This window comes from Fictibacillus sp. Mic-4, assembly GCF_049843615.1.
Classification (GTDB): Bacteria; Bacillota; Bacilli; order Bacillales; family Fictibacillaceae; genus Fictibacillus_A; species Fictibacillus_A gelatini.
Genome location: NZ_JBBHZM010000013.1, coordinates 1 through 97,896 on the forward strand (window position 1 = coordinate 1; position 97,896 = coordinate 97,896).

100 protein-coding genes are annotated in these 97,896 nt (G+C 43.2%); 80 read left to right on the top strand and 20 right to left on the bottom strand.

The window, feature by feature from the left end:
• The 6 genes from WD019_RS10240 to WD019_RS10265 all read left to right on the top strand — a co-directional run.
• The coding region (locus WD019_RS10240) for a hypothetical protein (protein ID WP_425711422.1) at window positions 1-317 on the top strand (317 nt) is incomplete at its 5' end.
• 5 nt (window positions 318-322) lie between these two features.
• A complete protein-coding gene (locus WD019_RS10245) occupies window positions 323-2,137 on the top strand; it encodes an ABC transporter ATP-binding protein (protein WP_425711423.1) in 1,815 nt (604 codons plus the stop codon).
• A complete protein-coding gene (locus tag WD019_RS10250) occupies window positions 2,125-2,694 on the top strand; it encodes a MauE/DoxX family redox-associated membrane protein (protein ID WP_425711424.1) in 570 nt (189 codons plus the stop codon). The genes WD019_RS10245 and WD019_RS10250 overlap by 13 nt, the downstream gene beginning before the upstream one ends.
• Window positions 2,695-2,708: 14 nt before the next feature.
• The gene (locus tag WD019_RS10255) at window positions 2,709-2,882 is read left to right on the top strand and encodes a hypothetical protein (protein ID WP_425711425.1); all 174 of its coding nucleotides are present in this window, start codon (window positions 2,709-2,711) and stop codon (window positions 2,880-2,882) included.
• A 230-nt stretch (window positions 2,883-3,112) separates the two neighbouring features.
• Window positions 3,113-3,895: an alpha/beta fold hydrolase gene (locus WD019_RS10260; RefSeq protein ID WP_425711426.1), complete on the top strand. Its 783-nt coding sequence runs from the start codon at window positions 3,113-3,115 to the stop codon at window positions 3,893-3,895.
• A 173-nt stretch (window positions 3,896-4,068) separates the two neighbouring features.
• Window positions 4,069-4,239 carry an SPW repeat protein gene (locus tag WD019_RS10265; RefSeq protein ID WP_035350444.1) on the top strand — a complete coding sequence of 57 codons (171 nt, stop codon included), beginning with the start codon at window positions 4,069-4,071 and terminating at the stop codon, window positions 4,237-4,239.
• Window positions 4,240-4,295: 56 nt separating this feature from the next.
• Here the strand turns inward: WD019_RS10265 and cls are convergent, their stop codons facing one another.
• The gene (gene cls / locus WD019_RS10270) at window positions 4,296-5,477 is read right to left on the bottom strand and encodes a cardiolipin synthase (protein ID WP_425711474.1); all 1,182 of its coding nucleotides are present in this window, start codon (window positions 5,475-5,477) and stop codon (window positions 4,296-4,298) included.
• Window positions 5,478-5,685: 208 nt separating this feature from the next.
• Here cls and WD019_RS10275 point away from each other — a divergent pair, with 208 nt between their 5' ends.
• The 10 genes from WD019_RS10275 (at window position 5,686) to WD019_RS10320 (ending at window position 20,264) form a co-directional block, all read left to right on the top strand.
• Window positions 5,686-7,821, top strand: coding sequence for a 4Fe-4S dicluster domain-containing protein (locus WD019_RS10275; protein ID WP_026677238.1), 2,136 nt, complete (start codon window positions 5,686-5,688; stop codon window positions 7,819-7,821).
• A gap of 196 nt (window positions 7,822-8,017) precedes the next feature.
• Window positions 8,018-9,199, top strand: a complete 1,182-nt coding sequence (locus tag WD019_RS10280) for an acetyl-CoA C-acetyltransferase (RefSeq protein WP_425711427.1) — start codon at window positions 8,018-8,020, stop codon at window positions 9,197-9,199.
• 26 nt (window positions 9,200-9,225) lie between these two features.
• The gene (locus WD019_RS10285) at window positions 9,226-10,077 is read left to right on the top strand and encodes a 3-hydroxybutyryl-CoA dehydrogenase (RefSeq protein WP_026677240.1); all 852 of its coding nucleotides are present in this window, start codon (window positions 9,226-9,228) and stop codon (window positions 10,075-10,077) included.
• A 359-nt stretch (window positions 10,078-10,436) separates the two neighbouring features.
• A complete protein-coding gene (locus tag WD019_RS10290) occupies window positions 10,437-11,579 on the top strand; it encodes an acyl-CoA dehydrogenase (protein WP_425711428.1) in 1,143 nt (380 codons plus the stop codon).
• A gap of 13 nt (window positions 11,580-11,592) precedes the next feature.
• A complete protein-coding gene (locus WD019_RS10295; protein WP_425711429.1) occupies window positions 11,593-12,735 on the top strand; it encodes an acyl-CoA dehydrogenase in 1,143 nt (380 codons plus the stop codon).
• 34 nt (window positions 12,736-12,769) lie between these two features.
• A complete protein-coding gene (gene meaB, locus WD019_RS10300; protein ID WP_026677243.1) occupies window positions 12,770-13,726 on the top strand; it encodes a methylmalonyl Co-A mutase-associated GTPase MeaB in 957 nt (318 codons plus the stop codon).
• A 2-nt stretch (window positions 13,727-13,728) separates the two neighbouring features.
• Complete coding sequence (locus WD019_RS10305; protein WP_026677244.1) at window positions 13,729-14,346, top strand: TetR/AcrR family transcriptional regulator; 618 nt, start codon at window positions 13,729-13,731, stop codon at window positions 14,344-14,346.
• Between the two features lie 38 nt (window positions 14,347-14,384).
• The gene (gene icmF, locus WD019_RS10310; RefSeq protein WP_425711430.1) at window positions 14,385-17,648 is read left to right on the top strand and encodes a fused isobutyryl-CoA mutase/GTPase IcmF; all 3,264 of its coding nucleotides are present in this window, start codon (window positions 14,385-14,387) and stop codon (window positions 17,646-17,648) included.
• A 200-nt stretch (window positions 17,649-17,848) separates the two neighbouring features.
• Window positions 17,849-18,361 carry a DNA-directed RNA polymerase subunit delta gene (rpoE, locus tag WD019_RS10315; protein ID WP_425711475.1) on the top strand — a complete coding sequence of 171 codons (513 nt, stop codon included), beginning with the start codon at window positions 17,849-17,851 and terminating at the stop codon, window positions 18,359-18,361.
• 301 nt (window positions 18,362-18,662) lie between these two features.
• Entirely contained in the window at window positions 18,663-20,264 is a 1,602-nt protein-coding gene (locus tag WD019_RS10320; RefSeq protein ID WP_026677247.1) for a CTP synthase, read from the top strand.
• 30 nt (window positions 20,265-20,294) lie between these two features.
• Here WD019_RS10320 and WD019_RS10325 read toward each other — a convergent pair whose 3' ends face one another.
• Window positions 20,295-20,831 carry a DUF2529 family protein gene (locus tag WD019_RS10325; RefSeq protein WP_425711431.1) on the bottom strand — a complete coding sequence of 179 codons (537 nt, stop codon included), beginning with the start codon at window positions 20,829-20,831 and terminating at the stop codon, window positions 20,295-20,297.
• 166 nt (window positions 20,832-20,997) lie between these two features.
• Between WD019_RS10325 and WD019_RS10330 the strand changes: the two genes are divergently transcribed.
• The 9 genes from WD019_RS10330 to WD019_RS10370 all read left to right on the top strand — a co-directional run bounded on the left by WD019_RS10330 (window position 20,998) and on the right by WD019_RS10370 (window position 28,949).
• The gene (locus WD019_RS10330; RefSeq protein WP_425711432.1) at window positions 20,998-21,372 is read left to right on the top strand and encodes a response regulator; all 375 of its coding nucleotides are present in this window, start codon (window positions 20,998-21,000) and stop codon (window positions 21,370-21,372) included.
• 228 nt (window positions 21,373-21,600) lie between these two features.
• Window positions 21,601-22,464, top strand: a complete 864-nt coding sequence (fba, locus tag WD019_RS10335; RefSeq protein WP_026677250.1) for a class II fructose-1,6-bisphosphate aldolase — start codon at window positions 21,601-21,603, stop codon at window positions 22,462-22,464.
• Between the two features lie 44 nt (window positions 22,465-22,508).
• Complete coding sequence (fsa, locus tag WD019_RS10340) at window positions 22,509-23,156, top strand: fructose-6-phosphate aldolase (RefSeq protein WP_026677251.1); 648 nt, start codon at window positions 22,509-22,511, stop codon at window positions 23,154-23,156.
• A gap of 252 nt (window positions 23,157-23,408) precedes the next feature.
• A complete protein-coding gene (locus tag WD019_RS10345; protein WP_425711433.1) occupies window positions 23,409-24,701 on the top strand; it encodes a UDP-N-acetylglucosamine 1-carboxyvinyltransferase in 1,293 nt (430 codons plus the stop codon).
• 84 nt (window positions 24,702-24,785) lie between these two features.
• Window positions 24,786-25,757, top strand: coding sequence for a class II fructose-bisphosphatase (glpX, locus tag WD019_RS10350; RefSeq protein ID WP_026677253.1), 972 nt, complete (start codon window positions 24,786-24,788; stop codon window positions 25,755-25,757).
• A 226-nt stretch (window positions 25,758-25,983) separates the two neighbouring features.
• Window positions 25,984-27,270 carry a transcription termination factor Rho gene (gene rho, locus WD019_RS10355; protein WP_026677254.1) on the top strand — a complete coding sequence of 429 codons (1,287 nt, stop codon included), beginning with the start codon at window positions 25,984-25,986 and terminating at the stop codon, window positions 27,268-27,270.
• 108 nt (window positions 27,271-27,378) lie between these two features.
• A complete protein-coding gene (rpmE, locus tag WD019_RS10360) occupies window positions 27,379-27,579 on the top strand; it encodes a 50S ribosomal protein L31 (RefSeq protein WP_026677255.1) in 201 nt (66 codons plus the stop codon).
• A 197-nt stretch (window positions 27,580-27,776) separates the two neighbouring features.
• Window positions 27,777-28,406 (top strand): thymidine kinase, encoded by a 630-nt coding sequence (locus WD019_RS10365; protein ID WP_026677256.1) that lies wholly within the window; start codon window positions 27,777-27,779, stop codon window positions 28,404-28,406.
• Window positions 28,407-28,484: 78 nt separating this feature from the next.
• The gene (locus tag WD019_RS10370; protein ID WP_425711434.1) at window positions 28,485-28,949 is read left to right on the top strand and encodes a hypothetical protein; all 465 of its coding nucleotides are present in this window, start codon (window positions 28,485-28,487) and stop codon (window positions 28,947-28,949) included.
• Between the two features lie 216 nt (window positions 28,950-29,165).
• Here the strand turns inward: WD019_RS10370 and WD019_RS10375 are convergent, their stop codons facing one another.
• On the bottom strand, window positions 29,166-30,494 hold the full coding sequence (locus WD019_RS10375; protein ID WP_425711435.1) for an FAD-dependent oxidoreductase: 1,329 nt from the start codon (window positions 30,492-30,494) through the stop codon (window positions 29,166-29,168).
• A gap of 170 nt (window positions 30,495-30,664) precedes the next feature.
• Here WD019_RS10375 and WD019_RS10380 point away from each other — a divergent pair, with 170 nt between their 5' ends.
• From WD019_RS10380 to prmC, 3 genes are all read left to right on the top strand, one after another.
• Window positions 30,665-30,997 (top strand): hypothetical protein, encoded by a 333-nt coding sequence (locus WD019_RS10380; protein ID WP_026677259.1) that lies wholly within the window; start codon window positions 30,665-30,667, stop codon window positions 30,995-30,997.
• Between the two features lie 71 nt (window positions 30,998-31,068).
• Window positions 31,069-32,142: a peptide chain release factor 1 gene (prfA, locus tag WD019_RS10385; RefSeq protein ID WP_026677260.1), complete on the top strand. Its 1,074-nt coding sequence runs from the start codon at window positions 31,069-31,071 to the stop codon at window positions 32,140-32,142.
• Window positions 32,142-33,008, top strand: a complete 867-nt coding sequence (gene prmC / locus WD019_RS10390; RefSeq protein ID WP_425711436.1) for a peptide chain release factor N(5)-glutamine methyltransferase — start codon at window positions 32,142-32,144, stop codon at window positions 33,006-33,008. Before prfA ends, prmC begins: the two co-directional genes overlap by 1 nt.
• A gap of 99 nt (window positions 33,009-33,107) precedes the next feature.
• Here prmC and splB read toward each other — a convergent pair whose 3' ends face one another.
• Entirely contained in the window at window positions 33,108-34,136 is a 1,029-nt protein-coding gene (gene splB, locus WD019_RS10395; RefSeq protein WP_026677262.1) for a spore photoproduct lyase, read from the bottom strand.
• The gene (locus WD019_RS10400; protein WP_425711437.1) at window positions 34,129-34,395 is read right to left on the bottom strand and encodes a transcriptional regulator SplA domain-containing protein; all 267 of its coding nucleotides are present in this window, start codon (window positions 34,393-34,395) and stop codon (window positions 34,129-34,131) included. Before WD019_RS10400 ends, splB begins: the two co-directional genes overlap by 8 nt.
• Before the next feature lie 289 nt (window positions 34,396-34,684).
• Between WD019_RS10400 and WD019_RS10405 the strand changes: the two genes are divergently transcribed.
• A complete protein-coding gene (locus WD019_RS10405; RefSeq protein WP_026677264.1) occupies window positions 34,685-35,113 on the top strand; it encodes a YugN family protein in 429 nt (142 codons plus the stop codon).
• Between the two features lie 48 nt (window positions 35,114-35,161).
• Here WD019_RS10405 and WD019_RS10410 read toward each other — a convergent pair whose 3' ends face one another.
• The 3 genes from WD019_RS10410 to WD019_RS10420 are packed head-to-tail and all read right to left on the bottom strand — an operon-like array spanning window position 35,162 to window position 38,719.
• Window positions 35,162-37,033 carry a PTS fructose transporter subunit IIABC gene (locus WD019_RS10410; protein WP_425711438.1) on the bottom strand — a complete coding sequence of 624 codons (1,872 nt, stop codon included), beginning with the start codon at window positions 37,031-37,033 and terminating at the stop codon, window positions 35,162-35,164.
• 16 nt (window positions 37,034-37,049) lie between these two features.
• Window positions 37,050-37,967 carry a 1-phosphofructokinase gene (pfkB, locus tag WD019_RS10415; RefSeq protein WP_425711439.1) on the bottom strand — a complete coding sequence of 306 codons (918 nt, stop codon included), beginning with the start codon at window positions 37,965-37,967 and terminating at the stop codon, window positions 37,050-37,052.
• Window positions 37,964-38,719, bottom strand: coding sequence for a DeoR/GlpR family DNA-binding transcription regulator (locus WD019_RS10420; protein ID WP_425711440.1), 756 nt, complete (start codon window positions 38,717-38,719; stop codon window positions 37,964-37,966). Before WD019_RS10420 ends, pfkB begins: the two co-directional genes overlap by 4 nt.
• 245 nt (window positions 38,720-38,964) lie before the next feature.
• On the opposite strand from WD019_RS10420, the gene spoIIR reads away from it, so the two are divergent.
• From spoIIR to WD019_RS10440, 4 genes are all read left to right on the top strand, one after another.
• Window positions 38,965-39,612, top strand: coding sequence for a stage II sporulation protein R (gene spoIIR / locus WD019_RS10425; protein WP_425711441.1), 648 nt, complete (start codon window positions 38,965-38,967; stop codon window positions 39,610-39,612).
• Between the two features lie 67 nt (window positions 39,613-39,679).
• The gene (locus WD019_RS10430; protein WP_425711442.1) at window positions 39,680-40,114 is read left to right on the top strand and encodes a GNAT family N-acetyltransferase; all 435 of its coding nucleotides are present in this window, start codon (window positions 39,680-39,682) and stop codon (window positions 40,112-40,114) included.
• Window positions 40,115-40,241: 127 nt separating this feature from the next.
• Complete coding sequence (locus tag WD019_RS10435; RefSeq protein ID WP_425711443.1) at window positions 40,242-41,294, top strand: L-threonylcarbamoyladenylate synthase; 1,053 nt, start codon at window positions 40,242-40,244, stop codon at window positions 41,292-41,294.
• Between the two features lie 738 nt (window positions 41,295-42,032).
• The gene (locus WD019_RS10440) at window positions 42,033-43,754 is read left to right on the top strand and encodes a pyruvate oxidase (RefSeq protein ID WP_425711444.1); all 1,722 of its coding nucleotides are present in this window, start codon (window positions 42,033-42,035) and stop codon (window positions 43,752-43,754) included.
• 49 nt (window positions 43,755-43,803) lie between these two features.
• Here the strand turns inward: WD019_RS10440 and WD019_RS10445 are convergent, their stop codons facing one another.
• Window positions 43,804-43,977, bottom strand: coding sequence for a hypothetical protein (locus WD019_RS10445; RefSeq protein WP_425711445.1), 174 nt, complete (start codon window positions 43,975-43,977; stop codon window positions 43,804-43,806).
• Between the two features lie 250 nt (window positions 43,978-44,227).
• Between WD019_RS10445 and WD019_RS10450 the strand changes: the two genes are divergently transcribed.
• The 4 genes from WD019_RS10450 to WD019_RS10465 all read left to right on the top strand — a co-directional run bounded on the left by WD019_RS10450 (window position 44,228) and on the right by WD019_RS10465 (window position 48,720).
• On the top strand, window positions 44,228-45,394 hold the full coding sequence (locus tag WD019_RS10450; RefSeq protein ID WP_425711446.1) for a glycosyl hydrolase family 18 protein: 1,167 nt from the start codon (window positions 44,228-44,230) through the stop codon (window positions 45,392-45,394).
• Window positions 45,395-45,647: 253 nt separating this feature from the next.
• Window positions 45,648-46,835, top strand: a complete 1,188-nt coding sequence (locus WD019_RS10455) for an AI-2E family transporter (RefSeq protein WP_425711447.1) — start codon at window positions 45,648-45,650, stop codon at window positions 46,833-46,835.
• A 28-nt stretch (window positions 46,836-46,863) separates the two neighbouring features.
• Window positions 46,864-47,769, top strand: a complete 906-nt coding sequence (locus WD019_RS10460) for a diacylglycerol/lipid kinase family protein (RefSeq protein ID WP_425711448.1) — start codon at window positions 46,864-46,866, stop codon at window positions 47,767-47,769.
• 108 nt (window positions 47,770-47,877) lie between these two features.
• Window positions 47,878-48,720 carry an STAS domain-containing protein gene (locus tag WD019_RS10465; protein ID WP_425711449.1) on the top strand — a complete coding sequence of 281 codons (843 nt, stop codon included), beginning with the start codon at window positions 47,878-47,880 and terminating at the stop codon, window positions 48,718-48,720.
• A 28-nt stretch (window positions 48,721-48,748) separates the two neighbouring features.
• On the opposite strand, the gene WD019_RS10470 is transcribed toward WD019_RS10465, so the two are convergent.
• A complete protein-coding gene (locus WD019_RS10470; RefSeq protein ID WP_026677275.1) occupies window positions 48,749-49,345 on the bottom strand; it encodes a hypothetical protein in 597 nt (198 codons plus the stop codon).
• A gap of 396 nt (window positions 49,346-49,741) precedes the next feature.
• Here WD019_RS10470 and mtnK point away from each other — a divergent pair, with 396 nt between their 5' ends.
• The 3 genes from mtnK to WD019_RS10485 are packed head-to-tail and all read left to right on the top strand — an operon-like array spanning window position 49,742 to window position 52,768.
• Entirely contained in the window at window positions 49,742-50,992 is a 1,251-nt protein-coding gene (mtnK, locus tag WD019_RS10475; RefSeq protein WP_425711450.1) for an S-methyl-5-thioribose kinase, read from the top strand.
• Window positions 50,989-52,044 carry an S-methyl-5-thioribose-1-phosphate isomerase gene (gene mtnA / locus WD019_RS10480; RefSeq protein WP_425711451.1) on the top strand — a complete coding sequence of 352 codons (1,056 nt, stop codon included), beginning with the start codon at window positions 50,989-50,991 and terminating at the stop codon, window positions 52,042-52,044. The genes mtnK and mtnA overlap by 4 nt, the downstream gene beginning before the upstream one ends.
• Window positions 52,045-52,060: 16 nt before the next feature.
• Entirely contained in the window at window positions 52,061-52,768 is a 708-nt protein-coding gene (locus WD019_RS10485) for a class II aldolase/adducin family protein (protein WP_425711452.1), read from the top strand.
• An 89-nt stretch (window positions 52,769-52,857) separates the two neighbouring features.
• Here WD019_RS10485 and WD019_RS10490 read toward each other — a convergent pair whose 3' ends face one another.
• On the bottom strand, window positions 52,858-54,888 hold the full coding sequence (locus WD019_RS10490; RefSeq protein WP_425711453.1) for a PAS domain S-box protein: 2,031 nt from the start codon (window positions 54,886-54,888) through the stop codon (window positions 52,858-52,860).
• A 183-nt stretch (window positions 54,889-55,071) separates the two neighbouring features.
• Here WD019_RS10490 and WD019_RS10495 point away from each other — a divergent pair, with 183 nt between their 5' ends.
• From WD019_RS10495 to WD019_RS10510, 4 genes are all read left to right on the top strand, one after another.
• Window positions 55,072-55,629 carry a manganese efflux pump MntP family protein gene (locus tag WD019_RS10495; RefSeq protein WP_026677277.1) on the top strand — a complete coding sequence of 186 codons (558 nt, stop codon included), beginning with the start codon at window positions 55,072-55,074 and terminating at the stop codon, window positions 55,627-55,629.
• Window positions 55,630-56,123: 494 nt separating this feature from the next.
• Window positions 56,124-56,594, top strand: coding sequence for a low molecular weight protein arginine phosphatase (locus tag WD019_RS10500; RefSeq protein ID WP_425711454.1), 471 nt, complete (start codon window positions 56,124-56,126; stop codon window positions 56,592-56,594).
• 90 nt (window positions 56,595-56,684) lie between these two features.
• Window positions 56,685-57,131 (top strand): ribose 5-phosphate isomerase B, encoded by a 447-nt coding sequence (gene rpiB / locus WD019_RS10505; protein WP_425711455.1) that lies wholly within the window; start codon window positions 56,685-56,687, stop codon window positions 57,129-57,131.
• A 30-nt stretch (window positions 57,132-57,161) separates the two neighbouring features.
• Window positions 57,162-57,734 carry a TIGR01440 family protein gene (locus WD019_RS10510; RefSeq protein ID WP_026677280.1) on the top strand — a complete coding sequence of 191 codons (573 nt, stop codon included), beginning with the start codon at window positions 57,162-57,164 and terminating at the stop codon, window positions 57,732-57,734.
• 114 nt (window positions 57,735-57,848) lie between these two features.
• Here WD019_RS10510 and WD019_RS10515 read toward each other — a convergent pair whose 3' ends face one another.
• Window positions 57,849-58,310 (bottom strand): hypothetical protein, encoded by a 462-nt coding sequence (locus WD019_RS10515; RefSeq protein ID WP_425711456.1) that lies wholly within the window; start codon window positions 58,308-58,310, stop codon window positions 57,849-57,851.
• A 414-nt stretch (window positions 58,311-58,724) separates the two neighbouring features.
• Between WD019_RS10515 and glyA the strand changes: the two genes are divergently transcribed.
• The 9 genes from glyA (at window position 58,725) to WD019_RS10560 (ending at window position 65,425) form a co-directional block, all read left to right on the top strand.
• Window positions 58,725-59,960, top strand: coding sequence for a serine hydroxymethyltransferase (gene glyA, locus WD019_RS10520; RefSeq protein ID WP_026677282.1), 1,236 nt, complete (start codon window positions 58,725-58,727; stop codon window positions 59,958-59,960).
• A 47-nt stretch (window positions 59,961-60,007) separates the two neighbouring features.
• Entirely contained in the window at window positions 60,008-60,184 is a 177-nt protein-coding gene (locus WD019_RS10525) for a hypothetical protein (protein ID WP_425711457.1), read from the top strand.
• A 2-nt stretch (window positions 60,185-60,186) separates the two neighbouring features.
• Window positions 60,187-61,149, top strand: a complete 963-nt coding sequence (locus WD019_RS10530; protein ID WP_425711476.1) for a nuclease-related domain-containing protein — start codon at window positions 60,187-60,189, stop codon at window positions 61,147-61,149.
• A gap of 84 nt (window positions 61,150-61,233) precedes the next feature.
• Window positions 61,234-62,157, top strand: coding sequence for an ABC transporter ATP-binding protein (locus tag WD019_RS10535; protein WP_425711458.1), 924 nt, complete (start codon window positions 61,234-61,236; stop codon window positions 62,155-62,157).
• Window positions 62,141-62,884, top strand: a complete 744-nt coding sequence (locus WD019_RS10540) for an ABC transporter permease (protein WP_026677285.1) — start codon at window positions 62,141-62,143, stop codon at window positions 62,882-62,884. Before WD019_RS10535 ends, WD019_RS10540 begins: the two co-directional genes overlap by 17 nt.
• Window positions 62,885-62,982: 98 nt before the next feature.
• A complete protein-coding gene (gene upp / locus WD019_RS10545) occupies window positions 62,983-63,612 on the top strand; it encodes a uracil phosphoribosyltransferase (protein ID WP_026677286.1) in 630 nt (209 codons plus the stop codon).
• Window positions 63,613-63,672: 60 nt separating this feature from the next.
• A complete protein-coding gene (locus tag WD019_RS10550; protein WP_425711459.1) occupies window positions 63,673-64,587 on the top strand; it encodes a helix-turn-helix transcriptional regulator in 915 nt (304 codons plus the stop codon).
• A gap of 86 nt (window positions 64,588-64,673) precedes the next feature.
• Entirely contained in the window at window positions 64,674-64,946 is a 273-nt protein-coding gene (locus WD019_RS10555; RefSeq protein ID WP_425711460.1) for a zinc ribbon domain-containing protein, read from the top strand.
• Window positions 64,943-65,425, top strand: a complete 483-nt coding sequence (locus WD019_RS10560) for a GyrI-like domain-containing protein (protein ID WP_425711461.1) — start codon at window positions 64,943-64,945, stop codon at window positions 65,423-65,425. The genes WD019_RS10555 and WD019_RS10560 overlap by 4 nt, the downstream gene beginning before the upstream one ends.
• Window positions 65,426-65,710: 285 nt before the next feature.
• On the opposite strand, the gene WD019_RS10565 is transcribed toward WD019_RS10560, so the two are convergent.
• From WD019_RS10565 to WD019_RS10590, 6 genes are all read right to left on the bottom strand, one after another.
• On the bottom strand, window positions 65,711-66,052 hold the full coding sequence (locus tag WD019_RS10565) for a DUF952 domain-containing protein (protein ID WP_425711462.1): 342 nt from the start codon (window positions 66,050-66,052) through the stop codon (window positions 65,711-65,713).
• 247 nt (window positions 66,053-66,299) lie between these two features.
• Window positions 66,300-66,704 (bottom strand): DUF3889 domain-containing protein, encoded by a 405-nt coding sequence (locus tag WD019_RS10570; RefSeq protein ID WP_051291402.1) that lies wholly within the window; start codon window positions 66,702-66,704, stop codon window positions 66,300-66,302.
• Between the two features lie 97 nt (window positions 66,705-66,801).
• On the bottom strand, window positions 66,802-67,464 hold the full coding sequence (locus tag WD019_RS10575; RefSeq protein WP_425711463.1) for a response regulator: 663 nt from the start codon (window positions 67,462-67,464) through the stop codon (window positions 66,802-66,804).
• A complete protein-coding gene (locus WD019_RS10580; RefSeq protein WP_425711464.1) occupies window positions 67,461-68,288 on the bottom strand; it encodes a sensor histidine kinase in 828 nt (275 codons plus the stop codon). The genes WD019_RS10575 and WD019_RS10580 overlap by 4 nt, the downstream gene beginning before the upstream one ends.
• Before the next feature lie 46 nt (window positions 68,289-68,334).
• Window positions 68,335-68,742 carry a FixH family protein gene (locus WD019_RS10585; RefSeq protein WP_425711465.1) on the bottom strand — a complete coding sequence of 136 codons (408 nt, stop codon included), beginning with the start codon at window positions 68,740-68,742 and terminating at the stop codon, window positions 68,335-68,337.
• Complete coding sequence (locus tag WD019_RS10590; protein WP_425711466.1) at window positions 68,739-69,332, bottom strand: SCO family protein; 594 nt, start codon at window positions 69,330-69,332, stop codon at window positions 68,739-68,741. Before WD019_RS10590 ends, WD019_RS10585 begins: the two co-directional genes overlap by 4 nt.
• Before the next feature lie 170 nt (window positions 69,333-69,502).
• Here WD019_RS10590 and WD019_RS10595 point away from each other — a divergent pair, with 170 nt between their 5' ends.
• From WD019_RS10595 to WD019_RS10670, 16 genes are all read left to right on the top strand, one after another.
• Window positions 69,503-71,086, top strand: a complete 1,584-nt coding sequence (locus tag WD019_RS10595; protein WP_425711467.1) for a copper resistance CopC/CopD family protein — start codon at window positions 69,503-69,505, stop codon at window positions 71,084-71,086.
• Between the two features lie 15 nt (window positions 71,087-71,101).
• Window positions 71,102-71,737 carry a YcnI family protein gene (locus WD019_RS10600; protein WP_026677294.1) on the top strand — a complete coding sequence of 212 codons (636 nt, stop codon included), beginning with the start codon at window positions 71,102-71,104 and terminating at the stop codon, window positions 71,735-71,737.
• 229 nt (window positions 71,738-71,966) lie between these two features.
• On the top strand, window positions 71,967-72,191 hold the full coding sequence (locus WD019_RS10605; RefSeq protein ID WP_026677295.1) for an AtpZ/AtpI family protein: 225 nt from the start codon (window positions 71,967-71,969) through the stop codon (window positions 72,189-72,191).
• Window positions 72,188-72,556 carry an ATP synthase subunit I gene (locus WD019_RS10610; protein ID WP_026677296.1) on the top strand — a complete coding sequence of 123 codons (369 nt, stop codon included), beginning with the start codon at window positions 72,188-72,190 and terminating at the stop codon, window positions 72,554-72,556. The genes WD019_RS10605 and WD019_RS10610 overlap by 4 nt, the downstream gene beginning before the upstream one ends.
• Window positions 72,557-72,613: 57 nt before the next feature.
• Entirely contained in the window at window positions 72,614-73,324 is a 711-nt protein-coding gene (gene atpB / locus WD019_RS10615) for a F0F1 ATP synthase subunit A (RefSeq protein ID WP_026677297.1), read from the top strand.
• Window positions 73,325-73,394: 70 nt separating this feature from the next.
• The gene (atpE, locus tag WD019_RS10620; RefSeq protein ID WP_026677298.1) at window positions 73,395-73,619 is read left to right on the top strand and encodes a F0F1 ATP synthase subunit C; all 225 of its coding nucleotides are present in this window, start codon (window positions 73,395-73,397) and stop codon (window positions 73,617-73,619) included.
• 105 nt (window positions 73,620-73,724) lie between these two features.
• Window positions 73,725-74,231 (top strand): F0F1 ATP synthase subunit B, encoded by a 507-nt coding sequence (atpF, locus tag WD019_RS10625; RefSeq protein ID WP_026677299.1) that lies wholly within the window; start codon window positions 73,725-73,727, stop codon window positions 74,229-74,231.
• Window positions 74,228-74,767 (top strand): F0F1 ATP synthase subunit delta, encoded by a 540-nt coding sequence (locus tag WD019_RS10630; RefSeq protein ID WP_026677300.1) that lies wholly within the window; start codon window positions 74,228-74,230, stop codon window positions 74,765-74,767. The genes atpF and WD019_RS10630 overlap by 4 nt, the downstream gene beginning before the upstream one ends.
• A gap of 30 nt (window positions 74,768-74,797) precedes the next feature.
• The gene (atpA, locus tag WD019_RS10635; protein WP_026677301.1) at window positions 74,798-76,300 is read left to right on the top strand and encodes a F0F1 ATP synthase subunit alpha; all 1,503 of its coding nucleotides are present in this window, start codon (window positions 74,798-74,800) and stop codon (window positions 76,298-76,300) included.
• A 98-nt stretch (window positions 76,301-76,398) separates the two neighbouring features.
• The gene (gene atpG, locus WD019_RS10640) at window positions 76,399-77,259 is read left to right on the top strand and encodes an ATP synthase F1 subunit gamma (protein ID WP_425711477.1); all 861 of its coding nucleotides are present in this window, start codon (window positions 76,399-76,401) and stop codon (window positions 77,257-77,259) included.
• Between the two features lie 68 nt (window positions 77,260-77,327).
• Window positions 77,328-78,722 (top strand): F0F1 ATP synthase subunit beta, encoded by a 1,395-nt coding sequence (gene atpD / locus WD019_RS10645; RefSeq protein ID WP_026677303.1) that lies wholly within the window; start codon window positions 77,328-77,330, stop codon window positions 78,720-78,722.
• Between the two features lie 21 nt (window positions 78,723-78,743).
• A complete protein-coding gene (locus tag WD019_RS10650) occupies window positions 78,744-79,148 on the top strand; it encodes a F0F1 ATP synthase subunit epsilon (protein ID WP_026677304.1) in 405 nt (134 codons plus the stop codon).
• Window positions 79,149-79,513: 365 nt separating this feature from the next.
• Entirely contained in the window at window positions 79,514-80,059 is a 546-nt protein-coding gene (locus WD019_RS10655; protein WP_026677305.1) for a glycerol-3-phosphate responsive antiterminator, read from the top strand.
• Window positions 80,060-80,455: 396 nt separating this feature from the next.
• On the top strand, window positions 80,456-81,283 hold the full coding sequence (locus WD019_RS10660) for an MIP/aquaporin family protein (protein WP_026677306.1): 828 nt from the start codon (window positions 80,456-80,458) through the stop codon (window positions 81,281-81,283).
• A gap of 20 nt (window positions 81,284-81,303) precedes the next feature.
• The gene (glpK, locus tag WD019_RS10665) at window positions 81,304-82,797 is read left to right on the top strand and encodes a glycerol kinase GlpK (protein WP_425711468.1); all 1,494 of its coding nucleotides are present in this window, start codon (window positions 81,304-81,306) and stop codon (window positions 82,795-82,797) included.
• A gap of 254 nt (window positions 82,798-83,051) precedes the next feature.
• The gene (locus WD019_RS10670; protein WP_425711469.1) at window positions 83,052-84,722 is read left to right on the top strand and encodes a glycerol-3-phosphate dehydrogenase/oxidase; all 1,671 of its coding nucleotides are present in this window, start codon (window positions 83,052-83,054) and stop codon (window positions 84,720-84,722) included.
• Window positions 84,723-84,842: 120 nt separating this feature from the next.
• On the opposite strand, the gene WD019_RS10675 is transcribed toward WD019_RS10670, so the two are convergent.
• Window positions 84,843-85,859 carry a hypothetical protein gene (locus WD019_RS10675; protein WP_425711470.1) on the bottom strand — a complete coding sequence of 339 codons (1,017 nt, stop codon included), beginning with the start codon at window positions 85,857-85,859 and terminating at the stop codon, window positions 84,843-84,845.
• Between the two features lie 58 nt (window positions 85,860-85,917).
• Window positions 85,918-86,643, bottom strand: coding sequence for a YiiX/YebB-like N1pC/P60 family cysteine hydrolase (locus WD019_RS10680; RefSeq protein ID WP_425711471.1), 726 nt, complete (start codon window positions 86,641-86,643; stop codon window positions 85,918-85,920).
• A 403-nt stretch (window positions 86,644-87,046) separates the two neighbouring features.
• On the opposite strand from WD019_RS10680, the gene WD019_RS10685 reads away from it, so the two are divergent.
• The 11 genes from WD019_RS10685 to nuoN are packed head-to-tail and all read left to right on the top strand — an operon-like array spanning window position 87,047 to window position 97,852.
• The gene (locus tag WD019_RS10685; protein WP_026677309.1) at window positions 87,047-87,421 is read left to right on the top strand and encodes an NADH-quinone oxidoreductase subunit A; all 375 of its coding nucleotides are present in this window, start codon (window positions 87,047-87,049) and stop codon (window positions 87,419-87,421) included.
• Window positions 87,412-87,930 carry a NuoB/complex I 20 kDa subunit family protein gene (locus tag WD019_RS10690; RefSeq protein WP_026677310.1) on the top strand — a complete coding sequence of 173 codons (519 nt, stop codon included), beginning with the start codon at window positions 87,412-87,414 and terminating at the stop codon, window positions 87,928-87,930. Before WD019_RS10685 ends, WD019_RS10690 begins: the two co-directional genes overlap by 10 nt.
• Window positions 87,927-89,534 carry an NADH-quinone oxidoreductase subunit C gene (locus tag WD019_RS10695; RefSeq protein WP_425711472.1) on the top strand — a complete coding sequence of 536 codons (1,608 nt, stop codon included), beginning with the start codon at window positions 87,927-87,929 and terminating at the stop codon, window positions 89,532-89,534. The genes WD019_RS10690 and WD019_RS10695 overlap by 4 nt, the downstream gene beginning before the upstream one ends.
• 3 nt (window positions 89,535-89,537) lie before the next feature.
• On the top strand, window positions 89,538-90,638 hold the full coding sequence (locus WD019_RS10700) for an NADH-quinone oxidoreductase subunit D (RefSeq protein ID WP_026677312.1): 1,101 nt from the start codon (window positions 89,538-89,540) through the stop codon (window positions 90,636-90,638).
• A complete protein-coding gene (nuoH, locus tag WD019_RS10705) occupies window positions 90,638-91,642 on the top strand; it encodes an NADH-quinone oxidoreductase subunit NuoH (protein WP_026677313.1) in 1,005 nt (334 codons plus the stop codon). The genes WD019_RS10700 and nuoH overlap by 1 nt, the downstream gene beginning before the upstream one ends.
• Before the next feature lie 54 nt (window positions 91,643-91,696).
• Window positions 91,697-92,116, top strand: a complete 420-nt coding sequence (gene nuoI, locus WD019_RS10710; RefSeq protein ID WP_026677314.1) for an NADH-quinone oxidoreductase subunit NuoI — start codon at window positions 91,697-91,699, stop codon at window positions 92,114-92,116.
• Entirely contained in the window at window positions 92,113-92,631 is a 519-nt protein-coding gene (locus WD019_RS10715; protein ID WP_026677315.1) for an NADH-quinone oxidoreductase subunit J, read from the top strand. Before nuoI ends, WD019_RS10715 begins: the two co-directional genes overlap by 4 nt.
• Window positions 92,624-92,938, top strand: coding sequence for an NADH-quinone oxidoreductase subunit NuoK (nuoK, locus tag WD019_RS10720; RefSeq protein WP_026677316.1), 315 nt, complete (start codon window positions 92,624-92,626; stop codon window positions 92,936-92,938). The genes WD019_RS10715 and nuoK overlap by 8 nt, the downstream gene beginning before the upstream one ends.
• 15 nt (window positions 92,939-92,953) lie before the next feature.
• Window positions 92,954-94,819 carry an NADH-quinone oxidoreductase subunit L gene (gene nuoL, locus WD019_RS10725; protein ID WP_425711478.1) on the top strand — a complete coding sequence of 622 codons (1,866 nt, stop codon included), beginning with the start codon at window positions 92,954-92,956 and terminating at the stop codon, window positions 94,817-94,819.
• A complete protein-coding gene (locus WD019_RS10730) occupies window positions 94,816-96,336 on the top strand; it encodes a complex I subunit 4 family protein (protein WP_026677318.1) in 1,521 nt (506 codons plus the stop codon). Before nuoL ends, WD019_RS10730 begins: the two co-directional genes overlap by 4 nt.
• A gap of 7 nt (window positions 96,337-96,343) precedes the next feature.
• Window positions 96,344-97,852, top strand: a complete 1,509-nt coding sequence (gene nuoN / locus WD019_RS10735; RefSeq protein WP_425711473.1) for an NADH-quinone oxidoreductase subunit NuoN — start codon at window positions 96,344-96,346, stop codon at window positions 97,850-97,852.
• Window positions 97,853-97,896: the final 44 nt, after the last annotated feature.

Sequence of the window (97,896 nt, forward strand, 5' to 3'; positions counted from 1 at the left end):
TATTAGATATACTCCAAGACCCGCCAACTCTAAAAGATAATAATTCTATTATTATGATCATGTCCCCTTCATGTAGTATTTGTCATGAAGAATTGGAAGCCATTTTAAAGAAAGGCGTTTTTAAAAATAAAATGTCAATAAGTTTTTATGCGGAGGCTTTGGATAAAAAAGAATTTTTGGAGTTTAAAAATAAATACCGGAAGCAAATAGATATTAAGCCATTATATAAACAAGATGTTCAAGCTATGAGAGAAGTAATCTTTCCCTTATTTCTAAAACTTGACAGGGAAGGAAAAATAACAAAAGTTTACAGGTGATCACTGTGAATTTCAAAATTATTATTAAAGCATTAAATTACATTTGGAAATATTGTAGATATTGGATTTTTTTATCAGGTTTAAATAGTATTATTTTAGGTATTTTACCTATTGCATCGATTTACATCATGAGAAAACTAATTAATACAGTTTCCTTAATTATTAATAACACATCAAATGCTTATTTATTAGCGTTCTTTTTACTAACTTTACAATTTATTGTTTTGTTTTCAGATTCCATATTAAGAAACATTCAGGGCTATATGGATCAAAAGACAAGTGTTAATTTAGATTATATAATTCAAAAACAAATTTCGCAAAGAGTAAATGAGATGCCTTATATATTTATTGATAATCCCGAATATTATAATCATTTACAGCGGATAAAAGGGAGTTCAGGTAGTCGTTTGCTTTCTCCAATTCATAGTTTATTTTCTATAGTTGAAGCCATAACAAGTGTAACTACTTTACTAGCCTTTCTTTTTAGCATTCATTGGAGTTTGGTTTTAATAAGTATTGTTTCTGCAATTCCAATAGTTTTAGTTATGTCTTTTTTTGGAAACAAGAACTTTTTATTAAATTTATTTATAACTCCAAAAGCAAGAGAGGCTATGTATATTCAAGATCTAATAACTCTTAGGGATAATGCTAAGGAAATTAGGCTTTTCAATTTACATAACTATTTTACAGAAAGATGGTCAAATACTTTTTTAAGTAACGCAAAGGAAACTTTAAAATTATTAAAAACACGAAAAAAAGCTGAAGTAGGTTTAGATGGTTTAACTGCTTTATTTTACACATGTGCAGCTGGAGTAATAATATGGTTAACCAAAAAATCAGCAGTTCGTATAGGAGACTTTGTTGCAATTGGGCAAGCAGTACAAAATACACAAACTTCAGTTAATAAAATATCAACAAATTTAGCACAAATATTTGAAGACAGTTTATTTATTCAAGATTTTTTTATTTTTATGGAATCAAATAAAGGAGAAAGTAAAGCAGAAAAAAATAAATTACCCTTTCCTACAGAATTTAAAAAAGGAATTTCATTTGAAAATGTTTCATTTAATTATTTAAATAGTAAAAGCAAGGCTATTAAAAACATTACATTTAGAATAAATCCTGGAGAAAAAATCGCAATTGTTGGTCATAATGGTTCAGGAAAGACCACTTTAATAAAATGTTTACTAGGATTGTATGATATTTATGAAGGTAACATTTTTATTGATGATATCAATTTAAAAGATATTGATCAAGATTCATTACGCCGAAATGTAAGTGTTATTTTTCAAGATTTTATAAAATACTCTTTTACAGTTAAAGAGAACATAGGGTTTGGAAATATAAATAAAATTAACGAATTTAATCAAATTAAATCTACTGCAATAAAAGTAGGAATCAATAAAAAAATTGAAAGTTTTAATGATGGATATGATACATATATCGGAAAGTACATAGAAGATGGTGAGGACTTATCTGGGGGACAATGGCAAAAAATTGCTATTGCAAGGGCGCTATTTAGAAATGGGAAAATTGTTGTATTGGATGAACCAACATCAGCATTAGATCCTTTAGCGGAGGTAGAAATTTTAAACCAGTTTAAAAAACTAACTGAAAATAAAACAGCAATATTTATTTCGCATAGAATGTCTGCTGCAAAAGTTGCTGATAGAATATTAGTTATGAGTGATGGAGAAATAGTTGAAGAAGGATCTCATGAAGAATTGCTTTTACGTCAAGGCGAGTATTATAAATTGTTTAAAAGCCAAGCGAAATGGTATGGAGAAACGGAAGGCAGGAAGCTTGTATGGAAGAATTAACCTTATTTATTAGAATGGTAATTGGCATCATTTTTTTTAGTTCCTTTATTTCCAAAATTACTAATTTAACTGAACATTCCAATGTAATTAAATCTTATAAAATACTACCAAACAAATTCGTGATGTCCTTTGCCTTTGTGGAAATTTCGTTGGAGTTTTTTTCTTCGTTATTAGTATTATTGGGTTATTTACAAGAAATTGCGTCAAGTATACTTATTTTACTTCTTATTCTTTACTCACTAGCCATTTCTTTAAACTTGTTTAATGGAAGAACAAGAATATCATGTGGTTGTAAGGGTGTAATGGGAGATCACAAACTATCTTGGATATTAGTGCTTAGAAATTTACTTATAATTTGTTTGTGCTATTGGTTAACTCAATTAAAAACAAAATATTTAAGCTTAGAATTTTTCTTTAAACACGGTCATGTTATTTTTGATATGCATGTTTTTGTTATTTTTCTGGGATCATTATGTCTTTTAATTGGATATATTAACCTTAATCGTTTATCTAACATTGGGAAAGCACTAAATAATATAAATACTAGTTTAGAATAAATAGGAGTGGTGTTATGGACTGGTCTGAATTTTTGCTGTGGATGTTAATGCTTATTCAGATGTTAATTATGTTTATCTTTATAAAGCTTGTGGTGAACTTTTTGAATAGATTGCAAGATAAAATTTATCAAATGTCACTTAAAGAAACTCAAGCGCAGCAGCAAGACGACCAAAATGTGTTTAATTGACTTTCTACTAAAATCCTGATTGATTAAACTTTAAAAAAGTTGTAAAAAGGCATATGCTTCCTTATTTTGGGCAAAAATTACCGAAGAAGAACTTAATTTTGCTACCATAATAGCAATGGATTAACGTGAATGTTTTAGAGGAAGGGTTACTATTTTTTATTGAATTTCTTGTTGCAAAATTGGGCATGATGAAAGAGAACATTCACTCGTTGCATAAGGCGGTAACAGTTATGGCAATTGCAAAATTGGAAAATGGCTTGCATGTGTATTATGAAGAAATGGGTGCCGGGCTTCCGGTCGTATTCATTCATCCTCCCGGCATGAGCCATGTCGTGTTTAAATACCAGCGTTCGCTAGCGCAGGAGTTTCGGGTCATTACGTACGATATTAGAGGGCACGGCGGTTCGTCCTGGGAAGACAGCGCCTCATTATCCATCCCGATACTCGCTTCCGACTTGCTTGGGCTATTGGATCATTTAACGATCAACCGGGCCGTCATTTGCGGGTATTCCGCCGGAGGATCGATCGCCCAGGAGTTTGCCTTGCGTTACCCGGAACGAACGGAAGCGCTCGTCCTCTCCGGCGGGTTTCCTGAGGTGAACACCACCATTTTGTCAAAGCAATTTCAACTGGGGATGATCATGGCTGAAAAATGCCCGAACGTCCTCGGCAAGCTACTCAGCTGGACGCATAAAAACAATCAAAACGACCGGGAAGCGCTTTATGCCTATGACATGAAATGCAACAGAATTGCGTGGCGGATGTATTACCATGCCTCCTATCGCTATAACTGCACGGAACAATTAAAAACGATCCAGGTGCCGACATTGCTCTTTTATGGCGACCGTTCGTTTTACATGCATCCGTATTACCATGTCTACAAAAAGCACGTTCCGGCTCACCTTTTGCATGCCGTTATCGTCCCAAAATCCCTCCATCAAATCCCTATTCGAAAGTATGATTATTTTAATAAAAAGTTGGCGGAGTTTCTGAATGGGCTCCAAGCAATATAATGCAGCCGACATAGTTCGGCTTGCATAGTTTTTTATTTATCAGGAATAAAAAATCATCGTACCTCATATCCTTTACTATCATCCCAATAACGGATTTCGCTATGGTCGCTCGCCCAAATCCAACTACCATCCACCGCCGGAATGGAGAAATCACCTTAGAGGAGGATAGGATTATGTGGCAAACATGGCTGTCTGGACTTATTGGTATTTGGCTTATCATTTCACCATGGATTTACAAGTTTGATGGAAACAACGGGGCATTGTGGAATAATATTGTATTTGGTGCCATTATTCTTATTCTTGCGATTTGGTCAGGCACAACGACAAAAAACCAAAAACCTTAGCCGCTTTTTGGTCTAAATGTGTAACAGCCATCCCTCTTCGGATGGCTGTTTTCGTATTATAAAAATGGAGCAATGGCCGTTGCGATACATTCCTTGACTTTAAACCAGAACGTTCGCTCGTTGTAGTGTTCCAGCGTTAGCCTGTCAGAATGGCTGAAATCCGTCTCGAGCACTTGTTTGACCGTTTGAATCAACTCGTGATCTTTAAAAATGCAGTTGATTTCCCCGTTAGTAAAAAAACTTCGCAAATCGAAATTGGCTGTGCCGATATCGCATAATTCATCATCCACAAGAAAGGCTTTGGCATGGAAAAATCCTTGTTTGAACTGGTAAATGGAACAGCCTGCTTTTAACAAATCTTTAAAATAAGGATAAGAAGCTTCTTGAACGAGCGGATGATCAGGTTTTTTAGGAACTAAAATGGTAATTTGGACCCCGCGGGACGCCGCATCCAAAAGTGCCCGATGAATCTCTTTTCCCGGAATAAAATAAGGCGAACCGATCACGATCGACTTCTCGGCTTTTTGAATATGGCGGAGAAAAAAAGAATAAACCCCGTTCCCGTCAGACGGTTGGATCAAAAATTGCTTCTCTTTTTTTGCCGCCTTAGGATAGTAAGCCTCCATATGGAGCAATTCTTTCGTCGCTCTCCTCCAGTCGACGAGAAACTGTTTTTGCAGCGCATGCACGACTTCTCCTTCCAGCCGCATATGATAGTCGCGCCAGTCGCCAAGGTCAGGGTCTCGCCCTAAGTATTCATCCCCAACATTAAATCCGCCAAGGTAGCCGATCTTCCCGTCAATAATCGTTAACTTTCGATGGTTCCGCTGGTTGAGGCGATAAAGAAAGAAAGGGAACCCCGGTTTGTTGCTGAAGGCAAAATCAATCCTCGCCTTTTTAAAGCGTTGGATCGTTTTTTTATCGATCGAGAAGCTGCCGATATAATCGACCAATAGTTTGATGGATACACCTTCTGCCGCTTTTTGCATTAACAGGGAAGTCATTTTCTTGCCAATATGGTCTTCGCGAAAAATATAAAATTGAATGTGGATATGATGAACTGCTTTTTCGATATCTTGAAACAACGCGTCGAAAAATTGATGCCCGGTCGGCAAAAAGCGGCCATCACCATTATGTAAACGTGTAATCGGAGGGCTTATTCGATATTTCTTTTTCCCCAGGTGAAAATCAAGCCACACGAGAAATACAAAAATAAAAAGGACAATCAACAAAATCATCGCGGCCAAACCCCGTCGTCCTCCTTTCCACCAAATGATTAATTAGTATACCCTAAATGCACTGAAAAAATTTTTAAAATTTTTATGGCGACTGAATGCTCATTCATAATTATTTATGGTATAATGGTTTCAGAAAATTCGATTGCTTTAGAATTATTAGCCTACACGCTGTAAAGTGGCTGCATCTCATTTGAAAGGAGCATTACGGATGAATGGCTTGCAAATGTTGAATTGGATTTTGTTTCTTCTTGTAACCGTTTACGCCATTTATTTATTTGCTTATGTCGTAAAAACGCGTTACACCTTCATTAAAATGGGGAAAAAAGTGGAATTTGACCATACCGTAAAAGAACGAATAAAAGCAGTTCTTATTAATGTCTTTGGCCAAAAGAAACTGTTGAAAGATAAAAAAAGCGGCGCGATCCATGTCATGTTTTTCTACGGCTTCATCCTCGTGCAATTTGGCGCCATTGATTTTATTTGGAAAGGACTTGCACCGGGGTCGCATCTTCCGCTCGGGCCATTGTATCCAGGCTTTACATTTTTTCAAGAAATTGTGACATTCGTCATTTTAGTGGCCGTTGTCTGGGCGTTTTACCGCCGTTATATTGAAAAGCTTGTCCGCTTAAAGCGCGGGTTTAAATCCGGCCTTGTCCTTTTATTTATTGGCGGGTTGATGCTTTCTGTTTTACTCGGGAATGGAATGGAGATCAATTGGCATCATCTTGAAATGAGTTGGACGATGCCGATTGCGTCAGGGATCGCCTATTTGTTTCATTGGATGGGAGAAACCCCAACCATCGTTTTATTTTACATTGCCTGGTGGGCGCACCTTTTATTCTTGTTAACATTCCTTGTTTATGTGCCGCAGTCGAAGCACGCTCACTTGATTGCGGGTCCGGCAAACGTCTGGCTCGGCCGGAAAGATAAAGTAGGAAAGCTTTCTTCGATTGATTTTGAAGATGAATCACAGGAAGTGTTTGGCGTCGGCAAAATTGAAGATTTCAACCAGAAGCAGTTGGTTGACCTTTATGCATGTGTCGAGTGCGGGCGCTGCACGAGCATGTGCCCGGCCAGCGGAACAGGAAAAATGCTCTCGCCGATGGACCTTATTCTTAAGCTTCGTGATCATTTAACGGAAAAAGGGGCGGCGGTCACTTCACGAACCCCATGGATGCCGGCATTTGCCTTTACCAATACGAAAGGCAATCAGATCGCTTTCCAGGCTGCCGGAAAAGGGGCAAAGGAAACAGCTGCAACAACTGATGGCAGCTCTGCTTTCAAATTCGAGTACAACATCGAATTAATCGGCGAGGTGATTACAGAAGAAGAGATCTGGGCATGTACGACGTGCCGCAACTGTGAAGACCAGTGTCCGGTCATGAATGAGCATGTGGACAAAATCATCGATATGCGCCGTTACCTCGTTTTAACGGAAGGAAAGATGGACACTGAGGCGAAACGGGCGATTCAAAGCATTGAAAAACAGGGGAACCCATGGGGGCTCTCCCGCAAAGAACGTGAAAACTGGCGTGAACTTCGTGACGATGTTGTTGTTCCAACCATAAAAGAAATGGAAAAAGCGGGTGAGGAGTTTGAGTATCTCTTCTGGGTCAGCTCGATGGGCGCTTACGATAATCGGAGCCAGAAGATCGCCCTCGCTTTTGCGAAAATCATGAACGAAGCGGGCATTAAGTTCGCCATTCTTGGAAACAAAGAAAAGAACTCGGGAGATACGCCAAGACGAATCGGAAACGAGTTTTTATTCCAGGAAATTTGCAATAAAAACATTGAATTGTTCCAGAAGCATAATGTGAAAAAGATCGTGACGATCGATCCGCATGCGTATAACACGTTTAAAAATGAATATCCGGAATTTGGCCTCGAGGCCGAAGTGTACCACCATACCGAGCTGCTTGCCAAATGGATAAAAGAAGGGCGCATCAAGCCGAAGCATGAAGTGAATGAAACGATTACGTATCACGATTCATGCTACCTCGGCCGCTACAACGAAGTGTATGAGCCGCCAAGGGAAATCTTAAAAGCGATTCCGGGCGTCAAGCTTGTTGAAATGGACCGCAACCGCCAAAACGGAATGTGCTGCGGCGCCGGTGGAGGCATGATGTGGATGGAGGAGAAAACAGGACAGCGCGTGAACGTTGCCCGCACCGAGCAGGCACTTGCAGTTCATCCGACAATGATCGGAAGCGGCTGCCCATACTGCCTGACGATGCTAAGCGATGGAACAAAAGCGAAAGAAGTGGAAGATCAAGTGCAAACATTGGATGTCGTTGAAATACTGGAACGATCGTTGTTTAAGCCGGAGAAAGAACTTGTTCATTAAATGTTGTACTTCAGGGGTCGACCAATGGCCGATTCCGGTTCACTTTAAGTCATTCATACAACAAAAATAGCGGATAGGATCCTGCTGAAAAACCAACCATGACAGCAGGACTTTTCGCTGTAGTAAGGGTGACTGAGCGTTCGTTCGACCAAGTTTGAAAACGGTTACGAGAATGAAAATAGAGGAGGAAATGAAAATGGGGAAAACGGTTATTGTCAGCGGAGTGCGTACGCCGATTGGAAAGCTGGGAGGAACCTTAAGTAGTTTAACGGCGTTTGACCTCGGGGGAATTGCGATTAAAGAGGCGTTAAATCGGGCGAATGTTGCTCCGGAGGAAGTCGGTGAAGTCATTATGGGCACTGTCCTTCAAGGAGGCCAGGGGCAAATCCCGTCCCGCCAGGCCGCAAGAAAAGCCGGGCTGCCATGGGAAGTGAAAACGGAAACGATTAACAAAGTGTGTGCATCGGGCTTACGCAGCGTCACTCTAGCCGACCAGATCATCCGTGCAGGAGATGAAGAAGTGATCGTCACCGGGGGAATGGAGTCGATGTCCAACGCGCCGTATCTTTTGCCGAAAGCACGCTGGGGGCTTCGCATGGGAGATGGCCAGGTGAAAGACTTAATGATTCATGACGGCCTTACATGTTCATTTACCGGTGTGCATATGGGCATTTACGGCAACGATGTTGCGAAAGAACTGGGAATTTCCCGCGAAAAACAGGATGAATGGGCATTAAGAAGCCACATGCGGGCGATCGCCGCCATGGAAGATGGAACATTTGCCGGGGAAATTGTTCCCGTGGAAGTGCCGCAACGGAAAGGTGACCCGATCATCGTCTCTAAGGATGAAGGTCCGAGAAAAGACACGTCTTTCGAAAAACTGGCGGGGCTCAAACCTGTCTTTTCACCAACCGGAACGATCACGGCAGGCAATGCACCGGGCGTGAATGACGGTGCAGCCGCCCTCGTGTTAATGAGCGAAGAGCGGGCGGAAAAAGAAGGAAAAGAAGTGCTTGCCACCATTGTAGGGCATGCGGCGATTGCTATGGAGGCGAAAGATTTCCCGAAAACGCCTGGACTTGTCATTCATAAGCTGCTAGAGAAAACCGGGAAATCGTTAGATGAAATTGATCGATTTGAAATTAATGAAGCGTTTGCGGCCGTCGCTTTAACAAGCGCTGAACTTGCCGGGCTTGATTTAGAAAAAGTGAACGTCAACGGCGGCGCGGTGGCATTAGGACACCCGATTGGCGCAAGCGGCGCCCGCATTCTCGTCACACTCATTCATGAATTGAAACGGCGCGGCGGAGGGCTTGGCATTGCGTCCATTTGCAGCGGCGGAGGCCAGGGCGATGCCATTTTGATTGAAGTCAAATAAAAAACGAATATCTGGGGGAGAAAAACATGAACATTAAAACGATTATGGTCGCTGGTAGCGGACAAATGGGATCGGGCATTGCCCAGGTTTGCGCCATGGCCAACTACAGCGTCATTTTACATGATTTAAAAGACGAGTTCGTTGAAAAAGGCATGCAAACGATCACGAAAAATCTTTCACGCCAGGTAGAAAAAGGGCGAATGACGGATCGCGAAAAAGCTGAAATTTTAAATCGGATCGAGCGGTCGACTGAACTTTCAAACGCTGAAAAAGCTGATCTTGTCATCGAGGCGGTTGTAGAAAATATGGACGCCAAATCGCAATTGTTTAAAATGCTCGACGAACTTGCGCCGGAGCACACCATTCTGGCAAGCAATACGTCGTCCTTGCCGATTACGGAAATTGCCGCGGTGACGAAACGTCCGGAAAAAGTAATTGGGATGCACTTCATGAATCCTGTTCCTGTCATGAAGCTCGTTGAAATTATCCGCGGCCTTCAGACGAGCGATGAAGTCTATGAAACAATCGAAGCCGTTTCAAAGAAATTAAGCAAAGTGCCGGTCGAAGTGAACGATTTCCCTGGCTTTATCTCTAATCGCATTTTAATGCCGATGATCAACGAGGCTATTTATGCCGTCTATGAAGGGGTGGCGACGCCTGAAGCGATCGATGAAATCATGAAGCTCGGAATGAATCATCCGATGGGGCCTCTTACGCTCGCCGACTTCATTGGTTTGGATACATGTCTGTACATTATGGAAGTGCTTCACGAAGGGTTCGGTGACGATAAATACCGCCCATGCCCGCTCTTGCGCAAATATGTAAAAGCCGGTTGGCTCGGAAGGAAATCCGGAAGAGGGTTTTACAGCTACAACTAGTGCCTTTTAAAAAAACGAGCCAAACTTCTCGCAATTGGCACTGATTCTATCATTTTCGATAATAAAACGATGACTTCAGACAATAAAATGTTGAAATCCGACAATAAGTGGCTTCAATCGGCTAATAAAACAAGTAATATTTAGACGTTTTGTATCTTTATTGTCCGAAAGGCAAAATTTATTGTCCAAAATCAAGGAATTATTGTCCGAAAATTAAAGTTTATTGTCCGAGGACCAGATAATTTGAACGGTTCCAGACGTTTTTCCTGATCTGGCTTTCCTTCAAAACGAATAGGCCTGCTGCTGTGTTTAAAACCATTTCCCTGGAGGGGCACCAGTACAAAGGAGATTGATGAGCGATGAACCTCACCTTTACCGAAGAGCAGTTGATGATGCAGAAAATGGTGCGGGATTTTGCGCAAAAAGAAATTGCGCCGTATGTGGAAAAAATGGATGAAACCGACCAGTTTCCGCGTGAAATCATTGATAAAATGGCGGATCTTGGCTTGCTTGGAATTCCGATTCCTGAAGAGTATGGTGGAGCGGGAATGGACTTTATTTCTTACATTATTGCCATCCATGAATTGTCGAAAGTAAGTGCGACGATTGGCGTCATTTTATCCGTTCATACGAGTGTCGGAACAAACCCGATTCTTTATTTTGGAACGGAAGAACAAAAACAAAAATACATTCCGAAGCTTGCAAGCGGCGAGTTTCTTGGCGCATTCGGATTGACCGAACCGGGATCGGGTTCTGATGCCGCAAGTTTAAAAACGAAGGCCGTTAAAAAAGGAGACCGCTATCTTATAAACGGATCAAAAATTTTCATCACAAACGCGGGAGAAGCCGACACGTACATCGTTTTTGCTTCCACCGACCCGGATGCCGGCAGCCGCGGGATTTCCGCATTCATCGTTGAAAAGGATACGCCGGGTTTTTCCGTCGGCAAAAAGGAGAAGAAAATGGGGCTGAACGGCTCCAATACGAGCGAGTTGATTTTTGACAATGCTGAAGTGCCGGCGGAGAATTTGCTCGGGAATGAAGGATGCGGCTTTAAAATCGCGATGAGCAACCTCGATGTGGGAAGGATTGGGATTGCGGCACAGTCGCTCGGCATTGCTGAAGCGGGCCTTGAGTATTCGCGTAATTATGCAAAAGACCGCAAGCAATTCGGAAAGCCGATCGGTGCCCAGCAAGGAATTGCGTTTAAACTCGCGGATATGGCGACAAAGGTCGAAGCGGCAAAACTATTAACATACCGTGCGGCCAACCTTCGCGCACTCCATTTGCCGTGCAAGAAAGAAGCGTCGATGGCAAAGCTGTTTGCCTCAAAGGCGGCAATGGAAGTCGCGACGGATGCCATTCAAGTTCATGGAGGGTACGGGTATACGAAAGATTATCCGGTAGAGAGGCTCTTCCGCGATGCGAAAGTTTGTGAAATCTATGAAGGCACAAGCGAGATTCAAAGAATCGTCATTAGCAAGCAACTATTAGGCGAATAAAGGAGAGAAAACCATGCAATTTCAATTATCAGATGAACATGAAATGATCCGAAAAATGGTCCGTGATTTCGCAAAAAATGAAGTCGAACCGACAGCGGCGGAGAGGGATGAAGAGGAACGATTTGACCGCTCGCTTTTCGACAAGATGGGAGAGCTCGGTCTTGCGGGCATTCCGTGGCCAGAGGAGTATGGCGGCATCGGCGGGGATTACTTAATGTACGTTATCGCAGTAGAAGAACTTTCCCGCGTCTGCGCTTCAACAGGGGTTACGTTATCCGCGCATACATCACTTGCTGGCTGGCCGATCTATAAATTTGGCACGGAAGAACAAAAGCAAAAATTTCTCCGTCCGATGGCCGAAGGAAAGAAGCTCGGCGCTTACGGCTTGACGGAACCGGGCTCAGGATCTGACGCTTCCAATATGAAAACGACGGCAAAAAAAGAAGGCGACCATTATATTTTAAATGGCTCGAAAATATTCATTACTAACGCTGGAGATGCGGAAATTTACGTCGTTTTTGCAAGGACGGATATTGAAGCCGGCCATCGCGGGGTATCTGCCTTTATCGTTGAAAAAGGAACGCCAGGGTTTTCATTCGGCAAAAAGGAGAAAAAGCTCGGCATCCGTTCTTCACTAACACTTGAAATTATTTTTGAAGATTGCAAGATTCCGGCTGAAAATCTTCTAGGAAAAGAAGGAGAAGGGTTCAAAATCGCGATGATGACGCTCGATGGCGGGCGGAACGGAATTGCTGCCCAGGCGGTCGGGATCGCTCAAGGGGCGCTTGATGCTGCAGTCGGCTACGCGAAAGAGCGGAAGCAATTCGGCAAACCGATCGGGGCGAATCAAGGAATTGCCTTTAAGATCGCGGACATGGCGACAAAAGTCGAAGCCGCAAGACTCTTAACCTATCAAGCGGCCTGGAGGGAATCAGAAGGCCTCCCTTACGGAAAAGAGTCGGCAATGTCGAAGCTGTATGCCGGAGATATCGCAATGGAAGTGACAACAGATGCGGTTCAAGTGTTCGGCGGCTATGGCTATACGAAAGATTATCCGGTTGAACGCTACATGCGCGATGCAAAAATTACGCAAATTTACGAAGGAACACAGGAAATCCAGCGGCTTGTCATTTCAAAAATGTTATTGAAAGATTAACAGCTGGTTGTAATAACATTGACAGGAGGACGTTATGCACGAACTCGCCGAGCGCATTCATTATAAAGACGAACGTGCACTGGCACGCGCCATTTCTTATGTCGAAAATGACCATCCCGATAAGCTAAAACTGCTTACGGATATCCATTCATTGCAAAAAAAGGCCCACTTTATTGGCTTAACCGGTTCGCCGGGTGCGGGCAAAAGTTCACTCGTCAATCGTTTGATTACCCATTTGCGGAAACAACAGCTTACAGTTGGCGTCGTCGCCGTTGACCCGACAAGTCCGTTTAGCGGCGGGGCGATATTGGGGGATCGTGTACGAATGAGCGGGCATTTTACCGATTCAGGAGTCTTTATTCGAAGCATGGGAACGAGAGGGAGCCTAGGCGGTTTAGCCCGGACAACGAAAGAGACGGTTCGCTTAATGGATGCGTACGGTTTTGACGTCATTTTGATCGAGACGGTTGGCGTCGGGCAGTCCGAGCTCGATATTATGAAAATCGCCGATACGATAGCGGTTGTTCTGAATCCGGGCAGCGGTGACGTCGTCCAGGTTTTTAAAGCGGGAATTATGGAAATTGCTGATTTGTTCGTCATTAATAAAGCGGATTTGCCGGGTGTTCCGAAATTGATGGGGGAACTTCACTCGATGCTCGATTTGGTGAAACATGACGCTCCCTACCGTCCGCCGATTGTAAAAACGATATCCGTTCAAAATAAAGGGCTGGATGAACTGTGGGATCGATTAAAGGAGCATCGGCATTATCTCGAAAGGAGCGGGGAAGGCGAGTCACGCCGGCTTCGTTCCCTTGAGCATGAAGTGATCGAAGTTGTCCATCATGAACTGATGAAAGAAGTGTGGGAACAGGAGGAGCGAAATGGTTTCCCGTGGCTTAGAGAAGTGCAGGCGGGAGAAATGGATCCATATACGGCGGCTCAAACGATACTGAACAGGTGGCGTAAAAACCTGATAGGAAAAGAGGGATAACGTTGGGGAGAAAGGAAGTTCCGTCGCTCGTTAAAGATGAAAAACTTATCCAGAAGCGCCGCGAAGAAATGGTGAAAGCAGCTGTCACACTTTTTAAGAAAAACGGCTATCACCGGACAACAACGCGGGAAATAGCGAAAGCTTCTGGATTCAGCATCGGAACACTTTACGAGTATATTCGGACAAAAGAAGATATTTTATATTTAGTCTGTGACAGCATTTATGACGGAGTCCGCGAGCGCCTTCAGGAAAGCCTGCGCGGCGAAGAAGGCGGTTTGGTCGGCATCAAGCGGGCGATCGCCGCTTACTTTAAAGTTGTTGATGATATGCAGGATGAAGTGCTTGTCATGTATCAGGAGGCAAAGTCATTGTCGAAAGAAGCCCTTCCCTATGTGTTGAAGAAAGAATTAGAAATGACAGGCATTTTCGAAGACCTGTTAATGCAGGCGGCCAGAGGGGGAGAACTGAACCTGGCCCCGGATGAAATTCCGCTCGTTGCCCATAACATTTTAATTCATGGCCAAATGTGGACGTTCCGCCGCTGGATCTTGCAAAAAATGTACACGTTAGAGGAATATACGAAAAAGCAAACGGATTTGTTGCTGAAAGGTGTGCTTTGAACAATCGATAACAACCTTATGAAAGAGGAGGTTTCAAGATGAGTCAACAAGAAGTGTACCGCCCAAAATATCCTGTCCGGTTTGTCACAGCTTCAAGCCTATTCGATGGACATGATGCATCGATCAATATTATGAGGCGAATTCTTCAATCAAGTGGAGCAGAAGTCATTCATCTCGGCCATAACCGGTCGGTCGATGAAGTCGTTAACGCCGCCATACAAGAAGATGTCCAGGGAATTGCGATTTCTTCTTACCAGGGCGGACACGTCGAATATTTTAAATACATGATTGATCTTTTAAAAGAACGTGGAGCCGGTCATATTAAAGTATTTGGCGGGGGCGGCGGTGTCATCATTCCGCCGGAAATTAAAGAGCTGCATGAATACGGTGTTTCATGGATTTTTTCACCGGAAGACGGACGGAAAATGGGGCTTCAAGGCATGATCAACAAGATGCTTGAATTGTGCGATTTTCCGACAGTGACGAAGCTGACGGATGAAGTGGAGAGATTGCCGTCCCGTGATTCTCAGGCGGTCGCGCGATTGATTACCGTAGCTGAGAACAAGGTACTTGAGGAGAAAGAAATTGCGGCAACAGCTGAAACCGTTTTAGAAGAAGTGAGAAGCCTCGAGCAGCAGGTCCCGGTGTTGGGGATTACAGGAACAGGCGGTGCGGGAAAAAGCTCGCTTACCGATGAGCTCGTCCGCCGGTTTGTCAATGAATTTGAAGACAAAACCGTTGCCATCCTTTCGATCGATCCGACAAAACAAAAAACAGGCGGCGCATTGCTTGGCGACCGGATCCGGATGAATGCCATATACAACAAGAGAGTGTATATGAGAAGCTTAGCAACCCGCGGCTCAAGATCTGAGCTTTCTTCTTCCATTAAAGAAGCCATTGCGGTTGTCAAGGCGGCTGGCTTTGACCTTGTCATCGTTGAAACGAGCGGCATTGGCCAGGGCGATGCAAGCATCGTCGATGTTTCTGATGTAACGATGTATGTCATGACGAGCGAGTTTGGGGCGCCGTCACAGCTTGAAAAAATCGACATGATTGATTACGCAGACCTTATCGCGATTAATAAATTTGAACGAAAAGGTTCCGAAGACGCTTTAAGAGACGTGAAAAAGCAATATCAGCGGTCGCGCGGGTGGTTCGACAAAGATTTAGACGAAATGCCGGTATATGGCACGATCGCAAGCCAGTTCAACGATGCAGGGACGAACATACTTTTCCATGCGTTAATCGAAACGATTGAAAAGAAATGCGGCACAAATTGGGGTGCTGGAAGCGAAGCAAAAGAGTATGTTGCGAAGAAAAATGTCATCATTCCCGGAAACCGTGTCCAATATTTAAATGAAATTGTCGATACCGTGAGAAACTATCATAAAACGATTGATGAACAAGTGAAGCTTGCCAGAAAAAGCTATCAGCTAAACGGCGCATTGGAAACTTTAAAAGAGCTGGGAGATCAGACAGAAATAATGATGGAGAACCTTCAAAAAGCGAAGGAACAAATGGAGGAAAAGCTGCTTCCGGAAGCGAAAAAAGCGCTTGAAAATTGGCCGAAGCTCAAAGAAAAATATAGCGGCAAAGAATTCGTCACGAAAGTGCGCGATAAAGAAATCGTAACGGAATTAACGACGAAAAGCCTCTCCGGGCTCGATATCCCGAAAGTCGCTCTTCCGAAATATGAAGACTGGGGGGAAATTTTAAAATGGATCATGAAAGAAAATGTTCCCGGTTCTTTTCCTTACACAGCTGGCGTATTTCCGTTTAAACGGAAAGGGGAGGACCCGAAGCGCCAGTTCGCCGGAGAAGGAACCCCGGAACGGACGAACCGCCGCTTTCATTACCTTTCCAAGGACGATGAGGCAAAGCGGTTAAGTACGGCATTTGACTCGGTGACGCTCTACGGAGAGGATCCCGATTACCGTCCGGACATTTACGGAAAAGTGGGCGAGAGCGGTGTCAGTGTGTGCACATTGGACGACATGAAAAAGCTGTATGCCGGATTTGACTTAATCGCCCCAAGCACGTCGGTTTCAATGACGATCAATGGACCGGCCCCGATCATTCTGGCAATGTTTATGAATACCGCGATTGACCAGCAAGTTCAAAAATTCGAGGAAAAACATGGGCGGAAGCCGAATCGCGAAGAGTTAGATGAAATTAAAGCGTTTACATTGTCTTCTGTCCGTGGAACGGTTCAAGCGGATATTTTAAAAGAAGACCAGGGGCAAAACACATGCATTTTCTCGACCGAATTTGCCCTCAGGATGATGGGGGACATTCAGCAATATTTTATCGACCACAACGTGCGCAATTACTATTCCGTGTCGATCTCGGGTTATCATATTGCCGAAGCAGGCGCAAATCCGATTACACAGCTTGCGTTTACGCTGGCAAACGGTTTGACCTATGTTGAATATTATTTAAGCCGCGGCATGCATATCGATGATTTTGCCCCGAACTTGTCATTCTTTTTCAGCAATGGGCTTGATCCGGAATATTCGGTCATCGGCCGTGTGGCAAGGCGCATCTGGGCAACAGTCATGAGGAACAAATACGGGGCGAACGAACGAAGCCAGAAGCTGAAATATCATATTCAAACATCGGGCCGTTCCTTGCACGCCCAGGAAATCGATTTTAACGATATCCGCACGACTTTGCAGGCGTTAATGGCGTTATATGATAACTGCAATTCGTTGCATACAAACTCATATGATGAAGCGATTACGACACCGACGGAAGAGTCCGTAAGACGCGCGATGGCCATTCAGTTGATTATTACGAAAGAGCTCGGCCTTGCCAAAAATGAAAACTCATTGCAAGGTTCATTCATCATTGAAGAATTAACCGATCTTGTCGAAGAAGCCGTCCTTCAGGAATTTGAACGGTTAAACGCAAGGGGCGGCGTGCTCGGCTCGATGGAAACACAATATCAGCGCGGCAAAATTCAGGAAGAGTCGATGTATTATGAAATGAAAAAACATAATGGCGAGCTTCCGATTATCGGCGTCAACACATATTTAAACCCGAACCCGCCGTCCGATGAAGAATTTGACATGCAGCTTGCCAGGGCAACTAAGGAAGAAAAGGAACAGCAAATCCGGAACTTAAACGCCTTTAAAAAGCGACATGAAAAAGAGGCGCCAGCTGCTCTTAAAAAATTGAAAGAAACCGCATTAAATGGTGGCAATATTTTTGAAGAACTGATGGAAACCGTAAAAGTGGCAAGTCTCGGGCAAATCACGGGCGCTCTTTATGAAGTAGGAGGAAAATATCGCCGAAATATGTGATGCTAGAGATGAAAGGCGGGAAGTGAGAGGCTAAAATGGTAGAAAAAGAGGGTCGGACTCCCCTCTTTTTCTATTTTTTTTAAAAACTATAGCATATACTACTTAGATTTGTTTATAATGAAGAGTATGATTAAAATGAAAATGCCCATAGTATGCCATAGATTGTAGAGAATGAAAGGAAGTGCCGTTCTTTGAGTTTAATGAATGCTTACACTAAAGACGAAATCTTGGAAATGTCCATGGTAGAAATTGCTTTCGAGATTTTAAAAGAAGAAAAACAACCGATCCCTTTTTATGAAATGTTAAAGCGTATTGCTGAGATGAAGGAAATGTCCGATGAAGCCGTTGAAGCCCGTATCGCTCCTTTCTATACGGATATGAACATTGATGGTCGTTTTGTCTGCCTTGGCGATAACAAATGGGGATTAAAAGCATGGTATCCGGTTGAAAGCAGTGAAGAAGAATTAAGTACAACCAACAAACCGAAACGCAAAAAAGTAAAAGACGACGACTTCGATGTGTATGATGAAGACTTTGAAGATGTAGATTATGATGATCTTGAACTTGATGATGAGCTGGATCACGATGAAGACGAAACGGACGACCTTGATGATGATTTTGACGATCTGGACGAAGAGGATTTAGACGAAGAAGATTTAGAAGATGACGACCTCGAAGATGACGATTTATATGATGATGAGAAGGAAGAATAAAGCTCCGGCCTACCGGAGCTTTAAGCTGCATGTGAAAAACACGGCAGCCTAAAAAGTTGCTTTGGCAACTTTTGTTCTTGACTTCTTATGCAAAAGTAGATAAAATCATTTTTGGGCTAAACATAAACGAATTAAATAATTGATAAATGATAACAAAAGTGCCCCCGTATCCCGGGGATAGGTCACTTTTGTTTTTTTGTTTTTTCTAAACTTTTCGCTTGAAGTTAAGATTCCATAGGCACTTATGAAACGGGGCATATGAGAGCATACTTAAATTTGATAATCCAGAGGGGGAAAATTCATGACTAAATACATTTTCGTAACAGGCGGTGTTGTATCATCACTTGGAAAAGGAATTACGGCTGCATCACTCGGCCGATTATTGAAAAACCGCGGACTCCAAGTAACGACGCAAAAGTTTGACCCATATATTAACGTTGACCCTGGAACGATGAGCCCTTATCAACACGGTGAAGTTTTCGTTACGGATGATGGTGCGGAAACCGACCTCGATTTAGGACATTATGAACGGTTTATCGACATCAACTTAAATAAATACAGCTCGGTGACAACGGGTAAAATTTATTCTACTGTCCTCCGCAAAGAAAGACGCGGGGAATACCTTGGCGGAACGGTTCAAGTTATTCCACACGTCACAAATGAAATTAAAGAACGTGTTTTTCGCGCCGGGCGTGAAACCAATGCGGATATCGTCATTACGGAAATCGGAGGAACCGTTGGGGACATCGAAAGCTTGCCATTTCTTGAAGCAATCCGGCAAATTAAAAGTGATGTCGGCTCAGAAAATGTCATGTACATCCACTGTACGCTAATTCCGTACATTAAAGCAGCCGGTGAGTTAAAAACAAAACCGACCCAACATAGTGTGAAAGAACTCCGCAGTCTTGGAATTCAGCCAAATATTATCGTTGTTCGAACAGAGATGCCTGTTTCTCAAGACATGAAAGAGAAAATTGCCCTGTTCTGTGATATTAATCCGAAAGCAGTTATTGAAGCGAGAGATGCGGATACGCTTTATCAAGTACCAATTGATCTTCAAGAACAAAACATGGATCAAATTGTTTGCGATCATTTAAAGCTGGATTGCAAGCCTGCGGATATGACCGAATGGAAGGCGTTAATTGAAAAAGTATTAAACTTGTCAGGCAAGGCGAAAATCGCCCTTGTCGGTAAATATGTAGCATTGCAAGATGCGTATATTTCCGTCGTCGAATCATTGCGCCACGCCGGCTATTATTTTGATACCGACATTGAAGTGAAATGGATTAATTCTGAAGATGTCAGTAAAGAAAATGTGGCCGAATTACTTGGGGATGTAGATGGAATTCTCGTTCCAGGCGGATTTGGTGACCGCGGTGTGGAAGGCAAAATCATCGCCACGCAATATGCGCGTGAAAACAACGTTCCTTTCCTTGGCATTTGCTTAGGCATGCAATTAGCTTCTGTTGAGTTCGCCCGTAATGTGTTGGGGCTTGAAGGGGCTCATTCAAGCGAGCTTGATCCGGCAACGCCGCACGCCATCATCGATCTTCTTCCGGAACAAAAGGATGTTGAAGATCTTGGCGGTACGCTTCGACTCGGGCTTTATCCATGTAAGCTCGTTGAAGGAACAAAAGCATATGACGCGTACAATGAGAAAGTGATTTATGAACGCCATCGCCATCGTTATGAATTTAACAATGAGTATCGCGCCCAAATGGAGAAGAACGGATTTGTTTTCTCAGGTACAAGCCCTGACGGCCGATTAGTGGAAATTATTGAATTGGCAAATCATCCGTGGTTTGTCGCATGCCAGTTCCATCCGGAGTTTGTCTCACGTCCAACAAGGCCGCAAAGCTTGTTCCGCGAATTTATCCGCGCTGCCATTGAATTAAAGAAGTAAGATAAAAACGCCTCATTTTTGAGGCGTTTTTTATTCTTCGAACTCTAATAAAATATCCTTTGTTGTTAAAGCAAGAGCGTGGTAAACATAAAGTGCCATAAGAGCTGACGGAAAGCCGGTCCGGGAACCGTCCTCTAATGGAACGAGTTCTCTTGCTAATTGTGTATCAAGATGAAAATCGGCAAGTGTTCGTAAATCCTGTGCCTCACCCGTCTCTTTTTTTACTGCCGAAATAGCGATTACTCGTGCCGGCGTCTCTTTTTTAATCGCGGCCAGTTGTTTAATCATCTCCAGGTCATCATTAAATCTCGAGGCTACGATAACCGTGTCAATAGAAGTTAATTCATTGAATTTTTCAAGCTCAAGGAGCCGGGACGAAGAAAAAGCCTCCTGGCCAAACACCCCTTCGTAACAAACAGCCTTCATTTCATTCGTTCCGCTAAAATAAATGGCCCCTTCCGATAGTACCGTCTGCGCCAATAACCTTGCCGCATCTTCAATCGCTTCTTCATCTTTTTGGATTTTGTTCATTAACCCGACGAGCTGTGTCGAAAAAATTTTTAACATGATGAAAAATCCCTTCACTTAAATTTTTTTACCGCTTGTCCTGCATAATTAGTATACTTAAATTAATGTTTGATTTCATAATCGATGCAGGAAATTTATTGATAGGAAAGAATTATACATGTTAGATGTTTTGTACGAAATGAAAAACTAGATGGGGTGAGAAAATATGGGTGAGAAAATTTTAATTGTCGATGATCAATATGGAATTCGTGTGTTGTTGAACGAAATTTTTCAAAAGGAAGGTTATGAAACGTATCAGGCTGGAAACGGCGTGCAAGCATTGGCCATTGTGGAAGAAGAAACACCGGATCTTGTCATTTTAGATATGAAAATTCCTGGAATGGACGGGCTTGAAATATTGCGCAGGATAAAGAAATTAAATGAAGAAATTCAAGTGATCATCATGACGGCTTATGGGGAATTGGATATGATCCATGAGGCGATGAAACTAGGTGCGATCACTCATTTTGCGAAACCTTTCGATATTGATGAAATCTGTTCGGCCGTAAGAAGTGAATTGTCGAAAAAAACAATAAAATAATTAATTCCAGAATTGCCAGCAATGATAGCGGTTGCATCGGATAAAAGCTGATAGATTGCGGTTTTCATCACACCCAGGTATGTTATAATTGGTTTGATAGAAAATAAAAAGCGGTTAATCTCTCTCATTCAAACAGCTTGATGTTTGATTACATAAAAATAGCAAATGATAAGAGATGAGATTAAACTTTTTCATTTTATGTGTATCGTAAAGGGAGGATGTTGTAACATGCCTTTAGTTTCTATGAAAGAAATGCTAGAAAAAGCAAAAGCCGAAGGGTATGCAGTAGGTCAATTTAACATTAATAACTTAGAGTTCACCCAGGCGATTTTGCAAGCTGCACAAGAAGAAAACGCACCTGTCATTTTAGGGGTTTCAGAAGGGGCCGCTCGTTATATGGGCGGATTCAAGCTCGTTGTGGGCATGGTGAAGGCCCTCATGGAAGAATATAAGGTGACGGTTCCTGTAGCCATTCATCTCGATCACGGTTCATCTTTTGAAAAATGTGTAGAGGCGATGTATGCAGGCTTTACATCCGTCATGATCGATGGATCCCATTATCCGCTCGAAGAAAATATTGCATTAACGAAACGTGTCGTTGATGTTGCCCATACACTTGGTGTGTCCGTGGAGGCTGAACTTGGACGAATCGGCGGACAAGAAGACGATTTAGTTGTAGAAGATGCTGAGGCAATGTATGCAATTCCTTCCGAATGTGACCAGCTTGTTCGTGAAACGGGTGTAGATTGCTTTGCGCCGGCGCTTGGTTCTGTCCACGGTCCGTATAAAGGAGAGCCAAATCTTGGATTTGACCGTATGAAAGAAGTGATGGAATTAACGGGTGTTCCACTTGTCCTTCATGGCGGAACAGGAATCCCGACAAAAGACATTCAAAAAGCGATTTCATTAGGAACCGCGAAGATTAATGTGAATACAGAAAATCAAATCGCTTCTTTCAATACAGTACGCGAATATATCGCAGCAAATCCGGATAAGTACGATCCTCGTAAATATCTTGGAGCGGCCCGCGAAACGATTAAAGAAACAGTTAAAGGAAAAATTCGCGAATTCGGCTCTTCTAATAAAGCCTAATTTGAAAAAATTAAGCGGATAGCCTCTTATAAAGGAGTGATTGGATGAAATTTTTTATAGATACGGCGAACATTGATGAAATCCGCGAAGCGAATGACCTTGGGATTTTATCGGGTGTGACGACAAATCCTTCTCTTGTCGCAAAGGAAAAAGTAAATTTTCACGATCGCCTTCGTGAAATTACGTCCCTCGTGACAGAAGGTTCTGTCAGTGCGGAAGTCATTGGCACTACCTATGAAGAGATGATGGCTGAAGGAAAAGAATTGGCGGCGATTGCTCCAAACATCACCATTAAAGTTCCGATGACAAAAGATGGCCTGAAAGCCGTAAAAGCTTTCAGTGACATGAATATTAAAACGAATGTCACGTTAATTTTTTCTGCCAATCAGGCACTTTTGGCGGCGCGCGCAGGAGCTACATATGTTTCTCCTTTCCTTGGGCGGTTAGATGATATCGGGCATGACGGCTTATCACTTATTTCACAAATTGCTGACATTTTTGCGATTCATGAAATTAAGACAGAAATTATCGCCGCTTCGATCCGTCACCCTGTTCATGTAACAGAGGCTGCTTTAAGAGGAGCGCATATTGCGACGATTCCGTACAAAGTGATAATGGACTTAATGAAACATCCGTTAACCGATCAAGGAATCGAGAAGTTTCTAGCAGATTGGAATGCTGCAAATAAATAAAATAGAAAGCACCACCTTTTCGTGGTGCTTCCTTACTGATCATTTCTTCAACATGCCATTTTTACCCATAAAAATGGCATGTAATTCCTGTTTTTGTGAATACTACACATGAAGAGTATGCCATCTTTCTTTTTACCAGGGAAATGTATACTTTGTTACTCAAGGCATAAGTGCAATTTGACTTTGACCTTTGCTTTAGGCTTGGCCAAAGCCAGGTTTTCTAATAGCTCATGATGCAGAAGGGAGTTAACCATGGAACAAAAGCTAATGATCAAGGGAGGATATCCTCTTGAAGGTACTGTTCATATAAGCGGCGCGAAAAACAGTGCGGTCGCCTTAATCCCGGCTACAATTTTAGCGGAGTCAACAGTTACCATTGATCAATTACCAGATATATCTGATGTCCACTTGCTTCGCGATTTGCTTGAAGAAATCGGTGGCGTGGCTACGCTTGAAGATAATACATTAACGGTCCATCCAGAAAAAATGATTGCGATGCCGCTTCCGAACGGAAAAGTAAAAAAACTTCGGGCATCTTATTATTTAATGGGCGCAATGCTCGGCCGCTTTAAAAAGGCAGTTATTGGTCTTCCGGGTGGATGTAATCTTGGCCCTCGTCCGATCGATCAACATATAAAAGGTTTTGAGGCGCTTGGAGCGAAGGTTACCAATGAGCAAGGAGCCATCTATCTACGTGCGGATGAATTGGTCGGGGCACGTATTTATCTTGATGTTGTCAGTGTTGGCGCAACGATTAATATTATGCTTGCAGCTGTCCGCGCCAAAGGCCAAACGATCATTGAAAACGCAGCGAAAGAACCCGAAATTATTGATGTCGCTACACTATTAACAAGCATGGGAGCGAAAATTAAAGGCGCCGGAACGGATATTATCCGTATCGATGGAGTGGAGCATTTGCATGGATGCCGCCATTCGATTATTCCTGACCGAATTGAAGCGGGAACGTATATGATTTTAGCGGCTGCAATGGGTCAACAAGTGGTCATTGACAATGTGATTCCGCTTCATTTAGAGTCTCTTATTGCAAAACTGCGGGAAATGGGCGTCTACATCGAATCGAAAGACGACCAAATTATTATATGCGGCAATCAAAAACCGTTAAAAGGCGTTGACATTAAAACATTGGTTTACCCTGGTTTCCCTACGGATCTTCAACAGCCGTTTACTTCACTGCTTGTGAAATCAGAGGGTACTAGCATTGTAACGGACACGATTTATAGTGCCCGATTTAAACATATTGATGAATTGCGCCGGATGGGTGCGAACATTAAAGTAGAAGGGCGTTCTGCCATCGTAAACGGTCCAGCAAAGCTTGAAGGGGCAAAAGTTAAAGCATCGGATTTACGGGCTGGTGCGGCGCTTGTTGTTGCCGGATTAATGGCCGATGGCATTACGGAGATTACCGGGCTGGAGCATATTGACCGTGGGTACGAATCATTGGTTGATAAATTAATGGGGCTGGGCGCCAAAATATGGCGTGAAAATATGGATGTTGAAGAAATGGAAGAAATCAGAAATTCATAGAAAGTCATCTTAGAAAAATACAGCGAAATTCCTGTACTGCCGGATGGTGTATCCGGCTTTTTAAAGGAAGGAGAAGAAGAAGCCATGGAAAGAAGTTTATCAATGGAGCTTGTGCGTGTAACCGAAGCTGCCGCTCTTGCTTCTGCGCGCTGGATGGGCCGCGGGAAAAAGGAAGAGGCGGATGATGCTGCAACTTCCGCGATGCGGGATGTATTTGATACCGTACCAATGAAGGGGACCGTTGTCATTGGGGAAGGTGAAATGGATGAAGCGCCAATGCTTTATATCGGGGAAAAATTAGGGACCGGATATGGACCACGTGTCGATGTTGCTGTTGATCCGTTAGAAGGGACGAACATATTGGCATCCGGGACGTGGAATGCTCTGGCGGTTATCGCAGTTGCCGACCATGGGAACTTGCTTCATGCCCCTGATATGTATATGCAGAAAATTGCGGTTGGTCCTGAAGCGGTAGGACAAGTTGATATTGATGCTCCGACGATCGACAATTTGAAAGCGGTGGCAAAAGCGAAAAATAAAGACATTGAAGATTTGGTTGCGGTTATTCTCAATCGTCCGCGTCACCAAAAAATTATTGAAGAAATCCGGGAAGCTGGAGCCCGTATTAAGCTTATCTCTGACGGGGATGTTGCGGCAGCTATTAATACGGCGTTTGAGGATACTGGAGTTGATATTTTATTCGGATCCGGTGGCGCTCCAGAAGGCGTTCTTTCAGCAGTGGCGCTAAAATGTTTAGGCGGGGAGCTTCAAGGAAAATTATTGCCGCAAGACGATGCTGAACTTGAACGATGCAAAAAAATGGGCATTACCGATGTCAATCGAGTCCTTCGGATGGAGGATCTTGTGAAAGGAAATGATGCGATTTTTGCTGCCACGGGTGTAACCGATGGTGAATTGTTAAAAGGCGTTCGCTTCAAAGGGTCCATTGGAACGACTCATTCCGTCGTTATGCGAGCCAAATCGGGAACGGTTCGTTTTATCGACGGCCGGCACAGCTTAAAGAAAAAGCCAGATCTCGTCATTAAACCTGAATAAAGTCAGGAAAGACCTAAGTGGATCAACACTTAGGTTTTTCTTTCTACTTGATTAAAATGATAGAATTCGGTTAAAATAAGAAGTGCTATTTATTTTTTATACAAATATATTATTCCACTTCTGATCTAACTTCATCAGAAACTCCTTCCTATAATGATTAATTTTTCCCTGTGTTGCATCAGCGTGAATAACAGGAAACATAAAGATGATAAAGTGTGGTGTCATAATGGGTTTATTATTAGCCGAATTAGAAACGAAAAAATTAAAAGAATTGTATGAATTGGCAAGAGAATATAAAGTTGCTTATTATGGGAAATTAACAAAACGTGAACTCATGTTTTCTATTTTAAAAGCGCAGGCAGAAAAAGACGGTTTTTCTTTTATGGAAGGAATTTTGGAAATTATCCCGTCAGAAGGTTTCGGTTTTTTGCGGCCGATCAATTATTCGCCAAGTTCACAGGATATATATATTTCCGCCTCTCAAATTCGCAGATTTGATTTACGTAATGGTGACAAAGTATCAGGAAAAGTCCGTCCGCCAAAAGAAAACGAACGTTATTACGGCTTGCTGCAAGTGGAAGCGGTTAACGGCGAAGATCCGGAAACGGCAAAAGAACGGGTTCACTTCCCTGCATTAACCGCTCTTTACCCGGAGAAAAAAATGGTGCTTGAAACGGAAGGATCGAACTTGTCAACAAGAATCATTGACATGATCTCTCCTGTTGGTTTTGGCCAGCGCGGATTGATTGTCGCTCCTCCGAAAGCTGGTAAGACAAGCCTTTTAAAGGAAATTGCGCATAGCATTTCAACGAATCATCCGGAATCGGAGCTAATTGTTTTATTAATTGACGAACGCCCGGAAGAAGTAACCGATATTGAGCGCTCAGTTAAGGGGGAAGTTGTTAGTTCCACCTTTGATGAAGTGCCTGAAAACCATATTAAAGTCGCAGAGCTTGTGTTAGAGCGTGCAATGCGTCTTGTTGAACATAAGAAAGATGTTGTTATTCTTTTAGATAGTATAACTCGTCTGGCCCGTGCCTATAACTTAGTCATTCCGCCGAGCGGCCGTACGCTATCCGGAGGGATTGACCCGGCAGCGTTCCACCGTCCAAAACGATTTTTCGGGGCGGCAAGGAATATTGAAGAAGGCGGCAGTTTAACGATTTTAGCGACAGCCCTTATTGAAACTGGTTCACGAATGGATGATGTCATCTATGAAGAATTCAAAGGGACAGGCAATATGGAGCTTCACCTTGACCGTAAACTGGCTGAACGCCGCATTTTCCCTGCGATCGATATTCGCCGTTCAGGAACACGTAAAGAAGAAATGCTCATTCAAAAAGATCATTTGGAATCATTATGGGCTATTCGCAAAACGATGGATGATTCGTTTGATTTTGTTGAATCATTCTTAAAACGGTTGAAGAAAACAGCGAACAACGAAGAGTTCTTTGAGTTGTTTGAAGCGGAAAAAATGGGGTTAGGCAAACGTGTAAAAACCGTGTCGAACTAAAACGGTTGTTGAGTGGTTGAAAAAATAGTCGAACCCTGTTATACTGATACTATGTGTTTATTTAAACTCTGTTTCCACAGGATTCAGGGCAGAAGGAGTTGAGAACGAATGAAAGCTGGAATTCATCCAAACTACAATAAAGTAACAGTTCGTTGTGCTTGCGGTAACGAGTTTGAAACTGGTTCTGTAAAGCAAAATATTACTGTTGAGGTTTGTTCTGAGTGTCACCCGTTCTATACTGGACGTCAAAAATTTGCTGACGCAGGTGGACGTGTGGATCGCTTTAAGAAAAAATACAACCTTAAGTAAATTGCAAGTTGGAAGAGGGCAGGAAAACTTCTTGCTCTCTTTTTTACTGTTTTTAACCTGCGCCCGTCCTCAAAAAAGTACATTGAAATGCCGTGTATGATTTAGAGGTGAAGGAGGCGCTTATGTTTTTTAGACGACTTTTTAACGTTTACATAAATGAATCGACCCATTGTTAAACGCTTGAGGAGGGGCGCTTTATGTATGAAATTAAACAGAACGGCTGGCTTGAAGTCATTTGCGGCAGCATGTTTTCCGGAAAATCGGAAGAATTGATTCGCCGGGTGCGACGCGCTAAATACGCGAAACAAAATGTGGAAGTATATAAACCGGTTATTGATAACCGTTATAGTGAAGTATCCGTTGTTTCTCATACGGGTTCAGCTATTATTGCAAAGCCCGTTGAGCATTCGGCAGCTATTTTAACAGCTGTGTCTCCTGATGCAGACGTTGTAGCGATTGACGAAGTGCAATTTTTTGATCACGGCATCATTTCAGTCGTTCAAAAATTGGCAAACAAAGGGATCCGTGTGATTGCAGCCGGCCTTGACCTGGATTTTCGCGGTGAACCGTTTGGCCCGATGCCTGAATTAATGGCGCTTGCAGAATATGTGACAAAGCTTCAGGCCATCTGTCTTGTTTGCGGTTCTCCTGCCAGCCGAACGCAACGTTTAATTAACGGTAAACCAGCCTGTTACGATGATCCGATTATTTTAGTAGGGGCTTCGGAATCGTATGAAGCACGATGCAGACATTGCCATGAAGTTCCGGGTAAAGATGAGTATAGCCCAACAGAAAATAGCATGAAGATCGCGGAAAAGAACACCTGACACTACTTTGTCAGGTGTCTCTTTTTTTCATAAAAGAATGGTGACTGGAGAAGCTAATGGCAAGGAGGTGTTTGCTCTGTGAAAAAGGTGGGAGGCGCTCTCGTTCTCGTGATGCTTCTTAGTGCATGTTCACTATTAAACACGCCGAAAGCAACTGAAAAATATGAACCATCTGCATATAAAAATAATGTTCGTGATCATCTAGCGGGCCATGGTCCTATTCATTATGGAATAACGAAAACGAATCCGAAGTTTAACTACAGTCAGGATACGAATATGAATCCACACGATTATCGAAGTTTAAATCAACAACGGTTTAACATTTCCGATGATCAGGATAAAATCCGCCAGATCGTCAAAGATGAAACTGGCATCAATCCACAAATGGTTACGATTAACGGGCATTATGCACATGTTCATATTAATGTTCCTTCTAATATGTCCAAAAAAGAGAAGGCAAATCTTCACCGAAAGCTTATGGAAGCATTTGGGCGAGCGATTCCGCGCTATAAATTTTCGGTCAAAATAGATAGCAATCATTAAAGGCAAGACCCGCTTCTTCTTTCAAGAGACGGGTCTTGTTCGTTGCCGGAGCTCTTCGGCAAATAAAAAGCGGGTTTTGGAAAATAAAATGGACATTTTAGAAAATAAAATTAGCGTTTTGGAAAATAAAACAATGATTTTGGAAAATAAATCACTAAATTTGGCTTAAAAAATAAAAAAAGCATTCAAACTTGTTCTCAAGTTTGAACGAAGTTTTTATTTCACGCGTCTTGCCGCTTGTTGTAGCGGATCCCACACACCGTTAAATGGCGGAGCGTAAGAGAGATCCAAATCTTCTAAGTCATGCAGTGTCATCCCATTATATAAGGCGACTGAAAGAACGTCAATGCGCTTGTCTACACCCTGTTTTCCGATGATTTGGCCGCCTAATAAACGTTGGCTGGTAACGTCATAAACTAATTTAATGTGTTGGCTTTCCGCCCCGGGATAGTACCCTGCAATGTCTTTTCCTTTCAATTGAATGGAATCAGCGTTGAAATGAAGCTGTTTTGCTTCTTTAAATGAAAGCCCGGTTTTGCCGAGAGAAAGGTCCATAAATTGAATGATCGATGAGCCGACAATCCCTTTAAATGTACGGCGAATTCCAGCCATATTTAATCCGGCAATCCGGCCCTGTTTATTCGCTGTCGTCCCGAGCGGAATATGGTCATTGATTTCTTTTATTCGGTGATAATGGGTCGCGCAATCGCCGGCAGCATATATATTTTCAACATTCGTTTCCATGTAAGGATTTACGATGATCGCTTTTTTTCGGTTCAATTGAATTCCGGTTCCTTCAAGAAAGTCTGTATTTGGTTGTACGCCAACGGATACGATGACGAGATCGGTTGCATATGAGTTTTTATTCGTTTCAATAAACTGAACGCGGCCATTTCCTTTGAAACCTTGAACTTCTTCGTTTAAGCAGACATCGATGTGATGCTTTTTCGCCTCGTCATGGATCAAAGCCGCCATATCTTCGTCAAAAATGTTGGCCAATTGAGAACCACGTTGAATGATTCGCACTTTTTTACCTAAACGGATCAAGTTTTCCGCCATTTCGAGCCCGATATAGCCTCCGCCAATAATCGTAATATCACGTGATTGTTCAAGATCCGGCAGCAAGTTTTCGACATCAGGAATCGTTTTGATCACGTGTATTCCTTGAAGATTGTTTCCTTCCCAGTCCGGCATGAGCGGATGGACACCTGTTGCGATCAATAACTTGTCGTAAGAAATTGTAAATGGTTTTCCGGTCGCTGTATGTATACCCATTACTTTCTGTTCGTTTGGATCGATTTTTTGCACTTCATGCGCTACCCGTGCATCAATCCCATACTTTTTTCGAAAGGTAGCGACATCCCGGGCAATGAGCCGGTCGGTCGATGGAATTAATCCGCCGACGACATAAGGGAGACCGCATTGACCATAAGAATAAATCGTTCCTTTTTCAAGAGTAATGACATTGGCTTTTTCGTCATGCCTGACAATTTGCATCGCAGCGCTCATTCCGGCAGCATCACCGCCAATAATGCAGTAATTCATTTCATTTCCCCCTCGTTTTGATGAGAGTCCCCTTTCCTCATACAATAAGTGGAAGGAAGAGGATGTTCATACGTTAGTATACCCTGTAAAAAACAAGAAGTAACCCTTTTATGACGACCAAGAACTGACTCTCACTTTCGAACATTCATAGAGAGAGGTGGGAACAAATCATGCTTGAAATCAAATCAAATGGGGCCGATTGGAACGATCCGCCGAATCCGCTAACGGTATTGTATAAAAAGCTTGAACAAAAGCCGCTTGACCCGATTTATGAATCGATTGGCAATTTCATCATTAATGTAAATCCGGTAACCGTCACTCAAAACGACCGCCGTTACAGTGGATGCAAACAGTTTATCGGCCATTTTGCCACGATTCCATTCGTCTTTAACATTATTACTGATGAAAAAGTAGTAATCGAACGTTTGACAAAAGCGATTCGGATGAACCAGGAGCGGGCCGATTATGCAGCGCTGAAAAACCGGACGAATTCATTTACATAAATCTCATTTTGACGGCATTTCTAAAAACTATTATAATTATACTGTTATGCCATTAAAATGAGGTGAAGAGCGTGTTTGAACGTTTGGAAACAATCGAAGCTCGTTATGATAAGTTAAATGAACTGTTAAGTGACCCGGAAGTCATTAACGATGCCAATAAATTACGTGAATATTCGAAAGAGCAATCTTCTTTGCAGGAGACGGTTGCCGCCTATCGTGAGTATAAAGAAGCGAAAGAGCAGCTTGATGAGGCGAAAATGATGCTCGAAGAAAAGCTTGACCCGGAAATGACGGCAATGGTGAAAGAAGAGATTGCCGATCTTGAAAGCAAGCTTGAAGATTTGACGCAAAAGCTAAAAGTGTTATTATTGCCAAAAGATCCGAATGATGAAAAGAACGTTATCGTTGAAATTCGCGGGGCTGCCGGCGGTGACGAAGCAGCTCTATTTGCCGGTGACCTTTATAAAATGTACAGCCGTTATGCGGAAATGCAAGGCTGGAAAACGGAAGTCATCGAAGCAAACTATACAGAACTCGGCGGCTATAAAGAGATTATTTTTATGATTAACGGGAATGGCGCTTATTCCAGGTTAAAATATGAAAATGGCGCTCACCGCGTCCAACGTGTTCCTGCAACGGAGTCCGGCGGCCGTATTCATACGTCTACGGCAACGGTCGCAGTTTTGCCGGAAGCGGAAGAAGTCGAAGTGGAAATCCATGAAAAAGATATCCGCGTTGATACGTTTACATCGAGCGGACCTGGCGGGCAATCGGTTAATACGACGCAGTCAGCCGTTCGTTTGACGCACTTGCCAACAGGGATTGTCGTATCGTGCCAGGATGAAAAATCGCAAATTAAGAACAAAGAAAAGGCGATGAAAGTTCTCCGCGCCCGCGTATATGACAAGTTCCAGCAAGAAAAGCAAAAAGAGTACGATGAAAACCGCAAGTCGGCGGTTGGAACCGGGGACCGTTCGGAGCGGATCCGCACATATAACTTTCCGCAAAACCGCGTGACGGACCATCGCATTGGCTTAACGATTCAAAAATTGGATCAAATTTTGCTCGGGAAAATCGATGAAATTATCGAAGCTTTAATTACGGAAGATCAAACGAGCAAAATGAAGGCGCAGGCGGAAGAATAATGGAGAAAAAAGTGTTCGAGGCCCTGAACGGGGCTTCTTCTTTTTTAACCGCGTGCGGCAGAGAAGGGTTTGCCGCGGAAATTTTATTGCGCCATATATTAGGCGGGATCTCGCGGACGGAAATGCTTCTCAAAATGAATGACGTCCTAAAGCCGGATGAAGAGAAGCGTTTTGACGATGCGGTTCAAAAGCATGCGGATGGCATTCCCGTTCAATATATTACAGGTGAGGAATCCTTTTACGGAAGATCGTTCAAAGTAAATAAAGAAGTGCTTATTCCACGGCCGGAGACGGAAGAGCTCGTGCAACAAACGCTCAGCCGAATGGAGAAAAGGTTTCCTGATAAAAAATCAATCAAGGCTGTCGACGTCGGGACGGGCAGCGGCGCCATTTCGGTGACCCTTGCCCTTGAAAACAAACGGCTTGATGTTTATACCGTGGATATTGCTTCTGAATCCATTGAAGTCGCCAAAGAAAATGCCAAAAGGCTCGGGGCGAAGGTCACGTTTATCCATGGTGACCTTCTTCAGCCTTTGATTCAAGCAGGAGAAAAAGTCGATGTCGTTATTTCCAATCCGCCATATATTCCCGATAAAGACATTATGGAACTCGAGACGATCGTGAAAGACCAGGAGCCGTACCGGGCACTCTCTGGCGGCGAAGACGGTTTTGTATTCTACCGCAGATTTATGGAAGAGCTCCCGCTTGTTTTAAAGAAGGAAGCCATTGTCGGTTTTGAAGTCGGAGACGGTCAGGCGCAGACGGTCGCGCAAATGCTTAAGGACACCTTTGCCGAAGCAAAAGTGACCATTGAAAAAGACATCAACGGAAAAGAACGTATGGTGTTTGCCGAAATTGGTTTTTAGTATGTAAAATAGAGATTGTCCAGAAAATCATTTTTCAATGACTTCTGACAGTCTCTTTTAAATACTAAAGTTGACCCAAATTTCATTATTGATTCAAACCTAAGTGAAATATTCTAATTTTGCATTCGGGAAAAATTTATTCATATAGTTTTGAAGGTGTTGTTTAATATCTTCTTCTTCATTCTTCTGGTAAATGTATTTTCCAATTCCGTATTTTCCCCATTTGTACCGTCTTTTGTCTTCTTCTAACTCTAGTTTTGTCATGGGGTAGTTTTTTTGGATTACTTTCTTTGCAGGCTTTGTAAAGCGATGTTGTATAAATTCAAAAGTTAAATCTTTTCTCGCTTCTAGCGGTAATTCCGCATCCAAAAGTTCAAACATATGGTAGTATCCTTTTTCCCACCCTTCATGAAGATAAATTGGAGCTACTATAAATCCAAGTGGATACCCAGCCCTTGCGACTTTCCCTGCAGCCTCAATTCTTTTCTCTAAAGAAGAAGTCCCGGGTTCAAAGTACTTAATAACATAATCAGCATTAACACTAAAACGAAATCTTGTTTTTCCGTTATGTTTTGCATCCAGTAAGTGATCTACATGATGAAACTTAGTAACAAATCTCAAATTCCCATGCTTCGACTCTCCAAAATGTTCAATCGCCCGTTTTAATGTATGAGTGAGATGATCAATCCCAACAATATCGGATGTACAAGATGCTTCAAATCTTGTTAGCTTGGGAGCTCGTTCTTCTATATATTTGTCTGCCGCTTCCAGGATTTCGTCTACATTTACATAAGTACGGATATAAGGCTTACTCCCCATAGTTGTTTGCAAATAGCAGTAATGACAATGACCCATACAACCAGTTGCCAATGGAATTGCATATTCTGCAGATGGTTTTGAGGTATCAAATTTAAGGGTTTTTCTGATTCCAACCACCAATGTAGACTTAGCCACCCGATATTTCTGAAAACTGTTTTCACCGGGTAGGTTCCGTATTTGATTATGTGAGGTAGTATACCGGATTTCCAAATCCATTTTTTTAAATTTCTCCATAAGCTGTTTTCCTAATGGATAATTTAAAGAATCAGGTTCAAAATAGACGAGTTTAGGTATAAATGGCTTAATTATTCAACATCTCCTCTGAAAAATTTCCGTAATAGTAATTGTAAGCCTGGCGGGCTTCTTCCTCTGTAGCATAAATAGCTATATCACTTGATAATGGATAATATGATTCGTATAAAAACAAAGCCAGACCGGCAGAATTTTCTGGATTTTTTACAACTGCTGCAGCCTGTATGTTTGCAACATCCTGAGTATGAGGATTTCGATAAAAAACATAAACAATATCTCCGGGTTGATACGTTTGATTTTCGTTATGTAATTCCACTTTCATCACCTTATTTTTATAAAATTAAGTAAGTAAGAAACTTGCTTTTGTAGTTTAAACCAATTTTGAGAATTTTATTTAGAAAAAGTTAGTAACGTTCATTGCCACCCATTTATCCATACGGGGTTAAATTGATAATGAGATCTAAATTTATTAGTTTCCTCTTTCATTCACAATTAAGACTAGATGGTACACCGTTATTATCGACATGAGTTTTCGAGTATTCTTGATGCGTTTTTAAATTTTTGGAAACAATAGTAGTAAAAATCCCTATTAGAGGTGACTAATAATGCTTAAGCTAAACTCAGTTATTACAGGAAAAAGGACTTATTTTGGTATTGCTAGAGAAGTATTTGAATCACATGGCTGTAGTTTCTGCAGTAATTTTGAATATCATCACGGAAAATTTGATAGCGTTTTATGGGGGGAAGGTGGGGAAACTATTTATTTAAGAATCCCTTTTAAAGTTCTGGAAGGAGAATTGGATCATTCCAAAGCCTATATTGAATTTGGGACACCTTATGTTATTAAGCATGTAGTGCATGTTGGGTTAGACTATGATGAAAACTCATTATTAACTACGACCACAGGACTTAATCAATTCCAGGAACCTTTGGATAAAGACGGATTAATAAGAGAAAAGAGCAGGTGGGTATTAGCTGGGGAACAAGTGGTAGAACGAGTATTGGGTTCCATGAATGAATTACTTAGCTCCTAAATATTTATAAAAAAAAACGAAGCCATCCTGACTTCGTTTTTTATTTGCTTAGTGTTGCGGCTTTTTCCACAACCCGTATATGACGCCGGTAATGATGGCGCCGATGAGGACGGCTAAAATATAGAGCCATGCGCTGCCGTTGACAAATGGGATGACGAATATTCCGCCATGAGGGGCACGCAAGCCGATATGGAAAAACATGGCGAGCCCGCCTGCGATAGCGGAACCGATTACGCTTGAAATAATGACGCGAACCGGGTCAGCAGCCGCAAATGGAATGACGCCTTCGGTAATGAAGGATGCTCCGAGCACATAGGCGGTTTTCCCTGCGTTTCGTTGGGTCGTTGTAAACTTGCGCGCAAATAGTGTGGTCGCGATCGCCATGCCGAGTGGCGGAACCATACCGCCAGCCATCGTTGCGGCTTGAGGGAAGAAGTTCCCGGCATCGATCATCGCCAGGCCAAATGTATAAGCGGCTTTATTGATTGGCCCGCCCATGTCGATGGCCATCATTCCGCCTAAAATAATACCGAGTAATACGAGATTGGATGTACCAAGGCTATCGAGCCAATGTGTCAGCGCCTTCATGATGTTGCCGATTGGCTTATCGATAATGGTCATGATCATTCCCGTAATCAACATGCCGAAAACAGGATAGAGCAAAACAGGCTTTAAACCTTCCAGGGATTGTGGCAGCGATCCGAATACCCGTTTTAAAAGAACAACGCTGTAACCCGCTAGAAAACCTGCGATCAATCCCCCAAGAAAACCGGCTCCGCTTGTCGCAGCCATAAATCCGCCGACGACACCGGGAGCAAGGCCTGGGCGTTCAGCAATACTGTAAGCGATATAACCCGCCAGAATAGGAACCATGAGCGCCATGGCATGCTTGCCGCCGATATCATTTAACGCAGCCGCAAAAGCGTTATATTGCGGCGAATTAGGGTCGGCAGAATGAATGCCAAAGATAAAGGAAATGGCAATTAATATCCCGCCGCCGACGACAAATGGAAGCATGAACGATACGCCGTTCATCAGGTGGCGGTAAAAAGCCGGCTGCTTTCCTTTGGCGTGTTGCGTTTCTTCTGATGCAGCAGATTTTCCATCGCCTTTATAGATCGGTGCCTCGCCCGAGACGGCCTCATTAATCAATTGTTCGGGTCGGCGAATCCCTGCTGCTACAGGCACCTGGACAACATGTTTGCCGACAAACGGCGAAAGATCAACTTTTGTATCGGCAGCAATAATAACACCGATCGCCTCTTTAATATCTTCTTCTGTAAGGGCATTTTTCACACCGGTTGACCCATTTGTTTGTACTTTAATATCATAGCCCATCTCTTTCGCTTTTTCTTTTAAAGAATCAGCGGCCATGTACGTATGAGCGATGCCAGTCGGGCAGCCGGTGACGGCGACAATCTTTCCTTTCGCGGCAAGTCCGGGTTCAGAAAGTTCTTGTTCGGTTTCTTCTTCTTCGCCTTTGAATAACTCGATAATGTCTTCTTTTGTCTTTGCGCTCATCAGTTTTTCGCGGAAATTTGCTTTCATTAAATAGGTTGATAGTTTTGAGAGCGTCTCAAGGTGTTCATTGTTGGCGCCTTCACTTGCGGCAATCATGAATACAAGGTGGGCGGGCTGGCCGTCAAGGGATTGATAGTCGACTCCGGCTTTTGAGCGTCCAAAAGCGATGGCAGGTGTTTTAACCGCACTCGTTTTTGCATGGGGGATGGCGATTCCTTCTCCAATCCCGGTAGTCGACTCTTGTTCCCGTTTAAATAAGGCATCGCGATACCCTTTAAGATCATTGAGCTTCCCTGCTTCTTCTAATACTTGAGAGAGCTCATGAATGACTTCTTCTTTTGTTTGTGCTGTAAGGTCAAGCACAACGGATGAAACCGATAATAAGTCTGTGATTTTCATTAATTTCACCACCAATTTATTCTTTAAATAAATGGACGTTCACGAGTTTTACGAGTTCGTCCGCCATTTCTTTTGTGCAAAGATCGATATGGAAAGCTGTCGCACTGCCACAGGCGATCCCGTATTGAAAGGCGCTGATCAAGTCTCCTGTTTCCGTAAATTTTGCAATAAAACCGGCAACTAGCGAATCGCCCGCCCCAACGGAATTGACGACCTGGCCCGTTGGAGGCTCGGCAATCCAGGACTGCTCTTTCGTGATTAAAGCGGCTCCCTGGCCTCCCATCGAGACGATGACCACTTCAATTCCTTTTCCAATAATGGATCTTGCATGGAGACAGGCATCTTGCAAAGTTTGAACCGATGCTCCGGTCAATTCCTCCAGTTCGTGTTGATTCGGCTTGATGAGAAATGGCTTGCTTTTCAAAGACTCTTTCAATGCGCTACCGCTCGTATCAATGATGACACGGGCTCCTTTTCCCTGGGCGATTTCGGCAAGCGTCTGATAAACGGTAACCGGCACGCTTGACGGAACGCTTCCAGATAAAACAAGAATGTCTCCCGCTTGAAGCGTTTCCAATTTCGTATAAAAATGATCGACTTGCTCTTCGGTTATGTCCGGGGCCTTGCCATTAATCTCCGTCTCGCTTCCATGGTGAATTTTAACGTTAATTCTCGTTGGAGCTTCCGTTCGGGTGAAATCTGCTTCAATTTGTTCGGATTCAAGCGCCTGACGGATAAAATCGCCTGTAAATCCGCCGGCGAACCCCAATGCTTTGCTTTCGATCCCGAGCTGCCTTAAAACACGCGAAACGTTAATCCCTTTGCCCCCGGGCAAATATTGCTGGCGGGCCGCACGGTTCAGCATTCCTTTTTCAAATTGATCAAGCTCTACAAAATAATCCAATGACGGATTTAATGTAACGGTATATATCATGGTGTCACCACTTCTACTTTTGTTTTTTTCTTATAAGGATCAAGCTGCTGTTGATCGTGGACATCGTTCGTAATTAAAGTGACGTCTTCCATCTCACAAACAAAGCTAAATGTCGTCTTCCCGAGCTTTGAGTGGTCGGCCAATACAAACACCTCTGTGGAAGCGTTCGCAGCCGTCTGCTTCACAAATGCTTCTTCAGGATCGGGTGTCGACAAACCGTGTTCAAGATGAACGCCATTGATTCCAAGAAAGCATTTGTCAAACCGATAGTTTTTTAATGATTCGACGGCTCCCTTTCCGATTAACGCTTTTGTCATTCCTTTGACTGAACCACCAATTAAATACGTTTTAATGTTGCGCTCAAGCAATCGCTCAATATGGGTCAAGCCGTTTGTGACAACAATGGCACCTGGCGGAAGATCATCGATCATATAAAATGTTGTAGTCCCTGCATCCAGGAAGAGGCAATCCCCGCTTTTTACAAGGGAAGCGGCGAATCTCGCAATTGCCTGCTTTTCGGCTTCATTCTGGCTTAGCCTTTGTGCGATGGTCGTTTCCTCCGACTTGACGGATTGACGCCACTGGGCTCCCCCGTGAAATCGCGTCAGCTTTCCTTCTTGTTCAAGCTGGACTAAATCACGGCGTATGGTTGATTCGGACGTTTCGGTCGCCGCAGACAACTCTTGAACGGTAGCGACCTTTTGTTCCTGCAATAGTGAAAGAATGAAACGATGCCTTTCCGGTGTTAACATAAACTTTCTCTCCTTTATATGTATAGTAAATGATAAAATGCGCAAAATCAATCATAAATAATCACATTCGATTAAAAATGATCAATTGAATGATTATTTATGCTTATTTTTAACTAATGTACCATAAATAAAAGATTTGCAGTTTCATAGTATGAACCCCCGTATCTTTGTCCACAATGTGGATAGAAGGGAAAACGGATGCACAGGGGCACCCGCAACTGTGGATAAGGAGAGGGGAAAAGAAAATGAAGAAAAAGCATGTAATGATGGTTTTACTATTCTCGCTTTTAGCGATGGTTATAATGTACGAAACACAGTCAAAGACAGCGTCCGCAACGATGAACAGCTCTGTGAAAATTCCAAATGAAGCGATTCGCTTGCGCATTTTAGCAAACAGTGATTCAGACAAAGACCAGGCTATTAAACGAAAAGTCCGGGATGAGGTTAATCAACAAATCAATACGTGGGTTGCTGATTTAACGTCGTTTAAACAGGCACATGTTGTTATCCGCAGTCATCTACCTGAAATTAAAAAAATTGTCCGGGCAAAACTTCATGAGCTTGGCGCCGATGAAACATTCACTGTTCAATTTGGCAAAGTGCCGTTTCCAACGAAAATGTATGGGGATTACGTATATCCAGCCGGGAAATACGATGCGGTTTTAATTACGTTAGGGAAAGGAAAAGGCGCTAATTGGTGGTGTGTATTATTCCCTCCATTATGCTTCCTTGATTTTGAAAATGGAGATGCGGTAAAAGCGGACGGCAAAACGAAATCGAATGCAGCGCAACAAGTAAACGCACAGCCAGAAAAGGAAGAAATTCATGTAAAGTTTTTCCTTGTAGAATGGCTTTCTGATTTGTTTCACGCGATCGGCAGTCTTTTCTCTTAACTTCATGCATATTTTCTCTTACACCTTTCATAGACTAATAGAAACGCATTGGATGAGGTGAGAGAACATGGCGGTGACGCTAAGAACGGCAACTGTGAATGATACGGAAAAACTACTGCAATTCGTCGATCAAGCCGGTCTTCCATCAAGCGGTATAAAAGGATGGATTGAAAATTATCTTATTGTCGAAAATGAACATAGAGAGATGATAGGGACGGTAGGCCTCGAAAAAGTAAAAAACGATGGCCTGCTTCGTTCTTTCGTTTTAAAGCAGGAATATTCGAATGAGACTTTATTTCTACGCTTAATCCGGGAAATTTTGCTATACTCTAAAGAAAAAGGAGTACACACGCTCTATTTATTAACGAGGGCGCCTTATTTATTTGAAGCGTTGTCGTTCGAGCAAGTGCCAACAGAGCAAACTCCTGAACATATCGAAAATACGCTGCACTATCAAAACCTTGCGAAGGAAGAGGTCGTGCTTTTGAGCTACCAATTTTAAATCGGTTACGTGCATCAGACAAAATACGGAAATTTTGAATGTTATCCACATTATACACTACGATGTGGATAAAACTGTTGATATGTATAAGGTTTAGCTCTTGCAAGGTTGGAAGGGAATTTTATGAATGGAAATACATGATACGAAAATCTGGACTGTGGATAAAATCGACGGAAAAATAATGAATTGTCCACAAATTGAAGAAGCCTCTTTGTGGATAAAAAAGAATGAAGTCGTCGCCTTTCCGACGGAGACGGTATACGGATTGGGTGGCAATGCTTTCTCAAATGAGGCAGTCGAGCGAATTTTTGCCGCAAAGGGAAGGCCGGGCGATAACCCGTTAATTGTCCATATTGCTGATGAAACGCAGTTAAATGGCCTTGTTTCACATGTACCCGAACAGGCGAAAAAGCTGATGGAAGCTTTCTGGCCGGGGCCATTAACGCTCATCCTGCCAAAAGGGGAACATGTTGCAAGTAAGGTTACTGCCGGTCTTTTGTCAGTAGGTGTACGAATGCCGAGCCACGCAATCGCTCTGGCGTTGATCCAAAAGAGCGGGCTGCCCATTGCCGCCCCGAGTGCGAATTTGTCCGGAAAACCGTCGCCGACAACCGCCGGGCATGTGTATAGCGATTTAAAAGGGCGCATTCCCGGAATTATAGATGGCGGTCCGACAGGCGTAGGCGTGGAATCAACGGTTGTCGATTGTACGACTGACGTGATAACTATTCTTCGGCCAGGGGGGGTGACGAAGGAGGAGCTTGAGGCGGTCGTTGGCAACGTTCAGTTTGACCCTGCTCTTCATGATCATAAAGAAGCCCCGAAGTCACCGGGTATGAAGTATACCCATTATGCTCCAAATGCGCCGTTTGTTCTTGTGGATAGCGATCCGGAATTTTTGCAAAATCTTGTGGATAAAGATAAAGCCTGTGGTAAAAAGGTTGGAATACTAACAACCGGGGAACGAAAAGATGCTTATCACGCCGACGTCATTATTCCATGCGGGTATCGTTCTGATTTAAAAAGTGTTGCCCATTCTTTGTATGACGCGCTAAGAGCGTTTAATGAAACTGATGTCGACATCATCTATGGAGAAGTTTTTCCAAAAAAAGGAGTCGGAGTAGCGATCATGAACCGGCTCGAGAAGTCAGCCGGCGGAAAAGTAATAAAAGAAAATTAAAAAAATCCCCTATAAAAGGGGATTTTTTTAGCATGCGCTGCTCAGTTGAAAAAACGTAAAATTGAGCGATAACACTGCGCAATTGATTGATAAAAATCCCAGAATGATCGATAATGCGGAGGAATTGACTGATAAACGAAAAATTGAGCGATAACACCGCGCAATTGATAGATAAGAATCCCAGAATGATCGATAATGCGGAGGAATTGACTGATAAACGAAAAATTGAGCGATAACACCGCGCAATTGATAGATAAGAATCCCAGAATGATCGATAACGCGGAAGAATTGACTGATAAACGTAAGATCGGCCGATTGCTCCACACCATTTTCATAAGGAGATTAGCGAATACGCTGCTTTTTTTGGAGTGCGGCAACCGCTACTAATAGGAGATACCGTTCACGGGGAGTCAAGCGGAGCCAGTCTTTCGCTTTATACATCATTTTGAACCGTCCTCCCTTCCTTTTATGTTCGACGTCTTCTTACTTGTTTACATTGCCGCATTGCTTTTGAAACAAACATTTTTGTGTTAAAAACTTTTTTACAAAATCGTTGAAAATTCAACGGCAACCGTCATGATTTCTAAAGACAGGTTGACGTATTGTGTAGGCTTTTGCTTAGAAAGTGAGAGTTTTGAAAAATGATGTAAACAATTATTTTAAAAAAGTTGATGTTTGGATGGGTGTGTAGAACGGGAATGGAGATACCACGGTACATAAATGATGAGGAGGGATTGAATGTTTAACAAACGGGCAGGTGAAGTGTTAATCGATTTGCTATTGGAATGGGAGGTTGACCATATTTACGGTGTTCCAGGGGATTCCATTAATCATGTGATCGAAGAATTGCGCAAAGTGGAAGATAAAATTAAGTTTATTCAAGTCCGCCATGAGGAAGTGGGCGCGCTGGCTGCGGCCTCTTATGCGAAGTTAACTGGAAAGATCGGAGTCTGCTTGTCGATTGCGGGGCCAGGTGCGGTTCACCTATTAAACGGGTTATATGACGCAAAAGCGGACGGGGCGCCGGTACTTGTATTAAGCGGTCAGGTAAACTCTGAACATCTAGGAACGGATGATTTCCAGGAACTGAATCTTGAGAAAATGTTCGATGATGTGGCCGTCTATAACAAGCAAATTACGAATGAGGAACAATTGCCAGACCTGGTTAATCAAGCGATCCGGACAGCTTACGCGGAGAAAGGTGTCGCCGTCTTAACCATTCCTGATGACATTCCAACGAAAAGGGTAAAAGGAAAATGGACACGTAAATCGGCGATTCGGGCAAAATCGGACCTCTTTCCTAAACAGGATGATTTAGAACAGGCGATAATGCTTATTAACAAGGCGGAAAGACCAGTCATTTTAGCGGGCAAAGGTGCTGGACATGCTCGTGAAGAATTAGAACAATTTGCGGAAAAAATTGCAGCGCCAATCGTTGTCAGCCTCCCGGGAAAAGGAGTGATTCCGTGCGATCATCCTTATAACCTCGGTAATTTAGGGCAAATTGGAACAAAGCCTGCATATGAGGCGATGGAAGAAACCGACTTGCTTATTATGATTGGCACTTCCTTTCCATATCGCGATTATTTGCCGGAAGATGCGCCAGGCATTCAAATTGATTGTGATCCGACACAAATTGCGAAACGATACCCGGTCGACGTCGGTTTAGTCGGGGATTCGAAGGCGACGCTTCAATGGTTAAATGAACATTTGGCGAGAAAGGAAGATCGCGTCTTTTTGGAAGCCTGCCAGGAAGCGATGGAAAATTGGCGGGAGCATATTCATAAAGATGAAGTAGAACAATCGACTCCGATCAAGCCTCAACAGGTGATTCACCACTTGCAATCAATTGTCGAAAAAGATGCCGTCCTCTCTGTTGATGTCGGCAATGTGACGGTTTGGGTGGCCCGCCATTTCCGCATAACGGAACAAAAAATGATCATATCAAGCTGGCTGGCAACAATGGGCTGTGGATTGCCGGGAGCAATTGCCGCGAAACTAGCCTATCCTGAGCGGCAGGCGGTTGCCGTTTGCGGCGATGGGGGATTTTCGATGGTCATGCACGATTTCGTAACGGCAGTAAGATATAAACTGCCGATGATTGTTGTCATCTTAAATAACGAAAAGCTTGGAATGATTAAATATGAGCAGCAGGTTGCCGGCCATTTAGAATATGAAGTCGATCTAGCCCCTTTTCATTTCGCGAAGTTTGCTGAAGTTTGTGGAGGGGAAGGCTACCGGGTTGAACGTTATGAGGAATTGTTGCCGGCGTTAAAAAAGGCGGCGCTAGCCGAAAAGCCGGTTATCGTCGATGTCGTTATTGAAGATGAACCGCCTCTTCCCGGGAAAATTACGTACGGGCAGGCGGCGGGCTACAGCAAACATGTCTTGAAAAAATTCTTCCAGGAAAGAAAAGTCGATTTGCCGCCATTAAAAAAGGCCATCAAGCGGTTAACGTAAGTTAAAAGGCTAAAAACCTTAGTGGTTTTTAGCCTTTTTTTCACAGAACTTATTCAGAATCTGCAGGGCTGCAATTGATTTCTTCAACGGTAAACGACTTGCCAGTTCCAATTTCTATCGCTTCAACTTGTCCATCCGCGATGGTTACAACTTTCCCTGTTTTTCCGATATGTTCTTCCCCTGCGATAACTTCAATGAGATCTCCTACTTTAACGCTAGCCAAAAGAATGTCCTCCTTGGAATGGATGTTTTTACTAGTATTATAAAAGTTCTTTTGGAAAATTCCTTTAAGAAGAATTTTATGGCCGGAGTTTCGTAAAATGCACAAATGATAAATAGGTGAACGGAATGTAAATGTTTCTCTCCAAAAGGCCGTCGAAAAAAGACTGATCGAATGGCGTTCCGCTCCAGAGCTTCCGAATAATTCGCAAGAGAAGTTGGGAAAATAGGAAGAAACATAAGGAGTGTTTTACATGCAAAAGTTATTGCCAGTCATTCTTGCCCTTACTTTAGCTCTTGTTGGGTGCGGAGGAAATGAGCAAAAGCGTGGGGCTTCTTCCAACATGAAAGAAAAAACAAATCCTCATCCCCGCGTCCAGCAAATCCAAACCAATTTAAAAAAACCGAAAGAAATAACACCATCAGAAACGAGGCACGGAAAAAGCCCGATCGATACCATCGGATTTTTGGAACCGACAGATGCCAAAAAAGCCGTTTCGGATGTCGCTAGCGTAGGAAAACATCTTTCGTATGTAGCGTTTTTCAGCTATCGGGTAAAGCCAGACGGAAGTTTTATCCCGCTTAACGATAAGATGGCGCTTTCTGCTACACGGAAGTCCGGTGCAACCCCGATGATGGTCGTTACCAACTTTTCTGAGGGAAACTTTTCCCCGGCTATCGCCCATGCCATTTTTACAGACAAAAAAGCTTCCAACCAATTGATTCAAAATGTAATTAAAACGATGAAGGCAAAAGGGTACAAGGCGTTAAACATCGACTTTGAACATATCCGGCCAAAAGACCGCCAGTTGTACAACGGTTTTCTTGAAACGATCATACCTGAGGTTCATAAAGCGGGATTCAAGGTCTCAACCGCATTGGCTCCGAAAACAAGCGCTGAACAAACAGGGCCGTGGCACGGTGCCCACGACTATAAAAGGCATGGGGAACTGGCTGATTTCGTTGTCCTTATGACATATGAATGGGGCTGGTCAGGCGGCCCTCCGATGGCGGTGGCGCCTATTCCGCAAGTACGCAAGGTGATTGATTATGCGGTATCCGTTATCCCGCGTGAGAAAATAATCATAGGAGCCCCGCTTTATGGCTATGATTGGACCTTGCCTTACCAAAAAGGAGGCCCTTTTGCTAAAAGAATCGCCCCACAAGAAGCGATGGATATGGCGATAAAGGAACGCGCCAAAGTACAGTTTGACAACACTTCACAGGCTCCTTACTTTTATTATACGGACAAGAATAATAAAAAACATGTAGTCTGGTTTGAAAATGAACAGAGCGCCCAGGCGAAGTTCAATCTTGTAAAGCAATACCATTTGCTTGGCACGGCGTATTGGGTTCTTGGAGAGCCGTTTCCGCAAAATTGGACGTTGCTTGAAGATCAATTTATAATTAAAAAACCATAACGAATTGCATGACCTGCCGTTTGCGTAAACGACAGGTCGTTTTTGTTCATCATTATGAGGCCAGACGTTGAGAAATATCCTTATTCATGGGTATGATAATGGAGGGACTTAGAAAATAAAGTGTCATTGATCGTGAGGAAATTTTATGAATAAATGTGTATTTCAGTGTAAGATAAGAGTTGATAAAATCAATGGCGAAAATAAACGAATCAGAGGGGCGCGAACTTGATTTTTACGACAAGGAGTGGGGACTTTGGAACATAAGAATCCTAAAGGAACAGTTTTTAAAGAAAAGATTTTAAACAGCAAATTTGTAGTTTATACGATCATTGTATGCATCGTAAGCATAACGATCTTTGCCTTATCGAAAATTGGATTTGTGTTAATCCCGTTTGCGATTTTTGTAAAGACGATTTTTTTGCCGATTATTTTAGCCGGTATTTGCTTTTATTTATTTAATCCGTTAATCGATTTTTTAGAGAAAATCGGGGTTAAAAGAATGATCTCGATTTTGATCTTATACATCGTCATAATTGGCGCCATAGCGGTCATTATCTCATCCGTGATACCGCCATTAACGGCCCAAATTCAAAGTTTGATCGATAATATTCCTCAATTCAGCCATGATATTCAAGAGACGGTAAGAAAAGTCTCTCATAATAAATACGTTGAAAAAGGCATGCAATCTATCAATACAGATATCGAAAAAATATCAAAAAATGTGTCAGGCTACTTGAGTAAATTTGTGGCCGGTTTTTCGCAAGGCGTGCTCACATTTGTCGGCACTGTCACTGAAATTGTATTATCCATAGCCGTATTGCCATTTATCCTCTTTTATTTATTGAAGGATGGGAAGAAATTGCCGGCATACATTGTGAAGTTTTTGCCGAACCAAACGCGTCCGGAAGCGAAACAAATTTTAAGCGATATGAACCATGCGTTAAGTTCTTACATTCGTGGACAAGTATTTGTCGCTTTATGTATTGGCATTTTGCTTTTTATCGGCTATTTAATTATCGGGTTAGACTATGCCCTGCTCCTGGCGATTATCGCGATGGTGACAAACGTTGTCCCGTATTTAGGACCGATTATCGCCATTTCACCGGCCATCATTATCGCGTTTATTAGCTCGCCTTTTATGCTTTTAAAATTAGCGATTGTATGGGTCATCGTCCAATTGCTTGAAGGAAAACTAATTTCTCCGCAAATTATGGGGAAAACGTTACATATTCATCCAATTACCGTTATTTTCGTGATCTTAACGGCAGGAAACCTTTTTGGCATCATCGGCATTATTTTAGCGGTTCCAGGGTATGCCATCTTAAAAGTGATTGTTACACATCTTTATCAATTTATTCGGCTCCGTTCCAATATGTATTCGGATGCAAAGATCGTCACTAACGAGGCGCGGGTAACTATTAGACCAAAACATGAGGAATAAGGTCGATCAATAGGAGAGGAGAGCTAGAATGAAGAAAGCGGCGATTATCCTTAATCCAACAGCTGGAAACCGCAAGTTGGCTAACTCCATCGATGTCATAAAAGAACGGCTGCTTGAAGGTTTTGATCAGGTTGTTATTCATGAAACGAAGGAAAAAGGGGATGGGGCGAAAATCGTTTCGTTACTGGCGGAAGAAGTTGATCTTCTGATTGGGGCTGGAGGAGACGGAACGATTTATGAAATAGTAAATGCGCTATGTCCGCTTAAAAAAAGGCCGGCATTTGCGATCATTCCCGGTGGAACGTGCAACGACTTTTCCAGAACGATTGGGATGAATCAAGATCCATTAATCGCCGTGGAACAAATTCTCGAGAAGAAAACGGAGCAAGTCGATGTCGGGAAATGCGATAAACAGTATTTCTTAAATTTCTGGGGAATTGGGCTTATCTCGGAAGTTTCAGCCAATATCGAGACGGACAATAAACAGCGATTAGGAAAGCTCTCTTATTACATAAGTGCAGGGAAAACCGTGTTCCAAAGCGAGTCTTTTCATTTAAAGGTAAAAAGCGATTCGGTTTCTTACGATGATGATGCCGTCATGCTGCTCATTGGAAATGGAGCGTTCTTAGGAGGCTTTCGGGCCTTCTTTCCCGAAAGCGATATCCAGGATGGGTTATTCGACGTCTTAATTGTTAAAGAGGCTTCTTTGCAACATGTCTGGACATGGCTTCAATCGAAAGTGCGTAACCAATTTCCGGATGGAGAAAACGACGGCCTCGTTTATTTTCATGCGAAAAAGCTGGAAATCGAAGCTTCGCCTGTGCAGGAGATAGATTGTGATGGGGAAAGAAATTACTGCACTCCTTCACGCATCTCCGTTCTCCCGGCACATCTCACCGTCCTTGTAGGCGATTATCCATTCATCAATCGATAGCACGAAATAGGTTTGCCTTATCTGGCAAGCCTTTTAAAAGTTTATTCTTTTACTAATTTTTACTATAATGAAAGGTAAGAGTCTTCCAAAATTATAGGGGGAATAAATGTGTGGAACAATCAAGCACTTTATGATTATTTACTTGAAAAGTCAGAGGAAATGTCGAACGAGTGGCTACATTCAAGAGAGCTGAACATCAATTCCAATTATTCATTGAGTGCAGCGGAAGAAGTGACGGAAAGGCTCATCGAACAAAACATTCGGTTAATTCATACGTTAGCAGAAGCGTTTACACAAACGAAAGAAGATACATTGAAAAATGCTACGGACTGGGCGTTTGAAATTGCAGCTGATCGGGCAAGAACCGACACTCCGATTCTCGATGTCATTCAAAACTTTCAGCTGTTTCGCAATATTTTTTGGAGACAAATCCTGACTTTTATAGAGCAAACGTCTTTAACGATATCAATGAGAGAAGCGTTAGAATGGTCTCACGTTTTCCACACAACGTTCGATAAAATTACGGAGAAATTCATCCAGGAATATCAAGAGATTATGAGAACCCGCCTGAATGCCCAACAAGCAATGATTAATGAACTAAGTTCCCCGATTATCCCGATTGCAGAAGAGATTGGCGTATTGCCGATTATCGGGGAAATTGATACAGGGCGGGCAAAATGGATTTTAGAATCGACGATGGATCAGGCGCTACATCTCCGTCTATCCCATCTATTTATCGATTTATCCGGAGTGGCTATCGTTGATACGATGGTTGCCCATCAAATTTTTCAAATTATCGATACGTTAAAACTTCTAGGAGTACAAGTCACCCTCTCCGGAATCCGGCCGGAAATTGCCCAGACGGCAGTTCAATTAGGACTTGACTTCCACGGCATCTCGATCAAAAGTTCATTAAAGGAAGCTTTAAAAAATATTGGTTTTAAAAAATAGAAACAGCTCCCTCAAGTGAAAAGGCCGTTCATGAAACCGATTTTTCCATATCGTAAAGTTCCATGTTTAACAGTCGAATCCGATTGTTTAATGTTTGTTTTTCTTTCGGTGTTAATTTGACTTGCTCAGGCCAATGAAAGACGAATAGCCCGACTAAATCATTGGTTTGGATATGATAAAATGGCACGGACCATAATGAATGGCAAGGCTGGCATTCTGGATGGCCTGTTAACTTTTTCTGTATCGAGTTACTTGTGGCAGATGCCAGATGTTCCTGCTTGCGCAAAGAGGTTAAAATGGATGGCACCGAAAGGCCATTCAATTGAATGGCACAGGAAGTTGGGATGGACGGGGAGGCGCCAAAGTAAAACTTCCCGGATTGTTTGTGAAAGAGTAATAGCGTACAGGAAGCGGGAGTGTACAACTGTTCCATTTCAAGACATAAATTTTTCATGATCGGCTGCCAGACAATGAGGCGATAATGAAATGTGCTAATTAAGTTCTGCTTGATCGCCCCTTTGATTTGTTGTTGCAGCCCGGGAATGCCGAAGATCCGGATATCCCGGTATTTCATAAACTTATTTAGAGCGGAACGAAGCTTGAACGCTCTAACTAGATTAACCATATCGTTCTCCTCCTTTTTGATAGAGAAGATGTCAAAGTGCGATGAGTATCGTTTGTGAGCACTAGCCTTTGCTGTATTCAAAACGTGGTATATTGTCTAACAGTACCACATTGCATGGAAAATTAAACATAAAAAAGACGAGAAAGAGGTTTGCTGATGGCGGCAAGCCTCTTTCTTCGCCACACCGTATAATGAAAGAGTGCCATCGCATCCGGGCGGTCGAATGTTATAAAAGAGGGCTGATCGAATGAACGAAAGAGTCGTTTGCCCGGCCTTTCTCCGGCGTATTATAGGGAGCGGCCTGGCTGAATATTGCTCATTGACACAACTTTCACCCTATTCTAAGATCAAAGATAGAAATGCTGCAATCGTTTCGATTAGGTGGGAGGAGATACAATGGGCTATCGTACATTAACGGAGCAAGATGTCATTTTCTATTTACAAGAGAATGTCGATTTCTTTGACAAAGATGCACAGTTAACGAGCAAAGAAATCGGCGATGGGAACTTAAACTACGTTTTCCATGTGAAAGATGCGGTAAGCGGTAAAAGTGTCATTTGTAAACAGGCTCTTCCGTATGCGAAAGTCGTCGGGGAGTCATGGCCGCTGACAATCGACCGGAGCCGAATCGAATGTGAAGCGTTAAGGGCGGAATATGATCTTTGTCCGGACCTCGTTCCGAAAGTTTACCATTTTAATCAAGAGTTAGCCTTAATTGTGATGGAAGACTTATCGGATTACACGATTATGCGTAAAGGGCTCATTCAGCATGAACAATATCCGGAATTTCCAAAACAAATCGGGCATTTTCTCGCCAAAACCCTCTTTTACACGTCAGACCTTGCGATGGATCCGTTTGAAAAGAAGAAAAATGTGCAAAAGTTTACCAATCCAGAGCTTTGCAAAATTACGGAAGACCTCGTGTATACAGACCCGTTTTATAACGCTGAAACGAATGCTTATAATCCTGAACTGGAAGAGGATGTAAAGGCGTTATGGGGGAACAACGAATTAAAGCTTGAAGTGGCCGAACTGAAGAAGATTTTTATGACGAAAGCAGAAGCGCTTCTGCACGGTGATCTTCATACGGGGAGCATCTTCGTCACGAAAGAAAAGACGAAAGTAATCGATCCGGAGTTTGCCTATTACGGGCCGATGGGATATGATGTCGGGGCATTGATCGCTAATTTCCTCTTAAACTACAATGCCCAGGAAGGCCTTGACCGAACGGAAGAAGAGAAAAAGGCAACGCGCGACTATCTCGCTCAGTCGGTTGTTGATATATGGGAAACGTTTGAACATGAGTTTCGAAACTACTGGTATCATGAGAAAGAGGACGGGTTCTTTAATGAGCGGCTATTAAAAGATTACCAGGATCGTTATATGAAAGAAGTTTTCGAGGATACGATCGGGGTAGCGGGGCTTGAATTAATCCGCCGGACCATCGGGCTGGCCCATGTGGCTGACCAGGAAAGCATTCAAGATCCCACACGGCGCGCGCTGGCGGAAAGGGCCTCTCTTCAATTGGGCGAGAAATTGATTATGAAACGAAAAGAGATCGGTAGCATTCGTAATTTAGTAGAATTCGTTGCGAATCAAACAGCGGTGAAAGTGTTCGCGAAAGGTAAAGGAGACATCGAAGGATGACAACAGTAAAAGAAATTCGCTCCATTGAGTGGAAGGATGATCATTTATATTTGCTCGATCAGACGGTATTGCCGCTTGAGACGAGATTCCTTGAAGTCGGTACAATTGAAGAAGTTTGGGACGCGATCAAAAAGCTAAAGGTTCGCGGCGCGCCTGCCATTGGTGTGGCAGCCGGATATGGGCTTTATCTCGGGGTGAAAGAGGCACCGGAAGAAAGCTTCGCAGCATTTTACAACAAGTTTCAGGAGAAAAAGGAATATCTTGCTTCCTCCCGGCCAACGGCGGTCAATCTTTTCTGGGTGTTAAACCGCCTGGACAAACTCGTGCAAAACAATCGAAACGAATCGCCGGCACAATTGAAAGAGCTGATATTAACGGAAGCCATCCGTATTCATGAAGAGGACGAGGAAGTATGCCGCGCGATTGGCGAACACGGGCTCCCACTTTTGAAAGAAGGAATGGGCATTTTAACCCATTGCAACGCGGGCGGCATTGCTACGGCACGTTACGGCACCGCTCTGTCGCCGATCTATTTGGCGCATGAGGCAGGCATGAAGCTGAAGGTATATGCGGATGAAACGCGCCCGCTATTGCAAGGGGCGAGACTTACTGCATGGGAGCTGCAGCAAGCCGGCATTGATGTAACGCTGATTACGGATAATATGGCCGCATATGTGATGAAAAAAGGATTCATTGATGCGGTGATTGTTGGCTGTGACCGCGTCGCGGCAAATGGGGATACGGCCAATAAAATTGGAACGTACGGGGTGGCTGTTCTTGCAAGAGAGCACAACATTCCGTTTTACGTTGCTGCTCCTCTATCAACGATCGATCCAGGAACGGCGTGCGGAGACGAGATCGAAATTGAAGAGCGGCTTGCTGAAGAAGTAACGGAAGGATTCGGCCGGCGAACCGCACCGTATGGCGTGAAGGTGATGAATCCAGCGTTCGATGTCACGCCGAATGAATACATTACCGCTTTTATTACGGAAAAAGGGATAGTAAAACCAGACTACAAAGAGAATTTGAAAAAGCTTTTTACGCTTGCTTAGAAATGGGTTGGATGGAATGAATCATCATGATGTAAAAGAAGAAATTTGCCGTGTCGGGAAGCTCATTTATGACAAAGGCTTCGTTGCGGCGAATGATGGGAATATTTCCGTTAAAGTGGCCGAAGATCGAGTGATCACGACTCCGACCGGCGTCAGTAAAGGGATGATGACACCTGAGATGATGGTAACGGTCAATCTGGATGGAGAAGTGATCGATGGCCAGTTGAGACCGTCTTCCGAGTTGAAAATGCACCTTCGCGTCTATAAGGAACGGCCGGACGTTCAGGCTGTCGTTCACGCGCATCCGCCGCATGCTACTGCATTTGCGATTGCCGGCATACCGCTCGATAAAGCAATATTGCCAGAGGCAGTCGTTACTCTTGGGACGATTCCAATTGCCGAATACGGAACACCGGGTACGGAAGAGATTCCTGACTCAGTGGCAAAGTATGTCAAGGATCATAACGGATTATTGCTGGAGAGCCACGGCGCTCTCACATGGGCGAAAGATTTGATGGCTGCTTATTTTCTTATGGAAAGCCTGGAGTTTACAGCAACGATTTCGTTTTATGTCAAACAGCTAGGGGCCGAAAGACAGCTATCTACGAGCCGGGTGGCCGAACTAAGAGAGATACGGGAACGAATGGGTATCACCGGGAAGACGCCGGACGGCCTCTCTTCTCCAGACGGTCGTTCGATTGTTGACCCGAAAGAAAGGCGCTAAACCGCCATACTTTAAAACCAGTAATTGAATGAAAGTCGAACCACCTCCGCTTGAATGTTGGAGGTGGTTCTTCGTCGTTGAACATAACCTCAGGAACTCTGCCCTTTAATCGGAAGATGTATGGAAAAGATGCTTCCTTTTCCAATTTCACTAGAAATGTGGATTTTCCCTCCATGGTTTTCGATGATCTTAAAACAAATCATCAGTCCTAAGCCGGTTCCTTTTTCTTTCGTTGTGTAAAATGGTTCTCCGAGTGTTTTTAGCCGGTTCGGAGGAATGCCGCAACCTTCATCCTTAAACGAGATGACCAATTCGTTATCGGCTTGTTTCACGTTAATATATACGTTTCCGCCGTCAGGCATCGCTTCAATGGCATTTTTCAAAAGGTTGATAAATACTTGCTTCATCTGGTCTTCGACACAAAGAATGGATGGCAAATCACTCTGGTAATGATAATAGATTTGCACATTCATTAAAATGGCCTGAGTTTTTATTAATGAAATGACATGCTCAATTAGTGTACTTATATTGGTTAACGTAAAATTCAAGACCTGGGGCTTTGAAAGCAGCATAAATTCACTGACAATGCCGTTAATCCGATCAATTTCTGATAACATGATTTCAAAATAGTCCCTGTTTTCAGTTGCCGTCGACTGAAGTAGCTGCAGGAATCCTTTGATTGAAGTTAATGGATTTCGAATTTCGTGTGCGACTCCGGCTGCAAGCTGGCCTAAAACGGATAATTTATCCGACTTTCTTAACATTTCTTCCGTCTTTTTGCGATCCGTGATATCGCGTGCGACGACTACAATGCTGTTAATTCGACAATCCTCTCCGACAACGGGGGTAACGCTCGCTTCAAGAAATACCCATTTGCCGTCTGCATGCTTGCATCTCACTTCTAATTTAACGGGTTTTTTTGTATGCATTAGATTTCCAAGTAATGATGTCAATTGGTCGATATCATCAGGATGGAAAAAGTCGAAGGATTGTTTTCCAATTTGCTCGTTTGCCTCATACCCTAGAATCGTTTTGATCGATGGAGAGGCGTAGTTAATTTTGCCGTAGACATCGATGACACAAATTAAATCTGTTGTATTTTCAGCGATAATCCGGTATTTTTCTTCACTTTCTTTTAATGCTTCTTCTCTCTGTTTACTTTTGGTAATGTCCCGCGAAATGACGGAGAAAGCGGTAATCTGGCCTTCCTCATTAAAAATCGGGGATAAAGTTAAGCTTGAATTGATGGGTGTACCATTTTTATGGATTCGCACGGCTTCATAATTTTTAATTTGGACTCCTTGAGCAACAAGGGTTGTTAACCGAAGGGCGTCTTCCAGGTCCCACTCGGGAACAATGGGCATGATCGGGCTTTTGCGATTCGACAAATCTTCCTGTTTCCATCCATAGATTTTTTCAAACGCGGGATTGACACGGAGGCCGCTGAAAAAGTCCAAGAAATTTTCAAAAATGCTTTTTCCTAAAAAATACATCCCCACTTTGGTAAGCGAAATGCATTGTAAACACGATGCTATCCCCCACTTCCTAAGTGAAAAATACTGTTTTTTTGGGTTTTGGTTTTTCAAAAATTTTAGTTTTTTATTAAAAGGAACTTTTTCAGTGGCTTCATTGACACGGACGGAGTTGTCTTCAAAATTTGTAATGGTAATGGCGTCAGCTGAATTCGTAAAAAGCGCTTCCAAATATTCTTTTGTCGCAATAAGTTCTTTCTCTTTCTGCTTTTTTTCCGTTATGTCCAGGCAAAACCCGATAATTTCAATTACCTTCCCGTCCTGCCGTATAGGGCTAAGGGCTGTTAAATATGGAATGCCTGCATAGCTTCCTTCATAAGATAAACTTTCGCCGTTCCAAACTTTGTTATAACTTTCGATTTTAAACTCAAGCAAATGTTCTGGTACTATTTCTTCCAGTTTCTTTCCTTTCATATGTTCAGGGCCACAGCCAAATTGTTTAAATAATTCTCCATCTGCTTCGGTACAAATAAACGTTTCGCCTATTTTTTTCAACTTAAAAAACAGACTAGCTTGTTTTGTCGTCGCTTCCATTAGGCACGTTTGAGGACCGTTGCTGGTCACATAAGTTGTTTCGGTGTTCTTCATTCTAAGCGTCCTCCTTTTGACCCGTATCTTGTTATAATAAAAATACGTCAAAAGTCATGAATTACCTTCTATTTTTTAAATTAACGCAAAGTTGGGAATATTCGGAAACTTTGTTTAGACATATCCTCATTCTATTCCCCTCTGGACATGCATAGATTGAAGTAATGGAGGAGGGGGGACCGCATGAATATCAGTACAATCGGGGAATGGTTAACACTTTTTTTTATGTCATTTGCTCTTGGAATGGATGCCTTTTCCATAGGACTGGGGATGGGGATGCTAGAACTCCGCCTTCGTCAAATTTTAAAAATAGGAATAACGATTGGTATTTTCCATATGGCGATGCCGCTTGTCGGATTAACGTTAGGAAGGCAAATCTCGGAACATTTTGGCGGAATAGCAGCAATGATCGGCGGCTTCTTGCTGCTTCTGCTCGGGATCCAGATGATTCGCTCCTCTTTTCAATCAGGAGGGCAGCCTTTTGTTCAACCGGTTGGCGTAGGATTATTTGTTTTCGCGATGAGTGCCAGTCTCGATAGTTTTTCCGTCGGTTTAAGTCTCGGCATTTTTGGTGCGCGGACATTTGTCACCATTATGATGTTTGGTTTGATGAGCATGATTTTAACATGGTCAGGTCTGCTTGTCGGGAGAAAAATGCAAGAGTGGCTCGGAACATATAGCGAGGCTCTAGGAGGTTTTATTTTGTTTGCTTTCGGGATTAAACTCCTCTTGCCAATATAGGCAAAGTAGTGCCCTTTCAGTTAAGAAAGTTCTTATTTTCAAGAATCCATTTTCGCCTGTAAAAAAATAAAAAAATAGAAGCAAAAAATAGGATCAAACTTCTCTAGTGTGGTGCTATTTTCATGGCATTTGGACAATAAACAGTTGATTTCCGACAATAAATCGATTCCATCGGACAATCAATGGCCTGTGTCGGACAATAAATTTAGTATTTTGTACACTTATTTGTCCAAAAGTAAGATGTTATTGTCTAAACCGGATGACTTATTGTCTAAATAAGAGCACTTATTGTCCGAGACGAAATCATTTTAAATGATGTAACGATTCGTGACCGTTTTTCCTCATTTCCAAGATCTAACGAGGTGTTCTTAAAATAACGAATGTTCGAGTACTGAAATTCAAACTATTTTTCTAGAAGGGGCAGTAGGAAGGTTGGCGAGCTGGGCCAATCTTTTTTATAATGGTAAATAAAACGATCTTAGAGGTGAACGGCAGTGAAAAAAGTTTTGTTCGTTTGTACAGGGAATACGTGTAGAAGCCCGATGGCTAAAGCGCTACTTGAACATATAGGGAAAGATGAATTTGAAGTAAAGTCGGCGGGAATCTTTGCTGTGAACGGGCAGGCGCCAAGTGCTCACGCCGTTACCGCACTTTCTGAAAAAGGAGTCGAGCTCGATCATTCTTCCGCTATGCTGACGGACGATTTGATCCAATGGGCTGATCTCATATTGACGATGACCGAAAATCATAAACGTACGATTTTTAACCAGTTTCCGAAAGCCATCGAAAAAACATTTACGTTAAAAGAGTATGTCTATAAATGGGCATCTCCCGAACAGACAGAAGAAAATGAAATTTCGTCTTTTGATGTGTCAGATCCGTACGGCGGAACGTTAAATGTTTATAAAAAAACGTGTGAGGAATTGGAAGAGCTTATTCAAGAGATGATAAAACGAACGCTTTAAATTATTTAAAATGAAAGTTGAATCTATAAGCAAATCGAATTACAATGTAAGCTAGTAGAACGTAGACTTACTACTGGGAGGACGTATAAAATGAAAGTCGCAATTGGCTCTGATCACGCAGGTGTTCAGCTACGTCAAGAAATTGTCCAAATGATGAAGGAATTAGGAATTGAAGTGGTAGATATCGGCTGTGAATGCGGGACTTCAGTCGATTATCCGGATTATGCGGTTCCGGTTGCGGAAAAAGTAGCAAAGGGCGAGGTCGATCGCGGTATACTCATTTGCGGAACTGGGATCGGAATGAGCATCGCGGCGAATAAAGTGAAAGGTGTACGCTGTGCATTAGTGCATGATCTTTTCAGTGCAAAAGCAACACGTCAGCATAATGACTCGAACGTCCTGGCGATGGGAGAAAGGGTCATTGGTCCCGGACTCGCACTCGAAATTGCAAAAGTATGGCTGACGACGGAATATGAAGGCGGACGCCACGGACGCCGTGTAGATAAAATTACGCAATATGAAAATCAATCAGTTTAACTTAAAGTTAAAAAGGGGACGAATTTAAAAATGAGTGGCCAGCTGGACAAAATTAAAGAGCAGGTCCTTCAAGCCTTATCCGATCTACAAAAGGAAGCTCACCTTGGACCGGATCAGTTGCTCGTGATCGGTGCAAGCACGAGCGAGGTTATTGGAGAGAAAATCGGAACGTCGGGAACAATGGAGACGGCTCAAGCGTTGTTTGAAGGAATTCAAATTTTTCAGGAAGAAACAGGTGTAGCTCTTGCTTTTCAATGTTGTGAACACTTGAATCGAGCGCTGGTCGTCGAACGTGAAGTGGCTGATAAGAGAAACTATGAAATGGTTCGTGTCATTCCTGCCCGCTCAGCAGGCGGCGCACTTGCGACTTTCGCTTACCATCACTTAAAAAACCCTGTCATCGTGGAGTTCATTAAGGCCGATGCAGGAATTGACATTGGCGACACATTAATTGGCATGCATTTGCGCCATGTTGCCGTTCCCGTGCGCAGCCGGGTGAAATCGATTGGCGAAGCCCACATTACGTTAGCGAGAACGAGGCCGAAGCTCATCGGCGGAGAACGCGCCGTCTATCCGAACAAAGAAGACATTCGCTGTTTTTAAAATGAAAGAGGACAACCATGCAGGTTGCCCTCTTTTTATATATCGGATCAATCATAGGCGGAAGTGGGCTTCTTGCCTCTTGCTTCCGAACCAACTCGTGAACCAAGTTGGTTCCTAGCTTTCTTCAATTAACGTCGCCTGGATCAATAGTTTTCCGGAATTGGCCTCTTTTCCTCTAAAACTTCCATAAACGGTTACTTTATCTCCATTTTTTAAACCGTTGTTCATTGTATAGTTTAATACTTTAAACGTCTCGTTTTTATTTCCTAGTTTTACAATAAGATTAAAGGAGCCACCCATGCCTTTCGTAAGGGCTTTGACATCTCCTGAAATTTCCCCGCTCGCTTTTACCGTCGTACCCTTATGTTTTTCAGGCTCGCTGATGAGTCCTTTATTTACATCAACGGCTTCTTTCTTTAATAGTTTGATGCTTTCAGCTTGTTCTTTTTGCAGGGCCGCTGCTGTTTCCTGCTTTTCTTTTTTATGTTCTTTCGGCTCGGCGGATTTTGTCTCACTGCAAGCGGCAAGACTTAATGCCATCGATAAACCGAGCATCATACATGCAATTTTTTTCATAGTAGTTTTCACCTTTCGTTAATCTTGTCACCGCTTTCTATTCTATCATGTTTTCACTTCCGAAAAAAAGTAATTTTCTGAACTCATTGAACAGTGGGCATATTGACCTTGTTTATTGAGCAGAAGCGTCTTCATGCCATCTAGTTGTTCCAATATATTCCTTACCACTTTTGAAAAGAAGGGTGCTATCATTCATAACATTGTGTATGTTAAAATACGAGTAGAGGTTGTTCAAAAAGTCCGGGAAAAATAGCTGTCGAATCTCATCGTTGGCTTGCTTTTGCGCTGCTCACGTATTAAAAAGCATACGTTCCGCTGCTCAAAGCTTCGCCGCCTCGATCTTCTCGGCTCTTTTTGTCCTCCTTTTTGAACATGACGTTAAGAAAAATTGTGTAACTAGGGAGGAAGCAAAACGTGGAAAAGCTAGCTGTACAAGACAAAGAAGTGTTTGCCGCCATTCAAGATGAATTAGGCCGCCAGCGCAGCAAAATTGAGCTTATCGCTTCAGAAAACTTTGTAAGTGAAGCGGTTATGGAAGCTCAAGGATCTGTGCTTACAAATAAGTATGCTGAAGGATATCCTGGCCGCCGCTATTACGGTGGATGTGAATATGTGGATGTTGTAGAAAATTTAGCCCGTGATCGCGCTAAAGAAATTTTCGGTGCAGAACACGCAAACGTACAGCCTCATTCGGGGGCACAGGCTAACATGGGAGTTTATTTTACGATTCTTGAACCTGGCGATACAGTGCTTGGAATGAACCTTTCCCACGGGGGACATTTGACACACGGCAGCCCGGTTAACTTTTCTGGGACGTTGTACAATTTTGTCGAATATGGCGTAGACAAAGAAACACACCGCATCGATTACGATGATGTCCGCCAAAAGGCAAAAGAGCATAAGCCGAAGCTGATCGTTGCCGGCGCAAGTGCATATCCTCGCGCGATTGACTTTAAAAAGTTCCGTGAAATTGCGGATGAAGTCGGCGCTTACTTAATGGTCGATATGGCTCACATTGCAGGGCTAGTTGCAGCAGGGCTTCATGAAAACCCGGTTCCATATGCGGATTTTGTCACAACAACAACGCATAAAACGCTTCGCGGACCACGCGGCGGCATGATTTTATGTAAAGAAGAATTCGCGAAGAAAATTGACAAATCCATTTTCCCTGGCATCCAGGGCGGACCGCTCATGCATGTCATTGCCGCTAAAGCTGTTGCCTTCGGTGAAGCGTTAACGGATGACTTCAAAGATTATGCGAAGCGGATCGTTGACAATGCGAAACGTTTAGCAGATTCGTTGAAAAAAGAAGGAATTACGCTTGTATCCGGCGGCACAGATAATCACCTCGTGTTAATCGACGTGAGCACGCTTGGCACAACAGGTAAAGTAGCGGAAAAAGCGCTTGATGACATCGGCATTACAGTGAACAAAAATACGATTCCATTCGAAACGCAAAGCCCATTTGTCACAAGCGGCATTCGTATTGGTACGGCTGCGGTAACGACTCGCGGCTTCGGGCTTGAAGACATGGATGAAATTGCCTCCATCATCGCATTTGTCTTGAAAAACGTTGAAGACGAAGCAAAAATTAAAGAAGCGATTCCACGTGTAGAAGCATTAGCGAACAAATATAAGTTATACGAGTAAGATTGAAAGCTGTCGGGAAGACCCCGGCAGCTTTTTCTGTGGAGGAAGTGGAGGAAACCGGATTTGGCGGAATTCTTTCTCAAGTCGGCGGAATTATGTTCAATATCGGCGGAATTTTATTTGAATTTGGCGGAATTAATATGAATCTTAAAAACGTAATCAGCAGGAATTCACGAGTTTATGTCGAAATAGATCGAAAAATAAGAAGGAGTGAGACGCTTTGATTGTGAAACAAAGAAAAATCCCCATAAAAATTAAAAAGTTAGAAGCTTTATTACGAAGATTGCCAAAGCACCATCCAAAACGAAGCGAAATTGAAGTCGATCTCGCAAAAAGTTTAGCGGGTTATAAGGGAGAACAGTCTTTAGATTACTATTTAAGCTTCCTCCCGGCTGACGAATACTTTATTCTCCATGACCTTCGGCTTTCGGGAGGAAACTACTACTTCCAACTCGATACATTCATCATCTCATCGTCTTTTCTTCTCATCCTGGAAGTTAAGAATCTCTCAGGAACGCTCCAATTTGATCAAATCTTTCATCAACTTCTACGTACAAATGGTGAAAAAGAGGAAGTATTCCCAGATCCGGTCCAGCAGGTCGAACATCAACGGTTTCAGCTTAAGAAGTGGCTGGAAAATAACCGTTTTTCTTCCATACCGATTGAACCCCTCGTTGTCATTTCAAATCCACAAGCCATCATTAAAACAACATCCAGGGACAGTCGTTTATTGCCGCCTGTCATTCGCAATTCAAGCCTTTTCAAAACAATCCATCAGATGAAAGAAATTCATCAAGAAGAGAAACTATCGAAAAAAGATATTAGAAAATTATGTAGACTTCTATTAAAACACGATATTCCGAACAACCCCGATATGCTGGAGCGATATCAAATCTCCGAATTTGAACTTATAGCAGGTGTTCAATGCCCCGCTTGCGATGCGATTCCGATGGAAAGAAAGAGGGGGAAGTGGATTTGTTCCCATTGTTTTACCTCTTCAAAAGATGCCCATATCCGTGCTTTAAATGATTATGTTCTCCTTTTTCAGTCAAGCATTACAAATGAACAGATGCGAAGCTTTTTAAAACTTTCCTCCCCCAATGTTGCGAATAAATTGCTCAGACAAATGAATATCCCATATTCAGGAACAACAAAAGGAAGAGCGTATAGTTTGTCTTTCGACGAATAAAAAAGACATATGGGTATGAAAGGGAAAATAGGATGTTATGTCTAATATTTTAGTATTGAAGAAAATAACAGTGGGAGGTTTTTCATGTCAACGGTAATTACGGTTCAACAGCTTTCCAAGCGTTATGGCACGGTTCAGGCGGTGAACGACATTTCTTTTAATGTTGAAAGAGGCGAGATTTTTGGAATTATCGGTCCGAACGGCGCCGGAAAGACGACAACGATTGAAATATTGGAAGGGTTAAGAAAACGGGATGGCGGACTTGTCGAAGTGTTGGGCCTTGATCCGCAAAAAAACCGGACGGCATTAAATGAGAAAATCGGTGTCCAATATCAGGCGACATCGATTCAAAAAAAGATGAAAGTGAAAGAGGCGGTGGATTTATTTTCTTCGTTTTATTCTCGTAAAGAAAACAGTAAGGACATTATCGAGATATTAGGTTTGGAAGAAAAAATGAATCACTTTTTTGGCGATTTATCCGGGGGCTGGAAACAGCGCGTCACGCTTGCCCTGGCCACGCTTCATCAGCCGGAAATCGTCTTTCTTGATGAACCGAGCATGGGACTTGACCCGCATGCTAGGCGGGAACTCTGGTCAATTATTCAGCTATTAAGGGATTGCGGCTGTACGATCGTTGTAACAACCCACTACATGGAAGAAGCCGAGAAGCTGTGTGACAGGGTAGCCATGATTTACAACGGTGAAATTAAAGCATTAAACGAGCCCCGTCTACTGTTAGATGAGATGGCCGTCAACTATTTGTCGTTTTACAGCAATGAAATTGACGAGCTTCAATTAGCCGCACTTCCCGGAGTGGTCAAAGTTGAAAACGAGGAGTTCTTTTTCAAAGTCTTTACCGAAACGATGCAGCAAACCGCCTATTATTTGTTCAAGCATTGTGAAGAACACGCTATCTCACTCACTGACTTTAAATTTGAAAAAGGGACGCTCGACGATCTGTTCGTACATTTTTTAGAAAAGGGGAAAAAAGATGAACGCATTGGCTAAATTAACGATCCTGGAAACGAAAATGTTTTTCCGTGATAAAATGCAAGTGTTCTGGACGTTTTTATTTCCTGTGCTCATGATCTGGTTGTTTGGCTCAATGTTCAAAGATGGGAAAATTGGCGGGCTGACTTTCGCTGAAGCGTATGTGCCGTCATGGATCGGTGTGAACATTGTAACGACCGCATTTTTTACATTGGGAACAGTGCTTGCCTCTTACAGGGAAACGGGAGTCTTGCGCAGATACCAATCGACGCCGCTGAAACCGTGGAAAATATTATTTGCCCATACGGTGCAGGGAACCGTCATTTTTGCGATCTCCGCCGTCATTCTGGCGATATTCGGCAGCTTATTATTTCATTTAGGCATGCCTAAATACCTCGGCAGCACACTTCTCGCCCTGGTCATCAGCATCGTTTCTTTCTTTCCGCTCGCCTTGTTCTTAACTTCGCTTGGAAAAAACACACAAACGTCAGCCGCGATTAGCTCGTTATGCCTTAACTTAATGATGTTCTTATCAGGAGCGACATTTCCGCTGCAAATGATGCCCGACTTTTTGCAATATGTGGCCAAAGCATTGCCGCTCTACTATGTTATTGAATTGCTCCGCGCCACATGGAATACTGCGCCGATATGGGAACGTGGGACGGACGTTATTGTACTTCTCGGAATTGCCGTTATCTCAATCGTACTTTCCTCTCGATTCTTTCGCTGGAGTGATAAGAGTTAAATTTCCCCAACTTGAACTGACGCCCTTTTTTCTGTAAAATTTGTAGAAGTGAGTTTGTCGCATAGAAGGGCTGGCTCTGATTGGAAAGGAGAGTTAAGATGGGTAAAGTACATGTATTCGATCATCCGTTAATTCAACATAAGCTTACATACATTCGAAATGAGGAAACGGGAACGAAAGAATTCCGTGAGCTCGTCGATGAAGTTGCTGCATTAATGGCATACGAAATTACAAGAGATCTTCCTCTTGAAGAAGTGACGGTAAAAACGCCGGTTGCAGAAACAAAAACAAAGGTTATTGCCGGCAAAAAAATGGGACTCGTTCCGATTCTTCGGGCAGGGCTTGGCATGGTAGACGGCATTTTGAAATTGATTCCGGCAGCAAAAGTCGGGCATGTCGGCTTGTACCGCGATCCGGAAACGTTAAAGCCGGTCGAATATTACGTGAAGCTTCCGAAAGATGTCGAAGAACGTGATTTCATCGTCATCGACCCGATGCTCGCGACAGGAGGATCGGCTTCAGCTGCGATTACGTCAATCAAAAACCGCGGCGCAAAAAATATTAAATTAATGTGCCTCGTTGCCGCTCCAGAAGGCGTCCAATTGATTGAAGAAGAGCACCCTGATGTCGACATTTATTTGGCGGCATTAGACGAAAAATTGAACGATCACGGCTATATCGTACCCGGACTTGGCGATGCCGGCGACCGTTTATTCGGAACAAAATAAGACAAGCAAAAAGTTCACATAGTGCTCTATGTGGACTTTTTTATTAGCGGAGGTGGTGAGTTGAAGCTTGATAGACTACTCGCAATGACAATGATTTTGATCAATCGTCGAAAAGTTCGTGCGCAAGAATTAGCAGAAATGTTTGGCGTTTCCGTAAGAACGGTATATCGCGATATGGAGGCGCTAAGCCGGGCGGGAATTCCGGTTATCGAGTACCAGGGAACCAATGGCGGAATCGGGTTGATCGAAGGCTATCGATTGGACAAACAAGTGTTGACGAAAGAAGAATTGACCGCTATTTCAACGGCTTTAAAAGGAGTGGCCACAACTTATGAGGATATCCACACTACGGCTGTTTTAGAAAAGATAAAAAGCATATCTGATGATAGAAATCAAGAATCGGTCTTTATTGATTTAAGTCCATGGGGGCAAAACCCGGTTGTGAAAGAAAAATTGACGATATTGAAAAGAGCTATCGAATCGTTAACTGTTGCTCAATTCACGTATTCCAACAGCCGGGGGGAAGCAGGAAGGAGACGGGTCGAGCCTCATCTATTGATTTTGAAAGGACGGGCGTGGTATTTGTACGGCTATTGCTTAGATAGAAAACAGTTTCGGCTGTTTAAGCTTGCTCGAATGAAATATCTTTCGTTGACCGAATGCGTCTTTGAGCGCAAAGAATTTAAAACAGAAGAGCTTCCGTGGGAAAAAGAGTGGTATGATCCGAAAAATACGGTTAAGCTGAAGCTTGGTTTTCGCCCGGAACTGCGCACTTCTGTAGAGGAGTGGTTTGATGCGCAGAACATTACAACTGATGAATCGGGGCGATTGATTGTGGACATCGAAATGCCCGACGACAATTGGCTATACGGCTTTATTTTAAGCTTTTTGGATAACGCGGAAGTGCTTGAACCTCTGCATATGAGAGAAAAGATAAAAGAGCTTTCCAGAAAGATCAACAACATGTATTCATAGCGCCCTGCTCTAAAAAAAAGAAGCCAATATGACATACAGCTGTCATGTTGGCTTTTTTATAATAAGCAGAAAGGAGGATGATCACATTGAAAAACCAAGTAGTTTGTCAGAGCTGTGGGATGCCGATGAACGAGCGATCCCTTTTCGGAATTGAAAAATCGGGTGCGAGAAGCGAGGATTACTGTTGTTATTGCTATGAAAAAGGTGAATTTAAGCAACCTGATCTCACATTGAAAGAAATGACCGAACTCTGTGTTTCTTACATGAAGGAAGATGGGATGGAAGAGGATGAAGCCCGTGATATTTTACGAGTAACATTGCCGTCCTTAAAAAGATGGAGAAAGAGGGTTCCTTCTTGAAGCCTGAGATCTTTTATAGTGAAGCATTCCATTTTGCCGGCATTTCCGTACAAACATCGAATCAGAAGGAAATAGGAGCAAAAGGGGAAATTCCGACGCTGTGGGAAAAGTATTTTACTGACAAAGTGGAACGGAATATCCCTCATCCTACTTCACCTGCCGTGACACTCGGACTGTATTCCGACTATGAAAGTGATATACATGGTGAATATATGTTTTCGGTCGGGAAGAAAATAAAGAAAACAGATGAAGTACCGCCGGGAATGAAGGTAAAAGTCGTACCTCGGTCAACCTATTTGGTCTTTACGACACGAAAAGGGAGCCTGTCCGAAATTGTCCAGGAAACATGGAGAGAGATTTGGAGTTATTTTGAAACATCGGAGAGGAAACGTTCCTACACATGCGATTTTGAATGGTATGATGAAAGATGCGAGGACCCCAATGACGCTCAAATAGATATTTATGTAGCGGTTAAATAATTTGATTTGAAAAAGGTAATCTCTTAACGGGGGATTACCTTTTTACCAATCGGATAAAGTTGTTGGTTATAAAGAGCCGGAGGAAGGAAGTTACTATGAAAGTTCAATCAAGGACATGTTTCCGCGAAAATTCGCAAATGAAGCGCTAGAGGATAGCGCCAATGTTGATGATCTCCATCAACAAATTGAAAAGAAAGTCCAAAAATAAATGAATCGTGCAGTAGCGTCTGGTTAGACCAAAACCCGTCCAATCGTTAACTTAACGTTTGGACGGGTTGGACGCCTTTAGTTTGCCTTCCACTCCATGGGAAGGACAAATTCCCCATTTTCATTTTTAACGAATGGGATAACTGCTGTTACAGCATCGATGTTAATCGGTCCGTAAACATGCGGGTATTCTTTGCCGTTTGATGCCCGTTCATATTTGATTTCAGCCTGGACCAGATCGGGGTCGATCTTCAGCAATACTAAATCTGTTTCTCCTGCAAAATGTTTTTCCGCCGTTTTTGTTGCCTGTTCTAGAAACGAACAGTGAATGAAGCCTTCCGTCAGCAAGGATTCCTCGTGAATTTCTCCCTGCGCTTTTGCCTGTTCCCAAACGTGCCTTTTCATTACTTTCACAATCAATTTGTTCCACCCACTTTAGCAATAAAAAAAGACACCGTTACTATGTGTCCATTCAGCTTTTCTATGTTTTCGGCATTACTTAATAAGCCAGACGTATCCCTGACGTCTATGATAATAGTAGTATAACACATAGGAAAATATAAGTCTATATTTGGTTCAGAATTTTTTGTATACTCATAAGGAACAAAAAAGAAACAACAATTTCCAGCATTTAAAAGGAAAGAGGATCAAAGCGGCTGAGCGCTCTTTATCCTCTTTCTTCAAACGTTATTGAAATCAGTCGATCGGTGTCCGGGTCATGCATTACTGAAACACGGACGTCTTTCGTTACGGCATTTTCGGTCACGATAAAATTAAAAAAGTCGATGACCGTACCATCAGGGTTAATTCTCCTCGTATCATATCTATAATCGCTTACTTTGCTGTTCGGATATTTTTTCTTTGTTTCTTGCAAGGCAAGTTTGCCCCATTTCGCATAATCTTCTTCACTAACCGGCGCTGGGGCAACATTAACCTTCGACTTTCGGTCTACATCTTCATAATATCCGATTTGCCTTGTCCCCACTTCATTCTTTTGTGCATTTCTCGTGGCGCATCCCGCTACCAATAACGGGAGAACGAGCAATAAGAAACCTATATTTCGCCTTTTCATTTGCTTGCATCTCCTTATACGCTTTTGCCTATAAGAGAAGTTTTTGCTAATAGGGGCAAAATTATGAGAACGAATAGAAACAAAAATTCAAAAAAACTTATTCAAACGTGTTCGGTTTTTGGATCCATCCTTGTTCATAGGCATAGCTCGTCAATTCCACACGATTTTGCAAATGAAGCTTTTTTAAAATATTTTTAAGATGGTTTTTTACCGTGTTTTCCGAAATGAACAGCTCGTCAGATATTTCTTTGTTCGAATGGCCTTTAGCGACGAGGTTCAACACTTGTTGCTCGCGGTCGGACAATGGGTTATGCTGATTGACCGGTTTGTTTCGCTGGCTGAATTCCAGCAAGATTTTTAGCGCCAATTCTTTTGTCATCGGAACTTCATCTAACGCGAAAGCCCGCAAATATTCATGCCAGCGCGAAGGGTCAATGTTTTTCAGCAAATACCCTTGAGCCCCTTTTTTTAGCGCTTCAAAAAGATGGGTGATGTCATCGGAGACAGTTACAATGACGATTTTTACATACGGAAACTGGCTCTTAATCATTTTTGTCGTTTCAAGTCCGTCCAATCCCGGCATGTGGATGTCCATTAAAATCATGTCAGGCATGAGCTTTTCGGTCAATTCCATCGCTTCTTTTCCACTTCTCGCTTCACCGACAACTTGAAACTCTTCAATATCTTCAAGGATGTCCATTATGCCTTCTCGTGCATGCGCGCTGTCATCGGCAATGATAATGCGGTAAGGCTGTATCATGACGCATTCTCCTTTTTGATTTCAACAATGGTTTGTCCATTTCTCCTGTTAAAAGTCAAGGCCCAGCCCATTTCTTCCGTTCGATCTCTCATAATCTGCAAGCCGTAGCGGGCGGCTTTTGATGTTTCTTCGCAAAAGCCAATCCCATCGTCTTTGACCTGGCATATAAAGCCTGTCTCAGTCATCCGTGCGTCGATCCAAATACGGCTTGCGTGAGCATGTTTCGTAATGTTCATTAGCGCTTCTTTTAAGCAGGCGTATAATTCAATTTTTTCCTTTGCGGTTAAATCATTTTCGTGAAGTTCCCAATAGGTGGTCACGTGTAAATCGTTTTCCTCTTTTACGGATTGGATGAGTTCATTCAAAAGCTGTTCCCACGGCAACATGTGCGGTTCAGGGGCGTGGCGGAGATTGGTGATTGCCTGCCTGACATCTTGATTGACATGATGCAACGTTTTTTCGATTTTTTGATAAGCTTCGTTATCTTCTAAACGGGTCGCCTTCTTCAATTTGTCCATTTTTACTGACAATAAAAAAAGAGATTGCGCAATCCCGTCATGCAGCTCCCGTGCGATTTTCTCCCGCTCCTCAAGCGCCGCTTTGTAGGCTTTCTCTTGCTTTAACTCTTCCTGCATTTTTTCAAGTAGGTTAAACAATTTAAGAAGAAAAATCATCGTAACGAGAAAAACGATCAAAGGGGAGAGCCAGTTGCCGAGCTCCATTGAGATATATTGCAAGAAAAATGTATGGCGGCTGAATTCCCAGATGCCGATTGTGATCGTTGGAATAAGCAAGATCAGCCATTTAATTTGTTTATAGGTCATAAGGATCACCTTTAATTAAAAAGTAAAGAAGGAGATTGCCTCCTTCTTAGTGGATCGTCATTTCTTTTTGCTCCATGTTATGGAGGTCGCGGGCGATTACATGGTACATCACTTCATACGTTCCGGTTTCAGGAAAGGTGTATTGGGCGATGTAAGTTCCTTTACCTTTTTTTACGGCGTTTATCATTTTATGTTTTTTCTCGTCTTTTTTCCAAACTTCAAATTTCACTTCATCAGCATCGTTTACGTTTTTGTTTTCTTGTGTCACTTTTACTGAAAGTGTCACCTTGCTGCCGGCTTTCGCTTTAGAAGGCTCAGATGCAAATTGAACGTGAATAGGAACAGGAGGCTTTTTTTCTGTTGGTTTGCTCTCGTGATGCGGATGTCCGTTCGATGATGAGCAGGCGGAAAGCACCAGGCTGAGCGCAATGAATAAAAAAATAACTTTTTTCAAAAGAGGCCCCCCTTTGTTAACGAATTGATTTTATCAAGCGTGTCTTCTTTATCAAATTTCGTTCCCATCGGCAAGTAAGCGCGAACATTATTATCTTTATCAATTAAAAAGGCGGTGTTGGAGTGCATGACCGTTTTGCCGGTTTTTTGAACGAAAAATCCAAGTTTCTTCGCCAGTTCCGGCATTTTTTCCTCGTCGCGGATAATAACCCAGCCGCTTTTGTCCAGTCCGATTCGCTTCGCATAGTCTTCCAACACGTCAGGTGTATCGACTTTCGGATCAATCGTCACCATCACAAATTCTACTTCTTTGCCGAATTTGCCGTCCTTTTTCAACTCGTTTTGCAATTGGGCGAGGCGCTGTGTCGTGATCGGGCAAACATCGGGACAACTTGTGTAAATCAATTCAAGGACACGTACCTTTTTCGACTTCCCAAAGGAATAAGTGGTTCCGTCGATTTTCTTCATCGTCATCGAAGGAAGCGACTGTTTAACCGGCAACTCGTGTTTCTCTTTCCAAATCAGATAAGAAACGATACCGAGTATGACAATCATCAAAATAATGAAAGGAACTATCATTTTTCGCTTCATCTGTTTATCCTTTCCTTTCTCACAACTATGTAACAATTTTATCTAATCATATAAAATTCCAACAATAAATAGCCCGGGTGAGCTATACTTTTTGAAATTCTTTAAGACTATAATAGGTAAGGCTCTTCACATTATATAAAATAAAGGTGCAAAATACGAGGATGTTTCCCATGAAAAAGTTGATTTCTATCATTTTTATCGTTTTTCTTTCCGTTGGCATTTTCCCGGCAAAAGGGCTGGCGCATGCGACTTTAGTTCAATCAAACCCGGCCGCGGAGAGCCAGTTAAACAAGTTTCCTCATGAGATTGTATTAGCCTTCAATGAGCGATTAGAACGGGAACTTTTTGAACTTCAAGTCTATGACAGAAACGGCAAGGCAGTTGCAAAGCAAAAACCGAAAATGAGCACCGACCAGAGAGTGCTTTCATTAAAATTACAGAAACAGCCAAAAGGGGTTTACACGGTTACGTATCATATCATTTCGGCAGATGGCCACCCTGTCAGTGATTCGTATGTCTTTACGGTTGGAAAAACGAGTAAATCGGGCAAAGGGCCTTCAGATAAGGCAGCCAATCATCAGCACGATATTTTAGGAAGTCCGGTAATATGGGGATTCCGGGCAGCTTACTTTTTCATCATGTTGCTGGTGGCAGGCTTTGTGTATTGGGGGACTGTATTGTCTTCCGAAAAGAGAAGCTCCCTTTTTCGAGTATGGGAAAAACGTCTGTTGAAGCTTAATGGTTACGCCTTGATCATTTTTATTGTGCTTTCGGCTGTTGATCTTTTAAGCGGAGAGGAAATGGATAAAGTTGGCCGATTGCTTTTAAAGACGACAGTTGGCCTGTCCTGGATCTTCTCTTTCATTCTTGCTTTTGCCGGGATAGCCATAGTTGGGCGAAAGAAATGGATAAATATAGTATGGATCGTTCTCACTTTCCTTGTGAAAAGCTTAAACGGCCATGCTGCCGGGGCGGACCGGGTGTATCTCTCCGTTCCGCTTGATATGATTCACTTGTTTGCCGCGTCACTTTGGGCCGGTGGAGTATTCTACTTGTTTTTAGTGCATAGAAAAGATAAAGAGCAAATGCGAATGTTTTTGCCCGTGTTTTCAAAAACGGCGTTTATTTCACTTGTGGCTTTAATGATTTCAGGTCTCCTTTATACGCTGATTTTGCAGCCGAAACTCTCGTATTTAGTTGAAACGTCATGGGGGATTCTTCTTCTTATAAAAATCGTTGCCGTTTTGGCGGTGCTCATTGCGGGGGCAATGATACGCCGGAAAATAACGGTCAACGAATCGATTTCCACATGGCTGAAGGCCGACTTTAGTTTATTGGTCGCCATTATCATTATTGTCGGAGCATTAACGTATATGAGCCCGACTCCGGTTAACGAGCCGCTGACATGGGTGAAGGACACGAATAGCGGGCAAATACAAACGGAAATTAGCCCAATGAAGCCGGGAAACAATTCATTTTCAGTCGAGGTTGTGACAAAGAAAGGGAAACCAAAGCCAAGAGCTGTTGAACTATGGCTCTATTCGCTTGATTCGGACAAGATGGCACCGATTAAAGTTTCGTTAAAAAAACAAGGGAGCCCGAAAGCTGATAAGAATCAACTTGAGGAAACCTATGCGAGAAGCGGACCGTACCTTCCGTTTCCGGGAAAATGGTTAGTTGAGGTAAAAGTTCTAGATCAGAATGATAATGAACAAGTATGTAAAAAAGAAATCAGGATTTTTGATATTCAATAGGATGGTGAATCTGGTATGAAAAAACGAATGGCAATGATGGCGACATTCGTGTTCAGTTTGTTTGTATTTGCAGGTGTAGCAAGCGCTCATGTTGTTGTATTCCCACAAAAAACGACACAAGGGACGTATGAAAAATTTACGGTTCGTGTACCGACTGAAAAAGACAGTCCGACAGTAAAAGTGAAACTTGACGTGCCAAAAGAAGTGGAAGTTTTCGGCGTTGAGCCGATGCCAGGCTGGAAGTATGAACTGGCAAAAGATCAAACCGGACTTATTACAGGCATTACTTGGACGGCAGAAAATAAGGGGCTTAGAGCTTCAGAATTCGGTGAATTTAACATTCAAGGAAAAGTAAGCAATAAAGCGGACAAAATCGTCTGGAAGGCGTATCAAACGTATAAAGATGGTAGTGTGGTGAAATGGACGGGAGCGGAGGACTCGGAAAATCCGGCTTCTGTCACACAAGTTGCGAAAAGCAATGGAAATGCTCATGATCATCATGCAAGCCATGCGGGAGCCAATGAGGAATCAGCGCAAACGAACCATGAAGAAGCGAAACCATCAAACATACCGCTTTATCTATCCATCGCAGCAGTAATTCTTAGCCTTGTTGCCGTTATTATTTCGCTGTTAAAAGCCCGGAAGCAATAAGCAGGGAAAAAAGGGGGATCCCCCTTTTTCCCCTGCTTATAAATTTTTTTAACTTGGTTAGAATATACTTGTGATCGACGTCACAAAATTACCACATTTTATAGGATATTTTAACTGAAATTGCGTTGACATACTATAGCCGCTATTGTATCCTTACAAAGGGATATGATAAGGTTTCCATTATTGATAATAAGCCGATTTATCAATTTCCGTGGAAGGGGTCTGTACTATGAGCATCGAGAAGCGCCCATATCGGGCAATGGCATTAATGTCAGGGATTCTTTCTCAGCTTGTAGGCAGTATTTTAATAGGGATATTTGCTGGCAAATGGTTAGATGGGAAAATCGGAACGAGTCCGTTGTTTTTAATTATCGGACTGCTTCTAGGTTTATTTGCCGGCGTGTATGGCATGATCCGACTTTTATCGAAATTTTCAGGAGAAGAACAGAAATGACTGAGTACAACGCGACATTCCGAAAGTACATAAAGTACATGTTCTTCTTGCTATCTATTTTTGTCCTCGGTTACGGATTCACCCCCTATCACTCCATTTTTCTCGGACTTATTTTAGGCTCCTTGTTTAGTTTATTTAATTTATGGAGTATGTATTCAAAAGTGGAACGGCTCGGACAGGCCGTCATCCACAAGAAAAAAGTGAAAACATTAGGTTCACTGTCAAGGCTTTTAATGGGAGGCCTCGCAGCGCTTATCGCCTTACGATATCCGCAATATTTTCATTTGTTAAGTGTGGTAGTGGGATTGATGGCAATCTACATTATCATGTTAATAGATTCACTTATGCAAGCCATACGCTCATAGCTAATTTTTTTTCAGGCTATGATGATCTTACTCAAAAGGAAGAGAGGTGAAGTGGAAATGGAACATGAAGCTCCTATAGTAACGTTTATGGGTCTTAACTTTAACTTGGCAAACGTTCTAATGATAATCGTTTCCTCTGTCATTGTTTTTATTATCGCGATGCTCGCTACTCGATCCCTGTCAATGAGACCGGGTGGGATGCAAAACTTCCTTGAGTGGGTAGTGGATTTTGTGAAAGGAATCATTAACAGCACAATGGATTGGAATACGGGAGGGCGCTTCCTTACATTAGGATTGACGCTCATCATGTATATTTTCGTAGCCAATATGTTGGGACTGCCATTTTCAGTCGTTGTGGATCACAAGCTGTGGTGGAAATCGCCAACTGCTGACCCAACGATAACATTAACGCTTGCTGTCATGATTGTGGGACTCACTCACTATTACGGCATCAAAATGCGAGGCTTTAAAGAATATGGAAGCCAGTTTTTCCAGCCTTTTAAACTGCTATTCCCGATAAAGCTAATTGAAGAGTTTGCGAATACACTAACGCTCGGTCTTCGGCTTTACGGTAACATCTATGCAGGGGAAGTGCTTCTCGGATTGCTAGTAAGCCTGATGCATTCCGGTATTTTTGCCGGGATTTTTGGAGCAATTCCGATGATTGTATGGCAAGGATTTTCAATCTTTGTCGGATCTATCCAGGCATTTATCTTTACAATGTTAACAATGGTATATCTCGCCCACAAGGTGAGCCACGACCATTAATTTTAAATGATTCCAGCTTCTACGGAGGCAAAAAATACAGATTTTGGGGAAAAAGAAGGGAGAACTACAAATGGGTGCATTAGCATTAGTAGCAGCTGCAATTGCTGTAGGTTTAGCGGCATTAGGTGCCGGTATTGGTAACGGTTTGATCGTAGGTCGTACAGTTGAGGGGATTGCTCGTCAACCAGAACTACGCGGTACTCTTCAAACAACAATGTTTATCGGGATTGCGTTAGTTGAGGCGCTTCCTATCATTGGTGTCGTTATTGCGTTCATCGTTTTAGGAAAAGCTTAATCGTAAACATTGTTTATCAAGGATTTTCATAATGGCGAAGCACGTTCTTCAAGGAACTTCCTTCGCCATTCCTTATGTATGACCGATTGAAGGGAGGAAAAACTTGTGCAAACCTTAACTCTAGGTCTTGCTGTAAATAGCGGAGATATTTTACTTCAGTTAGTTGCTTTTTTAATCTTAATGGCTCTATTACGCAAATTCGCATGGGGTCCGCTAATGGGCATCATGAAAGCGCGTCAAGAACATATTAACGGTGAAATAGATGCAGCGGAGAAAGCCCGCAAAGAAGCTGAAAGCAATCTCGCGCTTCAAATCGAGGAATTAAAGAAGGCGCGTGAAGAAGCGAAAGCGATTATTGATAATGCGAAAAAACAAGGTGAAGTACAAGGTGAAGCGATCATTAAAGCTGCACGCCTTGAAGCGGATCGCTTAAAAGAAGAAGCGATCGCTGACATTGCAAGTGAGAAGGATAAAGCGGTTGCGGCGCTTCGAAATGAAGTGGCATCCCTTTCTGTCATGATCGCTTCGAAAGTGATTGCGAAAGAATTGGATGAGAAAAGTCAAGAAAAGCTGATCGACGATTACCTTAAAGAGGTAGGCGAGTCTCGATGAGTAAAGATCAATCTGTCATTGCAAAACGGTATGCGTTAGCCCTTTTTGAAGTTGTTCGTGCCAATAATCTTGAACAAGTAGAGGACGAGCTTCGCTTAATCAAAGAGGTGTTTCGTTCGAACAAGGATCTTTTAAAAATCTTGAACCATCCAAAGATTTCAACAGCGGATAAAAAAGAATTAGTGAAAACAACGTTTGGTGCGGCTCTTTCTGCACCAGTTATGAATACAATTTTTCTATTAATCGACCGAAACCGGCACAACATGATTACAGAAATGGTTAGCCATTTTATCGTACTGGCAAATGAAGCGGAAAATATCGCAGAAGCGAAAGTCTACTCGGTTCGTCCTTTGACGGAAAAAGAAAAGGAAGAGCTTGAAGCAACTTTTGCGGCGCGTGTCGGCAAGGCGAAATTGCGCATTGAAAATATTGTTGACCCTTCGTTAATCGGGGGCATTAAAGTCCGTATTGGCAACCGCATTTTTGACGGAAGCATCAGCGGTAAACTAGAACGAATCGAACGTCAATTAGCCTAATTGAGGCTGTAAAAGATAGGGGTGAAATTCATGAGCATTAAGGCTGAAGAAATCAGTGCTTTAATAAAAAAGCAGATTGAAAATTATCAATCTGAAATCGAAGTAAACGATGTTGGAACAGTTATCCAGGTCGGTGACGGTATTGCCCGTGCCCATGGACTAGATCATGTTATGGCTGGCGAGCTTGTGGAGTTTTCTAACGGTGTAATGGGGATGGCCCAAAACTTAGAAGAAAACAACGTTGGTATCATCATTTTAGGGCCATATCAAGACATTCGCGAAGGTGACGAAGTAAAACGCACTGGCCGTATCATGGAAGTGCCTGTCGGTTATGAACTTCTTGGCCGGGTTGTTAACCCGCTTGGCCAGCCAATTGATGGCAAAGGGCCAATTAACACAACGAAAACTCGTCCAATTGAACAAAAAGCTCCTGGTGTTATGGCGCGTAAATCTGTACATGAGCCATTGCAAACGGGAATTAAAGCGATTGATGCGTTAGTGCCGATCGGCCGCGGACAGCGTGAGTTGATCATCGGGGACCGCCAAACGGGGAAAACGGCGGTAGCGATCGACACGATCATTAACCAAAAAGATCAAGATATGATTTGTATTTATGTTGCGATCGGACAAAAAGAATCAACAGTTGCAGGCGTAGTTGAAACGCTTCGCCAACATGGCGCGTTAGACTATACGATCGTTGTATCAGCGAGTGCTTCCCAACCAGCTCCGCTTCTTTTCCTTGCGCCATATGCCGGGGTTTCCATGGCGGAAGAATTCATGTGGGACGGAAAACACGTATTAATCGTCTATGATGATTTATCAAAACAAGCGGCTGCATATCGTGAACTTTCCTTGCTTCTTCGTCGTCCTCCAGGCCGTGAAGCCTATCCAGGGGATGTATTCTATCTTCACTCTCGCTTACTCGAGCGTGCAGCGAAATTAAACGATGAACTTGGCGGAGGTTCCATTACAGCGCTTCCGTTTATCGAAACACAAGCAGGAGACGTATCTGCTTACATTCCGACAAACGTAATTTCCATTACAGATGGACAAATCTTCTTGCAATCTGACTTGTTCTTCTCCGGTGTTCGTCCGGCGATCAACGCAGGTATTTCCGTATCCCGTGTAGGGGGAGCTGCGCAAATTAAAGCGATGAGCAAAGTTTCCGGTACCCTTCGTCTTGACCTGGCGTCTTATCGCGAACTTGAAGCATTCGCTCAGTTCGGCTCTGATTTAGATAAAGCGACACAAGCGAAATTGAACCGTGGTGCGCGTACGGTAGAAGTGTTGAAACAAGGCCTTCACAAACCATTGAAAGTTGAAAAGCAAGTAGCGATCCTTTATGCGTTAACAAAAGGATATCTTGATGATATTCCGGTCGAAGAAATCCAACGTTTCGAAGAAGAAATGCACGCGTATATGGATGCAAACTGCCAGGATGTGCTGAACACGATCGTTACAACGAAGAAACTTCCTGAAGATGACAGTCTGGATCAAGCAATTATCGCATTTAAGAAAACGTTCGCAGTTTAAATAGATAGAGAGGGGAATTCCCCTCTCAACCAGCTTAACATACAGTGTATGTTCAAAAAGGAATAAGATCTTTTTGGACTTCCTCAAAAAGGTGGTGAATTGGAGTGGCATTAAGAGACCTTAAAGCAAGAATCGATGCGACGAAGAAAACGATGCAAATTACGAAGGCGATGGAAATGGTTTCCGCAGCTGCACTCAACCGTGCGGAGAATAATGCGAAATCATTTGTTCCGTATATGGACAAAATGCAGGAAGTCGTTGCAAGTATTGCGACAGGCAGCAAAAGCGCGCGTCACCCGATGCTTGAAACCCGTCCTGTAAAGAAAACTGGATACTTCGTCATTACTTCTGACCGCGGGCTTGCAGGCGCCTATAACGCAAACGTTCTTCGCCACGTTTATCGTACGATTCAAGAGCGCCATAAGTCAGAAAATGAGTATGCAATTATCGTCGTTGGGAAAGTTGGAGTCAACTTTTTTAAACATCGTAACATGCCTATTCTTGATAGCATTACAGGAATTGGAGATCAGCCGTCTTTTGCCGTCATTAAAAACATTGCGAGCAAAACTGTCGGCTTGTACGCGGACGGAACGTTTGATGAACTTTACATGTACTACAATCATTTTGTCAGTGCCATTCAAAGCGACTTAACGGAAAAGAAATTGCTTCCGATTAGCGATATCGAAAGTCCAAAAGCGACCGCGGCTTATGAATATGAGCCTTCTGAAGAAGAAATTTTGGAAGAACTTCTTCCAAAATATGCAGAAAGCTTAATTTATGGCGCAATTTTGGACGGAAAAGCGGCAGAGCATGCTTCACGTATGACCGCAATGAAAAATGCAACGGATAACGCCAATGAGCTTATCGGCAATCTTACGTTGTCTTATAACCGTGAACGCCAGGCGGCGATTACTCAAGAGATTACGGAAATTGTCGGCGGTGCAGCGGCACTCGAATAGATAGGGATTTGGTTTCTTACGTTTCGAAGCCATAAGGTTTTATGCAAGTGAAGTTAGGAGGGAAAACGATGAATAAAGGCTACATTACTCAAGTTCTTGGCCCGGTCGTTGACGTGAAGTTTGATGACCATTTGCCGGAACTGCTTAATGCACTTAAAGTGAGCTTTGATGGTGAGAAAGGCGATTTAACATTAGAAGTCGCTCTTCACCTTGGAGATAATACAGTTCGTACAATTGCAATGGATTCAACAGACGGTCTTGTTCGCGGCATGGAAGTGACGGATTCAGGTAAACCGATTTCTGTTCCTGTAGGGAATGCGACATTAGGACGCGTATTTAACGTTACGGGTGATCCAATCGATCTTAAAGAAGAAATTCCTGCTGATGTTCGCCGTGACTCGATTCACCGCGAAGCACCATCATTCCAGGAGTTAACAACGAAAGTAGAAATTTTAGAAACAGGAATTAAAGTCGTTGACCTTATTGCACCATATGTAAAAGGTGGAAAAGTCGGTCTTTTCGGTGGTGCAGGTGTAGGGAAAACAGTTCTTATCCAGGAATTGATTAACAACATCGCCCAGGAACACGGTGGTCTTTCCGTATTCGCAGGTGTTGGAGAACGTACTCGTGAAGGAAACGACCTTTATCATGAAATGAGCGACTCCGGCGTTATTAGCAAAACAGCGATGGTATTCGGACAAATGAACGAGCCGCCTGGAGCACGTGCCCGCATCGCTCTTACAGGGCTTACAATGGCGGAATATTTCCGTGATGAAGAAGGACAAGACGTGCTTTTCTTCGTTGATAACATTTTCCGTTTCACTCAAGCAGGTTCTGAAGTGTCCGCGCTTCTTGGACGCATGCCGTCTGCGGTAGGTTATCAGCCGACATTGGCTACAGAAATGGGTCAATTGCAAGAGCGGATTACATCAACGAAAAAAGGTTCGGTTACATCGATTCAAGCGATTTATGTACCTGCCGATGACTATACTGACCCGGCTCCGGCTACAGCGTTCGCCCACCTTGATGCAACGACGAACCTTGAGCGTAAACTAACAGCAATGGGGATTTACCCTGCGGTTGATCCGCTTGCTTCAACTTCCCGTGCCCTAACGCCTGAAGTTGTTGGAGAAGAGCATTATAACGTTGCCCGCCGTGTGCAGCAAATCTTGCAACGCTATAAAGAATTGCAAGATATTATCGCGATTCTAGGTATGGACGAGTTATCCGAAGATGACAAGCTTGTTGTACACCGCGCTCGCCGCATTCAGTTCTTCTTATCGCAAAACTTCCACGTGGCGGAGCAATTTACAGGACAAAAAGGTTCTTATGTGCCTGTGAAAGAAACGGTTCGTGGATTTAAAGAAATTCTTGAAGGAAAGTATGACGATCTTCCAGAAGAAGCATTCCGCTTAGTAGGTAGCATAGAAGAAGTTGTTGAAAAAGCGAAGACTCTTGTTTAATCCGTTAAGGGGGTAGGACAAATGAGAACGTTAGAAGTAAGTATAGTTACCCCTGATGGTCCTGTGTTTGAAGGAAATGCAGAAATGGTCAGTGCGAAAGCAAAAAGCGGAGAACTTGGCATTTTAGCCGGTCACGTTCCGCTTGTTGCCCCTTTAACCATCAGTGCAGTACGTGTGAAAAATGATGGCAAAACACAAACCGTGGCCGTTAGCGGTGGTTTTATTGAAGTTCGACCTGAAAAAGTGACCGTTCTGGCACAAGCTGCTGAAAAAGTAGAAGATATTGATGTAGAACGCGCCCGTGCCGCGAAAGAACGCGCAGAGCGCCGGTTAAACAACAATCAAGGTGAAATTGACGCCAAACGTGCAGAATACGCATTGAAGCGCGCAATCAACCGCATCGATCTAGCTGAAGGCAGACGATAATGCACAAACCCTCCGGGAATTGAATTCCTGGAGGGTTTTCTTCTGTTTTACGATTAAGCGGTCGGGGCCGGCGGAAAGCTCCATCTTATCAAACCAGCTAAAGTGAGGCCCATGAGGACGGAGCGCATAAGAGATACTGTCGCGTTCTAAAGGACAGCTTTTTGTCCTTGTATCGCAATATTGTCCAATAGAGGGGCTCTATCGGACAGAAATTGGCTTTCGCACTGCATTTTTGTCCTTTAGACAACAGAATTCTCATTTTCAACCGTTCATATCGTAGAACTGGAAGCCCTAAATAGTTATGGTAAAGTAGTTCACAAGAAGATATAATAATATTCCATAAAAAAGTAGAGGGGGATAAGAGAGTGAGCTTTAGTGGCCAAACGATTTTGCCGGCAGTGCGGACGATAAAAGATTTGGAGAAATTGTTTCAAAGCAAGTATCAATACATTGTCTTATTGGATACGCATGTAGGCAGGATCAAAACCATCATTCAACTGGCGAAGCAGCATGGGAAATCGATATTTTTGCATCTCGATTTAATTCACGGGCTGAAGGCAGATGAGTATGCAACGGAATTTATTTGTCAGGAGGCAAAACCGGCGGGAATAATATCGACACGCTCCAACGTTATTTTAGCAGCGAAGAAAAAGGGGGTCATTGCGATACAGCGCCTTTTTTTACTCGATTCTATCGCTTTGGAGACAAGCTATAAAATTTTAAAGAAAACGCAGCCAGATTATATTGAAGTGTTACCCGGCGTTATGCCGCACATTATAAAAGAAATTAAAGAAGAAACAGGAATTCCAATCTTTGCCGGAGGATTAATTCGCTCAAAACGCGATGTCGAAATGGCACTACAATCCGGTGCAATCGCGGTAACAACGTCGAAAAGCGAGCTCTGGTTTTAAAAAAATTGAAAAAATTTGCTAGTATTTTTACTAAACTAATTGACAGCGTTTTCATAGATAGTATAATAATAGATAAGTTAATAATTGTGTAGGAGAAAAGGAGAATCACAAAAGTACCTTTATAAAAGGGGTCTTTTTGTGGTTCTCTTTTTTTCTGCCATAGTTGTTCAAAAAGTCCGGGGAAAATAGCCGTCGAATTTCTTCGTCACTCGGTCTCTCTGGTCCTCATGTATTGATTTTATATATTCCGGTCCTCGAGACTGTCGTTCCTTGAACTTCCGACGTACAGGACGAACTAATACTGGCGTTGTCACAGGATGTGGCGCTTTTAGCCAGTGTCGGCTCTTGTTTTCTTCCTTTTTGAACACTCATTAAACATTGAAAGGGGAATTTGACATGTCACCATTTGTGGGAGAACTTGTCGGTACGATGATTTTGATTATTTTTGGGGCGGGTGTTTGTGCCAACGTCAGTTTGAAAAAATCAAAAGCGGAAGGCGGGGGATGGATTGTTGTTGCCCTCGGGTGGGGAATGGCTGTGACCATGGGTGTTTATTTTGCCGGTCAGGCAAGCGGCGCTCATTTAAACCCGGCCGTTACTCTTGGGCTCGCGGCCATCGGGGACTTTAGCTGGAGCAAAGTTCCTGGCTATATTACCGCACAAATGATCGGGGCTATTATTGGGGCAGCGGTTGTATATCTTCATTTCTTGCCGCACTGGAAAGAGACGAAAGATCCAGCAGCTAAACTCGGCGTATTTTCAACCGACCCGGCTATTGCTCACACGTTTTCCAATATCATCAGTGAATTTATCGGGACGGCTGTCCTCATGGTAGGATTACTTTCAATAGGGGCGAATAAATTTACAGAAGGGCTTCATCCATTTATTGTTGGCTTTTTAATCGTGGCGATCGGACTATCTCTCGGAGGAACGACGGGATATGCGATCAATCCGGCCCGTGATCTCGGACCGCGCATCGCCCACTTTATTTTGCCGATTGCCGGCAAAGGCACGTCGAATTGGAAATATGCATGGATTCCTGTTGTCGGGCCAATCGCGGGCGGGATGTTCGGAGCTCTCTTTTTCCAGGCTGTATTCCGTGGCAAAGTCACCAGCTTTTTTTGGACCTGGTCGGTTGTATGCCTCGTCTTACTGATCGCATCATATGTTGCAAGCAATAAAAGAACAAGTGAAGTTATGCATGGAGAAGCACATAAAAATTAATACGGAGGAGAGGAAGAAAGATGGAAAAGAAATATGTATTAGCGCTTGACCAGGGGACAACAAGTTCACGGGCGATTTTATTCAATAAAGAAGGGGAAGTCGTCTCTATCGCACAAAAGGAATTCACCCAGCACTTTCCGAAGCCGGGCTGGGTTGAGCATGACGCATCGGAGATCTGGGGAAGCGTTCTAGCTGTCATTGCTCAAGTTCTATCGAATACCAACACATCGGCTAAAGAAATTGCTGCGATCGGCATTACGAATCAACGCGAGACGACGGTTGTATGGGACAAGGTGACAGGTAAGCCGATTTATCACGCGATTGTCTGGCAATCCCGGCAAACAGCAGACATCTGCTCAGAGTTAAAAAATAAAGGCTATGATGAAATGGTCAGAAACAAGACAGGGTTGTTAATTGATGCTTATTTTTCGGGGACGAAAGTAAAGTGGATTCTTGACAATGTTGAAGGAGCGCGGGAAAAAGCGGAGAAAGGCGATTTATTGTTCGGAACGATTGATACGTGGCTCGTTTGGAAACTTTCAGGCGGCAAGGCGCATGTGACCGACTATTCGAATGCTTCACGGACATTAATGTACAACATTTACGATTTAAAATGGGATGAAGAGCTGCTGGATATGCTTGGTGTTCCGAAATCAATGCTTCCTGAGGTTCGCTCCTCTTCTGAAATTTATGCGAACACGATTGATTACCATTTCTTCGGCCAGGAAGTTCCTATTTCAGGAATCGCCGGCGACCAGCAAGCGGCATTATTCGGCCAGGCCTGTTTTGAAAAAGGAATGGCGAAAAACACGTATGGAACGGGCTGTTTTATGCTTATGAACACGGGTGAAAAAGCCGTCCCATCGAAACACGGCTTATTGACGACGATTGCCTGGGGCATTGATGGAAAAGTCGAATATGCGCTGGAAGGAAGCATTTTCGTTGCCGGTTCTGCGATCCAATGGTTGAGAGATGGGCTCCGCATGTTCAAGGATGCGGCGGATAGTGAACAATATGCGGAGCGCGTGGATTCAACGGATGGAGTATATGTTGTACCGGCATTTGTCGGGCTCGGCACGCCATACTGGGACAGTGATGCCCGCGGTGCAGTGTTTGGTATTACCCGCGGAACAGAAAAGGAGCATTTCGTACGGGCGACATTGGAATCGCTTGCGTATCAAACGAAAGACGTCCTAACAGCAATGACGGCAGATTCAGGCATCGAATTAAAGAAACTTCGTGTCGATGGCGGGGCGGTGAAAAACAATTTTCTCATGCAGTTCCAGAGCGATATTCTCGGTGTTCCGGTTGAACGGCCGGTCGTTAATGAAACGACGGCTCTCGGCGCGGCTTATCTTGCGGGAATCGCGGCCGGTTTCTGGGAAAGCCGCGAGGAGATTGCAAACAAGTGGAAGGTTGAACGAGACTTCGATGTTCAAATGGAAGAAGCGAGACGAGAAGAGCTGTATAAAGGCTGGAAAAAAGCAGTTGAAGCGACAAGAGTGTTTAAATGATTGAAAATGAAAAGGCTATGCAGTATAATAAAAACAAGTTAATATCGGTCGGAGAATAGGAGAGACCACAATTTCTCGCTTTAGGGCGGGGAAATTGTGGTCTCTTTTTTTACGCCTATAATTTCCGATGGGGTGTGAATCATTGGAATCGGCTTTTCGCCGATTCCGACTAATCTCACCTCTGACTTCTAACCTCAGAAAAAAAGGTATTCATTCATTTGTATCTGGGTAAATATGTATAAATGGGAGTGGTTATGATGGAACATACATTTTCAAGTAAGCGCCGGGATGATTATATAACCGAAATGCAAAACGCCGATCTCGATCTTCTCATTATCGGCGGGGGCGTAACAGGTGCGGGCATTTTGCTCGATGCAAGTAGCCGCGGAATGAAAGCGGGACTCGTTGAGATGCAGGATTTTGCGGCAGGAACGTCAAGCCGTTCAACAAAATTGGTGCATGGCGGGTTGCGCTATTTAAAGCAATTGGAAGTAAAGCTCGTCGCAGAAGTAGGAAAAGAACGGGCGATTGTGTACGAAAATGCCCCGCATGTGACAAAACCGGAATGGATGCTGCTTCCGTTTTATAAAGGTGGAACGTTCGGAAAGTTTTCAACGTCGATTGGCTTGAAAGTGTATGATTTTTTAGCCGGTGTGAAAAGAACGGAACGCCGGAGCATGCTTACGAAAGAGGAAGCGCTTGGAAAAGAGCCGCTGTTGAAAAAAGAGCAATTACTTGGCGGCGGATATTATGTTGAATATAAAACAGATGATGCCCGCCTCACGATGGAAATTATGAAAAAAGCGGTCCAGCTTGGCGGATTGGCCGTTAACTATATGAAGGTGACGGATTTTATTTATGATGGCGGAAAAGTGAAGGGCGTTAAAGTCCTGGATACGCTATCGAACAAAGAATACGAAATCGTTGCAAAAAAAATCGTCAACGCGGCTGGTCCGTGGGTGGACCAATTGCGCGAGAAGGACGGCTCGGCCACAGGCAAAAGAATTCATCATACGAAAGGCGTTCACGTCGTCATTGACCAGAGCCGCTTTCCGTTAAAACAGGCGGTATATTTTGATACGCCGGACGGACGAATGGTTTTTGCGATTCCGCGTGACGGGAAAACGTATGTAGGGACGACAGATACGGACTATAAAGGCGATTTGAAAAATCCACGCATTACAGAAGGTGATCTCGATTATTTAATAAAGGCCATTCACTTTATGTTTCCTGAAGCGGGCATTACGAGAGATGATATTGAATCGTCCTGGTCCGGCCTTCGTCCGCTCATTCACGAAGAAGGGAAAGGCCCATCGGAAATATCGAGAAGGGACGAAGTATTTCATTCACAGAGCGGCCTCATTACCATTGCAGGCGGGAAGTTGACAGGGTATCGGAAAATGGCGGAGAAGGTTGTTGATCTCGTTGCAAGTGAACTTTTAAACGAACAGGGAACTCTTTTTTCAAAAAGTAATACGAAACATTTGCCATTATCCGGCGGGGATGTTGGAGGAAGCGATCAATTTCCGGGGTTTGTCCGTGAGAAGACGGACCTCGGTATGGACGTTGGATTAACAGAGGAGGAAGCAAGCTGGCTCGTTCACCGTTACGGTTCCAATGTCGAACGGTTATACGACATTTGTAAGAACAAGGGGCATGAAGCTGAAAACTATGATCTTCCTGTAAGTATCTATGCTACGGTTATGTACAGCATAGAAGAGGAAATGACGGCAACGCCTGCCGATTACTTCATTCGCAAAACGGGTGCGTTATATTTTAACATTGACTTCGTCCGCCGGTATAAAGAGCGGGTCATTAAGTTAATGGCCGATCAATTCAATTGGGCGGATGAGCAGAAGGCCCATTTTGCGGAAGAGCTAGAGAGGCAAATGGAATATAGCACGAAACCTGTAAAAGAAAGTTAGGAAAAAACGGTGAGCAGACGCCGGCTCACCGTTTTTTTTATCAAAAACGCTATTTTGAGGGACTCTTACAAACTTCCGACGATAAGGATCGCTTTTTTCCCTTTACTTCGTTAATATAAGCTAATCTAATAATTCCAAGTCCTGAACAAGCATATCTCTTTTTTCAGGCAGTATAATCTCATCAGACATTTTACCAGTTTGTTTATCATAAATCCCAATACGTCCAACCGCTCCTTTAATAGGCTGTTCATCTAAGTCTGTTTGTGACAAGATATATAGATATTTATTGTCCATTCTCATATTAATTGTATTTTGACCAGAGAGTTTAAAGCTTTTTTGAATTTCGAGTGTTTTACGGTCTATTTTCGTAATTCTATTCCCGAGCTCATATGCGATATAAATTGAATCCGAATCGGAGAGGATTCGATCTGGTCCCGTATATGGAAGTTTCATATAGCTGACTTTCCAGCTATCGGGGGTTACAATGGTTAGCATATTGTCGTTATCGGAAGAAAGAAAGACTTTTCCGTCAATTACTTTTATACAATCCGACGGTCCGTAACTTAACGTCATGTCCTTTATTAATTTTAAATTTTGCCGGTCAAGAACATAAAGGACGTTCGCACTTCCGTTAACATTCCCATATACATAAACATATTTTTGATCTGCTGTTGCTGATCTTAATAAACCATCCAATTTTTTAGACTTCTTTTTTCCATTTTCCAAAATTTCAATTGTTCCGTAATCCATAGCAGTATTATATGTTGTTAATCGATACCCCTTTTGGGTTTCCATAAAAAGAGGAAATGTCTTAATTTTTTGTTCGTTTACTTCTCCATTACTTGCTATTTGAATAAGAATGTCTTCTAACTGAACTGGCAAAAGTAATCCTCCTGAAGGATTTTTAATTACTTGAACGATACCAGCATATTTAAAACGTTGTGTTTCTTCAATTTTATCTTTATTGTTGATTAAAACAAGTTCACTGTCTCTGCTGTTTACATCAGTATATATGACTGCCAGTTTCTTATTTTTCAGATTCACATCATCTTTAACAGGATCCATAGGATTAATCTTTTTTTCACAACCGGTTAAAGCAAATAAAAGAACTACAAAATATATCACAAATTGTCTCATATGTCACCCCTGTTATTAATGAAAGCCGAAAACAATGTTTCCGGCTTTCATTGTCAAATTAACCTTTTGAATAAAACGTCTTGGTTTGTTTATCTTCATAAATATCGATAGGCCAAACTGCTCCACCATCATCCAAATTATATCCCTTATTGTACCACGCTCTCCAGGCAAGTTGAGAGCAATAGAATTTCTTTGTTGTTTTTTTATTCCAGAAATTGATATTGTATTTTTTCCCTACCTGACCTCTAGCATATGAAGCTGCATAATTATAGTCTTTATCTGTTGCTTTTCTGACCCACAAACCTTTAATTTTTTTATATCGTTTTTTCCAATCATTTGGCCAAAGTCTAACTCCATCTTTTGATGTTACAGATTTATGAAAGGCTTCAACGGTGTTATTTCCATTGATTACAACAGCAATGTGTCCACCTGCCCAAGATCCGCTTGAGCTTCCTTTTGAATTCGTGTATAAAATATCACCTTTTGAACCGATAGAATATTTACTACTTGATGACGAGACAGAATACTTTCCAATCGAATCCTTTTTCAATGTAAGTTTTTTATCTTTTGCGTATTCTTTAATGGTATCTTGTGAAATTTTATTACTCCAATTTTTAAGTAATTGTTGCTCTTTTTCCTTTGCTTTCTTTAATTCTAGTTGTTGTGCCTTTGTAAGTTGAGGTTCCGAAGAATTTTCTTTTGCCAACGTCAAAGAGGAACTACCAAACAATAATACTGATGTGCAAATCCCTGCAATTCCCATTTTCAAAAAATTACTCTTCATTATATCCCTCCAAATTTTATGAAATTTTCTTGCTATTAGGGATTTTAGAGCATGGTTTATTTTTTGAAAAGTACTATTTTTTTCTAGTACCCAACAAATGTTCTTCTCCAAAATTATCTGAATCCGTGACCTATTGTTGATTACAATCTAGATTTAGAACCCTAGTTTTTTGGATATGGATTCACCTCATTCACTGCCAGTACGCTTTTTGGGTATTACATTAAAAAATGCAAGAGTCAAGAAAGCCAGTCTTATTTCAATATTTCCATCATATATTTTTAAAAAAAGGGCCATAAACAGGCTCTTTTTTTAATCCAATGGTCATTGTCGACACAAATATTGGCATTTGTTATAATATATATGATTCTAAAATTTATAAAAATTCAGATGATGGGGGTTGCTAATGGACTTATACAATGTATATCAAAATAATTACCTCATTGTAGCTGTCTTTTTGCTTTTAGGTATTTTACTGCCCGTCGGAGCTCTAACGGCAGGACGTCTCTTGCGTCCGAACAGGCCGACGAAAGAAAAAGCAACAACCTATGAAAGCGGGATTGAACCGTTTCAGCAAAGCTGGATTCAGTTTAATGTTCGTTATTATTTATTTGCATTATTATTTGTCATCTTTGATGTCGAGACTGTTTTTTTATATCCATGGGCCGTAGCCTATGATGAATTAGGACTATTTGCCCTTATAGAAATGGCGATATTTGTTTTATTGCTGACGCTTGGACTTGTATATGCTTGGAAAAAGAAGGTGTTGAAATGGAACTAAATCTGTCTGACATTTCACCGGAAGAAAAAGCAGAGCTTGAGCGCAGTATTTTTTTTACTACTCTTGAGCAAATCAAAGCATGGGCAAGGAGCAATTCTCTCTGGCCCGTAACATTTGGTCTGGCATGCTGCGCCATTGAGATGATGGGAACAGGAGCTGCCCACTATGATCTTGACCGGTTTGGCACAATGTTCCGCGCCTCACCGCGACAATCGGATGTCATGATCGTATCAGGGACAGTGACAAAGAAAATGGCACCCGTCCTTAAACGGTTATACGAGCAAATGCCTGAGCCAAAATGGGTCATTGCCATGGGTTCATGCGCGACTGCAGGGGGCCCTTATATTAAGTCATATGCGGTTGTTAAAGGCGTTGATCAAATTGTCCCTGTGGATGTCTACATTCCAGGCTGCCCGCCGAACCCGGCAGCACTCATTTATGGCATTAATAAATTGCAGGAGAAAATTCGTTATGAAGCAAAGACGGGTAAGAAGGTGACTGATCAATGAGCGAAAACGAAGGTAAAAAACCGGAATCCCATCGTGAAAATAACGGTCAAGAAGAATTGTCTCTCGAGGAAAAGAAAAGACGAGCCGCGGCAGAAGCGAAAGCGAGAGCGTTGGAACTCGCGAAGCAGCGCGCCCGTGAAAAAGAGCAAGCCGTCCAACCAGACACCGAAGAAGCATCCCTCAGTATAGAAGAACAGAAGAAACGCGCGGCAGCAGAAGCGAAAGCGAGAGCATTGGAACTCGCGAAGCAGCGTGCCCGTGAAAAAGAGCAAGCCGTCCAACCAGACACCGAAGAAGCATCCCTCAGTATAGAAGAACAGAAGAAACGCGCGGCAGCAGAAGCAAAAGCGAGAGCGTTGGAACTCGCGAAGCAGCGTGCCCGTGAAAAAGAGCAAACCGCAAAACCAGACACCGAAAAAGAGCCTCTCAGTATAGAAGAACAGAAGAAACGCGCGGCAGCAGAAGCGAAAGCGAGAGCATTGGAACTCGCAAAGCAGCGTGCCCGTGAAAAAGAGCAAGCCGTCCAACCAGACACCGAAGAATCCCCTCTTAGTATAGAAGAACAGAAGAAACGCGCGGCAGCGGAAGCAAAAGCGAGAGCGCTGGAACTTGCGAAGCAGCGTGCCCGTGAAAAAGAGCAAACCGTAAAACCAGACACCGAAAAAGAGCCTCTTAGTATAGAAGAACAGAAGAAACGCGCGGCAGCAGAAGCGAAAGCGAAGGCATTAGAACGGGCAAAACAAAAAGCGCTTGAAACGCAAGATGAGACTTCAAGCGACGACGCAGCCCGAAAGGCGAAAGCAGCTACAGCCGCGAAGGCAAAGGCTGCTGCGGCAGCCAAAGCAAAAGCGATGCGCGAGGCGATAGAAGCAAACGGTGCAGACCAATCGGACGAAAAAGCAAAGGCGCTTGCAGCGGCGAAAGCAAAGGCAGCCGCAGCAGCAAAGGCAAAAGCAGCTGCCGCGGAAAGCGCAGATGTTGCGGATGAAAAAGAGAAAGCGCTTGCAGCAGCCAAAGCAAAGGCGGCCGCAGCAGCGAAAGCAAAAGCACTTGCTGCGGCAAAAGCCCGTGCCGCAGCTAATGCAAACTCGTCCGCAGCAGAACCTCAAGCTGAAGAAAAGCCTTCTGTCAACCAGCCATTGCTTGATCATTATGTCAAAGTCATTCAAGAACATCTCGGAGATGGCGTATTGGAAGATTACTATATTAATCGGCTCTCAAAAGATGTTCCGACCCTCGTGGCGAAGCCGGATACATATTATAAGGTCGCCGAGTTTTTAAAGCATCATGACGAACTTCGGTTTGACTACCTGTCAGAGCATCATGGAACGGATTTTATGACCCATTTTGAAGTGTATAACCATTTATTTTCGTATCAACACCGCCGGGCTATTGCCCTAAAGGTAAAAATTGACCGGGAAGAAGCGAAGATTGCATCGATTACACCAATCTGGCAGGGAGCGAACTGGCCTGAACGGGAAACGTTTGATTTGCTTGGCATTACATTTGTCGGCCATCCGAACTTAAAACGAATTATGCTGACCGACGATTGGGTGGGTCATCCTCTTCGTAAAGATTATGAACCGTATGACGTGGAGGTGTAAGACTTGATCAGAACGGAAGAAATGCTTCTTAACGTCGGGCCGCAGCATCCGAGCACACACGGGGTGTTCCGAATCATTTTAAAAATTGATGGGGAAACCGTCATTGAAGCGACCCCCGTGATCGGCTATTTACACCGCGGTACTGAAAAACTAGCAGAAAACTTGCAATACACGCAAATTATCCCTTACACCGACAGGATGGATTACTTATCGGCAATGACCAACAATTATGTCATCTGCCACGCGGTTGAAACGATGATGGGGCTTGAAATCCCGGAGCGGGCCGAATACTTGCGGGTCATCGCAATGGAACTCGGGAGAATTGCAAGCCACCTTGTCTGGTATGGAACATATTTATTGGACCTTGGAGCGATGAGTCCATTTCTATATGCATTTCGTGAACGCGAAGCGATTATAAATCTACTAAATGAACTATGTGGCGCTCGCCTGACTTTTAATTATATGCGTGTCGGGGGTGTCAAATGGGACGCTCCGGAAGGATGGATCGAGAAGGTTCGCGATTTTGTCCCTTATATGAGGGAGCAGTTGAAAGGGTACCACGACCTTGTGACAGGGAATGAAATTTTCTTGAACCGTGTAAAAGGGATCGGCTATTACACAAAGGAAGAAGCGATCGACTATTCATTGAGCGGCGCGAACCTGCGCTGTACAGGCGTCAACTGGGATTTGAGAAAAGATGAGCCTTATTCGATTTATGACCGCTTTGACTTTGATGTCCCTGTTTTTCACACCGGGGATGCATGGGCGCGTTATCAGTGCCGCATGGCGGAAATCGAAGAGTCGCTCAAAATTGTTGAGCAGGCAGTAGAGCAGTTTCCTGCTGAGGGAGCGATTATGGCCAAAGTGCCGCGAATCATTAAGCCGCCAAAAGGCGAAGCGTTCGTCCGCATCGAATCACCAAGAGGCGAGATCGGCTGCTATATCGCGTCTGAAGGGAAAAAGGAGCCGTATCGCTTAAAGTTTAGAAGGCCGTCCTTTTACAATTTGCAAATTTTACCGAAGCTGCTTGTCGGAGAAAATCTTGCCAATTTGATCGCCATTTTAGGAGGAATCGACATTGTGCTTGGGGAGGTGGATGGTTGATGATCGAACATTTGCTACAGTCGCCACCCGGTTGGATTCACTTTCTTATTTTCTTCTGTTTAGGGGCTATTTTACTCGCCATTGTGCTCGGGTTTGTAACGTATGCCATTCTTGCCGAACGAAAAGTGCTCGGTTTTATGCAAATAAGGATCGGGCCGAACCGGATTGGCGGCCGATTTGGTCTATTGCAAACCGTGGCGGACGTTTTCAAGCTGTTAATTAAGGAAGACATCATTCCGAAACTTGCGGATAGGCCGCTATTTATACTGGCCCCGATTCTTGCTTTCGCCCCATCTTTTCTCGTATTGGCGGTCATGCCGTTTTCGGAAAACGTCAAGTTCGCCGACATCGGTGTCGGGCTTCTTTACTACATTGCCGTCTCGGGAATTTCCGCGATTGGAATGTTGCTCGGGGGATGGGCGTCGAACAATAAATACTCACTTCTTGGCGGCATGCGTTCGGCGGCGCAAATGATCTCCTACGAAATCCCGCTTGTCATGTCCGTGATTGGTGTCATCCTATTTACGGGAAGCTTGAACTTGACGGACATCGTCGAAGGCCAGAAGCATGTGGCGTACATGTTTTTATCGCCGATCGGCTTTATCGTCTTTTTCATTTCGTCCCTGGCTGAATTAAGCCGGACACCGTTTGACCTCCCGGAAGCGGAATCCGAGCTTGTCGCGGGCTATCATGTCGAGTACTCAGGTTTCCGCTGGGCATTTTTCATGCTCGCTGAATATGTCTATTTGTTTGCGATGGCGTCGCTGATGACTGTTTTATTTCTCGGCGGCTGGAATCCGATTCCCTTTCTCGGCTTCATCCCGGGCGTCATCTGGTTTGCGCTTAAGTTCAGTCTCATCGTTTTCATTATGATTTGGATTCGGGGAACGTTTCCCCGCATTCGGGCAGATCAGCTGATGGAGTTTGCCTGGAAGGTCCTGTTGCCACTTGCATTATTGAACATTTTTGTCAGCGCCGCCGTGAAAGAACTCTTTTTAAAATAAAAGGTTGTAAAAAGCACGGCTTTCTCTCAAATCTTCCAAAAAAGGAGTGGCATGATGCTCGGTTTAACGAAAGGCCTTAAATATACGTTGAAAAACTTAACAAAGCAAAATGTGACAACAAAGTATCCTGATGCGCCGCTTGAGCTGCCGGATCGCTTTCGCGGCATTCAAAAGTTTTACCCTGAAAAATGCATTGTCTGCAACCAGTGTGCTGCCATTTGTCCGACAGAATGCATTCAATTGACAGGAAAAAAGCATCCGGATCCGGCGAAAAAAGGAAAGATCATCGATACGTACGACATTAATTTTGAAATTTGCATTCTTTGTGATTTATGCACGGAAGTTTGTCCGACCGAGGCGATCGTCATGACGAATAACTTTGAACTTGCCGAATACAGCCGGGATGAATTGTTTAAAGATATGCGCTGGCTCGATGAAAATGATGCGAACATTCGAAAGGAAAATAAAGTATGACAGGTGAAATGATTGCTTTCTTCATTCTTGCGCTCGTGGCGATTTGCGGCGGAGTATTCATGATCCATTCAGAAAATGTCGTTCATATGGTCGTTTCCTTGATCTTCACGTTTTTGTCGATTGCCGGGATTTATATTTTGCTGTCCGCAGAATTTGTTGCTGTTGTCCAGGTGCTGATTTATTCAGGAGCGATCACGATTATTATGCTTTTCGGCATCATGCTGACAAAGCACGATCCAAAAAGCGAAAAGAGGATCGCTAAAAGCCGAATATTAGCAGTCGGAACAGGGGTTGTCGCATTTTTCATCATTATGTTTCTCGCCATTAACAAGCTTTCATTTAAACAGCAGGATGTTGAGCTGTACGTCCATAATGTGAAAAAAATCGGTATCGAGCTTTACTCCAAGTATGTGATTCCGTTTGAGTTAACATCTATTCTTTTATTAGTCGCCCTTATCGGTGCTGTCGTGCTTGCTAAAAAGGACGAATCAGAGGAGATGAACGAACATGAGTAGCCTTCCTTTACCCGTCTTTCTTGTGTTGGCGTTAATTTTATTTTGCATAGGCCTGTTCGGCGCCTTGACGAAACGAAATGCCGTCATCGTGCTTATTTCCATTGAGTTGATGCTGAATGCCGTTAACATTAACCTTGTCGCTTTCAGTAAATACGGTCCTAATCCGGGGATTACCGGGCAGATTTTTTCGCTCTTTACGATCACGGTAGCGGCGGCTGAAGCGGCAGTTGGACTTGCCATTCTTTTTGCCTTATATCGGAACAGGCGAACGGTCAATGTCAATGAAATGGATCAGTTGAAGCGCTAAAGGGGGATGGATATGATGATGCAATATGCCTGGCTTATACCGCTCATGCCGCTGTTATCCTTCATCCTTCTTTTATTGCTTGGAAAGAAACTAAAAGAAGCTTCCGCTTATGTCGGCATTTTGCTGACGGCTGTTCCTCTCGTTATGTCGTTTATTGTCTTTTTTGGTCAGTGGGGCGGAGAATCTTATAAAGCGGAAGGCACATGGCTAACTATCGGGCATGCGGTTATTACCTTTGGAATTGAAATTAATCCGCTAAATAGCTTAATGTTGGTCATTGTTTCACTCGTCAGTTTTCTCGTCCATCTCTATTCGAAAGGGTATATGCATGGAGACGAACGCGTTCCCGTCTTTTTTGCCTACCTTGGCCTGTTTACGTTCGCCATGCTTGGGCTTGTCATGTCGCCCAACTTGCTGCAACTTTATATGTTTTGGGAACTTGTCGGCCTTGGTTCATTCCTGTTGATTGGTTACTATTATTTCAAACCGGAAGCCAGGCAAGCAGCGAAGAAAGCTTTTATTATGACGAGAATTGGGGACGTCGGGCTTTTTATCGGTATGATTCTCTTATTCTGGCAAGTTGGCAGCTTTGAATTTGACGACATTTTCAAGGCGGTGGCCAGCCATGAAATGACACATGCGATGATCACGCTGACGGCGATCCTTATATTCGTTGGAGCGATCGGAAAATCGGGCCAATTGCCGCTTCACACATGGCTTCCGGACGCGATGGAAGGGCCGACCCCGGTTTCGGCACTTATTCATGCCGCGACAATGGTAGCTGCCGGTGTGTACCTTGTTGCAACCATGTATCCGCTGTTTGCCGCGTCAACTGCTGCGCTTACGACAGTTGCCGTCGTTGGCGGAGTGACAGCCATTTTTGCCGCATCAATCGGTTTGATGCAAAAGGACATCAAACGGGTGCTCGCTTATTCTACGGTCAGCCAGCTCGGCTATATGATGCTTGCGCTTGGTTCTGGCGGATATGTTGCCGGCGTGTTTCACTTAACGACCCATGCCTTTTTTAAAGCGTTGTTGTTTTTAGCGGCAGGTAGTGTTATTCATGCGGTACATACACAGGACATTGAAAAGATGGGCGGACTCTATCGAAAATTAAAGCGAACCGGTCCTCTCTTTTTAATCGGTGCCCTTGCGATTTCGGGCTTCCCGTTATTATCCGGGTTTTTCAGCAAAGATCAAATTTTGGCTGCAACCTATGAAGACGGGCGTTTCGGTTTATTTTGGCTCGCCATCATCGCCGCGTTTTTTACAGCCTTCTATATGTTCCGGCTGTTCTTTATGGTCTTTACAGGGGAGTTTCGGGGAGCAGCGAAAGAGGTTCACGAATCTCCAGGCGTAATGACGTTTCCGATGATTGTCCTTGGCATCCTTGCCGTACTTGCGGGATATGTCAACACTTCATGGTTCGGGACATTCCTATCTGATTATTTAGGAAAAGGAGAAGTGGCACCTTTAGCTTCTAATCATGAGCCGATTTGGATTTCTGTTGTAGCGACACTTGTATCATTACTTGGCATTTTCATGGCGTACTTGATTTATAAAAAAGGTTCCTTATCAAGAGATTGGCTCTCTCGCCACCTCCCATCTTTAAGTAACGTCGTGTACAACAAATATTATATCGATGAAGTATATCATGCCGTTATTGTCCGGGGGGTCAGAGCTTTCAGTTATGGATGGTCACTCATCGACCGCTATATCGTGGAAGGCATCGTAAATGGTGCGGTTGCGCTGGTCCATTGGCTGGCTAAGCTCGGGTCTAAATGCCAGAACGGCCAGGTGCAAACGTATGGGGCAGTTGCATTTGTCGGCCTTGTTCTTCTTCTTTTAATCTTTGCAGTGTCAGGGGGGTATTTTTCATGAACGAAATCTTGCTTTCTATTCTGGTTTTCTCCCCGCTTTTAGCTGTTGTGGTACTTGCTTTTACCCCTTCGAATCAGGAACAATCGCTTAAATGGATTGGGCTTTTTGGCACGTTGTTGCCGCTTGTGCTTGCAATCATCACCTTTTGCCAGTTTGACATAGGAAGTTCGGCGATTCAGTTGAATGAAAAAATAAACTGGATCTCCTTTACTATTGCCCATACGGACAGCAATGTCACCATGCCGATTCAATACGAGCTCGGGGTGAACGGTCTTTCACTCGTTCTTATATTGCTGACATCTGTCGTTGCCGTCTTAGCTGCTATCGGTTCGTTTACAATTAAAGGGCAATGGAAAAGCTATTTTATTTTCTTTTTACTAATGGAAGTCGGAATGCTCGGCGTTTTCGCTTCACAAAATTTATTTTTGTTCTTTATCTTTTTCGAGATGACCTTAATCCCGATGTTCTTTTTAATTGGAAGATGGGGGTATGAAAATAAGGAAAAAGCAGCCTACAGTTTTTTAATTTACAATGGGCTCGGTTCGGCTATTTTGTTAATTGTTTTTGTCGTTTTATTTATGAAGACAGGGACATTGAATTATGGAGAATTGGCGAATATTTTCGCTAATGGGGGAAGTGGGCTGCTCGATTCGGTTCCAGGGGAAACATTCCGTTTATCGATACTCATCGCGCTATTGTTGGCGTTTGGCGTTAAGCTCCCTATCGTTCCACTTCATACGTGGATGCTCCGGGTCCATGTTGAAGCGCCGCCTCCTGTTGTCATGATCCACTCCGGCATTTTATTAAAAATCGGAGCTTACGGTTTAATAACGTTTGGGATGGGCTTTTTTCCGGCTGAATTTAAGCGGATCGCTTTTAGCATAGCAATCCTTGGCGTCGTTAACCTTTTATACGGAGCATTTATTGCGATCGTTCAAACGGATGTGAAAAAAGTGTTGGCTTATTCATCTGTTTCTCATATGGGGATTGTTTTAATCGGGCTTGCCGCCTTGAATGATGCAGGGGTGCAGGGGGCCATTTTTCAAGTTGTTTCCCACGGATTGATCTCAGCTCTTCTTTTCTTTCTTGTCGGAGTTCTCTATGAACGGACAGGAACATCATATCTTAAGGCGTACAGCGGTTTCGTAAAAACGATGCCGCTGGCGTCGGGGGTGCTCGTCGCAGCAGGGCTTGCTTCATTAGGCTTGCCGGGGATGTCCGGATTCATCAGCGAATTGATGTCCTTCCTCGGCCTCTTTCAAACGAAGCCGATTGTGGCAGCGGTCGGGACACTTGGAATCATTTTAACGGCTGTTTATATGTTGCGGGCGGTCATGGCGATCACATATGGCCCTCTATCCGCCGAAAGGGGAAAACTAGTTGATCTTAATGTGAGGGAAATGGTACCTGCATATGTTTTGCTGGCTCTCATCATTGCAATTGGGGTATATCCTGACATGCTAGGGATGACGATTAAATCAACGCTTGACTCGATTTTATCAGGATTTGGGGGGTGACGAGACTATGGAGCTTGAAACGATTCGTTCTTATGACTGGGGCATCATGGCACCTGAATTGATTATTTTAGGGGCCGCAACGATCCTGTCGCTCGCTGATTTGTTGATGCCGAAAAAAGCAAGCAGGCGTTACCTTGCCATTTTTGCTTTTCTTGGCGTTGCTTGTGCTCTTGTCGCTCTCTTTATGCAGCTTGATAACGGGGTCATTTCGATTTTAGCGGATACGTACCGATTCGATTCGTTTTCAAAAGCGTTTAAGCTTCTTTTCCTCATTGGAACAGGTTTAATTTTGCTTCTTGCTTTTGACGATCGAAAGGGAGAGCGGGATGAATATCGCGGGGAATTTTATTATTTGCTGCTGACAGCCTTGCTTGGGGCGATGATGATGGCTTCAAGCGCGGACATGATTACGTTGTTTGTCGGCCTTGAATTGCTTTCACTTTCATCATACATTATGGCCGGCCTCCGAAAACGGGATAGACAATCCAATGAAGCGGCTTTTAAATACGTAGTAAATGGCGGAATTTCAACGGCAATCACATTATTTGGGATGAGTTACATATTTGGCTTAACGGGGGAAACCAATCTATATGCGATTCAAAATGCGCTGGGCGACCCGACAATTTTGCAAAATCAATTTTTGCTCGTATTTGCATTTCTTATTACGTTTGTCGGATTATCGTTTAAAATCGCAACCGTCCCGTTTCAAATGTGGGCACCTGATGTTTACCATGGGGCTCCCATTCCGGTCACTGCCTTTTTAAGTGTTGTATCTAAGGCGGCAGGGTTTGTCATTATGATCCGTTTCTTGCTGGTGACGTTTATAGCGGCGCCAGGAGTCGCGGAGAAGCCGTTGCTTCAAGAAGTTCAGCCCTATCTTGCCATACTTGCCGGCGCGTCGATGATTATAGGGAATCTCATTGCGCTGAGGCAGCGTAACATCAAACGGATGTTTGCGTATTCATCCATTGCCCAGGCGGGTTACATTCTCGTTCCGTTCGCTGTTATTTCCGGATTAATGTTTGAAGCGGTCTGGTTTTATTTGCTAGCTTATTTATTTATGAACATCGGCGTATTTGCAATTATCCAACTTGTCACGGCAAAAAGCGGTTCAACTGATATTTCAAGTTTTGCCGGTCTCTACAGGCGATCGCCATGGATTGCGGTTTGCATGACGATATTCGTTTTATCCCTTGCCGGCTTTCCGGCGACCGCTGGCTTTATTGGGAAATTTGGCATATTTATGAGTGCATTGAGCACAGGGGCGCACTATTGGCTCGCCGGAATTATGATTGCGACAACGATTGTTTCCTATTTCTATTATTTTAATGTCATCGGCCAAATGTTTTTCAGATCCGAGGAAGAGGCGGGCAAGGTGTCGATTCCCGGGGGCGTGCTGACCGTTACTGCTGTTTGTGTCATCTCCACACTCGTGCTCGGCATATTGCCTCATACGGCGCTCGAGTTTTTTTACAACCAGTTTGATTTAAGCCAGTTTTTCACCCCGACGAAATAGAAGCACCTTGCATAGGTGTTTCCCGGGCTGTCGCAACAATTTCG

What these genes read in the sequence shown, in the direction of transcription:
- WD019_RS10250 (WP_425711424.1), top strand. Translation starts at nt 2,125, where the DNA reads ATGGAAGAATTAACCTTATTTATTAGAATGGTAATTGGCATCATTTTT.
- WD019_RS10255 (WP_425711425.1), top strand. Translation starts at nt 2,709, where the DNA reads ATGGACTGGTCTGAATTTTTGCTGTGGATGTTAATGCTTATTCAGATG.
- WD019_RS10260 (WP_425711426.1), top strand. Translation starts at nt 3,113, where the DNA reads ATGGCAATTGCAAAATTGGAAAATGGCTTGCATGTGTATTATGAAGAA.
- WD019_RS10265 (WP_035350444.1), top strand. Translation starts at nt 4,069, where the DNA reads ATGTGGCAAACATGGCTGTCTGGACTTATTGGTATTTGGCTTATCATT.
- cls (WP_425711474.1), bottom strand. Translation starts at nt 5,477, where the DNA reads ATGATTTTGTTGATTGTCCTTTTTATTTTTGTATTTCTCGTGTGGCTT.
- WD019_RS10275 (WP_026677238.1), top strand. Translation starts at nt 5,686, where the DNA reads ATGAATGGCTTGCAAATGTTGAATTGGATTTTGTTTCTTCTTGTAACC.
- WD019_RS10280 (WP_425711427.1), top strand. Translation starts at nt 8,018, where the DNA reads ATGGGGAAAACGGTTATTGTCAGCGGAGTGCGTACGCCGATTGGAAAG.
- WD019_RS10285 (WP_026677240.1), top strand. Translation starts at nt 9,226, where the DNA reads ATGAACATTAAAACGATTATGGTCGCTGGTAGCGGACAAATGGGATCG.
- WD019_RS10290 (WP_425711428.1), top strand. Translation starts at nt 10,437, where the DNA reads ATGAACCTCACCTTTACCGAAGAGCAGTTGATGATGCAGAAAATGGTG.
- WD019_RS10295 (WP_425711429.1), top strand. Translation starts at nt 11,593, where the DNA reads ATGCAATTTCAATTATCAGATGAACATGAAATGATCCGAAAAATGGTC.
- meaB (WP_026677243.1), top strand. Translation starts at nt 12,770, where the DNA reads ATGCACGAACTCGCCGAGCGCATTCATTATAAAGACGAACGTGCACTG.
- icmF (WP_425711430.1), top strand. Translation starts at nt 14,385, where the DNA reads ATGAGTCAACAAGAAGTGTACCGCCCAAAATATCCTGTCCGGTTTGTC.
- rpoE (WP_425711475.1), top strand. Translation starts at nt 17,849, where the DNA reads ATGAATGCTTACACTAAAGACGAAATCTTGGAAATGTCCATGGTAGAA.
- WD019_RS10320 (WP_026677247.1), top strand. Translation starts at nt 18,663, where the DNA reads ATGACTAAATACATTTTCGTAACAGGCGGTGTTGTATCATCACTTGGA.
- WD019_RS10325 (WP_425711431.1), bottom strand. Translation starts at nt 20,831, where the DNA reads ATGTTAAAAATTTTTTCGACACAGCTCGTCGGGTTAATGAACAAAATC.
- WD019_RS10330 (WP_425711432.1), top strand. Translation starts at nt 20,998, where the DNA reads ATGGGTGAGAAAATTTTAATTGTCGATGATCAATATGGAATTCGTGTG.
- fba (WP_026677250.1), top strand. Translation starts at nt 21,601, where the DNA reads ATGCCTTTAGTTTCTATGAAAGAAATGCTAGAAAAAGCAAAAGCCGAA.
- fsa (WP_026677251.1), top strand. Translation starts at nt 22,509, where the DNA reads ATGAAATTTTTTATAGATACGGCGAACATTGATGAAATCCGCGAAGCG.
- WD019_RS10345 (WP_425711433.1), top strand. Translation starts at nt 23,409, where the DNA reads ATGGAACAAAAGCTAATGATCAAGGGAGGATATCCTCTTGAAGGTACT.
- glpX (WP_026677253.1), top strand. Translation starts at nt 24,786, where the DNA reads ATGGAAAGAAGTTTATCAATGGAGCTTGTGCGTGTAACCGAAGCTGCC.
- rho (WP_026677254.1), top strand. Translation starts at nt 25,984, where the DNA reads ATGGGTTTATTATTAGCCGAATTAGAAACGAAAAAATTAAAAGAATTG.
- rpmE (WP_026677255.1), top strand. Translation starts at nt 27,379, where the DNA reads ATGAAAGCTGGAATTCATCCAAACTACAATAAAGTAACAGTTCGTTGT.
- WD019_RS10365 (WP_026677256.1), top strand. Translation starts at nt 27,777, where the DNA reads ATGTATGAAATTAAACAGAACGGCTGGCTTGAAGTCATTTGCGGCAGC.
- WD019_RS10375 (WP_425711435.1), bottom strand. Translation starts at nt 30,494, where the DNA reads ATGAATTACTGCATTATTGGCGGTGATGCTGCCGGAATGAGCGCTGCG.
- WD019_RS10380 (WP_026677259.1), top strand. Translation starts at nt 30,665, where the DNA reads ATGCTTGAAATCAAATCAAATGGGGCCGATTGGAACGATCCGCCGAAT.
- prmC (WP_425711436.1), top strand. Translation starts at nt 32,142, where the DNA reads ATGGAGAAAAAAGTGTTCGAGGCCCTGAACGGGGCTTCTTCTTTTTTA.
- WD019_RS10405 (WP_026677264.1), top strand. Translation starts at nt 34,685, where the DNA reads ATGCTTAAGCTAAACTCAGTTATTACAGGAAAAAGGACTTATTTTGGT.
- WD019_RS10410 (WP_425711438.1), bottom strand. Translation starts at nt 37,033, where the DNA reads ATGAAAATCACAGACTTATTATCGGTTTCATCCGTTGTGCTTGACCTT.
- pfkB (WP_425711439.1), bottom strand. Translation starts at nt 37,967, where the DNA reads ATGATATATACCGTTACATTAAATCCGTCATTGGATTATTTTGTAGAG.
- WD019_RS10420 (WP_425711440.1), bottom strand. Translation starts at nt 38,719, where the DNA reads ATGTTAACACCGGAAAGGCATCGTTTCATTCTTTCACTATTGCAGGAA.
- spoIIR (WP_425711441.1), top strand. Translation starts at nt 38,965, where the DNA reads ATGAAGAAAAAGCATGTAATGATGGTTTTACTATTCTCGCTTTTAGCG.
- WD019_RS10430 (WP_425711442.1), top strand. Translation starts at nt 39,680, where the DNA reads ATGGCGGTGACGCTAAGAACGGCAACTGTGAATGATACGGAAAAACTA.
- WD019_RS10435 (WP_425711443.1), top strand. Translation starts at nt 40,242, where the DNA reads ATGGAAATACATGATACGAAAATCTGGACTGTGGATAAAATCGACGGA.
- WD019_RS10440 (WP_425711444.1), top strand. Translation starts at nt 42,033, where the DNA reads ATGTTTAACAAACGGGCAGGTGAAGTGTTAATCGATTTGCTATTGGAA.
- WD019_RS10450 (WP_425711446.1), top strand. Translation starts at nt 44,228, where the DNA reads ATGCAAAAGTTATTGCCAGTCATTCTTGCCCTTACTTTAGCTCTTGTT.
- WD019_RS10460 (WP_425711448.1), top strand. Translation starts at nt 46,864, where the DNA reads ATGAAGAAAGCGGCGATTATCCTTAATCCAACAGCTGGAAACCGCAAG.
- WD019_RS10470 (WP_026677275.1), bottom strand. Translation starts at nt 49,345, where the DNA reads ATGGTTAATCTAGTTAGAGCGTTCAAGCTTCGTTCCGCTCTAAATAAG.
- mtnK (WP_425711450.1), top strand. Translation starts at nt 49,742, where the DNA reads ATGGGCTATCGTACATTAACGGAGCAAGATGTCATTTTCTATTTACAA.
- mtnA (WP_425711451.1), top strand. Translation starts at nt 50,989, where the DNA reads ATGACAACAGTAAAAGAAATTCGCTCCATTGAGTGGAAGGATGATCAT.
- WD019_RS10485 (WP_425711452.1), top strand. Translation starts at nt 52,061, where the DNA reads ATGAATCATCATGATGTAAAAGAAGAAATTTGCCGTGTCGGGAAGCTC.
- WD019_RS10490 (WP_425711453.1), bottom strand. Translation starts at nt 54,888, where the DNA reads ATGAAGAACACCGAAACAACTTATGTGACCAGCAACGGTCCTCAAACG.
- WD019_RS10495 (WP_026677277.1), top strand. Translation starts at nt 55,072, where the DNA reads ATGAATATCAGTACAATCGGGGAATGGTTAACACTTTTTTTTATGTCA.
- rpiB (WP_425711455.1), top strand. Translation starts at nt 56,685, where the DNA reads ATGAAAGTCGCAATTGGCTCTGATCACGCAGGTGTTCAGCTACGTCAA.
- WD019_RS10510 (WP_026677280.1), top strand. Translation starts at nt 57,162, where the DNA reads ATGAGTGGCCAGCTGGACAAAATTAAAGAGCAGGTCCTTCAAGCCTTA.
- WD019_RS10515 (WP_425711456.1), bottom strand. Translation starts at nt 58,310, where the DNA reads ATGAAAAAAATTGCATGTATGATGCTCGGTTTATCGATGGCATTAAGT.
- WD019_RS10535 (WP_425711458.1), top strand. Translation starts at nt 61,234, where the DNA reads ATGTCAACGGTAATTACGGTTCAACAGCTTTCCAAGCGTTATGGCACG.
- WD019_RS10540 (WP_026677285.1), top strand. Translation starts at nt 62,141, where the DNA reads ATGAACGCATTGGCTAAATTAACGATCCTGGAAACGAAAATGTTTTTC.
- upp (WP_026677286.1), top strand. Translation starts at nt 62,983, where the DNA reads ATGGGTAAAGTACATGTATTCGATCATCCGTTAATTCAACATAAGCTT.
- WD019_RS10570 (WP_051291402.1), bottom strand. Translation starts at nt 66,704, where the DNA reads ATGAAAAGGCGAAATATAGGTTTCTTATTGCTCGTTCTCCCGTTATTG.
- WD019_RS10575 (WP_425711463.1), bottom strand. Translation starts at nt 67,464, where the DNA reads ATGATACAGCCTTACCGCATTATCATTGCCGATGACAGCGCGCATGCA.
- WD019_RS10580 (WP_425711464.1), bottom strand. Translation starts at nt 68,288, where the DNA reads ATGACCTATAAACAAATTAAATGGCTGATCTTGCTTATTCCAACGATC.
- WD019_RS10590 (WP_425711466.1), bottom strand. Translation starts at nt 69,332, where the DNA reads ATGAAGCGAAAAATGATAGTTCCTTTCATTATTTTGATGATTGTCATA.
- WD019_RS10595 (WP_425711467.1), top strand. Translation starts at nt 69,503, where the DNA reads ATGAAAAAGTTGATTTCTATCATTTTTATCGTTTTTCTTTCCGTTGGC.
- WD019_RS10600 (WP_026677294.1), top strand. Translation starts at nt 71,102, where the DNA reads ATGAAAAAACGAATGGCAATGATGGCGACATTCGTGTTCAGTTTGTTT.
- WD019_RS10605 (WP_026677295.1), top strand. Translation starts at nt 71,967, where the DNA reads ATGAGCATCGAGAAGCGCCCATATCGGGCAATGGCATTAATGTCAGGG.
- WD019_RS10610 (WP_026677296.1), top strand. Translation starts at nt 72,188, where the DNA reads ATGACTGAGTACAACGCGACATTCCGAAAGTACATAAAGTACATGTTC.
- atpB (WP_026677297.1), top strand. Translation starts at nt 72,614, where the DNA reads ATGGAACATGAAGCTCCTATAGTAACGTTTATGGGTCTTAACTTTAAC.
- atpE (WP_026677298.1), top strand. Translation starts at nt 73,395, where the DNA reads ATGGGTGCATTAGCATTAGTAGCAGCTGCAATTGCTGTAGGTTTAGCG.
- WD019_RS10630 (WP_026677300.1), top strand. Translation starts at nt 74,228, where the DNA reads ATGAGTAAAGATCAATCTGTCATTGCAAAACGGTATGCGTTAGCCCTT.
- atpA (WP_026677301.1), top strand. Translation starts at nt 74,798, where the DNA reads ATGAGCATTAAGGCTGAAGAAATCAGTGCTTTAATAAAAAAGCAGATT.
- atpD (WP_026677303.1), top strand. Translation starts at nt 77,328, where the DNA reads ATGAATAAAGGCTACATTACTCAAGTTCTTGGCCCGGTCGTTGACGTG.
- WD019_RS10650 (WP_026677304.1), top strand. Translation starts at nt 78,744, where the DNA reads ATGAGAACGTTAGAAGTAAGTATAGTTACCCCTGATGGTCCTGTGTTT.
- WD019_RS10660 (WP_026677306.1), top strand. Translation starts at nt 80,456, where the DNA reads ATGTCACCATTTGTGGGAGAACTTGTCGGTACGATGATTTTGATTATT.
- glpK (WP_425711468.1), top strand. Translation starts at nt 81,304, where the DNA reads ATGGAAAAGAAATATGTATTAGCGCTTGACCAGGGGACAACAAGTTCA.
- WD019_RS10670 (WP_425711469.1), top strand. Translation starts at nt 83,052, where the DNA reads ATGATGGAACATACATTTTCAAGTAAGCGCCGGGATGATTATATAACC.
- WD019_RS10675 (WP_425711470.1), bottom strand. Translation starts at nt 85,859, where the DNA reads ATGAGACAATTTGTGATATATTTTGTAGTTCTTTTATTTGCTTTAACC.
- WD019_RS10680 (WP_425711471.1), bottom strand. Translation starts at nt 86,643, where the DNA reads ATGAAGAGTAATTTTTTGAAAATGGGAATTGCAGGGATTTGCACATCA.
- WD019_RS10685 (WP_026677309.1), top strand. Translation starts at nt 87,047, where the DNA reads ATGGACTTATACAATGTATATCAAAATAATTACCTCATTGTAGCTGTC.
- WD019_RS10690 (WP_026677310.1), top strand. Translation starts at nt 87,412, where the DNA reads ATGGAACTAAATCTGTCTGACATTTCACCGGAAGAAAAAGCAGAGCTT.
- WD019_RS10695 (WP_425711472.1), top strand. Translation starts at nt 87,927, where the DNA reads ATGAGCGAAAACGAAGGTAAAAAACCGGAATCCCATCGTGAAAATAAC.
- nuoH (WP_026677313.1), top strand. Translation starts at nt 90,638, where the DNA reads ATGATCGAACATTTGCTACAGTCGCCACCCGGTTGGATTCACTTTCTT.
- nuoI (WP_026677314.1), top strand. Translation starts at nt 91,697, where the DNA reads ATGCTCGGTTTAACGAAAGGCCTTAAATATACGTTGAAAAACTTAACA.
- WD019_RS10715 (WP_026677315.1), top strand. Translation starts at nt 92,113, where the DNA reads ATGACAGGTGAAATGATTGCTTTCTTCATTCTTGCGCTCGTGGCGATT.
- nuoK (WP_026677316.1), top strand. Translation starts at nt 92,624, where the DNA reads ATGAGTAGCCTTCCTTTACCCGTCTTTCTTGTGTTGGCGTTAATTTTA.
- nuoL (WP_425711478.1), top strand. Translation starts at nt 92,954, where the DNA reads ATGATGCAATATGCCTGGCTTATACCGCTCATGCCGCTGTTATCCTTC.
- WD019_RS10730 (WP_026677318.1), top strand. Translation starts at nt 94,816, where the DNA reads ATGAACGAAATCTTGCTTTCTATTCTGGTTTTCTCCCCGCTTTTAGCT.
- nuoN (WP_425711473.1), top strand. Translation starts at nt 96,344, where the DNA reads ATGGAGCTTGAAACGATTCGTTCTTATGACTGGGGCATCATGGCACCT.